Genomic DNA, 114559 nt, shown 5'->3' with positions numbered 1-114559 from the left:
TTTCTGCTGCCGTCTCCGGTGGCCTGAATATCCTGGTCTCAGGCGCCACCCAAGCCGGAAAAACCACTCTCCTCAACTGCCTGGCCGCATCCATCGGTGCCAGGGAACGGGTGGTGACTGTGGAGGAGATCTTCGAGCTGCAGCTGCCCCTGCGCGACGTCGTAGGACTGCAGTGCCGTCAGGCGAACCTGGAAGGAACAGGGGAGATCCCGCTGCGCCGCCTGGTGAAGGAAGCGCTGCGGATGCGGCCCGACCGCCTGATCGTGGGAGAAGTACGCGAGGCCGAAAGCCTGGATATGCTGATCGCCCTGAACTCCGGGCTCCCTGGGATGTGCACCGTCCATGCCAACAGCGCGCACGATGCCGTCACGAAAATTTCCACTCTCCCGCTGCTTGCCGGCGCGAACATCTCCAGTGCCTTCGTGGTTCCCACGGTGGCCTCGTGCATTGATCTAGTGGTGCACTGCGTCCGCAATCCCACCGGACGCAGAGAAGTCGCGGAGATTCTGGCTCTAGGCAGGCGCGTGGAAAATGGCGTCATTGAGTCTTCACTGGTCTTTCAACGGGAGGACGGCCGCCTGGTGCCCAGCCTCACGTCGCTTCCGTCACCGGAGAAGTTTGCCCGCGCCGGGATGAACCTCACAGAGCTGCTGGAGCCGGCAGCATGAGCACTTTTGCAGGACTAACACTGGGCACCGGACTGTTCCTCATCTGGTGGTCCTGCTGGGCGCTGCCGCCCCGTGCCGTGAAGCCGCCGCGCCGGGGGAAACTCGGGGAGCTGCTGGCAGCCTCGGGAGTGTCTCGCGTGACTCCGGCGGGGCTCATTGCCAGCAGCGCGGCCTTTGGGACCCTGGTTCTGCTGGTGGGATGGCTGCTGACAGGGTCACTGACCATCGGCAGCTGCTTCGGTTTGTTTGCCTGTGCCGTTCCAATCACCGCAGTGCGCTGGCAGGCACGGAAGCGCTCCGCATCGCTGATCGAGCTTTGGCCGGACGCTGTGGACCATCTGCGTTCAGCAATCCGAGCGGGCCTGTCCCTGCCCGAAGCGCTGATCCAGCTGGGGGAGAACGGGCCGGCGGAACTACGGGAGCCGTTCCGCGAATTCGGGGCGGACTACCGGGCAAGAGGTAACTTCGACGACGCTCTGGGCAATCTCAAGGAGAGGCTGGCCGATCCGGTTGGCGATCGGATCGTGGAGGCCCTGCGCATCACGAGGCAAGTCGGCGGATCCGACCTGGGGCGGCTCCTGGGGACCCTCGCTGAGTTCCTGCGCGAAAACGCCAGGACCCGGAGCGAGCTCCTCGCCCGCCAATCCTGGACGATCAACGCTGCCCGGCTGGCAGTGGCGGCACCATGGATCGTCCTGATGCTGATGGCAAGCCGGCCCGAAGCCGTGGCCGCCTACAACACTGCCGCTGGGGCGGTCGTCCTCATGTCCGGAATGGTGATTTCCGTTGCCTGCTATCGTCTTATGCTGCGCATCGGCGCCCTGCCGGCTGACGAAAGGGTACTGCGGTGAGCGCGGCTTGGCCGGGGGTGTTCCTTTGCGGAGCCGGACTTGGAATCGGTTTATGGCTCGCCGTGGTGCGGCTGCCCTTCCTCCGGCCGCGGACCTTTGCCGACCGGATCGCCCCGCAGCTGCGCTCCGGTGCCCATGGCTCGCGCCTGCTCAAGCCCGCAGACGTTACTCCCTTCGGACCACTTGAACGTATCTTCCGTCCGGTCCTCCGCGACCTGGTCCTGAAACTGAACCGCCTCAACCCGGCTGCCGCGGCTCTGCACCAGCGGCTGGAGCGATCGGGAAAGGGGCTGACCGTCCTGGAGTTCCGCTCTGAGCAGCTGCTCTACTCCGGGGGAGGTCTGCTCCTTGGCGGGGCGGGTGCCGTGTGGCTGGCAGCGAACGGAAAGGTGTCGGTGCCTGGCGCAGCGGTGCTGACGCTCGCCGGAGGGCTCCTCGGGTACCTGCTGCGCGACTACCTGCTGACCCGCGGGGTTGCCCGGCGTGAAGCCCTGATGCTGGCCGAGTTCCCCAGCCTGGCCGAAATGATGGCCCTGGCCGTTGGCGCGGGGGAAAGCGCCGGCGGGGCGTTGGAACGGATCACCAGGACTGCGCATGGAGAGCTGGCTGGGGAATTCGAAAAGGTCTTGGCGGAAACCCGTTCCGGGGTCCCGCTGCTGGCTGCCCTGGCTCATCTCTCGAAGCGGACGCAGCTGGCGCCGCTGGCCCGGTTTGTGGACGGAATCTCAGTCGCCATCGAACGCGGAACCCCGCTCGCGGACGTTATGCGCGCCCAGGCACAGGACGTCAGGGATCTCGCGAAACGCGAACTCATGGAAGAAGCCGGAAAGAAGGAAATCGCGATGATGGTGCCGTTGGTTTTCGGAGTGCTTCCGCTCACCGTTCTGTTCGCCATTTTCCCGGGCCTTGCCCTGCTGAAGCTTGGACTCTGACGGCCATCCCGCCGCTGCTCATCGCCACCTCAAGAAACGAAAGAAAGGGTTCCAATGCAACCTCGATCCCAGCTCCGCACCTTTTCATCCCGGCTTGCCGTCCGACTGCAGTGCAGGCTGCTGGTGGCTCTCTTACCGGACAAAACGGACCGGGAACGCGGGGACGTTCCCGGTTGGGTGATGATCACATTGATGTCGGCGGTCCTGGTCGCTGCCATTCTCGCGGTCGCCCAGGCACAGCTCTTGGAACTCTTCCAATCCGCCATTGACCAGGTACGCCGGTAGCCGGGAGTGCGGTGTGGCCGGCTGCTGGGCCCGGAAGGACAGGCCGGCCACCGAATCCGGGCGCTTGGATGAGACCGGTTCAGCAGTGGTGGACTTCGTGCTGATCGGAGCCCTCCTGACAGTGATCGTTGTTGCGGTGATCCAACTGGCCCTGGTGCTGCACGTCCGCAATACGCTCATCGATGCGGCGGCGTCCGGCGCCCGGTACGGCACGCTGGCTGACCGCAGCCCGGAGGAGGGAGTGGAACGCACCCGGAACCTCATCTCGGGCACACTGTCTCCGGGCTTCGCCGAGGAAGTGACTTTCACGCGCTTGGGGGAGGGCGGAGCATCCATGCTCCAAATCCGGGTAGCTGCACCACTGCCGGTGATCGGACTCATCGGACCCAGCGGCGGGCTGGAGGTGACCGGGCATGCTTACTGGCCTGACGCGGAGGATTAGAGCTGCCGCCGCTGATGACGGCCATGAGCGGGGGAGCGCCGTCGTTGAGTTCGTCTTCCTCGGTGTCCTGCTGCTGGTTCCGCTGATCTATCTCATCGTGGCCGCCGGCCAGGTCCAGGGCGCGGCCTACGCAGTGGTGGGTGCCGCTGACCATGCAGCGAAGGTGTACGCCGCTGCCGGGCCGGACGGCAGCCCTGAAGCACAGGCCCGTGCAGCGGCCGAACTCGCGCTCTCCGACTTTGGCTTCGACGGTCCGGAACTGGAGATGGTTGTCTCCTGTTCAGCTGCGTGCCATGCCCCGGGATCGACAGTCACCGTGACCGTGGCCTTCGACGTTCCCCTGCCCGCAGCCGCCTCCATCCCTGGTCTGGACATGGCTCCGGTCCGGGTCGATGCAACCTCCATGCAGACGGTGGAACGGTTCGGATGACGGCCAAACAAATGAAAACGAGAGCACTGGCTGCCGAGCATGAAGCCGGACAGGTGGGTGTGCTGATCATCGGCTATGTCCTGCTGGCCCTGCTGGTCATTACGGTTGTTGCCGCTGCCTCTTCCGTCTACCTCGGGCACAAAAAACTACTGTCGGCGGCCGACGGCGCGGCGCTCGCAGCAGCAGACACTTTCTCGCTCGCCCAAGTGCAGGGGGCAGCTGCAGGTACCGGCTCCGCCCCTGCTGCTGTCCTGGACTCCGGCGCGGTGACAGCGGCGGTGCAGCGCTACCTGGCGGACAGCGGCGCAGCGGAACGGATCAGTTCGCTGGGCGTGGCTGCGGAGACGGGAACAGTGGACGGACGGACAGCCCGCGTGGTGCTGTCCGGCGTCGTGCATCCGCCAATCGTGAACTTCCTGGTACCGGACGGGATTCCCATCACCGCTGAAAGCGACGCCAGGGCCAGGCTTACACGTTAGGCCTATTAGTCGGCAGGGCAGCAGGATGTAAGCCTGCGTTGGCCCGGAAAGACAGGAATCTGGTCCAAAGCGAGCGGACAGAATGTGGGTCTCGCAGCGGATGAGTTTAGGGACGCAGCTCCGTGCAGGGAATTTCTGTGACCCAGGACCCCGGCGCCTGCTTAATGTCAACGCTTTGCAAGGACGGGTCGATGCGGCAGGCCTCTTCCGCAACCCGCACCTGCGGAGCCCATTCTGGGCCGAAACTTCGTAAATCGGTGACCGGGAAAAAATACACGGTCTGCAGGATGATGAAGGCTCCCACAATGCCTCCACGGAATTGAGGAGTGCCCACCTGCGCCGCGAGACGAGTAGGGATTGTTTCTCTCTCCGGTGTGCTGGAGGCCAGCAGTGGCAGTAAAGCGATGAGGAACATTGAAGGAACTGCACTGTATCTGCTCAGCAGAAAATCCGCCCAGTCAGTTGTCGAGGTGAACTGGGAGTAGTGAAAGTATGGGGCAGGATTTACCACCACTGCGGCCGCCCAGATTACAGCCGAGGCGATCAGCCACATACATCCCATAAACCGTTGTAACGGATCTCCCAACCGCAACAATAAATAGGTGATCAGAGCAAATGGTATCGCAGTGAGGATGATAGGAGCGTAACCGAATCGTTGGATTAAGTCGATGATGGTGGGGCTGTCACCGTAGAAGATGGCTGCACTCGTATTCAGTAAATAACCGTATACAACCGAGAGTAAATCGCCTTGTTCCCCCGTTCCGCCTTCCGGGCGCGGAAACATCCATAGGGTGAACAGTTGGGCGGCGATTCCAGTAGCTAGTCCCGTCTTGGCCCACCACAGCCCCCTGTTCTCTGCCCGCAAAAACACTAACGGCAGAAAAAGAGCTGATTGAATTTCAGTTAAACCGATAATAAGGGCCGTTGACCCTAAGAGGATTCCCTGCGATAGCGTGGAGGGTGTTTTCAGCAGAACCCACGGCGCCAGCCACAGTAAGTACCAATGAAGATTAGCGACATTTCCTAAGGTCTCGATTGCTCCGGGTGCGGATAGAACCGGAATAGAGGCCCAGCAGAGCCGGAGGACCGGGTTCATCGTTACCAAGGACGAGCAATAAAACGTAAGAGCCGCTACCAGCCCAATAATCACGCAGCACGAGATCGTGATAGCAGATGCATAAGATTCTATGCCGAATACCGGAGTGACAAAGGCGACGACAGCTCTCGGAAGGAAGTGAAGGTATCCAGCGTAGGGGTTGAACAGCCCGGGACCCTGTTCAATGTACTCCTGAAGAAATAGAGTTCCGTCTTCGGCCCACACTGTTCTGGAGGCGACGCCCGGAATGCGGAAGTAAGCCAATGTGGCTCCCGCGAATGCAATGGAGGGGACGAGTAGAAAAGACGCCCAACGCGGCCGATTGGAGCGCGGTCCGGACGTCATTCGGTAAAACCGCCTCCCATTTTAGCAATTCAACTGTACCTGCGATGCAAAACTATATCGGTGGACAGACGCTCAGGCTAGGTATTTTGGTGTCCCAGATCCGCGCAGAGGTATCTGCCGGTCGCATGGCGTGGCAATGGCCGTTGGACACGACACCTTTTCACCGTTTTCTGTTGAACTGCACAACGGAAAGGACACATCTGCCGGTGCCGGCAGCGTGACTGCGCCAGCGGGCCGGCAGAGGGCTGCGGCTAAGAAGCCTTCGCCTGCTCCTGCGGAGGATAGTGGCTCCATCCGCCATGGTCGATTTCGAGCAGCGTCCCCTCGGCGTCGAAGCACAGGGTCACCCGCTCGCCGTAGAGGTCGCAGGAGGGGTCAGGACAGCGGTCGCCGCGGGAACCTGAGTAATCAGCGGCTGTGAACTGATCCCAGTCGTCGAGCTTGACCAAGGCCCAGGGATCACCCTGGCCGGCCAGGTCTTCCAGCTGGCCGCGGCTGTATTTCCTGCCTGGCTCCGGATGACGGACCGGGGAAGCGGATTCTGGATGCCGGTTCATGGAAATGATGGTGCTCCTTTCACTGCGGTGCCCCTTAGCTGCGGTGCTGCGCTAACTGCGGTGCGGCTTCAACTGCGGGTGCTCCAAATCCCTGGGGACAGCACCAATCTACTCCCGGCCACCGACGTTCCCCGGTTTCTCCCGGGTGCGTCGGACCGCAGCACCCGGTCCCCGAACCGGGCCATGGCGTAGTCTGTAATCACCATGGCTGAAATTGATTTTCCCGCAGAAATCCGCGCGCTCCGCTCGACCTTCGCGTCCATTGAGGACGTCTCCGACGTCGCAGCAATGAAAGAGGACATCGAAGAACTGAGCGAGATGGCCGGAGAGCCTAATCTTTGGGACGACCCCGACGCCGCCCAGAAGATCACCTCCAAGCTCTCGCACCGCCAGAGCGCGCTTGAACGGCTGCAGAAACTTGAAGCCCGGATCGATGACCTCGAAGTGCTGGTGGAGCTCGCCCAGGACGAGTCCGACGCTGACAGCAAGGCCGAGGCCGGAACTGAACTGGCGTCGCTGCGGAAGGCCCTGGCCGACCTTGAGGTTGTCACCCTGCTCTCCGGTGAGTACGACGAGCGTGAAGCCGTTGTCACCATCCGGGCCGGCGCGGGCGGTGTGGATGCCGCGGACTTCGCGGAAATGCTGCTGCGCATGTACCTGCGCTGGGCTGAACGCCATGGCTACCCGACCCAGGTCCTGGACACGTCCTACGCCGAAGAAGCCGGGCTCAAATCGGCGACCTTCGAAGTCAAAGCGCCTTACGCCTTCGGCACGCTGGTGGTTGAGGCCGGCACCCACCGCCTGGTGCGGATCAGCCCGTTCGACAACCAGGGACGCCGCCAGACGTCCTTCGCCGCCGTCGAGGTTATCCCGCTGATCGAAGCCACGGACCACATCGACATTCCGGACAATGAGATCCGTGTGGATGTTTTCCGTTCCTCGGGCCCCGGCGGCCAGTCGGTGAACACCACGGACTCCGCTGTTCGCCTGACGCACATCCCCACCGGGACCGTGGTCTCCATGCAGAACGAGAAGTCCCAGCTGCAGAACCGTGCTGCGGCCATGCGCGTTCTTCAGTCCCGGCTGCTGCTGCTGAAAAAGGAGCAGGAAGATGCCGAAAAGAAGGCGTTCGCCGGCGATGTGAAGGCCTCATGGGGCGACCAGATGCGCTCCTATGTGCTGAACCCTTACCAGATGGTCAAGGACCTGCGCACCGAACACGAGGTTGGCAACACCTCAGCGGTGTTCGACGGCGAGATCGACGATTTCATCGACGCCGGCATCCGCTGGCGCGCCAACGGCAGCGTCTCCGCCCGGAACTGATCGGTCCCGGAACTGATCGCTCCCGGAACTGATCGTTCCGGCCGGGCTACAGTCCCAAGGAATCCTGCAGGGGAAGGGCGAGCGTTTTGGCGAAGGTGCCGGTGATGTGGTTGTCCCGGTAGACCAGCACGTTGCCAATGACGCCTTGGCAGACACCGTCCGGGCAAAGGTAATCCTTCAGATCTACGACGGTGGCACCGTCGATGGCATCCGCTGCATCGGCAAGCGGGCTGGTGGTCTGCGGCCGGTCGAAGGCACATGAGTCTTCCCGCCCCTTGGCAACGCATTCCGGCACGTTGAACGGCGGATAAGGCAGGTCGCTGATAACGGCTACCGGGATTCCGGCATCGTTCAGAGGTGCCAACGCGCCCACAAAACCGCCGACGGCGTCGGCGTCATCTTTCCAGCGCCAGCCCAGCGCCTCCTCGTATCCGGCGGGGCTCAGGGCGGCGGTAACCACCAAGGCTGGCTTGATCGCCAGGATGTCTTGGATCGTCTGCTCGTTTTGACCGGAGCAATTGGTGTACGTGAAGGTGTCCGAGGCGAGCGGGTGGGTGCTGAAGGGGCAGCCGTTGCGGGCGAGGACATACAGCCGGTGACCGCTCTCGCGTGCCAGGATGCCGAGCGAATCCATGTACTGGGCTGCGTGGGAGTCTCCCACGAGAACGATGCTCCGGCTGCTGGCCGTATCGCCAAAAACGCAGTCCTGATAGTCGACCTCCGCCGGGTTGTATCCGGTGCGGCATTCGTCGGGGACGTGGGGCTGATCGGCGCCGGCGACGGCCGGATCGGGCCTCACCGGCATGTTCGGGGGCGGAACCGGTGAGCCGTAATTTGCCATGGCCCCCGGGTAGGAGGACAGATCCAGCTCAGCATTCAGCGCCTGGACCTTCTCCTCTACGATCAGGTACGGCACCGCGGCAAGGGCCAGGGGAACCACGGTGAGAAGCGCCCCCAGAACAAACACGGAACGGTACTCCGGCGTTGCTGCGCGCCGCCGCCCCCTGGCACGGTTTCGGATCCGCCTCCGGAAGCGGGCCGGATCAAGGACGCGGAAAGGCCGCTCCACAAAACGTGTTGAAAGCGCTGCCAGGGCAACGCTGCCGGCGATGAGTGCGCTGCCGTACAGCCAGTCCGGAGAGGTGCCCAGCAGGTAAACCGAAAAAACGATGACTGGCCAGTGCCAGAGGTAAAGGGAGTAGGAGATATCCCCGACGTAGGTCACCGGACGCAGCGAGTACCAGCGCGCAGGGCCTGCGTATCCCCGAGGGCCCTGGGAACTGCCCGAAGCCAGCAGGGCCAGAGTGCCTGCCACCGGCAGGAGCGCGGCCCACCCCGGGAAAGCCATGGCGGTGGAGAACGTCACTGCCGCAGCCAGCACCATGCCGAGTCCCGCCCACCCAAGGATGGCCCTGGGGATGGTGCCGAAACGCAGCTGCGGGACCGTTACCGCCAGAAGCCCGCCCAGACTCAGTTCCCAGATCCTCGTGGTGGTAAAGAAATAGGCAAGGTCGGGGGCTGCGGCGGAAAACTGGACCGAATGGAGCAGCGATGCCACGGTCAGGACACCCAGTGCAACGATCAACGTGTGCCGGAGGGCGCGCCCTCCGCCGGTCTTCCGGACGATACCGGCACAGAAGAGCATCACCAGCGGAATGACGAGGTAGAACTGTTCCTCAACGGCCAGGGACCAGTAGTGCTGCAGGGGCGACACTGATGCCGTGGCGCCTTCGTAGCTGGACGCCGAGAAAGCCTGGTTCCAGTTCTGGACGTTCAAACCGGCGGCAGCCGCGTCACGGGCGATGGACTGCCAGCGTCCCTCCGGGAAGAGCAGGACAGTGGCAGCCAGGGTTGCCAGCAGCACCGTGGCTGCTGCCGGCAGGAGCCGTTTGATGCGCCGGCTGTAGAACCTGGCAAGAGCCAGTCTGCCGGTCGAGGTGATTTCCCGGGCCAGGGATCCAATGATCAGGTACCCGGAGATGACGAAGAAAACGTCCACGCCCACGAAACCGCCCGGGAGGGACTGCGGCCAGATGTGGTACCAGACCACCAGGGCCACGGCCATGGCCCTGAGGCCCTGGATGTCCCGCCGATGTCCTGCGTGGAGACGAACTTTGCCCGCTGCCGGGGCCGGGTGCGATGCCGAGGCCGGATGTGCCGAAGGCAGCGGCGGCGCGGACAGTGTGAGGGGTGGCACGAAGCGAAAGTATATGCGAATCAGGCGGGGTCACTGGCCCATGAAATGCGCAGGGAAGACCAACGCGGCCCCTGGCCTCAGCGGGTGCGGGCGGCCCTGCCGCTGGCCGGTGCTGCTCCGCTGCACGTTGACGCCCCTGCTGCCGGTGCCATAGGTTCGGCGGAGCAGGCAGTCCACCTGCGAGGACACGACCCCGACCCGGCAAGGGAGCTGGCGCATGACGACGACGGAGCGGGCCGGGAACGGCTCCGGAACCCTGGACGGCAGGTCGGTCATCGTCACCGGGGGAGGCAGCGGCATCGGGGAAGCCTGTGCCCTGAAGTTCGCCGGACTCGGAGCCAAGGTCACGGTCGCCGATGTGAATGCGGAAGCGGCGGAGCGGGTGGCAGCCCTGGCCGGCGGCACCGCCTGGGTAGCCGACCTCAGCGATACGGCTGCCCTGGAATCGGTGTCCCTCGACGCCGATATCCTGATCAACAATGCCGGTATCCAGCGGATCAGCCCCCTCCATGAGTTCGACCCGGAGGCCTTCCGGCTCATTCACCGGCTGATGGTCGAGTCTCCGTTCCTGCTGATCCGTGCCGTCCTGCCGGGCATGTACGAGCGCGGGTTCGGCCGGATCATCAACATCTCCAGCGTTCACGGGCTGCGGGCCTCCGAGTTCAAGAGTGCCTATGTCAGCGCCAAGCATGCACTGGAAGGACTGTCTAAGGTAGCCGCCCTGGAGGGCGGGCCGCACGGCGTCACCTCTAACTGCATTAGTCCGGCCTATGTCCGAACCGCGCTCGTTGAAGCCCAGATCGCCGACCAGGCGGCGCTCCACTCCCTTCCCGAGGAAGACGTCGTCGCGGCCGTTATGCTCACGGAATCCGCGGTGAAACGGCTCGTGGAACCCGGTGAAGTTGCCTCCCTGGCGGCCTGGCTTGCGGGGCCCGACGCCGGAATGGCCACTGGCGCTTCCTACACAATGGACGGCGGCTGGAGCGCCCGGTAGGCTGCGGAGTCCGCGCTGCCCGGCTGCAGGACCGGCGACACACCCGCAAAGGCTCTGCCCGCCGCGGCATTCCGCTGGCTATAGTCGAAAGGCCGGTTACCTGCTCCCAAGCCCAAGGCCCTTGCCGTTCCGGTTGTTACGCGAGGGCATGAAACAGCGATGATCACTTTCGACAACGTCACCAAGGTCTATGACCGCAATTCCCGGCCGGCCCTGAACTCGGTCAGCCTCGACGTCGACCGCGGTGAGTTCGTCTTCCTGGTAGGAGCCTCCGGTTCCGGGAAATCCACCCTCATCCGCCTGGTGCTCAAGGAAGAGCACGCGACCCGCGGCACCGTGTACGTGGCCGGCTCCAACGTAGCCAAGATCCCGAGCTGGCGCGTGCCCCGCCTCCGCCGCGGCATCGGCGTCGTTTTCCAGGACTTCCGCCTGCTTCCCAACAAGACCGTCTTCGCCAACGTGGCTTTCGCCATGCAGGTAATTGGCCGCAGCCGTGCCGTCATCCGGGAAACCGTTCCGGAGGTCCTGAAGACCGTTGGCCTGGAAGGCAAGGACCAGCGGCTCCCGCATGAACTCTCCGGCGGCGAGCAGCAGCGCGTGGCCATTGCCCGCGCCATCGTGAACAAGCCCGGCATCCTGCTCGCAGATGAACCGACCGGAAACCTGGACCCCACCACGTCCCTGGGCATCATGAAGGTCCTGGACCGGATTAACCAGAACGGAACCACCGTCGTGATGGCCACGCACGACCACGACATCGTTAACGCCATGCGCAAGCGGGTCATCGAACTGCGCAACGGCAAAGTGGTCCGTGACGAACGTGAAGGGATCTACCTGGCCACGGCGATGCAGCCGGTGGTCCCGGCGGCCGGAACCTCAGCTGCACCGGCGGACGACGGCGGAAGCTCCGGCGCCGAAACGCCTCCTGAGACCGTCGACGCCGCGAAACCCAACGGCCTGGCCGGTTCGGAGGTCTCCGAATGAGGATGGCCTTCGTGATGGGCGAGATCGGTTCCGGGATCCGCCGCAACCTCTCCATGGTTGTCTCCGTCATCCTGGTGACCTTTGTGTCCCTGACCTTCGTCGGCGCGGCTGGCCTTCTGCAGCTGCAGATCAACCAGATGAAGGGCTACTGGTACGACCGGGTGCAGGTGGCCGTGTTCCTCTGCGTTGACAATGACACGTCCCCGTCATGCGCCTCGGGCGCGGTGACCGACCAGCAGCGCAACGCGATCGAAACCAAGCTGAATTCCCCGGAGTTCGAGCAGTACATCGACACGGTCCAGTTCGAAGACCAGCAGACCGCGCTGGGCCACTTCCGCGAACAGTTCGCCAACTCCCCGATTGTGGACAGCGTGACCGCGGACCAGCTGCCGGAGACCTTCCGGGTGTCCCTGGTGGATCCGGAAAAGTATGAAGTCATCAACGAGGCCTTTTCTTCGATGCCCGGCGTCGAGTCCGTCAGCGACCAGCGGGAGCTGCTCGAAAAGGTCTTCTCCTTTATGAACATCGCCTCGCTCGTTGCGTTGCTGATCGCCGTCCTGATGCTGGTGTGCGCCATCCTGCTCATCGCCACGACAATCCGGCTCTCCGCCTTCAGCCGCCGCCGGGAAACCGGAATCATGCGTCTGGTGGGCGCCTCCAAGGCGGTGATCCAGCTGCCCTTTGTGCTTGAAGGTGTCATCGCAGCACTCATCGGGGCCGTGCTGGCCTCCGGAACGCTGTGGGCCGTGGCGCACTTCTTCATCGGAATGCTGGCACGCCAGTATCCCGCAACCGCCTTCATATCTTCACAGGAAGTACTCATACTGAGTCCGGTATTGCTGATTCTTGGCGCGTTGCTGGCGGGCGTGTCCTCGCTGCTGACGCTCAGACGGTACATCAAGGTCTAGAGTGTGGGCACTGGGAAAGGAAAGCTGAAAAGTTCCATGGAAAGTCTCGCCAATGAATGACCGCCAGGTTCCGCGGCAGCCCCAAGCCGCACGTTGGACGCGCCCTGCCAAGCGGGGTGCCGCCGTCGTTGCTGCCATGGCGCTTGCCCTGGTTCTCGCGTTCAACTCCACGGCCAACGCTGATGAACTCAGCGACCGCAAGGCTGCCCTGGACGCCGAGCAGCAGCGGGTCCAGGAACAGTACGAGTACCTCGGTGCGGACATTGCCAAGACAGTGGCGCAGCTGAACATTTACCAGAACGAAGAGCTTCCTGCCGCCCAGACGGTCCTGGCCGACGCCGAAGGGCGGGTAACGTCCGCATCCGCGAAAGTGGGTGCGCTGACTGACCGTGTGGCCCTGGCACAGGAAACCCGGAACACCATCGCCGCCCAGATCGACGAGGACAAAAAGGCGCTCAACGAGACCCAGAAGGTGATCGGACAGATCGCCAGCCAGGCGTACAAGAGCGGCGGCGTGCCCTCGAGCCTGACACTGCTGTTTGGGGCTGACGGTGCGGACAGCCTGACGGACTCCATGGGGATGGCCGGTCAGGCGCTGCGTGGACAGAACGCCGCTGTGGAGCGCCTCACCCAGCAGGCGGCCACCAACGTGAACTCCGAAGCGCGGCTGACGGCGGTGGAGGAGGAAATCTCCACGCTCAAGGCCCAGGCAGAAGAGGCACTGAAGGCCGAGCAGAGTGCCCGCGACGAAGCGGCTGCCGAGAAGGCCAAGGTCGATGAGCTGATTGCCAGCGCCGAAGCCCTTAATAATGAGCTCGAAGCGCAGAAACCGGTTGTCCAGGCGAAGCTGTCCTCCATCCAGTCGGAGCAGGCAGCCGTCCAGGCTGAGATTGCAGAGCGCCAGCGCATCATGCTGGAGGAAGCCCGCCGGGCCGAAGAAGCACGCATTGCCGAAGCCAACCGGATTGCCGCCGAGCAGGCAGCACAAAACAACCAGCCGGCCCCGCCGCCGCAGACCGTTGTTCCCACGAACCCGTCGGCATTCGGCCTCCGTTACCCGGTCAGCGCGCCGGTGACCTCCGGGTTTGGCTGGCGTTCGACGCCGGCGGGCACCATCGATTTCTCCGGAACCGGCGGATACCTGCACTCCGGCATCGACTTCGGTGCAGCCTGCGGGACACCGATCTACGCTGCCGCGGCCGGCGAGGTGTGGCGCTCGGACATGGGCGGCAACGAGATGATCGGAACCGGAAACCGAATCGTGCTGAACCACGGCGTCATCGGAACCAGCGCGCTGGCCACGAACTACTACCATATGAGCAGCCGGGTCGTCTCGGCGGGGCAGTGGGTCAATGCCGGCCAGCTGATCGGATATGTGGGTTCCACCGGTAACTCGACCGGCTGCCACCTGCACTTCGAGACCATGCTCAACGGCCAGCTCGTTAACCCCTCGGGGCTGCTCTAGGCCTACAATGGGTGTTCCGCATCCAGGATCCACCTTCCACTAAGGAGTTGAACCGTGCCCAAAGAAAGTGGCCGTAAAGTTGTGGCCACCAACCGCAAGGCCCGGCATAACTACGAAATCCTCGACACCTACGAGGCTGGAATGGTGCTTATGGGCACCGAGGTCAAGTCGCTGCGTGAAGGGCGGGCCTCCCTGGTGGACGGTTTCGCAACCTTTTATAACGACGAACTGTGGATGGAAGCTGTCTACATTCCGGAGTACCTCAACGGCAGCTGGACCAACCACTCAGCGCGCCGGCGCCGGAAGCTGTTGCTGCACCGCGAGCAGCTGGACAAGATCGCACAGAAAACCCGCGAGTCCGGCTTCACGATTGTTCCGCTGCAGCTCTATTTCCTGGACGGGCGGGCCAAGGTGGAAATCGCCGTCGCCCGCGGTAAGCGGGACTACGACAAGCGGCAGACCCTGCGGGAGAAGCAGGACAACAGGGAAGCCCTGAGGGAGATGCGCGCCAAGAACCGCGGAGCCTGATGAGCGGCACCTTCTGGGAACCTCAGTCCGAGCAGCCGGAGGAGCGCGGCCCGCGCAAGCCCGTGTGGGCGTGGGCTGTCACGGTGCTGGATCTGCTGATCGTCCTGGCGATCGCTCCCATCGTTATCCTGGTGGCGGTGCCGTTTTTCGCGGTGTTCTACATTTACCTGGCCCAGGTTCTGGTGTGGATTTCGCCGCTGCTGCTCGTGGCTAACGCCGTCCTTTTCGGCTGGGCGTTCCGCCGCAAGTACGCCGGCATGACAGCCCTGGCCATCCTCTCGGTGCTGTTCGTGCTGCTCGCCGCCGTGGTCCTGGTTCTCTGGGGCACGCCCTTCACGGTGTTCGGCCTGACGTTCTAACCGGGATGCGCTATAGTTAACGGTCCGGTGTGTTAATGACCGGACAGCTGTACCGGATACTGAAATTTGTACCGAAGTGGTACTGAACCGGCGCAGCAAGCAGTTTGGTAAATCAGTTGGTAACTGAATACGGGGATGACAGGTTTCGACGATGTTAGTCGCGACAGGTGAAGCGGGCCGAGGATGCAGGGTTATCTCGTAAACGCTCCTTGCAAACCAATAAGTGCCGAATCAAAGCGCACTGACTTCGCTCTCGCTGCCTAAGCAGCAGGCATAGTCCGTCAGACCGGGAATGCTCTCGTCCCGGATCCTGGCGTCATTTAGAGGGCCACTGCTGAGCACTTTCGCCGTTGGAGTGCTCGGGACTTTTAGACGGCTGGGCCCGGATCAGCCACTTGTTCACATGATGGCTGGGGCCGAGAAACTCCGACGTGAACTGCGCCCGGAGAAGCCCTGACAACACGACATCGGACGGGGGTTCAATTCCCCCCATCTCCACCAACGAGAAGCACCTCGGCCTTCGGGCCGGGGTGCTTTTCTGCGTTCCGGCCACGAACTGCAGAGGGGTGACAGGGGCCCTCAGCGGCCGGCTAGGAGGCACTGTCTTCGTAGTACTCGCTGGACAGACCGTATTCCGGGTCCAGCTTGGAGCGTTCCATTTGGTGCTCCTTCGGGTTCTCCCGGCAGGGGGACGTCAGCAGTATTTCCACGCTCGCATCGCCGTCCTCGTGGTGGGTAGCCGTGACGCCGAGGTCGTCCTTCGTGTACAGCAACACCCGTACATCTCCGCCCTCTTCGGGCGGATAGGACACCTCGTTCTGCCGCTCCCAGCCTTCGGCGTCCAGCCAGGTCCCGACGCGGTCCAGCGCGGCGCTGGCCGCCGCGGTATCTTCGACCAGGCCGGAAGCCGAGCCAAGCCACCTGGTTTCGAGCTGCTGCTCTTTAATTTCCGGCCGGAGACACGATTCTTCCCTCAAATGCTCAAGGTCCAGGCCAGCACCGGCCTCCTCGATCAGCGCTGGCAGGAGCTCCTCAAACTGTGTCAGATATTCCGGTGACTCCTGCGCCGCGGCAGAATCAGGGGTTGTTTCGGAGTTCAAGGCACAGCCTCCCAATGTTGCGGTCAGGACAAGGGCGCCGGCAAGGGCAGCGGCAGGACGCAAGTTCACTTTTCGAGACTTTCTGTCGTCACAGTCGGCAGCTTCATATTGGCGTATTCTTCCGGTCGTTCTTCGATGGGGCTCTCCGCATAGGAGTAGCCGAATCCGTAGTGCCATACCTCATCAACGTACAGGCTCACCCGGCCGCCCTCGATCACCGCCTGCATGTTGGCCGCAGACGTTGATCCCGGGACGAAATAGTCCGAGTGCCCCTTCATCAGCGAATCCGGGTCTTTCGGGTCCAGGAAACCTGATTCCAGTCTGTCGGCGTTCATCTGGGAATTCGGATTTCCACCGCTCCAGAAGGAGCCGCTGTGGAAACCGCCGCCGCCTGCCTGCGCCACGGTAATTTGATCGTCGCGGGTTTGGATCCAATAGCGGTTTGCATCAGGAGAAACGGTATCTGCGGGACTCGATACGTTGTGGCCGATGCCCGCGGGCGCCACATAGAGAATGTTCGACGCCGTCAGCCCTTCCCGCTCTCCTGTGCCGAGAAGCGATCCGCCGGCGCTGTACCCGATATAGGTGCTGCGGACATCGGTGGGGACCTCCAGATCCAGGGCATGATCGAACGCGGCCAGGAGAGGCCCGCCGTCCTCGTTGTAGGAGCTGGTGAGGTTGTGGTGGAGCTCGTTCGGCAGGTCGGTGCCCTGCCAGTAGAAAGAGAGTGTTGCAGGTTTAGCCAAACCATTGACGGCGTCCAGCCGCTGCTCATAGGACCCCAAGGTGCCGAGGTCGGCGCCGGTGCCGGGCACCAGGACAGCCGTCCGGGAGACAGCCGCCGAGGGCGTGCCATGCATTGTGACGATCTGCCCGTCGGCCTCAGTGCTCACCAGGATCACCTGGGAATCATGGTCGACGGCGTAATCCAGTCCCTTGAGCAGCAGCTCAAGCCGTGCCTGCTCGGTCTGCCACTCGTCATAGTCTCTCCGCCAATCCAGCTGAGCGGCCGGTTTCTGGCCGTAATCAGACAAATCCGGTTCCTTAAGCGCGGCCAAATCCTGCCGGGCCGTATGCCGGTAGCCGGCCACCGTGACCGTATTGGCATGGGCCCTTGCGGCAAACGGCACACCGTTCAGGGCGCCGAAGACGGCAGGGTAGAGCAGAAGGAGTTTTTCCTGGTCGGCGGCAGAAAGGTCCAGCCAGGCAGCGCGGATTGCTGCAATGCCCTCCTTTGACTGACTGTCATGCATCACGTCTGACAGGGCCGCCTCGGGACTTCCGAAGGGGAATGGACCTACCAGTTTGTTGGCTGCCAGCAAAGCAGCGCCCTCAGGATTGGCTTCAGCCCAAGCCTTCAACTCGGCCGCATCCAACCCCCGGAGGGAGGGAAGCAGCGCGCGCGGAGTCACGGCGCCCAGCCGTTCGTCGAGCGTGCTGGTCAGCGAGGCCCAGCTCACCTGCGGCAGCGTCTGGCTGCCAAGGTGGGCGGTCATGGGCAAACCCTCCCCGGTGCCTCCGGAAACCGAGGCCAGGCGGGCAACGGTGTCCTGCTGCAGGGTGTTCCACCGTGCCGTCAGCTCGCCCGCCCGGGTATTGAAGCTGTCAACAGTTTTCCCGTGAGCTACGGGGTCCTCGCCTTCTACGAGCGCCCGGGGCTGTTCGGCTGTGAGCTGTCTAAGTTCCTCGGCGAGGGTTAGGGCAGCGGCAGCGAAATCCTGGATGATCCCGGCGGCGGAGACCAGGGCGGCCCGCCACTGTGCCATGGGCTCGGCCAGTGAATCCATGGCCGCGTGCACCACATCCTGGGTCGTGGGTTCCCGGTAGGCGGGCCCCACCCGCTGCCAAGCGGTTGTGGCGTCGCCCAGATAGCCCTCCGCCACTCCTGCGCGCAGCAGGAGGTCCTGGGCCAGGGCATCGAGGTGGGTCCAGTCGCCGCTGATGTCCGGGAGGGTGGAAAAAACCATCATTGCTCCAGGAACCGCAAACGCCCGGTCCGGGGCGGGGCGGCCGGTGCATAGGCCGTGGGGAGGGTTGAGAGCGCCGATTCAGCGGCCGCCGTCATTTCCCCATCTGCATCGACGATGGCTTGGGCAGCATCAGTGAGGGCTGTGGCTTTTCGAAACACCAGGCTCGAGACGCGCTGTGCGACACTCTGCCGGGGAGTCCAAAACTCCGCAAAGGCACCGGAAACGAGGTCGGCGCTGCCGAAACTCCCCGCGAGATCGGCGGCGGTATCCGCAGTGGCGTTCCCGGCCTGGTGCAGGGCCTGGCCATCCGCTGCCACGTCAACCACGACGGCGTGGATGGCTGCCGGCTGGATCTCGTACTGCAAGCTTCCCCCTGGATGCGCGGACGTTTCGGTCACGTCCGAGTCTGCTGCAGCGGCGAACTGACGTCGATGGGTAGAACTACCCATCGACGTGTCTGGCCAGCCGGACCGGCATAACGGGGACGGCTGGCACGGGGGCCCTTCCTGTCCTTGGTAAGCTTGTCTGAAGCCCTTCGCCCGCCGTCCTGCGCTCTGCAGTGTCCGGCTCGGAGGTGAAGGCGCCCCTTTCCACCGCACCCACCACTGACCTGCTGCTTCGCTCTGCCCTGTGCCTTCGTAAGTGCTGTGCCGGCCGGAGAGTAAGTGTCGTGCCCCAAAGCCCGGCGGCGGGAAGAACCGCAATACCGTAGGAGAAGCGCCACCCCCATGCAGTCTGCCCCCGAAGCCGTTCACGCCGAAACCCTCTGGAACCGCCGCTACGAACCCAACGTCGCCGAAGTCAACCAGCTCTGCGACTCCCTGATGGAACTCAAGCCAGGCAGCGAGGTGCAGTACATCGACCCGCAGCACGATGTTGATGAAGCCAGGATCGTGAGCCTGTTCTCCAACAACGGTCCGGCGCACCCGTCCGGCTTCATCACCGCCGGCAGCGACGAGGCAATGACCCGCCTGCTGGGGGTCCACTGGCAGGTTGGCCTGCGCCCCGAATTTGTCATGCCCTGGAACGTGCACCCCTGGTACACCCCGGGAGAGCCGCACACCAAGCTGACAAAGGAAGAAGTCGCGGAGGGCCTGCGGCCGCTGCTGCGCTTCCTGGCCCTCGTGCCCCGGGCCTCGGTGATTATTGCCCACGGTACGGAGGCCCAACGGCTCGCGGCTGCTTTCCTCAAGACGGAAAACCGCATGATCTACCGCCGCAGCTTCAAGATCTATAAGGCACGTTCGGCCGAAGGCCGTTCCTTTGGTGCCACGGAGGAACGCCAGCAGGAATCGCTCGCGGAAATGCGGCTGGCCTACAAAGACGCCATGGCCCGCACCGGGCTGGCTGCTACCGGACGTTAGCAGGCACCCCGGGTCAGCCAGTACCGGACCCGAAACTCAGCCCGCGTTCACCGGAACATCGACGATTCCGGTGAAGCGGGTGCCAACGCCCTCATACTCGCTGCGTACCGAGCCGGCGGGCACCAGCGGAAGCTCCCGTTCACTGTGATCTGAGCACACCACGTGCGTGAACTCAGGCCACCACTTCTTCGGCCGCGCGGTTTCGCGGTAGCCGCAGACCGCGCATTCCAGGGTCACCCAGACCGGGCGCTTGCCGGTGCGGTTTGCCCGCGACTGAAGCAGCCACTGCGGGGGATTGGTGTTGAGCTCATCAAGGTCGGTTTGTTCCATCCGCTGCGGAAGGCCGTGCCGGACGGCCATTTCGAGCGGAATATCAAGGATCTGTGCTGCAAGGCGTCTGGTAATCATCGCCTTCAACGATACGGCAGGGCACGACGGCGGTTGTCCGCCGTCGTGCCCTGTTCCGGTGAGCAGGTGGTTCAGTCCGCCTCGGCAAAGGCCTGCCGGAGGTTGGCCTCCTGCTCCTTGGAGAGGTTGGTGGCGATCAGGGAGGCACCGGGGAATCCGTCCTTGAAAGCGTCCAGGACACGGTCCTCGACAGCGTCCGATGACAGGACGAAGAGCGCAGAGGTTCCGGGCGTCACTTCCTGCCGGACCTGTTTGATGAAGTTGTCGTCAATACCGACGTCCACCATGGAAGCCGAAAGGGCGCCCACGGCAGCGCCCACGGCGGCACCGATCAGTGGAATAAAGAAAATCAGCCCAAAGAGCAGTCCCCAGAAACCGCCGCCGAGGGCTCCTGTGCCAACAAGATTGTGCTCCTGGATGGTCCGGGGCTTCTTCTTGTCGCGCGGCCAGGTGACGATGGCCTCGTCCTGAACCGTGATCAGGTTCTGGGACTGGAGGCTGGCGAGGGTTTGCGTTGCCCGTTCTGCGGCATCCGCATCGGGGAATTTCCAGACGGTCAGTGTTGCCATGGCAGATACTCCAAACGGTTGGGATCCAGGCACCATCCGGCGTACCAGGGGTACGCGGACGGGCAGGGTAGGTGTCACGTTAGCCAGCGGTGCACGCCAAGATCAAGGACACCGGAGCACCCGGGACCCTGCGGGGCCAACACCGGCCTTCTGCCCTGTCTAACCAGCTTTGGCAGCCGTAGACTAAAGCCGGCCAGCGCCCCGCACAAAGCACCCTTTCAGGAGAGTCCATGAGGGACCTTTCCCGGCCCGCATGGTGGACCAATGCCGTGGTCTACCAGATTTATCCGCGGAGTTTTCAGGACACCACCTCGGATGGATTGGGCGACCTCACGGGGATCATCCGGCGGCTGGACTATCTCTCTGACCTCGGAGTCGATGTTCTTTGGCTGACGCCGATCCATGAGTCGCCCCAGCGCGATAACGGCTACGACATCAGCAACTACCGCCGGGTCGACTCCGTTTTTGGCACCGAGGCGGAATTCGACCGTCTGTTGTCCGAGGTCCATTCACGCGGCATGAAAATGATCATGGACCTGGTCATCAACCACACATCCACCGATCATGAGGCGTTTCGCCGGTCGGCATCCTCAAGGGAGAACGCATCGCGTGACTCCTACCACTGGCGTGACCCCCGACCGTCCTTCCGTGGTGGCGAACCAGGGGCCGAACCGAACAACTGGGGCTCGCTCTTCGGCGGATCGGCCTGGACCTGGAACGAAGCGACCGGCCAGTACTACCTCCACCTCTTCTCCCCGCACCAGCCGGACCTGAACTGGGCCAGCACCCGGGTACGGAACCGGGTGTACGAGATGATGAACTGGTGGATGGACCGCGGGATCGACGGCTTCCGCATGGATGCAGTCAACTTCATTTCCAAGGACCAGCGTTTTCCGGACAGCATGATCCAGTTCGGCGGGGTGTGGGGCGACGGGGCACCGTTTTTCACCTCCGGGCCGCGGGTCCATGAATTCGTCCAGGAGTTTATGCGCGCCGTCTTCTCGCATCGCAGCGGCGACTATCTGGTGGTGGGGGAGACCACCGGGGCCACCGTTGAGGAAGCACAGCTGTTTACCGATCCATTCCGGAACGAGCTCGACATGCTGTTCCAATTTGAGCATGTGAACCTGGACCACGGACCGGGAGGCAAATGGGACCGCCGACCGGTGAACCTCCGTGACCTGAAGACCAGCTGGAACCGCTGGCAGCGCGGGCTGGCGGACCGCGGCTGGAACAGCCTCTACCTCAGCAACCATGACCAGCCCCGGCATCTGTCACGGTTCGGAGACGACCTGGTGTTCCGGTACGAATCCGCCACGCTGTGGGCCACGCTGCTGCATATGCAGCGCGGAACCCCGTTCATTTACCAGGGCGAAGAAATCGGGATGACCAACGCCGGGTTTACGTCCATCGAGCAATACCGCGACGTGGAGTCCCTGAACTTCTATGCCGACTCAACGTCCCGGGGCATGGCCCCGGAGGCGGCACTGGAAATTCTCGGGCACGCCAGCCGTGACAACGCGCGCACTCCAATGCAGTGGGACCCGGGACCCTATGCGGGGTTCTCCGGCTCCGCGCCCTGGATCGGGATGGGCCCCCGGCATGAGGACATCAATGTGGAGAGTGACCGCAGGTCCGGCAAGTCGATCTTCGGCTATTACCAGCAGCTGATCCGCCTGCGGCACGAGCTGCCGGTGGTGGCGCTGGGGGACTTTACCCTGCTGGAACCGAATCATCCGGTGCTTTTTGCCTTTCGCCGTTCCCTGGGCGATTCACGGCTCGGAGTCCTGGCTAATCTCTCCGGGAGCGAGCTGCCCGTCCCCGCAGATCTGCAGGCGGGCGAGGTGCTGCTGGACAACTACGGCGGGGCGGGGAAAGCCGCCGTGCTGGGCCCTTGGGAAGCACGGATTACGGATCTCAGCAGGGTGGGTTAGCCCTCGCCCGTGAGGCTCGACCGGTAGAGCCGCAGCAGGCCTGCGTGCCCGTCCGCCTCCATCGCGCGGCGCTGGCGTTCGGCGCCGGTACCCGTCTCCCAAAGATTGGTGAGCCCGGCCTGGACCCAGTCCGTGTCCTGCTCCGCGTCGAGGGCAGGGCCGGCGAAGTCGAGCAGGGCGCGGATCCGTTCCCTGGCGGGAACCAGTTCGGCGCTCACCGGGTCGACCAGCGTGCTGGTAAGGCCTTCGCGGGCGGCCTGCCACATGGCTGCATCGAGCAGCTCGGATTCCGGAACTGGACGGTGGACGCCACGCTCGGCTTCCTCCACGGCGGTGTTGACCAGCCCTCGGATCAGGGCTGCCAGGAGCACGGAGTCCCGTGCCTCGAGCTGGGCGTCACCGGCGCGGACTTCCAGGGTGGGATAGGAGTCGGAGAGCCGGGCCATCCAGGTCAGCACGCCGCGGTCGATGATGGCTCCGGTGGCCACGAGCTGCTCTACCCGGCGCTCGTAATCAGCGGCGTCCTTGAAGACCGGAGGGCATCCCTGGACCGGCCAGCGCCGGTAATGCACCACCCGCCAGCTGCCGAAACCGCTGTCCCGGCCGAGCCAATAGGGTGAATTGGTGCTTAGCGCCACGATGGCTGGCAGCCATTCACGGATCCGGTTCAGTGCCTGGACCCCGGCTTCCCGCCCGGGAACCGAAACGTGGACGTGGAGTCCGTTGACGAACTGGTCGCCGACAATCCCCGGGGCGCTCGCCCGCAGATCCCGGTAGCGTTCCTTGTCCGTAAGCTCGGGGTAATGGTCTTCGATGAACGGCGCGGAAGCGGTTCCGGCTGCCACCACCGATGCTTTGCGTGCTGCAGCTTCCAGCTGGGCACGGAAGTTGAGCAGATACTCCTCCGCCTCCGTCAGCGTGGAGGAGACCGGCGTGGCCGTCTCAAGCTGGCAGCTGAGCAGCTCACGTTGGATCTCGCCCTCGGTCACCCGGGGCGACTGATGCAGGTATCCGGCTACTTCGTCCGCCTTGTGCACCGGCAGGCCGGTGGACGGATCCAGCAGCAGGTATTCTTCCTCGATGCCCAGTGTCGCCATGCATCCCTCCAAGATCGTGTCGCAGCCCATGGGTGCCGTTAATTGTGAGCCTGTCTAGAAGCCTAGGTCCAAGCAGTGGCCCCGCGCCAAATAAGAAGTAACCTGAGGATTTTTTCCCGCTCCGGCTAGGCTGCGGTCAGCGACCGCTCATACAGGCCGGTGAGTCCGTGCCAGCCGTCCTTGGCGACGGCGGCCCGCTGGCGTGCCGCTCCTGTTCCGGTCCGGCGCACCCGGTCCAGCCCCTGCACAACGTAGGGGAGGTCGCCTGCTTCTTCCAAGGCCGGCCGGATATATGCGAGGAGCGCGTCCATCTGGGCCTGCGCCGGCGACGAGACACCATCCAGGCCCACCAGCCGGGCCTCAAGACCGTACCGTGCGGCCTGCCACAGGGCGGCGTCGTGCATCTCCGGATCGGTCCTGGCCGGTTGTTCAGGTGCCTGCAGGACCGTCGTCACCAGTCCACGCACCAGGGCGGCAAGCAGCACGGAGTCCTGTGCCTCGAGCTGCGCGTCGCTGACCCGCACTTCCAGGGTGGGGTACTGCTGCGAAAGCCTGGCCGCCCAGCCGATATGGCCGGCATCCAGTACGACGTCGGTTTCCAGCAGGTGCGCGAGGCGGCGGTCGTAGTCCGCGGCGTCCGCGAAATACGGCGGACAGCCCTGCACGGACCAGCGCCGGTAATGGATGAGCCGCCAGCTGGAGAAACTCGAATCACGGCCCCGCCAGAACGGTGAGTTGGAAGACAACGCTGCCAGGGTGGCCAGCCAGGGGCGGATGCGGTTCAGCGCGGTCACCCGGGCTTCCCGGTCGGGGATGCCCACATGAATATGGGTACCGTTCAGGTAATGGTCGCCAGCTACCGCGCCGGTGACCTCACCCATCAGCATGTACCGCCCCGATCCGGTAATTTCGGCAGGCGGCTCCGGGATGAGGGGAGCGGCTCCCGTCAGTGCGACGCCGACGCCGGCGGACAAGGCCGCGCCGGCAATCAGCGAGCGGGACGCAAGGAGCGCGTCCGCGGCCTGTTCCAGGGTCTCGCACACAATAGTGGAGGTTTCCAGCTGTGAGGCCAGGAATTCGGCGGACGCGGTCATGGCCGGACCCGATGGTCCGTCCAGGATTCCCGACAGTTCAGCCGCACGGGCGGAGGGCATGCCGCTGCGGGGATCGATGAGCAGGAACTCCTCCTCGATGCCGAACGTCACCATGCATTTCCCCTGTTCGCTGCGCGGGCGGAGGGCCTAACCGGTTGGACCAGTTTAGGGCAGTGGCGGGGCCTCAGGCAGGGGAGGAGAAGAACTGTCCGTTCGCTCTGCGCGAGGTCTGCCGCAGCGCTAGGCAGCTGCCGCCACACCCAGGGCGACGGCGCCCACTGACAGGACAAGGTTCAGGACAACATTGGCCACGGCGAGCCGGCGGCTGCCGTCCAGCCACAGGAGCAGGGTGGCCGTGCTCCAGGAACTGAACGTCGTCAGGCCGCCTGCCAGCCCGGCGGCAGCGGCGTCATACGCGGTGCCGTCGATGCCTCCGCTCTGCAGCAGCCCAAAGGCCGCACCAATCAGGAAGGACCCAGCGATATTAACGATCAGCGTCGCGGCAGGGAAGTGGGGAGGCCCGGCCGGCCGTGAGGCCGTGATAGCGGTGTCCAACCCGAAGCGAATCAGGGCGCCGGCCATCCCGCCCAGCCCGACAAGCAGGACGGTCATGGCTGTGGCCCGATCGGGCGGCGTGCCGCGCGGCCCAGCAGACGGTTGCCGGCTGCCAGTCCGGCACCCGCCGCTGCGAGCCCGGCAGCCGTGCTCAGTCCTGCGTACAGCAGCCAGGTGCCATGCTGCCCGGAGACGAGCAGTGTCTCGATGCTGAGCGCAAGGGCCGAGAACGTGCTGAAGGATCCCAGCAGTCCGGGCCCCAGCCCGGCCCTGAGCCAGAAGGGCACGCTGGGCCGGAACAGCCACCAGCTGGTCAGGAATCCCAGCGCCGCACTTGCCGCGATGTTGATCGTGAACGTGGTGGTGTCGAAAGCGCCGGGGGACGGGGGATACAGTTCCGTCAGCAGGTACCGCGCTTCGGACCCGGCCGCGCCGCCCGCGGCCACGGCCGTCCAGACCCGCCACCCGGGCAGAGCCCGTCCCCGGGCACCTGCGGCGCTCATTGCCGGACAGCCCGCCAGGTCAGGGTGAGGTAGGGCAGGTCCAGGACGTCCGACGCCGTGTGCCCCAGGTGTTCGTGCAGATACCAGTCGAGGTTGGCCAGGACTTTTTCCCTGGTGGTCTCCGATGCGGAGAGCCAGTAGGCGCGGGATTTGGCCAGTTCCACCAGATCCGCCGGCGTCATCTGCTGCGTCCAGGCGCTGGTGTGGGAAGCCTCCAGCCGGAAGGGAGGTCCCAGCTCCGGCCGGAAACCCGGCCGGAGGACATCGCCGGCATGGATGATGCGGGTGAAACGGTGTACCCATGGAACGCTCACGTCCAGCTGGTTCCAGATGAGGCCGATCATGCCTTCCGGTTTGAGGATCCGGTCGAACTCAAGCGCCGAAGCCAGCGGATCGCACCAGTGCCAGGCCTGGGCGACGGTAACGGCATCGCAGGAAGCCGGCTCCAGTCCCGTCTGTTCGGCGGTTCCGGTGGTGGCCGGTACGGATGGCAGAAGACGGGTCAGCTGGTCCAGCATGTCCTGGGAAGGGTCCACCGCCTGAACTTTGAAGCCAGCGGAGACCAGGGTGCGGGTGTACTTTCCCGTGCCGGCGCCAACGTCAGCCACGGTCACCGACGACGGTGCACGGGACGCCAGGGCGGGGGTGTCAAAAAGCCAGCGGACGGCATCGTCGGGGTATCCCGGACGGATCCGGTCATAGTGTTCGCCGCCGCTGCGGTAACTCTGTCCCAGCTGCTGCCGCCGCAGCCCGGGGAGCCGGGGTCCGCTGAACGCCACTGTGCCTGCCTTTGACCTAAAACAGGTCGTCGAGGCCGGGGTTCAGCCGCTGCAGCACTTCGTTGTGCAGCACACCGTTCGTGGCCAGCGCGTTGCCGCCGAACGGGCCGTCTTCGCCGTCCAGGGAACTGAACCGTCCACCGGCTTCGGTGATGATGGGGACAAGGGCTGCCATGTCGTACAGGTTGAGCTCGGGTTCGCACGCGATGTCCACGGCACCCTCTGCCACCATGCAGTAGGACCAGAAGTCGCCGTAGGCCCGGGTGCGCCAGACGGACTCGGTGAGCCCCAGGAACTCGTCGAGGTTTCCGCGCTGCTTCCAGCCGGACAGGCTCGAGTAGGAGAGCGAGGCATCCTCAAGCCGGGAGACATCGGAGACCCGCAGCCGCGTGGCGGCGGCCAGGGAACGGCCCATGTAGGCCCCGGTTCCGGTGGCAGCCCACCAGCGCTTCCCCAGGGCGGGCGCACTGACGACGCCGACGACGGGAACGCCGTCGTCCACCAGGGCGATCAGGGTGGCCCAGACCGGGACGCCGCGGACAAAGTTCTTGGTGCCGTCGATCGGATCGATGATCCAGCGCCGCGGCCCGGACCCGGTGGAGCCGAATTCCTCGCCGAGGACGGCGTCGCGTGGACGGGCGCGGGAAAGCTGTCCGCGGATGGCTTCCTCTGCGGCTTTGTCCGCGTCGGTCACCGGGGTCAGGTCCGGTTTGGTCTCGACCCGGAGGTCCTGGGCCTTGAACCTGGACATGGTCTGGTCGTCCACGGAGTCGGCCATGACATGGGCGAGACGCAGATCATCGTTGTAGTTCTGAGCGAACGGCATACTTCAACTTATCGCTATTACGCACCCAGTGCCCACGTTTACGCGGGTGCGCCGTGTGCGCACCGCACGTACCCGGTGGCCTGGTCAGGGCCTACTGGCTGCCCAGCTCCTTGGCGTGGGCCCGGTTCTCGGTGCGCATCCCGGAACCGAGGAGCCGGCGCAGGGATGCCAGGCGGGCCGCTCCTGCGGCGCCGGCCTGCCCCGACTCCACCCAGGCATCAAGTCCGCAGTTGACCGCATCGGCGTCGTGGCGGCACCCGCGTTCGCAGGCTTCGGTGCCCGGTTCCAGATCGGGAAAGGCACTGAGGATCCGGTCGGGGTCCACATGGGCCAGCCCAAAGGAACGGATGCCGGGAGTGTCGATGATCCAGCTGCCCGCCGGGGAATCGTTGACCTTCAGAGCCAGCGCCGAGGAGGAGGTGTGCCGGCCGCGTCCGGTGACGGCATTGACGCCGCCGGTGGCACGGCGGGAACCGGTCAGCGCGTTCACCAGGGTGGACTTACCCACGCCCGAGTGGCCGACCAGAACGCTGACGCGGCCCAGGAGGTGCTCGTGGAGTGCGGAGACGGCGTTGCCGGCGAGCCGGGCAGAGAGACCGTCGTCGGACTCCGAGTCGATGCCGGAATCCTCTTCCTGCGCGGTGCGGCTGATAATGACTTCGAGGTCCAGATGCTCGTAGTTGGCCAGCAGCTCCGCCGGATCCTTAAGGTCCGCCTTGGTGACGCACAGCAGCGGGGAGATCCCGGCGTCGTACGCCGCCACCAGGGCGCGGTCGATGAACCCGGTGCGCGGCTCCGGGTTAGCGGCTGCCACGACGATGACCAGCTGGTCGGCGTTGGCCACCACCACCCGCTCCACCGGATCGGTGTCATCCGCGGAACGCCGCAGGAGGGTGGCGCGATCATTGACCCGGACCAGGCGGGCCAGGGTATCCGGGGCACCGCTGACATCTCCGACGAGCCCCACGAGGTCACCGGCGACCACCGGGGTGCGGCGGAGCTCGCGGGCCCGCGCTGCGGTGACGATGCGCTCGCTGGGCGTGTCCTCGTCCACGATTGCGGTGTACCTGCCCCGGTCCACGGTGATAATCCGGCCCGTGACTGCGTCCTCATGGGCGGGCCGGTCCTTCGTCCGGGGACGTGATCCCTTTTTATTGGGGCGGACCCGTACATCGGATTCGTCCCAGCCGCCGGTGCCTCGTCCCACCGCTAGCCTTCCTGCGCTGCGCCGGTGGACTGCCCGGCGGAAGCGGCCAGGTCCGTCCACATCCGGGCGAAGTCCGGCATGGTCTTGGACGTGGCAGCAATGTCTTCGATGACGACGCCGGGCACAGCCAGCCCGATAATCGCGCCGGCTGTGGCCATCCGGTGGTCGGCATAGGTTCCGAACGTGCCCCCGTGCAGCGGTGCCGGTTCGATCCGCAGACCGTCCTGCGTTTCGGTGACGGATCCGCCCAGCCCGTTGATTTCGGCTCTGAGCGCGGCCAGCCGGTCCGTTTCGTGCCCACGCAGGTGGGCAATGCCGGTGAGGACCGACGGCGAATCCGCCAGGGCACAGAGCGCCGCGACCGTGGGTGCCAGCTCACTGGTATCAGCGAAGACGCCGCCCCGGATCCGTCCGCGGCCGGTAATGGTCAGCACTCCGTCTGCCAGTTCCGCGTCAGCGCCCATCTGCGGCAGGATTTCCCGCCACTTATCGCCCACCTGGGTGGTTGTTGCCGGCCAGCCCGGGATCCGCACGGTGCCGCCGGTGGCCAGCGCAGCCGCCAGGAACGGACCCGCATTGGAAAGATCGGGTTCAATGACGACGTCGAAACCCCGGATGGCGCCGGGGGCGACCTTCCACTCGTTCGGCACGGAATCGTCCACCTCCACACCGGTTTCCCGGAGGACCTGGACGGTCATGGCAATGTGGTCAAGGCTCGGCACGGACTCGCCCCGATGCACCAGATGCAGGCCGGCTCCGAAGCGGGCGCCGGTAAGCAACAGCGCAGACACAAACTGGCTGGAGGCACCGGCGTCAATCTCAACGCGCCCGCCCGGCACGGTCCCGGTCCCGGTGACCCGGAAAGGGAGCGAGCCGCTGCCGCCGTCGTCCACTGCGATCCCCAGCCCGCGCAGCGCCTCAATGGTCGGGCCCATGGGCCGCTGCCGGGCATGCGGATCGCCGTCAAAGGATGTGCTGCCTTCCCGCAGCGCCGCCAGCGGCGGGACGAAGCGCATGACCGTCCCGGCCAGTCCGCAGTCGACCTCCGCATCTCCGGCCGCACCGGCCGGAATCGGCTCCACCAGCAGATCCGGGCCGAAAGGTCCGGCCCCGGGTACCTCGGTGATCTGCGCGCCGAGGGAACGCAGGGCCTGAATCATCAGGGCAGAGTCCCGCGAATGCAGCGGTGCCCGGAGCCGGGACGGACCGTCTGCCAGCGCCGCCAGGACCAGGTACCTGTTGGTGAGTGATTTCGAGCCCGGGACCTGGACTGCCGCATTGACCGGCTGGGCCGGAGTTGGTGCGGGCCAGCCCGCAGTGATGGGCTGGAGAGCGGAGGAGGAAGTCATGGTGCTTAGGAACCTACGATGTCAGTCGCTGCGCTGCGGACGGCACGGTCCGCCTTGGCCAGCTGCTTTTTAGTCTGCTTGGTGACCTTCCGGGAATGGCGGCCCGCGTCCTTGCCCAGTGCACGCACATTCCGTCCGGTGTCGGAAACCAGGTGCTCGGCGCGCCAGGCCAGTCCGGGACGTCCGTTGGTGTCCACTGCCGCCAGCAGCACCCCGCCGATCAGGGAGAGGTTCTTCAGCAGCTGCGTGCGCCGGACCTTCCGCCCTTCCTGCGTGGTGGCGTCCGCGTTGCGGTACTCCACGAAGGTGTTCACGCCTGCCGTGGCGGCCAGGACCAGACCGGCGAGCCGGGAGAACTTGCCCAAGCCCAGCATGGCGGCGGCGCCCAGCTGGGTGGCGCCCAGGACACGGGCGACGGCGACGGGATTGTCCGCGAGTCCGGCGGCCGACGGCGCGACGGCACCGAGACGGCTGAGCGTGGGGGAGAGCTGCTGGGCGGTCTGCTCCGCGTTCCGGAGCCTTTCCACTCCGGCCGCGACAAAGCCAGCGGCAAGAAGCGGGCGGGCTAGGGTTCGGACAATCGTCATGCGTTCCTCCTGGATGACGCCGGATTCCGGCGTGAAGTACTGGAATGATACGGCGTCGCCAGGCGTGCCGTAAGCAAACGGATATCCCCTAGTCTGGCACCTTTGGCACCCTTATACACTGTCCGCCGCCGCGGGGGGAGGAATAACCGTACGGCGGCACTGGTTATGTTTTGCACCGGCAGCACTAACCTGTGCTGCCCGGGACACCACCAGGAAGGGGCGGAAGCAAGGAATGGCGAATACGCTGCTGGACCCCGGAATGCAGGCCTCCACGGACCAGCCCCGCTTGCTGGTTCGCACGCGGCCCTTAGACTTGAACTTGATGAGAACTGATGTGCCGGAAGGCAGCCCACAGGTGGAAGATCCGGGCCTGGACGTCGCGGCGGAGTCCGAGCAGGCGCGCAAGCTGAGGTTCGAGCGGGACGCAATGCAGTACGTGGACCAGCTCTACTCGGCTGCTATGCGCATGGCCAGGAATCCCGCTGACGCGGAGGACCTGGTCCAGGAGGCCTACACCAAGGCTTTCTCGGCGTTCCACCAGTACAAGCCCGGGACCAATCTGAAGGCCTGGCTCTACCGGATCCTGACCAACACCTACATCAACCTGTACCGGAAGCGGCAGCGGGAGCCGCTGCAGTCCAACTCCGAGGGAGTGGAGGACTGGCAGCTGGCACGTGCGGCGGAGCACAGCTCCTCCGGACTACGGTCGGCGGAGGCCGAAGCACTGGACCACCTGCCCGATTCCGACGTCAAGAGCGCGCTCCAGGCCATTCCGGAGGAGTTCCGCCTGGCGGTGTACTTCTCCGACGTCGAAGGTTTCGCGTACAAGGAAATCTCGGAAATCATGAACACGCCCATTGGCACGGTGATGTCGAGGCTGCACCGCGGGCGCAAGATGCTCCGCGAGCTGCTGGCCGAATACGCCCACGAGCGGGGCATCAAAGCGAAGGTACGGCCGGCAGCTGCTGGTGCCGGTGACACGAAGAATCAGGGGAACACACTATGAGCGATTGCCAGAGCCTGGGCGATTGCGAGGACGCACGCATTGAGAGGCTGTACGAATACCTTGACGGCGCGCTCTCCCATAACGACCTGGTCGAAATCCAGGACCATCTGCAGGGCTGTCCCGAGTGCGCGGAGGAACACGACCTGGAGTGTGTCATCCGTTCAGTGGTCAAGCGCTCCTGCACGGAGGCCGCTCCGGCGACACTGAAAGCCAGCATTCTGGAGCGGATCAGCCAGATTCAGTCCGTGGACCACTAGGCCTGTTTCCAAGCCCCGGTGCTTACACAGAAACCCCCGCCGCCGTGAGGCTGCGGGGGTTTCAGTTTGGTGCGGCCAGACCGCACAAACGTCCTGACTTAAGTGTTGGGACGCTTGCCGTGGTTTGCGCCACCGCGCTTGCGGTCCTTGCGCTTGCGTGCTCGCTTGCTCATGGCTGCCTCCTTTTAATTGACAACAAGTTTTGCCCTTCAGTCTCCCACAGACTGCACCATTGGCGTAAATGCGGCGGCCTGCTCCGCGGATGGATGGTGGATGGTGGCCGGGCGGTGCGCGGCAGAGTCCAGGAGGTGTCCCCTAGGATGGACCCACCAGCGACCAAAGGAGTTCCGCATGCGAGCGGTGTACGCGCAATCCCAGTCCCAGGAGGATCCGCTCAGCGGCCTGGTGGTTGGTGAACTGGACCGCCCGGAAGCCGGCCCGGGGTTCCGCCGGGTCCGGGTCCGTGCCTCAGCGCTGAACCGGCACGACCTGTGGTCGCTGCAGGGCGTGGGGCTTCCTTCCGAGAACCTTCCGATGGTCCTGGGCTGCGACGCGGCAGGCATCGACGACGACGGCAACGCCGTCATTGTTCATTCCGTCATTTCCAGCCCGGGCTGGGAGGGCGACGAGACACTCGATCCGCGCCGCACCCTGCTCTCCGAACGCTATCCGGGGACGATGGCGGATGAAGTGTGGGTGCCGACCCGCAACCTGGTGCCCAAGCCCGCCCAGCTGAGTTTCGAGGAAGCCGCCTGCCTTCCCACCGCCTGGCTCACGGCCTACCGGATGATCTTCACTGTCTCGCCGGCGGCTCCCGGCTCGACTGTTCTGGTCCAGGGCGCCGGTGGAGGGGTCGCCACTGCTTTGGTGTCCCTGGCCTCGGCCGCCGGATTCCGTGTCTGGGTCACCGGACGCAGCCCGGAGAAACTGGAGCAGGCCCGCCGGCTGGGCGCGGATGAGGTGTTCGACGCCGGTGCGCGGCTCCCGGAGCGGGTGGACACCGTCTTTGATTCAGTGGGCGAGGCGACGTGGGCGCATTCCCTGAAGGCGCTAAAGCCCGGGGGAGCGCTGGTGACCTGCGGTGCCACCAGCGGACCGAATCCTCCTGCTGACCTGAACCGTGTCTTTTTCCTGCAGCTCAAGGTGCTGGGCTCCACCATGGGAACGAAGCCGGAGCTGCAGCGGCTGGTCCAGTTCCTGCTGGCCACGGGTGTCCGGCCGGAAATTGACGCCGTCCTGCCCCTGGAGGACGCTGCGCAGGGATTCCGCCGAATGCACGACGGCGCTGCGGCCGGCAAAATCGTCTTCCGGCACTAGGTCCATCCAACTCCGCCCGGCGGTACCCCCGGGAGACGCCAAGAGGCGCCCGCAGGCTGCGGGCGCCTCTTTGGTGAAGCGGGTCAGTTCATATCCGGCAGGTCCAGCCAGCGGAACCAGCCGCGGTGCAGGACCAGCCAGGCAATCAGGCCGTAACCTGCCTGGCCGGGTGCCCCGCCGTTGGAGGCCAGGTCGGTGCGCCACTGCTCGTGGTTGAGGAGCGGCGTCAATGTATCGACATAAACGTGCTTGCGCCGCGTCGTCACGTCCCCGAAGGCGGCCGAAAGATCGGCCAGTTTCCGGTTGCGTTCCTGGTCCAGCCCGGGGGGCGGGCCAACCACCAGGACCTTGATGCTCATCTGCGCCGCGCCGTCCAGGATGTTCGCCAGGTTCAGCCGGCTGCGTGCCGTGGAAAGCTCCAGGTCAAGGTCGCGGTCGGAAAGCCCGATGACCAGACGGTTCTCACAGGTTTCATCGAACCTGCGGCCGGCCTCCATCAGCCAGCGGTTGGCGAGGGCCTCTGTGCCCTCGCCGGGGGCAGCGAGGCTGTAGGCCTCGAGTTTGGCGTGTTCCGGCGTCGTGCGTGCCAGCACGCGTCCCAGCCAGCCCAAGGCGCGGGGATCGCCGTGGCCGGCGAGCAGTTCGTCACCGACCGCAGCAAGCCTGATTCTGCGTTGTTCCACGAGTTCCCTTTTCCAATAGCCGAAAAGTCCAGATGAAGGGTGCGTTAAAAGCCGGGTGGGGCACCAACGGCGCCCCACCCAAACCTAGCCTACTAACGGCGTTCGAAAGCCTTCTTGACCAGGATGTCCTGCTCAACCGCGTGCCGCTTGGCCGAACCGGTAGCGGTCGACGCCGATGCCGGCCGGGAGACCAGCTTGAGCGGGCGGTCCAGTTCCGGCGGCAGGTTCAGGCCGATAAACGGCCAGGGACCCTGGTTGGCCGGTTCATCCTGTGCCCACACCAGCTCGGCGTTCGGGTACTTGGCGACGGCGTCGTTGATCTCCTTGACGGGCAGCGGGTACAGCTGCTCCACCCGGATGATGGCCGTTTTCTCGTCACCCGTCTTCTGGCGGTTGGCCAGCAGATCGAAGTAGAGGCGGCCGGAAACCAGCAGCACCTTCTCGACGGCGTTGGCATCCAGCTCCGCGTGCTCACCGATGACCGGCTGGAACGAGCCCTGGGTGAAGTCCTCCACCCCGGTGGCAGCGGCCTTCAGGCGCAGCAGCTGCTTCGGTGTGAAGATCACCAGGGGCTTCCGCGGCCGGCTGTACGCCTGACGGCGCAGCAGGTGGAAGTGGGAAGCACCCGTGGTCGGGTTCGCCACGATCATGTTGTCCTCGGCGCACAGCTGAAGGAAACGTTCGATGCGTGCCGAAGAGTGGTCCGGGCCCTGGCCCTCGTAGCCGTGCGGCAGCATCATAACCAGCGAGGACCGCTGGCCCCACTTCTGCTCGGCCGAGGAAATGAACTCGTCGATGATCGTCTGGGCGCCGTTGACGAAGTCGCCGAACTGGGCCTCCCAGAGCACAAGCGCATCCGGGCGTTCCACTGAGTAGCCGTATTCGAAGCCGAGGGCGGCGAATTCGGAGAGCAGGGAATCATAGATCCACAGCTTCGCCTGGTTCGGATCCAGATCGCCCAGCGGCATCCACTCGGCGCCGGTGGCGCGGTCGTGGAAGACGGCGTGGCGCTGCGTGAACGTGCCGCGGCGGGAATCCTGGCCGGCCAGGCGGACCGGGACACCTTCCATCAGCAGCGAACCGAAGGCAGCGATTTCTGCGAAGCCCCAGTCGATGTTGCCCTCACGGGACATCTGCTCACGCTTCTCAAGCAGCGACTTCAGCTTCGGGTGCACGGTGAAGCCTTCGGGCACTGCCACGTGGGCCTTGCCGATGCGGGCCAGCGTGTCAGCGGAGATCGCAGTGGTGGAGGGTGCGACGACGGTCGAGCCCTCCTGCTGGGCGACGGGACGCTCCAGGTCCGAGACAGCTTCCGAGTCCTTGGTGATGACCGGAATCGGCGATGTCTGGGCGGCATGCGTCTCAGCGAACACCCGCTCCAGACGGCTCTGGTAATCACGGAGTGCCTGCTCTGCCTCTTCCTGGCTGATATCGCCGCGTCCGATCAGGGACTCGGTGTAGAGCTTGCGCACGGAGCGCTTGGCTTCGATCAGCGAGTACATCATCGGCTGGGTCATCGAGGGATCGTCGCCCTCGTTGTGCCCGCGGCGGCGGTAGCACACCATGTCGATGACGACGTCCTTGTTGAACCGCTGGCGGTAGTCGAAGGCCAGCTGGGCAATCCGGACAACCTGCTCCGGGTCGTCGCCGTTCACGTGGAAGATCGGAGCCTGGACCATCTTGGCAACGTCGGTGGCGTACACCGAGGAGCGGGATGAGGACGGCGCGGTGGTGAAACCAACCTGGTTGTTCACGATCACGTGGATGGTGCCGCCGGTGCGGTAGCCGCGCAGCTGGGAGAGGTTGAGCGTTTCCGCCACCACGCCCTGCCCGGCAAACGCTGCGTCACCGTGAATCAGGATCGGCAGGACGGGGAACTCATCGCCCCGGTCCAGACGGTCCTGCTTGGCGCGGACGATGCCTTCGAGGACGGAATCCCCGGCTTCCAGGTGCGAGGGGTTGGCGGCCAGGTAGACCTTCGTCTGGTTGCCGTTGTCCGATGTGAAGGTTCCCTCGGTGCCGAGGTGGTACTTCACATCGCCTGAACCCTGCACGGAGCGCGGATCCTGCGTGCCTTCAAATTCGCGGAAGACCTGGGCGTAGGTCTTGCCGGCAATGTTGGTCAGCACGTTCAGGCGGCCGCGGTGGGCCATGCCGATGCCGACTTCCTCCATGCCGTCATCCGCTGCACCGGAAATGATGGTGTCGAGCAGCGGAATCAGGGATTCGCCGCCTTCGAGGGAGAACCGCTTCTGGCCAACGAACTTGGTCTGCAGGAACGTTTCGAATGCTTCGGCCGCATTGAGCTTGCCCAGGATGCGCAGCTGTTCCTCGCGGGAGGGCTTGCTGTACGGGGCCTCGAGCCGGTCCTGGAACCAGGAGCGCTCTTCGGGATCCTGGATGTGCATGTATTCGATGCCGGCCGTGCGGCAGTAGGCATCACGCAGCACGCCGAGGATCTTGCGCAGCTTCAGCATCGGCTTGCCGCCGAAACCGCCGGTGGGCCACTCGCGGTCAAGGTCCCAGAGGGTGAGGCCGTGGGTGAGCACGTCAAGATCCGCGTGGCGGCGCTGGACGTATTCCAGCGGGTTGGTGTCCGCCATGAGGTGTCCGCGGACCCGGTAGGCGTGGATCAGCTGCTGGATGCGGGCAACCTTGTTGATCTGCTCATCCGGGTTGACCTGGATGTCGGGGCTCCAGCGCACCGGCTCGTAGGGAATGCGCAGCGACTCGAAGACGTCGTCGTAGAAGTTCTGCTCACCCAGCAGCAGCTGGTGGATGATGCGCAGGAACTCGCCGCTGCCGGCACCCTGGATAACCCGGTGGTCATAGGTGGAGGTCAGGGTGATGACCTTGGAGATGGCGTTGCGGGCCAGGATCTTCTCATTGGAGCCCTGGAACTCGGCCGGGTACTCAAGGGCGCCGGCGCCGATGATGCACGCCTGGCCCTTGGACAGGCGGGGGACCGAGTGGACCGTGCCGATGCCGCCGGGGTTGGTCAGCGAGATGGTGGTGCCCTTGTAGTCGTCCGCGGTCAGCTTGCCGTTGCGGGCCCGCTTCACCAGATCCTCGTAGGCATGCCAGAACTCCGAGAAGTTCAGCGTCTCGGCCTTCTTGATGTTCGGAACCACCAGCAGGCGGGTGCCGTCCGGCTTCGGCATATCGATGGCGAGGCCGAAGTTGACGTGGGCGGGCTGGACAGCAACGGGCTTGCCGTCCACTTCGTCGTAGTAGACATTCTGCGACGGGAACTGGGCAGCGGCGCGGATGATCGCGTAGCCGAGCAGGTGGGTGAAGGAGATCTTGCCGCCACGGGCACGTTCGAGGTGGCTGTTGATGACGATGCGGTTGTCAATCAGCAGCTTCGCCGGAACCGCACGGACCGTGGTGGCGGTCGGGACGCTCAGGCTGAGGTCCATGTTTGTGGCGATGGCCTTGGCCGGGCCGCGCAGGATGGTGACCTTGTCGTCTTCGGTGTCAGCAGTGGGCTTGGTCTTGGGCAGCTGAGCCGGAATGGGCGCGGACTTGGTTTCCGGCTTGGTGTCCGCAGCAGCCGGATTCGCCGAGGCTGCGGCGGACTTGGGTGCATCCTTGGCTGAGGCAGCTTCCTTGGCGACCGGCGGCTTTCCGGACTCCTGGGTCGCGGCGGGTGATTCCCCGGAGGCCTTGGGTGCCTGGGCCTCGGCGTTCACGACGGGCAGCTGCCGGGTTGCGGGATTGGCGCCGAGCTCACTCGGGGGAGTGGAGCCGTTGCCCGAGACGGTGCTTCCGGAAGCGTGCTTGGCGTCCTCGGCCTTAAAGGACTCGAAAATGCTCCACCACTTCTTGTCGACCGAGTTCTTGTCCTTGAGGAACTGCTCGTACAATTCGTCGACAAGCCATTCGTTTCCGCCGAATTCCTCCGGCAGGCGGTGGTTGGGTTGGTCTGGCACTAGTTATACGCCTCTTCCATGAATTGCCGTTTGCCCTGATGGCACCATGATCTGGGCGCTTCCGCCTCAAGACTGGCTGGTGCGGCCCGGTGCGCAGTGACCGAGACTTGGTTGCAAGTCTAGTTACAGATAGACGGAAGTGGCCAATCTCGACGGCGTGTGGTTGTGGGATCCGCCACATATCGGCGTGAGCGCCTTCCCGCAGGCCGGAGCCCCGGGAACCGCGGGCTGCGCCCCGGTGTTCCTCTGGTGTGGTGCGGCGAAAGCTGTAAACTGAAACTTCTATGGACAGCAATTCTAGGCGCCGGCCTGCCTCCTCGTCCGCGGTTACCGCAGCGAAGACGCACAGAGCCGGCAACGCCCGCACCCGCACCCCGCATTCTCCGGCAGAGTCATCGGAGCCTTCCAGTCCGGCTTCAGCCGACCATCCTCCGCCAGGCGCTAATCCGCCGACCCGCTCCGCCCGAAGCCTAATGTCCTGCCCCGCAGCGGGGGTGGCCGGCTGATATGGAGTGGTTATTCCTCTGTGCAGGCCTGCTGCTGATCTGCGGCACCGGTTTCTTCGTCGCCGTTGAGTTCGCCCTTGTGGCCCTCGACCAGCCCACGGTCCGCCGTGCGGTTGATGACGGCGACCAGAAAGCCGTGCCCCTGCTGCGCTGCCTGACCACCCTTTCCACCCAGCTCTCCAGCTGCCAGCTCGGCATCACCATCACCACCCTCCTCACCGGGTATGTCATGGAGCCGTCCGTGGGCCGGCTGCTGCAGGGACCCCTGGCGGCGCTGGGCCTGCCGCAGGCAGCGGCACTGTCCGTTTCCGTGGTGGCTGCGATGCTCCTTGCGACCCTGCTCTCGATGCTGCTGGGCGAGCTGATTCCGAAGAACATGTCGATCGCACTGCCGTTCAAGGTGGGGCGGGCGCTGGCCCGCCCCCAGCTCGCGTTCACTTTTGTTTTCAAACCGGCAATCCTGCTCCTCAACGGATTCTCCAACAAGGTCCTGAACCTGTTCGGCCTTGAAGCCAAGGAAGAGGTTTCCGGGGCGAGGACGCCGGCTGAGCTTTCGTCAATGGTGCGCCGTTCGGCTGAGATGGGAACCCTGGACCGCGGAACCGCCAACTTCCTGGCCCGCACCCTCTCCTTCTCCGAACGGACGGCCGCGGACGTTATGACCCCCCGCATCCGGCTGGAAACCATGGACTCCGAGCAGCCGGTCTCCGACGTCATTGAAGCTGCCCGGCGAACCGGGTTTTCCCGGTTCCCTGTCCTGGGTGATTCCCCGGACGATATCCGCGGCGTGGTCCATGTTAAGAAGGCAGTTGCCGTTCCGCGGCGCAAACGCAGCGGACTTCCCGTAGCCGCGATCATGAGTGAAGTCCTCCGCGTGCCGGAGACGGTGCATCTGGACTCCCTGCTCTCGGAACTGCGCGGGGCCAACCTGCAGCTCGCCGTCGTGCTGGACGAGTATGGCGGAACAGCCGGCGTCGCGACTCTGGAGGACCTCGTTGAGGAGATCGTCGGCGAGGTTTCCGACGAGCACGACAAGCTCAAGCCGGGTGTCCTGCAGAGTGCCTCCGGCTACTGGTACTTCCCGGGCATCATGCGGCCGGATGAAGTGAGCGAGCTGATCCCTTCGCTGCAGGTTCCGGACGATTCCGGCTACGAAACGGTGGGCGGCTACATCATGGCCGGGCTGGGCCGCATTGCCGAAGTGGGGGATACGGTGCCGGTGCCCGGCGGAACGCTGGAAGTTGAACGGATGGACGGACGCCGGATCGACCGCGTCTGTTTTGTCCCTGCAGGGGATGAAGACCCTGAGGCCGGGCCGGACGCCGGGGAATCCGCGGGCTCCCGCCAGCCGGACGCTGTGGCCACGGCCAGGAATGCAGCGCCGGCTGCGCCCGCCAGCCGTCCCGTCCACGGTTCGACGGCGGCTCCGCTGCGGAAGGAAGGTGCCCGATGAGTGACTTGGCAGGAATTTTCTGGCTCGTGGTCCTGCTCGTCGGCAACGCATTCTTTGTCGGCGCAGAGTTCGCGGTGATGTCCGCCCGGCGCAGCCAGATCGAACCACTTGCTGACGCCGGCTCCAAGCGCGCAAAGACCACGCTCTGGGCGATGGAACACGTCTCGCTGATGCTGGCGTGCGCACAGCTGGGCATCACTGTGTGTTCGCTGCTGATCCTGTACGTTGCCGAGCCAGCCATTCACCATCTGCTGGCCGCTCCGCTCACGGCGGTCGGCGTGCCGGTGGAAGTGGCTGATCTGGCCGGCTTCCTGGTGGCGCTGCTGTTTGTGACCTTCCTGCACGTCACCATCGGCGAAATGGTGCCGAAGAACATCTCGGTGTCAGTGGCCGACCGCGCCGCACTTGTGCTGGCGCCGCCGCTGGTGATGATTTCGCGTGTGGTGCGTCCGCTGACGGCAAGCCTGAACTGGATCGCCAACCACGCACTGCGGGCGGTCGGAATTACCCCGAAAGACGAGGTCACATCCTCCTTCACGCTGCAGGAGGTGCAGTCGATCGTGCAGGAATCCACCCGGCACGGACTGGTGGCGGACGACTCCGGCGTCATTTCCGGGGCGCTGGAGTTCTCCGGCCAGACTGCCGGTGAAGTGATGATTCCGCTGGATGAGCTGGTCACGCTCCGCACTGACTGCACCCCCGCGGAATTCGAGAAAGCCGTTGGCCGGACCGGATTCTCGCGGTTTGTGCTCATGGATGATGCCGGGAACTTCACGGGCTATATGCACCTGAAGGATGTGATGGCGATCCCGGAGGAGGCTTTCGAACGGCCGATTACGGAGAACAAGGTGCGCACGCTGGCAAACCTGCGGCTGGACGACGGTATTGAGGATGCGCTGGCAGTTATGCAGCGCACGGGCTCACACGTAGCGCGTGTCCTGGGCCCGGACTCGCAGACCCGCGGCGTTCTGTTCCTGGAAGACATCATCGAACAGCTCATCGGAGAGATCCGGGATGCCACGCAGGCCCAGGGGTTCCGCCGCTCCGGGGACGGCTTCACCGAGTAGCAGCAGGGCCCCGGCAGGACTTAGATGCGAATGATTCGCGTTTGCGTTATGCTGGGGTTCCTCCGGGCTTTCCGGAACTTTCTATTGACACCTGAAAAGGGGATATTGACTCTATGCGCCGTCTGCCCATTCGACTCACCGGTTGCCTCCTTGCTGCTGGCCTGGCACTGAGCGCATGCTCCACGGACGGCGGGGGGAACGGGGAAAGCAGCAGCGCGGACGATGGAACCATCCGGGCGGTGGCCTCCACCGATGTCTACGGCAGCATCCTGGAATCCGTGGGCGGAGAGCACATCAGCGTTGAGTCCATCATCAACCGGCCGTCCCAGGATCCGCATTCCTATGAGGCCACCGCCAGGGATAAGCTCGCCGTGTCCAACGCCAGCCTGGTCGTCCTGAACGGCGGCGGATACGACAGTTTTATGGAGAGTCTGGTCAAAGATGAAGGGCTGCCCGCCGAGGACGTGCTGAATGCCGTGGAGATTTCCGGTCTGGATACGGAATCCGGCCACACCCACTCTGATGAGGAATCCGAAGCGGACTCATCCCATGACCACGCCGGACACTCGCACGGAGAATTCAACGAGCACGTCTGGTACGACCCGGCCGCCATGGGTCTGCTGGCCGAGGCAGCGGCGCAGCGCCTGGCCGAGCTGGATCCGGCCAATGAGGCGTCCTTCCGGGATAACGCAGCGGCTTTCACTGCGGGAATCAGCGAACTGGAAAGCAGGCTGGAGGCTCTTCGGCCTGCAGCCGATGGGCGCGGCGTCGCCATGACCGAGCCGGTTCCGGCTTACCTCCTGGAGGATGCCGGGCTGCACAACGATACCCCCGAGGACTTCACCCAGGCTGTGGAGGAAGGATCCGACGTACCGCCTGCGGCACTGAAGGAGATGCAGGACCTGATGACCTCCGGCGGCATCGCTTTCCTGGCCTACAACGGGCAGACCTCCACCTCCCAGACCGAAGCCATCCGGAACACTGCCGAATCCGCGGGCATCCCCGTGGTCGACTTCTCCGAAACCCTCCCGGAAGGTGAGGACTACCTCGGCTGGATGAGCCTGAACATCGATGCCCTTGAGGGCGTCCTGCAGTGAACCGCCCGGTCGTCCAGCTCCGCGGCGCCTCCATGGCGTTCGGCGACCGGACCCTCTGGCAGGGACTCGACCTGGATATTCATGCCGGGGAATTCCTGGCGGTCCTGGGCCCAAACGGCACCGGCAAGACCACACTCCTGAAGGTGCTGCTTGGCCTGCAGCCGCTGAGCTCGGGGTCGGTGACCGTCAACGGACGGAAGATCGAGCGCGGAAGCAGCGACATCGGCTACATCCCGCAGCAGAAGTCCTTTAGTCCGGGTACCCCGCTGCGTGCCCGGGACCTGGTGGGCATGGGGGTCGACGGCGACAAGTGGGGGCTGCGGCTGCGGCGGGCACCGGTCCGCAGGCGGGTCGACGAACTGCTGGCCCAGGTCGGTGCCACCGCTTATGCGGACGAGCCGGTCGGTACGCTTTCCGGCGGTGAACTGCAGCGGCTGCGGGCTGCCCAGGCGCTGGCGACCGATCCGGACCTGCTGCTGTGCGATGAACCTCTGCTCTCCCTGGACCTGCACAACCAGAAGGCCATCAGTGCGCTCATCGATGAGCGCTGCCATGTCCAGGACGCTGCCGTGGTGTTTGTGACCCACGAAATTAATCCCATCATCGACTACGTGGACCGTGTCCTGTACCTGGCCGGAGGGCAGTTCCGGACCGGAACGCCGGCCGAAGTCCTGCGTTCCGACGTTCTTTCCGACATGTACGGCTCCCACGTGGAGGTACTGCGCAGCCACGGCCGGATCGTGGTGCTGGGCGTCCCTGATGCGACAACCCACCACCATGGTGAAAGCGAAGGCGACAATGGACCTTTCTGATTTCTTTTCCTCCGTCTTCGACTTCAGTGACTACGGGCAGCTGCTGCCGCTGGTGACAAATTCCCTCTGGGCCGCGGCCATCCTCGGACTGGTGGGCGGGCTGATCGGCATCTTCGTGATGATGCGGGATCTGGCCTTCGCGGTGCACGGGATTGCGGAGCTGTCCTTCGCCGGCGCCGCTTTGGCCCTGCTCATCGGCGCCAACGTGGTCCTGGGGTCATTGGTTGGTTCCATTACCGCGGCGCTGCTGCTGGCGGTGCTTGGCCTGCGTGCCCGGGACCGCAACTCGATCACTGGAGTCATCATGCCCTTCGGGCTTGGCCTGGGTATCCTTTTCCTGGCCCTGTACGAAGGACGCTCGGCCAATAAATTCGGGCTCCTGACCGGGCAGATCGTTGCTGTGGACAGCGTCCAGCTGAATCTGCTGGCCATCTGCGCGGCAGTGGTGGTCGTCGGCCTGGTGGTGGTGTGGCGGCCCCTCACGTTCGCCAGCGCTGATCCGGACCTGGCAGAAGCCCGCGGGGTTCCGGTGGGAGCCCTGTCCATCGTGTTTATGTTCCTGCTGGGACTTTCCGTGGCGCTGTCCATCCAGGTGGTTGGTGCGCTGCTGGTGCTCTCGCTGCTGATCACTCCGGCCGCCGCCGCTCTGCTGGTCACGTCCTCGCCGAGGCTGGTGGTGGCGCTGAGCGTGGCCTTTGCCCTGGTTTCGGCCGTGGGCGGGATCCTGCTGGCGCTCGGCGGACGGATTCCAATCAGTCCCTATGTGACCACGATTTCCTTCGCGATCTACTTGGTCTGCCGGATCATCATGAGGGTGCGCGGGCGCAGCCGGAGGTTCAGCGCAAATACCCCCGCAGCGTCAGCGGGCTAGGCGCCGCGGCTGGCGGAGCACTCCGGGCAGAGCCCAAAAACCTCAACTGTGTGGGCCACTTCGGTAAAACCGTGTTCCTTGCCAAGCCGTGCCGCCCAGCTTTCGACAGCCGGAGCTTCGATTTCCACCGCTTTCCCGCAGTTCCTGCAGACCAGGTGGTGGTGATGGTGGGCGGCCTCGCAGCGCCGGTACAGGACCTCGCCGTCAGCGCCGCGCAGCACATCCACCTCTTCCTCATCCGCCATGGACTGCAGGATCCGGTAGGTCGTGGCCAGGGACACCTGCTCGCCGCGGTCCTGCAGCAGGCGGTGGAGCTCCTGCGTGCTCACAAAGTCTTCCAATGAGTCCAGGGTGCGGCCCACCGCGAGACGCTGGCGGGTGACCCGTGGCTCGGCCGTCCGCCTTGATGGCGATGGCTGCGCTGACATGGGAGCCTCCTGCGGCTGCTTCGGGTAGATCGGGCTCTCCCCAGATTATCAGCGATGCGCTTCCCCGGTCCCTCCGCCGCCCTGCGCCGCGGGAGTATCGTGACCGTATGAAAATGACGAAGTACGCCCACTCCTGCGTCCGGTTCGAGAAGAACGGCTCTGTGCTGGTCCTTGACCCGGGAAATTTCTCGGAGGTGGAGGAAGCGCTGGCAGGTGCCGATGCGATTCTGGTGACCCATGAACACGCTGACCACATCGACCGGGAGCGGGTACTGCCCATCCTGGCGGGCCGGTCCGGACTGGCGCTGTATGCTCCGGCGGGCCTGGCCGGGGCACTGCGGGAGGAGGTGCCCCAGGACGTGCGCACACGCATTCACGACGTCGAACCGGACACCTCGTTTGAGATCGCCGGAATCGGCGTCCGCTCGTTTGGCGGGCAGCATGCCCTGATTCATCCGCTGATCCCCATGGTCCGGAACCTGGCGTACCTGATCGAGGGCCGCGTCTACCATCCGGGAGATTCCTTCACCGTTCCGAACGGACTCAGGGCAAGCACCCTCCTGCTGCCGATCCATGCCCCCTGGTCGAAGGTCGGGGAAGTCATCGACTTCCTGATCAGCTGCGGCGCCGAAACGGCATACCCCATCCACGACGCCCTCCTGAACGGCAACGGCCGCGGGATTGTGGAGAAACACCTGGAACGGTTCGGAAAAATGTACGGCACCCGGTATGTGCGGCTGGCCTCCGGCGATGTGGTGGACGTATGAGCGGGGTGCTGATCAGTGCGGGGGAGCTGCAGGAGCTCCTGGCGGCGAGCCGGCCCGTGCGCCTCTTGGACGTGCGGTGGGAGCTGGGCCGCACGGACGGGCACCGGCAGTACCTGGCCAGCCACCTGCCCGGAGCGGCCTTCGTGAACCTGGATACTGAGCTCTCAGCCCCGCCCGGACCCGGTGGGCGGCACCCGCTGCCGGCTCCGGAGGACTTCACGGAGTCGGCCCGCCGCTGGGGCATCAACGACGGCGACCTGGTGGTTGCCTACGATGCGGCCGGAGGAGGCTCTGCCGCCCGTGCCTGGTGGCTGCTGCGCCACGCCGGCTTCCCGGAGGTCAGACTGCTCGACGGCGGGCTGCGCGCCTGGCAGGAAGCCGGCGGCAGGCTTGTGGAGGGCGAGGAGATCCCGGCACCGGGTACTGCCTCCTTGTCATGGGGCCATATGCCGGTGGCGGACAGGGAAACTGCCGGCGGGCTGGCCTCTTCGGGGGTGTTGATCGATGCCCGGGCGCCTGAACGCTTCCGTGGAGAACACGAACCCATCGATCCCCGGGCCGGGCATATCCCCGGAGCAGTCAACGTACCGGCGGCTGGGAATCTGGAGGTTAACGGGCGGTTCGCTGATGCGCGCGTGCTCCGGGACCGGTTCGAAGCGGCCGGCGTCGACGGCACCAAGCCGGTTGCCGCCTACTGCGGCTCCGGTGTGTTCGCGGCAGCGGAAGTGGCTGCCCTGGCAATTGCGGGTTTCGACGCCGCGCTGTATCCGGGCTCGTGGTCCGAGTGGTCGTCCACCCCCGGAGCGCCGGTGGCAACCGGCGGGGCAGACGGGTAGCGTCAAAGCCATGATTACCGGCCGTCCCGTCCCGCCGCCGCTGCATGTGCAGCGCAGCGGCCAGGCCGCCAGCAGCTTTCACCGAGGAGAACGCATGAGCACACTATTCACCAAAATTATCGAGGGTGAGATCCCGGGCCGCTTCGTGTGGAAGGACGACGACGTCGTTGCCTTCCTCAGCATCGGTCCCCTCGCGGATGGACACACCCTGGTGGTGCCGCGCCGGGAGGTCGACAAGTGGACGGACGCTCCGGCAGACCTGCTGGCAAAGCTGACCGCCGTGGCGCAGGAAATCGGCAAGGTCCAGGTGGAGGTCTTCGGCTCCGAGCGGGCGGGACTGACCATCGCCGGCTTCGAGGTGGAACACCTGCACCTCCACGTGTGGCCGGCCAACTCGCTGCAGGACTTCGACTTCAGCCGGGCGGACACGAACCCCGACCCGGAGCGGATGGCAGCCAACGCGGAGAAACTGCGCGGCGGCCTGCGTGCCGCCGGGCACGCCGAGTTCGTGCCCGAAGCGTAGCGAGGTCCCCGGGCCCTCTGCCGGCTCCGGCGGCCTACGCCGGGGCCAGCGCCTGGTTCAGCGCGGTCCGGATCCGTTTCTCCGAAACGGACCGGGCCGTTCCCAGTTCCTGGGCAAAGAAGCTGATCCGCAGCTCCTCGATCATCCAGCGGACCTCAGTGAGGGCGGGGGGAGTGCCGGCGCCGGGCAGCAGGGCCGCGACGGCGTCGTCGTAGTCATCCTCCAGGCCCTGGACCACTGCCATGTTCAGTGAATCACGCTGGATATTGGTCGGCAGTTTCTCCAGCCGGCGCTCAATCCCGGCAAGGTAGCGCGGCAGCTGGGCCAGCTGGGCGTAGCCGGTGCGGGCCACGAACCCGGGATAGACCAGCTGCTCGAGCTGGGCCCGGATGTCATTCAGGGCCGAAATCAAGGCCAGGGACGTGGTGCCCTTGAGCTGCTTCTGGATCCGCCGGGTGCTGGAGAGCACCTTTTCCACGATGGCCGTCACGGTGAACACCGTGTCTATCAGCTCTGCCCGCACGCTCTCATAGAGCGCATCGAACTCCTCCCGCGACCAGGGCAGCTTTTCCGGCGTCAGCTTGTCGATCGCCGCGAGCGTGCAGTCCTGGATCAGTGCGGCTACGCTCCCGTGCGGGTTCTGGCTGAAGGTCAGCTTCTCGGCATTGCTCAGGTGCTCCAGTACGTATTTCGCCGGGCTGGGGACCCGCAGCGCCAGCAGGCGGATGACACCGGCGCGCATGGCGGCTTCCTGCTCGGGCACGTTCTGGAACACCCGCAGGCCCACACTGGTGCCCTCATCCACCAGGGCGGGGTAGCCGGTGACGGTGTGCCCTGCCACCTCCCGGGCTACCTGCCGCTCGATGGCGCCAAAGGTCCACTCGGTCAGCCCGGATTGTTCCCGGAACGACGGCGGACCCCCGTTGGAGGAGGCCGGAACGGCCGCCGCCTGGCCGGAGGACGTGCCCGGTTTTCCCCGCGCAGGCTTGCCGGCAGGTTTGACAGTGCCAGGAGTTGCTCCGAGGGATTCCGCGATCGCCCGGCGGTTGGCCGGTGCGAGGGACTCCTGCAGAGCTGCCAGGTCCTTGCCCTCGTCCAGGATCCGTCCGGCGGAGTCAACGACCGAAAAACTCATGCGCAGGTGTTCCGGCACCGCTTCCCAGTTCCAGGACCCGGGCGGAATGATGTGCCCCTTGAGCCGGCGCAGCGCCAGTTCCAGGGACGGTTCCAGGGGGTCCGACGCCGGATCGAAGTCGGCAGCCAGCGCAGCAGCAGCTGCCCGTGCCACGTCCGGTGCCGGAATGAAGTTCTTCCGCACGGCCTTGGGCAGGGACTTGATCAGCGCGGTAATCAGCTCGGCACGCAGACCTGGAATCTGCCAGCGGAACGGCTCAGGATCCAGCTGGTTCAGGAACAGCACCGGGACCTGGACCGTGACGCCGTCGTTCGCTCCCGGAACGCCGGGGGTGAACTCGTAGGACAGCGGCAGGTCAAAATCCCCGAACCGGAAGGCTTTCGGGAAGTCGTTCTCGTCCAGGTCCGCGGCATCGCCGGTACGCAGGGCATCAGGATCAAAATCCAGCAGCCCCGGGTTTTCGTGGCGGGCGTGCTTCCACCACTTGTCGAAATGCCGTTCCGAAACGACGTCGGCCCCCACCCGTTCGTCGTAGAACTCGAAGAGCGTCTCATCATCAACCCGCAGGCCGCGCCGGCGGACGCGGGTTTCGAGTTCCTCCAGCTCCGCGAGCAGGGCCCGGTTGCGGTGGAAGAACTTGTGGTGCGTGCGCCAGTCGCCTTCCACCAGAGCATGCCGGATGAACATTTCGCGGGACAGCACCGGATCGATGCGCCCGTAGTTCACGCTCCGCCGCGGAATCACGGGCACACCGTAGAGCGTGACCTTCTCGTACGCCATGACCGAACCGTTGCGCTTGGACCAGTGGGGTTCGCTGTACGTGCGTTTGATCAGGTGCGGGGCGACTTCCTCCACCCACAGCGGATCGAACCTGGCTGCGATGCGCGCCCAGAGCCGGGAGGTTTCCACAAGTTCCGCGGCCATCACCCAGTCCGGCGACTTCTTGAACAGGGCGGATCCCGGGAACACTGCGAACCGGGTGCCGCGGGCGCCGGCATATTCCCGCTTGCGCTGGTCGTAGAGGCCGATGTGGCTCAGCAGGCCCGCGAGCAGACTGATATGCACGTCTTTTTCGCGGCCCACCGGATCGACTTCTCCGGGGGCGAGGGTGATGCCGAGCGGCTTGGCGAGCTGGCGGAGCTGGGCGAACAGATCCTGCCACTCCCGGATGCGCAGGAAATTCAGGAATTCGTTTTTGCACAGCTTCCGGAACTGGGAGGAGGAGAGCTCTTTCTGCTTCTCCTGGACGTAGCGCCAGAGGTTAAGGAACCCCGTAAAGTCCGAATTCTCATCCACGAACCGCTTATGCAGTTCGGCCGCTTTCTGGGCCCGGGCCGGATCGTCTTTGGACGGACGTTCCCGCGGATCCTGAATGGTGAGGGCCGCGGCCAGGACCATGACTTCACGGGTGCAGTTACGGGCACCGGCTTCCACGATCATGCGGCCGAGCCGGGGATCCACAGGCAGCTGGGCCAGCTTGCGTCCGACGCCGGTGATCCCGCCCTTGGGTTCCAGGGCACCCAGCTCACGCAGCAGCAGGGCGCCGTCGTTCACGGCCTTGGGATCCGGCGGCTGGACGAACGGGAAGTCCGATACATCCTTGGGCCCCTGCGCCACGCCCATGGCTGCCATCTGCAGGATCACTGCGGCCAGGTTGGTCCGCAGGATTTCCGGGTCGGTGAACTCGGGACGCGCTTCGAAGTCTTCCTCCGAATACAGGCGGATGGCGATACCGTCCGAAACACGGCCGCAGCGCCCGGAACGCTGGTTGGCCGAGGCCTGGGAGATCCGCTCGATGGGCAGGCGCTGGACTTTGGTGCGGTGGGAGTACCGCGAGATCCGGGCGGTGCCGGTGTCAATGACGTACTTGATGCCCGGCACGGTGAGGGAGGTTTCGGCAACGTTGGTGGCCAGCACGATCCGGCGCTGCTTCCCGGGGGAGAAGACCCGGTGCTGCTCAGCCAGGGACAGCCGGGCAAAAAGCGGCAGGATTTCCGCGTTGGCCAGCCGCGGATTGCGCTGCAGCGTGCCGCGCAGTGCATCGGCGGCGTCGCGGATCTCCCGTTCGCCGGAGAAGAAGATCAGGATGTCGCCGGGAGCTTCGCGGGAAAGTTCGTCAACCGCATCGCAGACCGCGTCGAGGGGATCCCGGTCCTCCTCAAGTTCGTCGTCGTCCGCGTCCGGGGATCCGAGGGCGGGCTGGTTCAGCGGACGGTAGCGGATTTCCACCGGGAACGTGCGGCCGGAGACCTCAATGACGGGAGCCGGAGTGCCGTCGGGAGCGGCGAAATGCCGGGCGAAGCGTTCCGGGTCGATCGTCGCGGAGGTGATGATGATCTTCAGGTCGGGACGCTCGGGCAGCAGCCGCTTGAGGTAGCCCAGGATGAAGTCGATGTTGAGGCTGCGTTCGTGCGCCTCGTCGATGATGATGGTGCTGTACTTCTTCAGCTTCCGGTCATGCTGGATTTCGGCGAGCAGGATACCGTCGGTCATCACCTTGACCTTGGTGCCGCGGCTGACCTGCCCGGTGAACCGGACCTGGAAACCAACCTCAGCGCCGATCTCGACGTCGAGCTCCTCGGCAATGCGCTCCGCAACGGTGCGGGCCGCGAGCCGGCGGGGCTGGGTATGGCCGATCATTCCGTTCTCGGCAAGCCCCAGCTCCAGGCACATCTTGGGGATCTGGGTGGTTTTGCCGGAACCGGTGGCGCCGGCAATCACGGTCACCTGATTGGCCGCAATGGCCGCCATGATGTCTTCACGGCGTTCCGAGACGGGAAGCTGTTCGGGGTAGGAGATTGTCAGTGCCATAGTTGGCACCAGTCTAGTGGGTTGGCGGCGCCTGCCCGGCGGCCCTGGCCAGGCGCCCCGCCGCGTCCCGGGCCCGCTGGCGCATCTCCTCCGGTTCCAGGATTTCAAACTCGATGCCCAGGGCAGCCATCCGGATCAGCGGGAGGTCCAGCGAATCCCAGCCGCTTCGCAGCATCGTGTGGCCGGGGCCGTCGGCTTCGAGGACAGCGACTTCCGCCGGTACCTGTTCGGCCACCGCGCCCAGCGGTGCCGCGATCCGCAGGACGACGTCATACCGGTAGGGGCTGCGTGTGATCGCGTCCTGGACGTAGGCCGCGAGGTCCCGGGCCGGCAGCGGACGCGGCACAAACCGTTCGCGGGGCACCGGGATGGACTGGCACCGGTCCACCCGGAAGGTCCGCCAGTCCTGGCGGTCCGCATCCCAGGCAACCAGGTACCACCGCCGGCCGGTGCTGACCAGCTTGTAGGGTTCAACAATCCGGCGGCCCTCGGCGGCTTCGAAAGCCTGATAGCGGAAGGCAGAGACCCGCCGCTCAGAAATTGCCGTGGAGAACGCGGTGAGGATATCCGGATTCACCGCTGAGACGGTGGCAGCCGGCCCCGCCAGCACGCTGACAGACTGGCGCAGGGCGGAGAACTTTGGCCGCAGGCGGCCGGGCAGGACCTGTTCAAGCTTCACCAGTGCCCGGATCGACGCTTCACCGATGCCCGAAACCGGCCCGGAGGCAACCGCGGTCAGGCCCAGGGCGACGGCAAGGGCTTCCTCGTCGTCGAGCAGCAGCGGAGGCAGCTGGGCGCCGGCGCCCAGCTGATAACCCCCTGCGATGCCCGGGGAGGCCGAGATCGGGTAGCCCAGCGTGCGCAGCTTGCCGATATCCCGGCGTACCGTCCGTTCGGTGACGGCCATGCGGTCTGCGAGCGCCGCCCCCGTCCACTCGCGGCGCAGCTGGAGCAGTGAGAGCAGGTGCAGCAGCCTGGCGGATGTTTCAAGCATGCAATCAAGCTACTCCGATATGCGGACAGAAGCTGTCCTGATTAGCTAAACGGACGCTGCCTCGGGGAGCGCAGCTGGTCAGGCGTGCGGCACCCCGGCCCATGGCCGTGGGTGCCGCAGTGGAACGCAGGCGGAACGTCGGGGGACTAACCGGCGCATGAGGCGCATTAACGGAACCGCGGCTGGTACGGCTGGTCGAGGTAAAGGTCCCGCGGGTCCTTCACGTCCCAGAGCGCGTTGCCGTGCCAGGGGCGGCCGGAATGGACCGGCGGGAGATGGCCGCGTCCGTCGTTGCGGATGCTGTGGACGACTGCGGCGATGCTGATGAGGAGGAGGATGGCTGTGAAGCTGATCAAGAAGATTTCCATACCTCAAGGCTGGTCCCGGGCGCAGGAAAATAATAGTGGCAGAAATGACCATGACCAACAAAAAGCTGCCATACTTGGGGCATGCTCAAATCTGTGGCAGTCATCACCTTGGACAGTGTCGGAATCTTCGAACTTGGCCTGCTGGGGGAGATCTTCGGCATCGACCGCTCAGACCGCGGAACCGGGATTCCCTGCTTCGAACTCACTGTTGTGACCCCCGAGCCCGGACCGGTGCGGACCGCGGCAGGGTTCACCATCGACGTCGCGCATGGCCTGGACGCTGCCAGGGATGCGGACCTGGTGGTTATGGCACCGTTTGGCAGCACGGAGGCCCGCCGGATGCCGGAAGCCGTGCTTGAGCTGCTGCGCGAAAGCCTGCGGCGCGGCGCCTGGGTGATGTCTGTCTGCACCGGCGCGTTCGCCCTGGCAGAAGCCGGCATCCTGAATGGGCGCAAAGCAACCACCCACTGGAGGTACTCGGAGGAGCTTGCAGGTGCCTATCCCGAGGTGATCGTCGATGAGAATGTGCTCTACGTCCAGGACGGCACCGTGATCACCAGCGCCGGAACAGCAGCCGGAATCGATGCGGCCCTGCACCTGATCCGTCAGGAACTCGGTGCCAAAACTGCCGCCGCCATCGCACGGGACATGGTGGTGCCTCCCCACCGGGACGGAGGCCAGGCACAGTACGTCGACCGGCCAATGTCGATCACCGGCTGCGACACCTTGGAAGAAGTCCTCGTGTGGATCAACTCCCACCTGGAAGAGGAGCATTCCGTGACCGCGCTCGCCGACCGGGCACACATGTCCGAACGGACCTTCGCGCGCCGGTTCAAATCCGAGACGGGGACCACGCCGTCCGCCTGGATCAACACGCAGCGGGTACTGCGGGCCCAGGAACTGCTGGAAGAATCCGAACTGACCATTGAGGAAGTGGCCCGGGCCGTCGGATTCGGACAGGCCGTCCTGCTGCGGCACCACTTCAACCGCGACGTCGGCATCAGCCCGGCAGCTTACCGGCGGGCGTTCCGGGGTGCTGCTGCGGCGGGCCGTCCGGCCAAGACCGCCAGCTGACCCGCCAGCGCTTCCGGCGCTTGAAGCGGCCCGCTGAAAACGCCGGAAACACGCTCAGGACCGGGGGATGTTGCGCAGATTGCTCCGCGCCATGCTGACCGCCTGGCCGGCTCCCTTGTTCAGCACCACCTTGGACATGGCCGTGGCGAATCCCAGCACCTGGTCGGTGGTGATCTTGGGGGGAATGGACAGGGCATTCGGATCGGTGACCAGCTCCACCAGGGACGGACCCGGGTGTTCGAACGCCGCCCGGTAGGCGTTCATAATCTCCGCCGGGTCGCTGACCCGCACAGCGTGGAAACCGATGGCGGCAGCAATGTCCGCATAGTTGGTATCCGGGACGTCCACCGCGTAGTCGGGCAGTCCGTCCACCAGCATCTCCAGCTTGACCATGCCCAGGGTCGAGTTATTAAACACCACCACGTTCAGCGGAAGGTTGTACATGCGGGCGGTAATCAGTTCTCCCAGCAGCATGGACAGGCCGCCGTCACCGCAGACAGCCACCACCTGCCGGTCCGGATGGGAGAGCTGGGCCCCCACTGCGTGGGGGAGTGCGTTCGCCATGGTGCCATGCAGGTAGGAACCGATGAGCCGGCGGGTCCCGAGCGGATTGATGTACCTGGCCGTCCACACGTTGCACATACCGGTGTCGGCGGTGAAAACCGCGTCCCGGGAGGCCGCCTCGTCCAGAAGTGAGGCGGCGTACTCGGGATGGATGGGGCGCAGTTTTTCCGCCTTCTGCGTGTAGGCGCCCACTGCCTTGTTCATCAGCCGGTCATGCTTTTTCAGCATCTCTTCCAGGAATTTGCTGTCCTGCTTCTCCTCGACCAGGGGCATCAGGGCCTCGAGGGTGGGAAGGATGTCGCCGTGGACGGCAATATCGACGTCGGTGCGCCGGCCCAGGTGCTCGGCAGCCCGGTCCACCTGGGCTGTTTTGGTGTCCGGAAGGAACTGGTTGTACGGGAAATCGGTGCCCAGCAGGATCAGCAGATCGGCGTCCTTGATCCCCTCGGCGGCTGCCCCGTAGCCCAGCAGGCCCGTCATACCGACGTCGAACGGATTCTGGTACTGGATGAAGTCCTTTCCCCGGAGCGAGTGGCCCACCGGGGCGTTGACCTTGGCAGCGAACTCCACCACCGCGTCGTGGGCGCCCTCAACCCCGATCCCAACGAAGACCGCTACTTTCCGTGCCTCGTTGACGGCCGCGGCCAGCTGCTGCACACTCTCGGCTGCCGGAACCACGGAGGCAGGGAGGAACTCTGCCGGTGACGGGGTGGGGGCAGTAGCCTCCTGGCCCGCAATGTCGCCGGGAATCGTGACCACCGAAACCCCGCGCAGGGCGACCGCGTGCTGGATGGCGCTGTGCATAACGCGCGGAGCCTGATCGGAGGTGCTGATCAGTTCCGAATACACCGAACACTCGGTAAACAGCCGGTCCGGATGGGTTTCCTGGAAAAAGCCGCTGCCGATCTGGGCGCTGGGAATGTGCGAGGCAATGGCCAGCACCGGGGCTCCGCTGCGGTTGGCGTCATAGAGGCCATTGATCAGGTGCAGGTTTCCCGGGCCGCAGGACCCGGCGCAGACGGCCAGCTTCCCTGTCAGCTGGGCTTCGGCGGAGGCCGCCAGGGCGGCGGCTTCTTCATGCCGGACATGGATCCAGTCGATCCCTCCGCGTTTGGACCCGCCGGTCCGGCGGACAGCGTCCACGATGGGGTTCAGGCTGTCTCCGACGATGCCGTAAATGCGTTGGACTCCGGCGGCGCGAAGCTGTTCGATCAGTTGGGTGGCGAGCTGTTTGGCCATGGGGGCGCTCCCGGCTACCGGGTCCCAGCCGTCCGGCCGGCACCCGATGGGTGGTTTAGGCGGAATGAGAAAAACTCCGGCCAGCGCCACAATCGTTCCAAAGACAAGCATGCTGCCGACCGGCCCTTTCATGCTACGCACCGCTGCTGCACCCTCCAAGTCCGCCCGCCACCGGCGCTGCTCAGCCCGCAGGATGAAAGCGCTCCACCCCCGGGATGGAAAAACGCCGTGCCCGGCCGTTTCAGCGTTGAAGTGCCTGTCCCTGCTGGTAGCGTCCATCCCAGTCAAACCGGGACCACGGCGCACCTGCAAGCGGTGCGGGCATGGGTTTCCGGAAAGAAAAGTACGCGGCTGGCCCCACACGGCAGCGGTCTCTATCCTCAATTGGAGAGCCCCCATGGGTGTTGCCAGACGCATTGTTTTTCCCGTTCTTTGGCTGGTGGTCTTCGCCGTTATAGCCGCCGCCTTGTTCAAGCTGGCGTTCCTCGACGGGCTCAGCGCCCAGGCTGAAACCCAGGTTCCCTCCGCCCAGATGCTGACTGCAACAGTGCAGGCAGCGCGGGGAAGCATCACCAACACCGTTGATGTCCAGGGATCAGTGGTTTCTGACCCGGCAGTACCGGTGCGGAGCACCGCCGACGGGGTGGTCGTCTACATCGATGCTGAGCAGGGAGAGCGGATCGAAAAGGGCGAGAGGCTCTTCCAGGTGCGCAAACCGGTGGAGGAACAGCCGGCAGTGCAGCCTGCGCCGGAGGAGGAATCTGCTCCGGTTCCCGCCGCCCCGAGGTACACGTACATCGACGTCACGGCGGCGGCAGCCGGAACCCTGGCCAGTTTTCCGGTACTGCTCAACCAGCAGGTCAGCGTCGGCACGGAAATCGCGTCGATCGACCCGGGCACTTTCTCTGTTCAGGGCACCCTGAGCACGGACCAGCAGTTCCGCATCATGGACCGGCCGAATACGGCAGAGGTAACCATCAACGGAGGTCCCGCTCCGTTTGCCTGCAGCGACGTCACCATGGGGAAGACGGCTCCGGCAGCGGATGGCATCTCCACGCAGGCGCAGGCGCAGGCACAGGCGCAGCCCATCATCGGCCAGCCGGCTGCCGGGCAGGGCTCTGGCACCGTGAGCTGCTCCGTTCCGGCGGACGTCTCGGTCTTCGCGGGCCTCGGCGCGGCCATCACCATCACCGCCGGCCAGTCGCTGGATGCGGTGACGGTACCGACGACGGCGGTGCAGGGAGCGGTGCAGAACGGTGTTGTCTGGGTAGTCAGCGCGCCGGGCGCCTCGGAAGAACGGTCCGTGGTCCTGGGCCTGACAGACGGCCAGACCGTGGAGATCGCCGAGGGGCTGAGCGAGGGAGAAGAGATCCTTCTGTTTGTTCCTGGTGCGGAAGCGCCGCAGGACGGACAGCAGATGATGTACGGGCCCGGAGTGATGGGCGGATGAGCGGGGTGACGCTGCCCCTCGGCGGTCCCGCACAGCAGGAATACACCGGGCGGGACGGCCAGGAAGCGCCGGAAGCCGGGGCGCTTGTCTCCATGGAAGCAGTCACCCGCAGCGTACAGCTGCCCGACGGCGCGCAGCTGACAATCCTGGACGGCGTCGACCTCCGGATCGACCGCGGCGACCATGTTTCCATCGTCGGACGTTCCGGTTCCGGCAAGTCCACGCTGCTGAACATCCTGGGCATGCTGGATCTGCCCACCACCGGCAGGATGGAGTTTGGCGGCTTTCCCGTCGAGTCCATGAGCGGAAACGCCCGGGCAGTTAAACGGGGGAGCTCGGTGGGGTTCATTTTCCAGCAGTTCAATCTGCTGGCCGAACGCACCGCCCTGGAAAACGTGATGACGCCGCTGCTTTATGCGCGGGGGCGCTCCTTCTGGCAGCGGGAAAAGATTGCCGCGGAGATGCTGGGGAAGGTGGGCCTGGGCAACCGGCTCAGCGACAAACCGCAAAAGCTCTCCGGCGGCGAGCAGCAACGGGTGGCAATTGCCCGGGCACTGGTGCGCGGACCTGCGCTGATCCTCGCTGACGAACCCACCGGGGCACTGGACATCGCCACGGGACAGGCTGTGATGGCGCTTCTGGCAGACGTTGTGGCCGAATCCGGAGCCGCGCTGGTCACGATCACCCACGATCCGGGCGTAGCTGCGCTCGCAGACCGGCACTACCTGCTGGACGGCGGGCACCTGCGTGCCGGAACGGGGCCGTCCGTATGAGCTTCTCCGGAATTACCGCCACCCTGGTCGAGGCCTGGACCGAACTGCGGATCCACAAGGCCAGGATCCTGTTGGCGCTGGTGGGTGTTGCGCTCTCCGTGGCGGCGCTGACCGCTGTGGTGGGGCTGGCGGACATGGCCCGGGCGGCCATGGCCCAGGGCTCCGAGTCACAGAGCGGGCGCCCGGCAACCCTCAGCGTTTCCGCGTACTCCAAGGATGGCTCAGTCCCGGACAACACCGGGCTGAGGGGCGCCTATGCCGGTGTTGCAGAGCGCTACTCCATTGACCATGCGTCCTTGTTCCTGCCCACCCAGATTCCCTTCCAGTTCCCTGACGGTGTAGCGCAGACAGACGCCCTTGTTGTGGACGCTGATTTCGGCACCATGCGCCGGGTTAACCTGCAGGCTGGAACCTGGTTCACGGAAGCAGACTCTCAGCGCCTGGCGCCGGCAGTCATTGTCAACGAGGCGTTCCACGCCAGGATGGGATCCCCGGACCTGGCCCTGAATCCCGTGGTCCAGATCTGGAACGGAGGTCCGGTGGACGCCGTGATCACCGGGATCCGGGCAAACTCCTGGGAGCAGGAACTGCCTGCTGTTTACCTGCTGACGCCGGCGTATGACAGGCTCGGTCTGGCCGGCGGCGGCAGTATGAGCACCCCGCCGATGCTGGAGCTGTGGGTCCCCGAGGAACTGGCGGTGCCGCTGCAGGAAGCCATCACCGCCGACCTGGCGGCGCAGTTCCCCAACCTGCAGACCAGCATTTACCGGAGCGACTACGCCGCGTGGGGCGACCCGTATGCCGTCCTGGAACTGGTGGTGGGCGGGATCGCTGCGATGGTGATGCTCCTGGGCGCCGTGGGCCTGCTCAACATCTCCATGGTGACCGTGAAGTACCGGGTGCGGGAGATCGGTATCCGGCGAAGTTTCGGTGCAACGTCCGGCAGGATTTTCTTCGGTGTGATGCTGGAATCCGTGGTTGCCACCTTCGCCGCCGGCGTTGTGGGGGTTATGGCCGCCATCGCCATCGTCAAACTGCCGATTGTTCAGCAGCAGATCGCCTCGGGCGTGGCCGAACTGCCGCCGTTCCCCATCGAAGCGGCCCTGCTGGGGCTCGGCGCGGCCACCGCCGTCGGGACACTCGCCGGTCTGATCCCCGCGCTGGTTGCCGTGCGCGTCAAGGTGATTGATGCCATCCGCTACTAAAGCACTCAGCAGGCGAGCTCGGACTCCAGCCCATCCCGGGCCGCGTGGATCTGCTCGATTTCATCAGACAGCGAGGCCGCAGCCTGGGGGACCGTCATTGACTCGTCAATGTTCGTGACAGCCTCGTCGAAATTATTCCAGGCGTCCTCAACGGCAGTCCGGCGGTCCTCGGCGACCGATTCAAGCGCCGGCCCCAGGTCCTGATAGGCGTTCTGGATGGTGTCCCGTTCAGACTGGATTTCTTCGATGGTGGAGGAGGAATCGATGGAAACGCGGGCATCGGCGACGGTGTCAGAGAACTCGGTGTAGGCGTCGCAGGCCGACTGTGTGTTCTCGGCGGGGGTCTGGTCCCCGCTGCAGGCCACTGCCGAGAAGGCGGCAGCGGCGAAAACGATGGCAAGGGCAGAGCGGCTGCGGGGCATGGGGGCCTCCTGGGGGGGGGAACAACGGATGACGCCTGGATGCGGCGCGGGAAAACAGCACCGCGATGACTCCCATGGTCCGCGTTCCCGGCAGGAACGGGAAGATGCCGGGCGCCGGAAAGGCAACAAAAAAGCCAGGCCGTGACTTTCTGGGAAAGTCACGGCCTGGCCGTTTCACATGCGTGCCCTCGATAGGATTCGAACCTACGGCCTGTTGCTCCGGAGGCAACCGCTCTATCCCCTGAGCTACGAGGGCGGGACACCGGAAACCACGATCAAAATCTCGACTGATTGTTGTTCGCATCAAACCGGTATGTCCTGCAGGGACTAAAGAAGCTTAGCAGGTCCGGGGCGGTGCCCGGAAACCCGGACGAAGGCTTCCGCTTAATAGCCCAGGAACGGGTCGGTATGGATGCGCCGGATTCCCGCCCTGCGGGCTTCGCCCCGGACGAATGAGACGGCCGACGGCGACCCGGCCACGAACGCTGAACGCTCGACTGCATCCGGCACGGCTTTCAGGAGCCGGTCCGCGTCCGGCAGGCCGGAACCCAGCCAGGTCCAGCCCGGCAGCTGCGGATCCTCCGGTGTGCACACGAAGACCCGGACACCCAGGTCCGCGAGTTCCCGGGCATAGGCCAGCTCCTGCGGAGAGGATGCGGCATAAACCAGCACGATGTCCCGGCCGCGGGCTGCTCCGGAGCGCAGCTGGCTGACGAACGGTGTGATGCCAATCCCCGAGGCCACCATGAGGATCTTCCGCGACACGTCGCGGGGGAGCTGGAAGTCCCCGCCCACCGTCGTCGCGGAGATCCGGGCGCCCGGCTTCAGGCGCAGGAGTTTCGTCTTGAAGGAACTGCCGGGTTCCGAGACCCTCAGGGCCACGGAGACAGTGCGGGCATCGGCAGGATCAGAGGTGATGCTGAAGATCCGCCGCAACCCCCGGCCGTCCGGGTTCGGGTGCGGAAGGCTCAGCTCCAGATACTGGCCTGCCCGGTAGCGCAGCGTACGCGCCGGCTCGAACACGAGTTCCCGGGACGTTGGCGTCAGGTCACGGGTTTCGCGCAGGCGCAGGCTGATGCCGCCGCGCTGGCCAACAGCGAAGGCCAGCAGGTTCCCGATCAGCAGGGCCAGCTCCGGTGACATAAAGACCGGTCCTACGGAGAGCGGGGTGGTGAACAGCACTGCGACGACGGCGGCCTCAGCGAGCCGCTGCCAGCGCAGCGGCGGCAGGGTCAGCGGTTCCGAGAGCATAAAACCGGCGAAGAACAGAATGGGATAGGACGTGAAGGCGGTGGCCAGCCCGTCCAGGGCCGGTTCACCGGAGACAGCGAAGCGCAGCACCACGATCCCGACCGTGACGAGGACAAAGACTCCCGCCATCGGCAGCAGCCGGCTGCGGTAGAGCACCAGGAACGCGGCGGGCAGGACCACAACGAGCATCAGCGGCGCAGCGACCCACCAGACCGGCTGGTTGAGCCCGGTCAGGCCGATCACGACGGCGCCGAGGGCTGCCGGATTGAAGATGTGCCGGCGGCGCCAGACGAGGAGGTACTTTGATGCCGTGGCCGCGAAGGCGGCCAGCGCAATGGTGCCGAGCTCGGGTCCGCTGGTGGTTGGCCAGAAGAGGAAAAACAGCAGCAGCCCGGTAATCAAGGCTGAATCGGTCTGCGGAAACGTGCGGAACAGCAGCCCCATGACCCGGCTGGCGACCAGCGTCGAGATGACAGCGGTGGCGAGGGTTGCACCCAGTTCCGCCGGCGTGTAGAAAAGTGCGCCGGTCAGGGACAGCACGAACGACCACGCAGCCATGGCCAGCAGCAGCATCACAAGCATCCGGTACATGCTTGTTTTGCCGAGCAGGCGCTGCAGCCGTGCGGTCGGGGGGCTCAGGGATACGGTCATGAAAAGAGGACTCCAGCCATAGCGTTGGAAAACTGTGCCCTGCCGTCGGAGAACATCCGGACGTACTCGAAACTGAACTCGGCTGCGAGCAGGGCGGGATCGGTGAGGAAAAGTGCGGTGGCCAGGCCGTCGGCGGTCATCGCGTCGCCGGCCAGGACCCAGGTGGCGGCCACGGCGTCCACAGGCCGCCCCGTGGATGCGTCGAGGACATGGTGCAGGCCTTCGCCCCAGCTCCGGCGGTTGGCCGCCGAGGCGCAGAGCGCGCCGTCCTGGAGATCCAGAACACCGATGGCCGTTCCCGGATCGTAGGGGTGCTCCAGGGCAACCCGGAGGCTCTGCGGACCGGAATGCCGCATATCGGAACCGGCGTCAACCACTACGGCAGCATATCCGCGCGCGGTGAGCAGCTCCCAGACGAGATCCACCAGCTGGCCTTTTCCGGCGGCGCCGACATCCACGGTGGCCGGATGGGCCAGGGTCAGCGCCACGGTGTCCGGTGGTCCCTGCCGATGCCAGGAAACGGTGGATGTCCAGGCCGGCGCACCGGCCGGCGGGCCCAGGGGATGCAGCGGGTAGCCGGGGCCGTAGCCCAGCTGCTCCAGCGATCCGCCGACCAGCGGGTTCAGCCTGCCCTGCGTCAGCCTGTCCAGGCTGTCGAAGAGGCTGAACAAGGGTGCCGTAAAAGCGGGGAGGGCCGCAGTTCCGCCGCTGTGGCCGAGCGTGGAGACCACGGAGTCCGGACGGAAGCGGGAGAGTGCAGCGTCATAGTGCTCCACGAGCGCGAACACCTCGCTGCGCGTACCAGCGTCCACCGGCACCTCGGTGGTGATGTGCCACTGGGTGCCGATCGCTTCAAAGCCGAAGGACTCCATGACCGCAGACCTCCTAGCCGGCTGCCTCACCCTTGATCATCTCCAGCGCCTTGTTGAAACCCTGGCTGGTGAGGGAGGAGCCGGCAACCTTGCCGACATCCAGGCTGTCCAGCGGCTTGCCCACGACCTGCTCCTGGATGCCGTCGGTGAACTCCGCCTGGTAACGCTTCGACGTCGGATTATTGCCCGACGGCGTGACCTCCAGGGCAGTAACTGTGCCGCCGGAGAGAGTCATTTTGACAGTGACTTCCTCCTGCTGGTTCGACGGCGGGATGTAGGTTCCGGTCCCTGTGTAGTCGCCGTCCGCGTAGTCTCCGGTTCCAGCTGCAGCGCCGGACTCCGCGCCGGATGCTGATGCCGGGGAGGACGCAGGATTGGTGGACGGCGTGCCCGCCGTGTTGTCGGCGGCACCGTCCGGCGCGCAGCCGGCGCTCCCCAGAAGTGCTAGCCCGGCAACGACGGTCAGAATGGGCTTCTTGGCCTGGGGTTTCACGGTTTCTCCTTGGTCTCTGACGGAACGTCTTGAGGGCCTCCAGCCACCCGCGGCGGCTGCTCCGCCACCCTGGGGCGGGAAAAGGTCTCCCTCTTTATTACAGCGCATGAACCCGGCAGGTTTCCTGCCGGGCACCGGGAGGACCTGCGGGCAGCAGGCCTGCGGGGATCCAAACGGGGGGAATAAGGGCGAAGTGCCTGTCCCCGCTATGCTTAACCGGTGACTCCTGAAGAACTCTCCTCCGCCGTAACTGCCTGCCTCAAAGACGCCATCGATGAGGGTGATTTCAGCATTGAGCTGCCCGCCGAGGTCCGTGTCGAGCGGCCGAAGAACCGGGAGCACGGCGACTGGGCCACCAACATCGCCCTCCAGCTCTCCAAGCAGGCCGGGATGAACCCCCGCCAGTTCGCGGAAATCCTGTCCTCCCGGCTGGGGAAGATCGACGGCGTCGCCAAGGTCGATATTGCCGGCCCCGGTTTCCTGAACATCACCCTGGACGCCGCAGCCGCCGGTGAGCTGGCGAAGGCCATCGTGGAAGCCGGCCCCGCCTACGGCCGCTCCGATGCGCTCTCCGGCACCCGGATCAACCTTGAGTTCGTCTCCGCGAACCCCACCGGTCCGATCCACCTCGGCGGAACCCGCTGGGCCGCCGTCGGCGACGCGCTGGCCCGGGTCTTCGAATCCCAGGGCGCCGAAGTCACCCGCGAGTACTACTTCAACGACCACGGTGCGCAGATCGACCGGTTTGCCCGGTCCCTCCTCGCCTCAGCCAAGGGTGAGCCTGCCCCGGAGGACGGCTATGCCGGTGCCTACATTGAGGACATCGCGGCGCGCGTCCTCGCGGTGGAACCGGCCATCATGGAACTCCCTGAGCCCGAAGCCCAGGAACGGTTCCGGGCGATCGGCGTTGACCTGATGTTCGGCGACATCAAGGAATCGCTGCACAACTTCGGGGTCGACTTCGACGTCTTCTTCCATGAGGACTCGCTCCACGGGGACGGCCACGTGGAGAAGCTGCTGGAGCAGCTCAAGGGTTCGAAGAACCTTTATGAGAAGGACGGCGCCTGGTGGCTGAACTCCACGGAGTTCGGCGACGACAAGGACCGTGTGGTCATCAAGTCGGACGGCAACGCTGCCTACATCGCCGGTGACATCGCGTACATCCAGAACAAGCGCGAGCGCGGCTTCGACCTGAACATCTACATGCTGGGAGCGGACCACCACGGGTACGTAGCCCGCCTGAAAGCCGCCGCCGCGGCGCTGGGGCACGACCCGGCCTGCGTCGAGGTGCTGATCGGCCAGATGGTGAACCTGGTCAAGGACGGCAAACCGGTCCGGATGTCCAAGCGCGCCGGCACCGTGGTCACACTGGAGGACCTCGTCGACGCCGTGGGGGTTGACGCCGCCCGCTACACGCTGGCCCGTTTCTCCGCCGACTCGAACATCGACGTCGATCTTGACCTGCTGACCAAGCGCAGCAACGAGAACCCGGTGTTCTACGTCCAGTACGCCCATGCCCGGACCTACGCCCTGGCCCGCAACGCGGAGGCAGCCGGTGTGGACGACTCCGCATTCGATGCCGCGCTGCTCACGCACCCCACCGAAAGTGCGCTGCTGGCAGCCCTCGGCCAGTACCCCGGCGTCGTGGCCCAGGCCAGCACGTTCCGCGAACCCCACCGTGTGGCCCGCCACCTGGAAGTCATCGCCGGCACCTACCACCGCTGGTACGACGCCTGCCGGATCGCCCCGCAGAACGGCGAGGAAATCACCGACGTCAACCGCACCCGGCTGTGGCTGAACACCGCAGCCCGCCAGGTCCTGGCCAACGGACTGGACCTGCTGGGTGTCTCCGCTCCGGAACGGATGTAGGCAGCCATGACCGCATCTGAGCTGGCCCCCGGGTGGCTGAGCTACCCCGAGGACGCCAACGCACTCGCCGGAGACATCTGGGCGCGCGACGTGAGCCGCAGCGGGAACGGGGAACTGGAAATTTCCGGTATTCCGGTTTCGGCCCTCGCCGCAGAGTACGGTACCCCGCTGTTCGTGGTCTCCGAAGCGGACTTCCGCGCCCGCGCCCGGGACTTCAAGGATTCCTTTGACGCGGCCTTCGCCGAATTGTGCGGGGGAGTGGACGTCTATTACGCAGGCAAGTCCTTCCTCTGCACCGAAATCGCCCGCTGGGTGGCCGATGAAGGGCTCCGGCTGGACACCTGTTCGGGCGGGGAGCTCGCCGTCGCCAGGCGGGCCGGCATCCCCGGGGCAAACCTGGGCCTGCACGGAAACAACAAGTCCGATGCCGAGCTCAGCCGGGCGCTGGAAATGGAACTGGGCCGGATCGTCGTCGATTCACTGCCGGAACTGGACCGGCTGGGTGCACTCGCCTCCTCCCGCGGGGTCCGTGCCAACGTGATGCTGCGGCTGACCCCCGGCGTCCATGCCCACACGCACGAGTTCATTGCCACTGCCCATGAGGACCAGAAGTTCGGCCTGTCCATGGCTCCGGACCCGGAAACGGGTACCTCGCCCGCAGCAGCAGCCGTTGCGGCAGCGCTGGCGAACCCCGGAATCCGGCTCCTGGGACTGCACAGCCACATTGGTTCGCAGATCTTCGATCCCGCCGGTTTCGAACTCGCTGCCCGCCGCCTGCTGGCGTTTATGGCGGAGATCAAGCAGGCGCACGGCGTCGAACTGCCCGAACTTGACCTGGGCGGCGGCTACGGCATCGCCTACACAGAGGCCGACACCCCCCGTCCTGCGGCGGAGATCGCCAAGGCCATGGCCGCCGTCGTCGGAGCCACCTGCACCGAACTGGGCCTGGCCGTTCCGCGGATTTCGATTGAACCCGGCCGCGCGATCGTGGGGCCGACCACCTTCACCCTCTACCGCGCCGGGACAATCAAAACGGTCCGCGTTGACACCCCCGGCGGCGCAAGTGCGCCGCGCCGGTACGTGTCAGTTGACGGCGGTATGAGCGACAACGCCCGGCCTGTCCTGTACGACGCCGATTACACCGCCGTGCTGGCCTCCCGCGCCTCGAATCATGACGCGGTTATGTCGCGCGTGGTTGGCAAACACTGCGAGAGCGGGGACATAGTAGTCAGGGATGTTTACCTGCCCTCGGATGTAGACCACGGGGACCTGCTGGCCGTTCCCGGCACCGGCGCCTACTGCTGGGCGCTCTCCAGCAACTACAACTACATCGCCCGCCCGCCCGTCGTCGCTGTCCGTGATGGTGCTGCGCGGCTGATCATCCGCGGCGAAACCGAAGACGACCTGCTGGCGCGGGACGTTTCAGAACCGGCATAGGAGAAGGCACAGAAATGAAGACCCTCAAAGTAGCCCTGTTGGGATGCGGCAACGTGGGATCCCAGGTGGCACGAATCCTCCTTGATGATGCCGCTGACCTCACTGCACGCACAGGTGCCCGCCTGGAACTGACCGGGATTGCGGTCCGCAACCCGGATGCTCCCCGCGATGCGGACCTGCCCCGGGACCTGTTCACCACCGACGCGGAAGCACTCGTCGAGTCCGCGGACATTGTCATTGAACTCATGGGCGGAATTGAACCGGCCCGCACCCTGATCCTGCACGCCATCGGCCACGGCGCGTCCGTGGTCACCGGCAACAAGGCACTGCTCGCGGCTGACGGCGCAGCGCTGTATGAGAAGGCCGATGCCGCCGGTGTCCGCCTGGCCTATGAAGCCGCCGTCGCCGGCGCCATTCCGATCCTTGGCCCGATCCGCGACAGCCTCTCCGGCGACCGGATCACCCGTGTGCTCGGCATCGTCAACGGCACCACCAACTACATCCTGGACCAGATGGACTCAACCGGTGCGCAGTTCGCTGACGCACTGGCCGAGGCCCAGCGCCTGGGCTACGCCGAGGCGGATCCCACCGCCGACGTCGGGGGCCACGACGCCGCCGCGAAGGGCGCGATCCTGGCCTCCCTGGCCTTCCACACCACGTTCGAGATGAAGGACGTCTCCTGCGAGGGCATCACCGGCATCACCGCGCAGGACATCGCTGCGGCAAAGGACGCCGGGTTCGTCATCAAACTGCTCGCGATCGCGGAGAAGTTTGAGTCCGACGGGACCGAGGGCGTCAGCGTCCGCGTGCATCCCACCCTGCTGCCGCGCACCCACCCGCTGGCCGCGGTCCACGGCGCCTTCAACGCAGTGTTCGTCGAGGCCGAAAATGCCGGTGAACTGATGTTCTACGGTCAGGGCGCCGGCGGCACCCCCACTTCCTCCGCCGTGATGGGCGACGTCGTCACTGTCGCCCGCCGCCTGGTGCTGGGCGGCCACATGGGTGTGGAAGCCGCGTCCGGGCACGTTCCGGCCCTTCCCCTGGAGAAAGTCACCACCAGCTACAGCATCGGACTGGACGTCGCTGACGCAACCGGTGTGCTGGCCGCCGTGGCGCGGGTCTTCGCCGAGCACGGCGTCTCCATCGAAACCATGCGGCAGAAAAGCCATACCGATGCCGCCGGAGCGTCCGCCGAACTGCGCTTCGTCACGCACCGGGCACCCGAGGCCGCGCTTGCGGCCACCGTCGAGGCCATCAAGGGCCTGGACGTTATCAATTCCGTCACATCCGTCCTGCGGGTAGAAGGGGTCTAGAACCGTGGCTCATCAATGGCGCGGCGTTATCCGCGAATACGCCGACCGTCTGCCGGTAACCGAAAACACCGAGGTCATCACCCTCGGTGAGGGCGGAACACCGCTGGTTTTTGCAAAGGCCCTTTCGGAGCTGACCGGCAACGAGGTCTACCTCAAGGTCGAAGGCATGAACCCCACCGGCTCCTTCAAGGACCGCGGGATGACCATGGCCATGACGGCCGCGGTGGAAGCCGGAGCGAAGGCCGTTGTCTGCGCCTCCACCGGCAACACCAGCGCTTCCGCTGCTGCCTACGCCACCCAGGCCGGGATCACCTGTGCCGTGCTGGTTCCGGACGGCAAGATCTCCATGGGCAAGCTCAGCCAGGCCATTGCCCACGGCGCGCAGCTGCTGCAGGTGAACGGGAACTTCGACAACTGCCTCGACGTCGCCCGCAAACTTGCCGAAGCGTACCCGGTGTTCCTGGTCAACTCCGTGAACCCGGCACGCATCGAGGGGCAGAAGACCGCGTCCTTTGAAGTGGTGGATTTCCTCGGCGACGCTCCCGACTACCACCTGCTGCCTGTCGGCAACGCCGGAAACATCACCGCCTACTGGCGCGGCTATCAGGAATACGCTCAGCCCTGGACCAACCACGCCGGGACGGAGCTGGCCCCCGTGGCCACCAAGACCCCGGTGATGTGGGGCTTCCAGGCAGAGGGCGCCTCACCGCTGGTCAAGGGCCACCCGGTGACGGAACCGGACACCATCGCCACCGCCATCCGGATCGGCAACCCCGCGTCCTGGGAGCAGGCCATCGCCGCCCGCGACGAGTCCGGCGGACTGATCGAAGCAGTGACCGACACCGAAATCCTTGAAGCCCACCGCTGGCTGTCCTCCCGCGAGGGTGTCTTCGTGGAGCCGGCCTCCGCTGCCGGCGTTGCCGGCCTGCTGAAGAAGCATGCCGCCGGCGAAGCCCCCACGGGCAAGAAGATCGTGATCACCGTTACCGGCCACGGGCTGAAGGACCCCCAGTGGGCGCTTCGGACCGCCGACGGCTCCGACGTCGAACCGACCAAGGTGGAGTTCGACGTCGTCAGCGTCGCCGCAGCGCTGGGCCTCGAAGCGGCCGCTCCTGCGGCAGCCGGCTAAGCGGAGCCGATGCAGGTGAAACAGGTACACCAGGTAAGCCGGGACGCGCAGGACACAGCATCTGCTGTGCAGGTTGCCTCCGGCCAGGACATTACTGTCCGCGTGCCGGCGACGAGTGCGAACCTGGGGCCGGGCTTCGATAGTTTGGGCATGGCGGTTGGCCTGTTCGACACCGTGCGGGTCCGCACCGTCGAATCGGACGGTGTCAGCGTGCGGATCAGCGGCGAGGGAGCAGACACGCTGCCGACCGACGGGACGCACCTGGTGGCGCGGACTATTGCGGACACCGTCCGGAACGCCGGATACGGCATTGGCGGCTTCGAGCTGGTCTGCGAAAACGTGATACCCCACGGCCGCGGCCTCGGGTCCTCGGCGTCGGCCATCGTGTCCGGAGTGCTGGCAGGCAACGCGCTGCTGCCTCAAGCCGCGCAGCTGGACGCGGCGGGGCTGCTGCACGCCTGTTCCGTGCTGGAGGGCCATCCGGACAACGTGGCTCCCGCGCTCAGCGGCGGCCTCGCGGTGTCGTGGGAGGATGAGGGCCGGTACCGGTCCGTCACCGCCCAGGTCCACCCCGGCGTCGTGCCGGTTGTGGCAATACCAGCCACCGAGCTTTCCACGGAAAGCGCGCGGGGGCTGCTGCCTGAGAACGTTCCGCACCGGGATGCGGCCGCCAACTCCGGCCGCGCCGCGCTGCTGATGCACGCCATGACCACAGATCCGTCGCTGCTGCTTGCCGGGACCGAGGATTTCCTGCATCAGTCCTACCGGGCCCCTGCGATGCAGCCCAGCGCCACCCTCATCCGGACGCTGCGTGCGGCGGGTTTCGCCGCCGTCGTCTCCGGGGCTGGGCCCACTGTGATGGTCCTGGCTGCGGGTGCTGATCAGGCGGCCGCTGCGGAGGCCCTGATTGGCCGGCACCTCGCCGCGCAGGCGCTGGAGAATTGGCGTGTGCTGCGGCTTGGCGTAGACCGAGATGGTGCTAGAGTGGTAGTGCACCAGCGGTAATAACCGTATTGTGCTTCCACCGGCAGGTCGTCCGTTCTGTGGACCACCGAGGCTTCTTCCCAGACCCGGATTGTGGACCGTTTTGCAGAAATATCAGCCCTGAAGCTGGTAGTTGTGCATCGATCATAACGATTCGGACGGCGGGGCGTCGCCAGCCCGCGGAAACACAAGCATCGGTGTAGCCTTCCGGAGACTGCCAAGAAACGGTCAGTCAATGATCAAAACGATCCCCGCGTTTTCCGACAGCGCAGCTGCCGAAACTCCCGTGGACTCTCCAAACAAGGCGTCAGCAGATTCACCGTTGCCGGGACACTTCCTGCAGCAGGTGAACCCTGAACCGTATGTCCAATCAACGGTTCCAGGGCCATTCAACGCGGCCGGCACTGCGCCGGACCGCCCGACGAGGGGGAAGGATCCTTCGTGACAGATACCACCGACCTGACTGCAGGTGTGGACTCATCAGCATCCGCCGGTTCCAACGGTGAAGCAACTTCCAAGAGCTCCGGGCTCGCCGGCCTGAAGCTTGCACAGCTGCAGGCACTGGCCGGCCAGCTGGGCATTACCGGAGGTTCGCGCATGCGCAAGGGAGACCTGGTTACGGCCATCTCCAACCACCAGCGTGGCGGCTCGGTCGCAGACCGTCCGGTCCGCGGTTCCAAGTCCGACGCCCCGCAGGGCGAAAAGGCTGGCTCAGAGCGTTCGGCCAAGGCGTCCGCCCCGGCCGAAGCAGCTCCGGCCGCCAAGGCAGAAAACGCCCAGGGCTCCGCCGAAAGCGAACAGGCCACCGAGCGTCCGGCCCGTACCCGCAACCGCAACCGCCGCGCCGCGAGCGACGGCGTGGTTACTCCTGCCGGCAGCGACGCCGCAGAAGCCCCGCAGGCTGATGCTCCGGCAGCTGCTGCACCGGCCGCGGAAAACGGCCGGGAAGAGGGCCAGCGCGAGCGCGGCCGCAACCGCCGCAACCGCCGCAATGACGGGGAAAACAGCAGCGAGGACACCGCCGCCGAGGCCAACGGCCAGGAATCCGCCCCGGACAGGGCATCGGAGAAGCCGGCCGAAAAGCAGGAAGGCTCCCGCGAGGAAGACCGTTCCGAGCGCCAGGGCCGCAGCCGCAACCGCAACGACCGCAACGACCGCGACAGCAACCGCGGCGAGGGCAACCGCGGTGACCGCGATAGCAACCGCGGCGAGGGCAACCGCAGCGACCGCGACGGCAACCGCAGCGAGGGCAACCGCGGTGACCGCGACAGCAACCGCAGCGAAGGCAACCGCAGCGACCGCGACAGCAACCGGAATGACGGCAACCGCGATTCTGACGGCGATGACAACAGCCGCAGCGGGCGCAACCGCCGCAACCGCAACCGGAACGACCGCAACGAGCGGGGCGACCGCAATGACCGGTTCCGCGACCGCAACGAGCGCCGCCGCAACCGCGACCGCAGCCCCGACGTCGACGACGTCGAGGTCACCGAGGACGATGTCCTGCTGCCCGTCGCCGGCATCCTGGACGTCCTGGAGAACTACGCTTTCGTGCGCACCTCCGGTTACCTCCCGGGTCCGAACGACGTGTACGTTTCCCTGGCCCAGGTCAAGAAGTACAACCTGCGCAAGGGCGACGCAGTCGTCGGCGCCATCCGCGCTCCGCGCGACGGCGAGAACCAGGGCAGCAGCCAGCGCCAGAAGTTCAATGCGCTGGTCCGCCTGACCTCGGTCAACGGCAAGCCGGCCGAGGACAACAAGGACCGGGTCGAGTTCAACAAGCTCGTTCCGCTCTACCCGTCGGAGCGCCTGCGCCTGGAGACCTCGCCGAAGGTCATCGGTCCCCGCGTGATCGACCTCGTGGCCCCGATCGGCAAGGGCCAGCGCGGCCTGATCGTCTCCCCGCCGAAGGCCGGTAAGACGCTGATCCTGCAGGCGATTGCCAACGCGATCTCCATCAACAACCCCGAAGTCCACCTGATGATGGTCCTCGTGGACGAACGTCCCGAAGAAGTCACCGACATGCAGCGGACGGTCAAGGGCGAAGTTATTGCCTCGACCTTCGACCGCCCGGCCGATGACCACACCACCGTCGCCGAACTCGCCATCGAGCGGGCCAAGCGCCTCGTGGAAATGGGTAACGACGTGGTTGTTCTCCTGGACTCCATGACCCGCCTGGGCCGTGCCTACAACCTGGCCGCTCCGGCGTCGGGCCGTATCCTCTCCGGTGGTGTCGATTCCTCGGCCCTGTACCCGCCGAAGCGTTTCTTCGGTGCAGCCCGCAACATCGAAAACGGCGGCTCGCTGACCATTCTGGCCACCGCGCTCGTCGAGACCGGCTCCAAAATGGACGAGGTCATCTTCGAAGAGTTCAAGGGCACCGGAAACATGGAACTGCGCCTGTCCCGCAACCTCGCGGACAAGCGCATCTTCCCGGCTGTTGATGTCAACGCCTCCGGAACGCGCCGCGAAGAGAACCTGCTCTCACCTGAAGAGGTCAAGATCATGTGGCGCCTGCGCCGCGTCCTCTCCGGGCTGGACACCCAGCAGGCGCTGGAACTGCTCACCGGCAAGATCAAGGAAACGCAGTCCAACGTCGAGTTCCTGATGCAGGTGCAGAAGACCACCCTGGGCAGCAAGAACGATTAGCTGCCTTACCTGGCCGCTCATGCCCCTTGGCCCTCTTCGGAGGGTTAAGGGGCCTGGGCGGCTTGGCGGTTAACCGGCAGGTATTCCTCCGGGCGAGAATGGTTCAAGACAGCAACGGGTTCCCCGTCCGCAGGCGGACCCCACGGTGCGAAGAAAGAATGGAAAACAATGTTTGAGTCCATACAGGGACTGCTGGATGAGCACGCTGAACTCCAGATGCGGCTTTCGGATCCTGCTGTGCACGCCGACCAGGGCCTGGCCCGCCGCCTGGGCCGCCGCTACGCCGAGCTAAGCCGGATCGTCGACGCCTACAACACCTGGCACGGACTGGAGGACGACCTCGCCGCAGCGCAGGAGATGGCTGGCGAAGATCCCGAATTCGCTGCTGAGGTTCCGGTGCTGAAGGACCAGCTGGCCGAGGCTCAGGAAAAGCTGCGCCGGCTGCTGATCCCGCGGGACCCCAACGACGGCCGCGACGTCATCATCGAGGTCAAGGGCGGCGAGGGCGGCGACGAGGCAGCCCTGTTCGCCGGCGACCTGCTGCGTATGTACACCCGCTACGCGGAGACCCGCGGCTGGCGCACCGAGATTATTTCGGCCACGGAATCCGACCTCGGCGGCTACAAGGACGTGTCCATGGCGATCAAGGGCTCCTCCAACGACCCCGCCGAGGGCGTCTACGCCCGCCTGAAGTACGAAGGCGGCGTGCACCGGGTGCAGCGTGTCCCGGTCACCGAGTCACAGGGCCGGATCCACACCTCTGCTGCGGGCGTGCTGGTCCTGCCGGAAGTTGACGAGCCCGAAGAAGTCGAAATCAGCCAGAACGATCTGAAAATCGACGTGTATCGGTCCTCCGGCCCCGGCGGCCAGTCGGTGAACACCACGGATTCCGCTGTCCGGATCACCCACCTTCCGACCGGGATCGTGGTCGCGATGCAGAACGAGAAGTCCCAGCTGCAGAACCGTGAAGCGGCGATGCGCGTGCTGCGCTCCCGTATCCTGGCGCACCAGCAGGCGGAGATCGACGCCGCGAATTCGGACATCCGCAAGTCCCAGATCCGCACCATGGACCGGTCCGAACGCATCCGCACCTACAACTACCCGGAAAACCGGATTGTTGACCACCGCACGGGTTACAAGGCCTACAACCTGGATACCGTGATGAACGGCGATCTCGAAGCCGTGGTTCAGGCCGCCATCGAAATGGATGAGCAGGCCCGGCTGGACGCCATCGGCGACGAGGCATAGTTCCACCCATGCCGGCCCTCTCCCTTGACCAGGCCCTGCGCGCTGCGGCGGCGGAACTGTCCGCCGCCGGAGTGCCGAGCCCGCGTGTCGACGCGGAACTGCTGGCGGCCCACCTCCTCGGCGAGTCGGTGGGCCGGGTGCGGGCGCTGGCCTTCACCGACGCCGCCGCGCCGGAGGGGCTGGCCGGGCTGGTAGCCGAACGTGCCCGGCGGATCCCGCTGCAGCATCTCACCGGCAAGGCGCACTTCCGCAGGCTGGAGCTGGCGGTTGGGCCGGGCGTGTTCGTCCCGCGGCCGGAAACCGAAACCGTGGCGCAGCTGGCCATCGACCGGGCGCAGCTGGTTCCGGGGGGTGCGAAGGTCGTGGATCTTGGCACCGGTTCCGGTGCGCTGGCGGGCTCCATCGCGTCCGAGGTTCCCGGCTCGGACGTTTATGCGGTGGAACTGAGCCCCCTGGCCCTCGCCTGGGCCCGGAAAAACCTTGACCCGCTGGGTGTCACTGTCCTGGAAGGTGATCTGCGCACGGCGCTTCCCGGGCACGACGGAACCTTCGACGTCGTCGTCTCCAATCCGCCCTACATTCCGTCCGGAGCGGTTCCCAACGAACCCGAAGCAGCAGAGCACGATCCGGCGATGGCGCTTTACGGCGGGGGAGCGGACGGGCTGGAACTGCCCGGCGCCGCGGCCGCCACGGCAGCCAGGCTGCTGCGCCCTGGGGGATACTTCGTGATGGAGCATGCCGAGGTGCAGGCCAAAGCCATCGCCGGGCGCTTGGCAGCAGACCCGGCCTGGGAAGCCGTAACCTCTCACAACGACCTCAATGACCGCCCGCGAGCCACCTCCGCCGTGCGTTCCGCGGCGGCACGCGGCCGGTAATGCAACATGAAAGAATGGTGCCGTGACTACCAGCTTTGACTGCACAGATCCAGAGGCCCGCAGCGCGGGCCTGGCCCGCGCCCAGCAGGCCATAGCCAACCGGCAGTGCATTGTCCTGCCCACCGACACGGTGTACGGCATTGGTGCTGACGCGTTTTCGCCGCAGGCCGTGGCTACGCTGCTCGCCGCCAAGGGCCGCGGGCGTTCCATGCCGCCGCCCGTCCTGGTGCCTCGCCTGCAGACCATGGACGGCCTGGCCGTGGACGTCAGCCCCGAGGCCCGTGCCCTGGCCGAGGCATTCTGGCCCGGCGGCCTCACCCTGATCTTCCATGCGCAGCCGTCGCTGACCTGGGACCTTGGCGATACCAAGGGCACGGTGGCGCTGCGGATGCCCGACGACGAAATCGCCCTGGACCTGCTGGCTCTCACCGGACCGATGGCGGTCTCCTCCGCGAACCGGACCGGCAGCCCGGCGGCCCAGACAGCGGCAGGCGCGCAGGCCCAGCTGGCCGAGTCCGTCGAGGTCTATCTGGAAGCCGGACCCCGGCCGCAGGAAGGCAGCGACGGGATTCCCTCGACGATTGTGGATGCCACACAGTCGCCGCTGCGCGTGGTCCGGGCCGGTGCGGTTAGCCTGGCGAAACTGCGCGAAGTGGTGCCGTCCGTGCTGGGCATCGGCGAGGAACCGGAAGAGTCTGCTGCGGCGGAGCCGGTTCCCGGCTCTGAGGACGTGTCCGCCCGCTAGCCGTGCCGGCGACGGGCCTCGCGCAGTACGTCCTCAACGCGGGGCGTGGGAACGTTGCCGGTGGCTTCGGCCCAACCCGGTTCCTGGCGCTGCCCAAACCACATCATCTCCACCCGGCGCAGTGGTCCATGGAGGCGTTCGCCCAGCAGGGAAGACACCGCGTATCCGGCCTTCAACGAGCTGCGGCAGAACCAGGAAGGCAGCCGCAGCGGCGGCCGGCCGCCGGCAGCCTTGAGCACACCGGAGACCGTTGCGCCTTCCCACGGCTGCAGGACAAGGGGCGGAACACTGTTCGTCTGTACGCCGACAGTCAGCACAAAGCTGGTCAGCGCGTCAACGGAGCTGACCGGGCTGGGCGCATCACCGCGGCCGGCCACCGAGGCCAGCGGAGAGCCCGCGATCCGGACAAGTTTCGCCGTTGTCTCCCGTTCGGGGCCCTGCACCGAGGTTGCCCGGATGGTTGCTACTGAACAGCGCCCTGGCACCCGGGCGGACAGCGCCTGCTCGCCGAGGGCCTTGGAGCGTGAATAGGCTGAGAACGGTTCCACCTGGGGACTCTCGTCCAGAAAGGGCCGGTGGCCCTGCACCGCGGCACTGCTGAGATGGATAAAGCGGCGTACTCCGGCTGCGTCGGCTGCGTTGGCCACCAGCACCGGCAGCAGCGAATTCGCTCCGCGCAGCTCGGGGGAGTCCGCGCCCGAAGGAGTTGCGAGTCCGGCGGCGTTGACGACGACGTCCGCACCGGCCAGTGCGCCAGCCAGGTCCAGCTGATCGTCGGCCAGTTCCGCGGCCTCGGCCAGAAGGCCGGCAGCGTCCGCGGACCGGGCACTGAGCCGGGGGGCTTTGACATGGCGGACCGTAACTCCGGCGCGGTCCAGCGCCGCCGCCAGGGCGCTGCCAATGAAGCCGCTGGCGCCGAGGACCGCCCAGACCTCGTCCTGGGCAGCTCCGGTGGGGTTGGGTGTGCTGTTCACTTCGTGTCCTGGTCGGCTGGATCTGCTGTCGTGTTCGCGCAAGTGCTGCCGGTTCCGAGCGGGGGCATCGGTTTCCAGCTGCGGTCATGCAGGATGCGGCGGGATTCCCGCCAGCCCCGCCAGAGGCTGCTAGCACCGCGAAGGTTCCGCTCGACGGCGATGAGCCGCAGTATTTCCTTGGCTGCGGTCAGCGCCGTCCCGGCAGCGAAGCCCACCGGATTGAACCGGCCGTGGGCACGCAGGTACCCGGCGGTGTGCCCCCGGTTACGCATGGCGCAGAACCTGCTGAGGTCACTCGAGTCGTTCAGGTGCCGGATTCCCAGGTCGATCTGCTTCTGCGGGCGGACCTTCCGGAGCACGAATTCGTTGACGTAGACCACGCGGTGGTGCAGGGACGCCAGCCAGCCGTAGATTTCATCGTCGCCGTTGATGAAGAAACGGGAATCGGGGAGACCGATGTCCCGGACGACGCCGGCGCTGACCAGCATCCCTTCGAAGCAACCGACGTTGGTTGCGAAAACCGGGCGGTCGGCGAAGACGTTGCCGCGGACCGGAACATGGATGCCCAAACCGGGGAGAAACCGGTGCTGCCAGAAAAACGGGTTGCCGGCGTCATCGAGCCGGCGGCCGTGGATGCAGTCGTAGTTCCCGGTCCACTTGGCCAGGGCGCCGAGGGCTCCCGGGAGGACCTCGACGTCGTCGTCCATCAGCCACAGCCACTGCGCACCGGCGTTCAGGGCCGCCGAAACGCCTGCTGCGAAGCCTCCGGAACCGCCGGTATTTTCGGCGAGCCGCACAACACTCAGCGGAACCGGGAACACGGGCTCCAGCTCCGCCAGGACCGCGGCGGTGTCATCGGTGCTGGCATTGTCCACCACGATCACCCGTTCCGGAGCCGGGTCCAGGGCAGCAACCGACTCCAGCAGTCCCCGCAGGTAGCCGGACCGGTTGAAGGTGACTACCACCAGGGCCAGGCCCTCGATGGCCGCGCCGGATCCGCTCACGCTAAAAGCCCAGGTCCGACGGCGGGCCAAACAGGGTGCCCCGGGCGCCGCCCGCGTAGGCGCGCAGCCATGCCCGGAACCCGCGCAGGTCCCGCGTCCGGGCGAAGTGGATGGGATAGCCGACGGCGTCTGCTGCCAGTGAACGCAGACGCTTGTGTTTCCACATCAGATGTCCGCGGTTGCGGAAGAAGTAGAACCGCTTGAATTCCGTGTCCGGAACCAGCACGTGCAGGCGTCCGCCGAGGATTTCGTTGACCTCGGACCACGCCGCCGGGTGGCTCAGGGCCACGGAGGTCAGTGTCCCGAACGGGATCCCGGCCTTGCGCAGGCGGATCATGAAATCAGTCTCATCACCGCGGATGAACAGGCGCAGGTCAGGCAGGCCCACCCGGAAGAACACATCGCGGCGGATCAATGCACCGTTGAAGAAATGGCCCACCCCGGGGAGGAATCCGGCCTTGGCAACCTCGGCACGGTTATGGGTGAGGCGCCCGTCCACCCGGAAGTGGAAGGAGAGCGTGTCCGGCCGGCCGGGAGCAACCACCAGCGGAAGGATCACATCGAGGTTCCGTTCCTTGGCGCCGTCGATCAGGGCCTGGAGGCACTCGGGGTCCTCCGGATGAGCGTCGTCGTCCATGATCCAGATCCAGTCGGCTCCGGAGGCCATGGCCGTGAGGATAGCCAGCGAAAAACCGCCGGCGCCGCCAAGGTTCGTTTCGGAGCGGACATACGTGACGTTTGCCGCAGAAGCTTCCGCGATGTCACGGACCGGGCTCTTTCCCGAGTCCACCAATGCCACGGAGGAGACGGCGGCCGTCTGTGCCGAGAGCGCCCCCAGCAGTGTCTTGACGTCATCCGGGCGGTCAAACGTCACAGCTGCCACGGCCACTGAATCCGGCAAGGTGTTCCTTTCCAAGCTCCGCCCCGGATGCACGGGCGTTGCCGGACGAGATGGGGCGTGCAGTTAGTATGCTGAGTAGATTCCAGTCTATTACACCGGATTCACCGCACTCCCGTGCGTCAGCATGGGAGGACCGCTTACAGCCTAGACACGAACCGGGTGAGAACCCGTTGAGGACTATGAACGATTCAAGCAGGGACACAACCACCCCGGCGCGGGACGAGAAGCCGGCGCTCTGGCTCTGGTCCCAATACGTGCTGGATTCAATGGCATGGGTGGTGGCCATCGGTCTGGCACTGATTCTGCGCTACGAACTCACCGTGGAGCAGATCAACGTGGCCGGGCTGGCCGTGTTCTGCGCCGTCGCCGTTGTGACGCAGCTGGTGGTGGGCTACTCCTTTGCCCTGTACCGCGGCCGCTACAGCTTCGGCAGTTTCCATGAGATGCGGCTGCTCGCCGTCGTCACCATCGTGGTTTCGGCGATCCTGGTCCTGGTCAGTGCCCTCTTCGGCCTGGCCATCGATATTCCCCGCAGCACCGGGGTGCTTGCCTTCCCATTCGCCTGCCTGTTTATGGCAGCCATCCGGTACCTGAAGCGCATGTACGTCGAGAGCAAGACCCGCCCGGGTGACGAAGCCCAGCGGACCCTGATCTACGGCGCCGGCTTCCTGGGCAACTCGCTGGTGACCCGGATGATGAACGACCCCGATTCCCCGTATTTCCCGGTCGGCCTGATCGACGATGATCCCGCCAAGAAGCACCTCCGCCTGGGGACTGTGCCGGTGGTCGGGAAACTCTCAGACCTGAGGGAACTGGTGCAGCGCACCCGGGCGACGGTCCTGATCATCGCAATTGCCGACGTCGACGCCGCGCAGGTGCGCCAGGTGTCGGACAGTGCGGAGGGGCTGGACCTGCGGGTGATGGTTCTGCCGCCGCTGCGGGACATGCTGGCGAAGGGTTCCGGGGCCGGACTGACCGATTTCCGGGAAGTTGCCGTCGAGGACCTGATCGGCCGCCGCCCGGTGGACATCCACGTCGACGAGGTTGCCGGATACCTCACCGGCAAGAAAGTGCTGGTCACCGGCGCAGGGGGGTCAATCGGCTCGGAGCTCTGCCGCCAGATCACAGCCTTCGAACCCGAAGAGCTGATTATGGTGGACCGGGACGAGACAGGGCTGCAGCTCACCCAGCTCTCCATCACAGGCCAGGGCCTGCTCAACGGCAAGGACACTGTGCTCGCGGATATCCGCGACGCGCGTGCCCTGGATGAAGTGTTCGCCACACGGCGCCCGGACGTGGTGTTCCATGCCGCCGCCCTCAAACACGTTTCACTGCTGGAGCAGTACCCGCTCGAAGCCTGGAAGACGAATGTGTTGGGCACCGCGAATGTGCTGCGCTCGGCGGAGAAAGCCGGCGTCAGCCACTTCGTGAACATCTCCACGGACAAGGCAGCCAACCCCACCACCGTCCTGGGACACTCAAAGCGGGTGGCTGAGAAGCTCACCGCCTGGATGGCCGGGCACAGTGGACGGCGGTTTGTCTCGGTGCGGTTCGGCAACGTGATCGGCAGCCGCGGTTCCATGCTGCCGCTGTTCACGGAACAGATCCGCCAGGGCGGCCCGGTGACCGTCACGGATCCGGAGGTCACCCGGTTCTTTATGACCATCCCGGAAGCGTGCCAGCTGGTCATCCAGGCCGGCGCGATCGGCCGAGGGGGAGAGGTTCTGATCCTGGACATGGGTGAGCCGGTGAAGATCCTGGACGTCGCACGGCGCATGATCGCCATGTCCGGGAAGGACATCGAGATCGTGTTCACCGGGCTTCGGAAGGGCGAGAAGCTGCACGAAATCCTGGTCGGCAGCGGGGAGGACGACTCCCGTCCGCTGCACCCGAAAATCTCCCATACCTCCGTGGCTGTCCTGGCGCCGCAGGACCTCGATGCCGAAGACTGGCTGCGCCGCTGTGGCTTTGCCCCCGGTGAGTTCCCGGACAGCGGGCAGGCAATGGCTACCGGCGCTCCGGCGGCCGCGCTTTTCCCGCTGCCGGATACAGCTGCCCTCCGTCTGGCTGATCTGCACAAGGGCCCTACGGCCACCGGGCACGAGGATCGGCGGACCGGCTGATGCAGCTCGCCGTGCCTGTTGCGGCTGCATTCCTTGTCAGCCTCCTGCTGCCTTTTGCGTTCATTCCGCTGCTGCGCCGGCTGGGCGTTGTGGACGTGCCCAATGAACGCTCCTCGCATACCAAGGTGGTCATCCGCGGGGTGGGCGCCACCATCGCCGCCGGGGTCCTGGCGGGCCTGGCAGCAGCCCTGCTGACGGGCTATGTGGCTGTGGACCGTTCCCTGCTGCTGGTCCTGATGGCCGTGATTGCCGCGGCTTCGCTGCTGGGCTGGATCGAGGACTTCCGCGGTCTGTCAGTCCGGGTCCGCTTCGGACTGCAGCTGCTCATTGGCGCCGCCGGCACGACGGCGCTGGCAGCGGCCCTGGGCCAAAGCTTCTGGTGGGTGCCGGTGGGAACGCTGGTGATTGCCGGCTACATCAACGTGGCGAATTTCATGGACGGCGTGAACGGGATTTCCGGTCTGCACGGAGTAGCTGTCGGCATTCTCTATGCGGTCAGCGGCGTGCTGTCCGACCAGGTGTGGCTGATAGCCGCCGGCGCGGTGATCGCAGCGGCCTTCGCTGCGTTCCTGCCCTGGAATCTGGGCCGCGGTTCGGTTTTTATGGGCGACGTCGGCAGCTACCTGCTGGGCGCTTCCATCGCCGGCACGGCGGTGGCTGCGTTTCTGGCCGGGGTGTACGTCGAGTACCTGCTCTTCCCCATCCTGATCTACGTGCTGGATACCTTCACCACCCTCGTCCGCCGGATCTGGCGGGGAGAACGCTGGTATGCAGCCCACCGCCAGCATGTCTACCAGCGTCTGACCGATGCCGGGCTGAGCCACCTGCAGTCCGCCCTGCTCGTGACGCTGTGCACTGCCGCGGTAGGGGCCACCGGACTCATGACCGGAGGGTCAAGCTGGGCAGTGACGGCTGCCGGTACGGCTTTTGTCGCAGCGGTGGCTGCTTTCTACCTTGCGTCTCCGCGGTTGGTTGCGCGGCTGCGCGCCCGAACGCGGACCTGAGGATCCGGCCGTGGCGGGGGATCGTGTCACGGGGCAGTTCTATGTGCTGTAGAATTCAATCGTCGCCGCGATCCGTGATGCGACGACACCATGTTTCCCACAGAGCACAAGGATGATCCTCCAGCCATGAGCCCAGCAGACGGCGCACGCGCTTTGCGGATCAGTGCTTCCGGCCCGGCGAAGGCGCCGTGGCTGGATATCCTGAAAGCCTGCCTTATCTGGACAGGAATTCCCGCTGCTGTGGCAGCGGCTGCTGCCTTCCTGGCAGCCGGAGCCCCCGGAGCAGCCAGTGTAGCCGCGGGGTGGGCGCTGATCGCCCTGTTCTTCGGCATCAGCTTGCTGGTCGGGCACGTTGTGGGGCGGAAAAATCCGTCCGGTGCCATCGGAATGTTCGCCGTCACGTATGCCCTCAAAGTCGTCGGCTTCGCGGTGATCCTGTGGCTGGTCGGAAAACCGGAATGGCTTGAAGGCCAATGGTTCTTCTTTACTTCAATCGGCACCGTGGTGCTGTGGCAGACCGCTGAGATCTTTACCTTCTCGCGCACCCGCCAACTTATCTTTTCCGATGCCCCGATGGGCCCGGACAATTCATCGAAGGGAATCTCCGGTGGCGGCTAATCGCAGGAAGAATGCCGCCGGCCAGGTTCCCGCGGCGTTTCAGCCGCCGATCAAAAAGTCACGCGCGGTGCTCCAATATGTCCTGTCCGGAATCCTTGCCCTGGGTTTGATAGGGTGGGGGCTGGACAGTCTTCTGGAGACCCGCTGGATTCTATTTGCAGGTATCGCCCTGGGCGCGGTCAGCGGTTATTACACAGCTGCCGCCCACGGGCTCACTTCCACCAAGCCACAGCCGCCTAAGGGTGGAAAACGGCCGGATGAGGGTTAGACGGAGCAATGTCACAAAACTTAGTACACGGGCATGTGAAAAATGTGCCCGCCAATGAAATGCCCAACGATGGACACAGCAGAGAGGAAACGCGTTGATCGCGCTTGCGCTTCCCGCCGCCAATGAAGAGGGTTTTGTTCCTCCCACCCTCGAAGACATGCACCTCCCTGAGATCCTCCCCTGGGGCGCCCCGTACGGAGACGGGTTTGGAAAGCAGATGCTGCTTATCCTCATCTCCGTCCTCATTATCGGATGGTTCTTCATAGTCGCAGCACGCAAGGGGCAGATGGTCCCGGGCCGGCTGCAGTTCCTGGGCGAAGCGAGCTACAACTTCGTCCGCAACTCGATCGGCCGCGACATCATCGGCGAAAAGGACTTCCGTCCCTACACCCCGCTGCTGTTCTCGCTCTTCTTCTTCATCCTGATCAACAACCTGTGGGGCAGCATTCCGCTGGCGCAGCTGCCGACAACCTCGCACGTTGGTACGGCCTACGCACTGGCCGGCATCGTCTACTTCACGTGGATCATCCTGGGCATCAAGAAGCACGGCATCAAGTACTTCAAGTACGCGACCGTCCCCTCCGGTGTTCCGATCGCGATCCTCCCGCTGGTTGTCCTGATCGAAATCATCTCGACCTTCCTGGTCCGGCCGATCACGCACAGCCTCCGACTCTTCGCGACCATGCTGTCCGGTCACCTGATCATCATGCTCTCCGCGGCCGGCACCGAGTTCCTGCTGCTGGAGGCCGAGGGACTGCTCAAGCCCCTCGGTGTGCTGACTCTCGTTGGCGGCGTCGGCATGTTCCTGTTCGAAGTTTTGATCCAGGTCCTGCAGGCCTATGTCTTTACCCTGCTGACCGCGATCTACATCCAAGGCTCCATCGCAGCCGCGGAACACTAAAGCCTCCCCTTCCCAGGGGGAACCCCCTGAACCAACAACCTGCCTGCGGGCATCTTGAAAGGAACAACCCAAAATGACTGGTGACATCCAAGGCAACATCAACCTCGTCGGCTACGGCCTCTCCGCCATCGGCGGCGCCATTGGCGTGGGTCTGGTCTTCGCTGCTTACATCAACGGTGTTGCACGCCAGCCGGAAGCACAGCGTGTGCTCCAGCCGATCGCTTTCCTGGGCCTGGCCCTGACCGAAGCCCTCGCCATCCTTGGTCTGGTTTTCGCGTTCGTTCTCTAACTTCAGCGCGTATTTCCCCCACCAAGTAGATAGGACGGATGAGAAATGAACGAGGGACTTATCCTCGCCGCTGAAGGCGCTAATCCTCTGATCCCAAACATCTGGGAGATCCTGGTAACACTGCTTGGCTTCGCCGTGCTGATGTTCATCGTCGTCAAGTTCGTCGTCCCGATGTTCGAGAAGACGTTTGCAGAACGTACCGAGGCCATTGAAGGCGGACTTGCCAAGGCCGAGGCTGCACAGGCGGAAGCCAGTGCAGCCCTGGACGAGTACAAGCAGCAGCTGATTGACGCACGCACCGAAGCCAACCGGATCCGTGAGGAAGCGCGCTCTGAAGGCGCTCAGATTCTCGCCGACCTGAAGGCCAAGGCTGCTGCCGAGTCAGCACGCATTCTGGAACAGTCCCAGGTCACCATCGAAGCAGAGCGCCAGGCAGCAGTTGTCTCGCTCCGCAGCGAAGTGGGCGCCCTGGCAACCGAGCTGGCCAGCAAGATCGTCGGCGAGTCCCTCGCGGACGATGCACGCTCGGCGCGCGTTGTCGACCGTTTCCTGGATGAGCTGGAAACCTCGCAGAACGCAGGTGCGGTTCAGTAATGGCAGGTATATCGAGCGAGTCACTGGCAGCAGCCCAGGGTCAGCTGGAAGCACGTCTTCCGCACGCAACCCTCGGACTGGCTGAAGAACTCTTTGGAATCCTGGGCCTGCTGGACGGCCAGACCGGCCTGCTTCGGGCCCTGACTGATCCGGCTCGTGAAGGACAAGAGAAGGCAGCCCTGGTCTCCAAACTGGTCGGCGGCAAGGTTTCGGCCGACGCTGAGCAGATTGTTGCTTCTTTGGTTGAATCCCGCTGGCGCGCACCGCGCGACCTCGGGGACGCTCTGGAAACCCTGGCTGCAACGGTTGTCTCCGCGGTCGCAGAAAACAAGGGGCCGGGCCTTTCCGGCCTCGAGAAACTGGAGAGCGATCTCTTCAGCTTCAACGAGACCGTGGCATCCAACCACGAAGTGCAGCGTGCACTGTCCAATCCGCAGTCCACTGCGGAGGCGCGGACCACGCTGGCACTGAAGCTGGTGCCCGGTGCGTCCGAGGCAGCACAGGTATTGATCCGGCAGGCTGTTACCGCTCCGCGCGGACTCCGCCCGACCGCCCTGGTGACCCGGTTCCTGGAACTGGTTGCCGGACGGCAGCAGCGGTGGATCGCGGAAGTGCGCACTAGCCTTCCCCTGACCGAAGGGCAGCGCGCCCGGCTGCAGGCGTCTTTGAACAGCCTGTACCGCCGCGAGCTGAAGATCAACGCAACTGTTGACCCCTCGATCGTCGGTGGCATCCGGGTTACGGTGGGCGATGAAGTCGTCGATTCCACCGTGGTGACCCGGTTGTCGGAACTGCGCCGGAAGCTCGCCGTTTAGCCACCCTTCGTGGCTGAAGCGGGCCATGAGAAACATTTGAGAACCAATCGAAGGTCATCGGCACGAAGCGATGATCACAACATAGGAGAGCAGGGACTGCAGATGGCCGAATTGACCATCAACGCCGACGACGTCCGTAATGCGTTGAATGAATTTGCGGCGTCCTACGAACCCGGAAACGCAGAGCGCGTTGAAGTTGGCCGCGTAACCACCGCGAGCGACGGCATTGCCCGTGTGGAGGGCCTGCCCTCCGTGATGGCGAACGAGCTGCTTCGGTTTGAGGACGGCACGCTGGGCCTGGCCCAGAACCTCGACACCCGTGAAATCGGCGTCGTTGTGCTTGGCGATTTTGGCGGCATCGAAGAAGGCCAGGAAGTTCACCGCACCGGTGAAGTCCTGTCCGTCCCCGTTGGGGATGCCTTCCTGGGCCGCGTAGTTGATCCCCTGGGCGAGCCCATGGATGACATGGGTCCGATCCAGGCTGAAGCCCGCCGCGCACTGGAACTCCAGGCGCCGGGTGTTACCCAGCGTAAGTCGGTCCACGAGCCGCTTCAGACCGGCCTGAAGGCCATCGACGCGATGATCCCGATCGGCCGCGGCCAGCGCCAGCTGATCATTGGTGACCGCAAGACGGGCAAGACTGCCCTCGCCGTCGACACGATCCTGAACCAGCGGGCCAACTGGGCCTCGGGCGACACCAACAAGCAGGTGCGCTGCATCTACGTTGCCATCGGCCAGAAGGCGTCCACGATCGCTGAGATCAAGCGGACCCTCGAAGACGCCGGCGCCATGGAGTACACCACGATCGTGGCCTCCCCGGCATCCGACCCCGCAGGCTTCAAGTACCTGGCACCGTACGCCGGCTCGGCTATCGGCCAGCACTGGATGTACGGCGGCAAGCACGTTCTGATCATCTTTGATGATCTGTCGAAGCAGGCTGAAGCCTACCGCGCTGTGTCGCTGCTGCTGCGGCGTCCGCCGGGACGCGAAGCCTACCCCGGCGACGTTTTCTACTTGCACTCCCGCCTGCTGGAGCGTTGCGCAAAGCTCTCCGACGAGCTCGGCGCAGGTTCGATGACCGGACTCCCGATCATCGAAACCAAGGCAAATGACGTCTCGGCCTACATCCCGACCAACGTCATTTCCATCACCGACGGCCAGATCTTCCTGCAGTCGGACCTCTTCAACGCCAACCAGCGCCCCGCCGTGGACGTCGGTATCTCGGTGTCCCGCGTTGGCGGTGCCGCCCAGCAGAAGGCCATGAAGAAGGTCTCCGGTACGTTGAAGCTGGAACTGGCCCAGTACCGCGACATGCAGGCATTCGCCATGTTCGCCTCGGATCTGGATGCGGCTTCCCGCCAGCAGTTGACCCGTGGTGCGCGCCTGATGGAACTGCTGAAGCAGGGCCAGTACGCACCGTTCCCGGTCGAAGACCAGGTTGTGTCTATCTGGGCCGGCACCAACGGTTTCCTCGACGACGTGCCGGTGGAAGATGTCCGCCGTTTCGAAGCCGAGTTCCTTGACCACGTCCGCCACTCTTCGAAGGTCCTCACCGTTCTGGCTGAGACCAACAAGCTCGAAGATTCCACGGTGGACGAACTCAAGACCCTTATCACCGACTTCAAGCAGGGTTTCTTCGGCGAAGGTGACAACCGCATGGTTGCCGCCGGGCACGAAGAAGCTGCTGCTCTGGACGGGGATGCAGTCGACCAGGAAAAGATCGTCAAGCAGAAGCGCTAGCGGCTTCCAGGTTCCGCGGCCGGTTCACTCCGGCCGCGGAACCCCTGCCCCTTGCCTTAGCCCCTAGTTCAAAACACTAGGAACCGAAAGGAAAAGTATGGGAGCCCAAATTCGGGTCTACCGCCAGAAGATCGCCTCGACCACGTCGATGCAGAAGATCTTCAAGGCGATGGAGCTGATTGCTGCCTCTCGCATTGGAAAGGCCCGCACCCGCGTAGCCGCGGCGCTGCCTTATTCCAACGCGATCACCCGTGCCGTTTCTGCTGTGGCGTCCCAGTCGGAGATCGATCACCCGCTGACGACCGAACCGGAGCAGATCCGCCGGGCGGCAGTGGTCATCATGACTTCCGACCGTGGTCTTGCCGGGTCGTACTCCGCAGGCGTCCTCAAGCAGAGCGAATCACTGAATGAATTGCTCCGCGAAGAGGGCAAGGAAATCAAGACCTACCTGGTGGGCCGCAAGGCCCAGGCGTACCACGACTTCCGCGACCGCGCTTACGAGCGTGTGTGGACCGGCGGTACGGATGCGCCCGAGTTCGAGACCGCCCGGGAAATCGGCAAGGCACTACTCGATGACTTCAATACGGCCTACGAAGACGGCGGCGTGGACGAAATCCACATCGTATTCACGCGCTTCAAGTCCATGGTTGTCCAGGAACCCGGAGTCATCCGGCTCCTGCCGCTGGAAGTAGTCGAAGAAGAAGCAGGAACCGACACGGAACTCCTGCCCCTCTACGAATACGAGCCGGAGCCGGAGAAGGTCCTTGATGCCCTGCTGCCGCGCTACATCGAGTCGCGCATCTTCGCAGCAATGCTCCAGGCCGCCGCTTCCGAGCTCGCAGCCCGCCAGCGTGCCATGAAGTCCGCAGGGGATAACGCCTCCGACCTTATTAAGAAGTACACGCGACTTCGTAATAACGCCCGTCAGGCCGAAATCACCCAGGAACTCTCCGAGATTGTGGCAGGTGCGGACGCGCTCAGCGCCTCCTAACCCGCAGGTCACGGACCCAGAGTTCCACCAGTAAATACTTAGCCCACACGCCATCTAACTGAGTGAAGTGAGAGAGATGACTGCCCAAACTGCCGAGCACGGAGCAACCTCCGTAGCACCGGGCGCCACAGGCCGTATCGCCCGTGTCATTGGCCCGGTTGTCGACGTCGAATTCCCGGCGGACGCAATCCCCACCATCTACAACGCGCTCACCACCGAGCTGACGCTCAACGGTGAGACGAAGACCATCACGTTCGAGACCTCGCAGCACCTTGGCGACAACCTCGTGCGCGCTATCTCCCTGCAGGCCACCGACGGCCTGGTCCGCGGTGCTGCTGTTACCGACACGGGTGCTCCGATCTCCGTGCCTGTCGGCGACGGCGTCAAGGGCCACATCTTCAACGTCCTGGGCGAGCCCCTCGACGTTGCTGAGGACCAGCTGGAAATCACCGAGCGCTGGCCGATCCACCGCAAGGCCCCGAACTTCGCGGACCTTGAGGGCTCGACCGAAATGCTGGAGACCGGCATCAAGGTCATCGACCTTCTGACCCCCTACATCAAGGGCGGAAAGATCGGCCTGTTCGGCGGTGCCGGTGTTGGCAAGACCGTTCTGATCCAGGAAATGATCACCCGTGTTGCCCGCAACTTCGGTGGTACTTCCGTCTTCGCCGGTGTTGGCGAGCGTACCCGTGAGGGCAACGACCTCTGGGTCGAAATGGAAGAAGCCAACGTCCTCAAGGACACGGCCCTAGTGTTCGGCCAGATGGATGAGCCGCCGGGAACGCGTCTGCGCGTGGCCCTGTCCGCACTGACCATGGCGGAGTACTTCCGCGATGTGCAGAACCAGGACGTGCTGCTCTTCATCGACAACATCTTCCGCTTCACCCAGGCCGGTTCCGAGGTGTCGACCCTGCTGGGCCGTATGCCGTCCGCCGTGGGTTACCAGCCGAACCTTGCCGATGAGATGGGCCTCCTGCAGGAGCGCATCACCTCGACCAAGGGTCACTCCATTACGTCGATGCAGGCCATCTACGTTCCGGCTGATGACTACACCGACCCGGCCCCGGCCACCACGTTCGCGCACCTGGATGCCACCACGGAACTTTCCCGTGAAATCGCATCCCGTGGCCTGTACCCGGCCGTGGATCCGCTGACCTCAACGTCGCGTATCCTCGACCCGCAGTACGTCGGCCAGCTGCACTACGATACGGCTGTCCGCGTCAAGCAGATCCTCCAGAAGAACAAGGAACTGCAGGACATCATCGCCATCCTCGGCATTGACGAGCTCGGCGAAGAAGACAAGATCGTCGTCGCCCGTGCACGCCGCATCCAGCAGTTCCTGTCGCAGAACACCTACACCGCCAAGCAGTTCACCGGCGTCGAAGGCTCGACGGTTTCCATCAAGGACACCATCGAAGGCTTCAAGGCCATCTGCGACGGCGACGTTGACCACATCGCCGAGCAGGCGTTCTTCAACGTCGGCGGCATGGATGACGTCGAGCGTCAGTGGGCGAAGATCCAAGAGCAGACCGGGAAGTAAGCCCCATGGCTGAAACTGCTGAACTCGAAGTCGAAATTGTCGCGGCAGACCACTTTGTGTGGTCCGGTGCGGCGAAGATGGTCAAGGCACGCACTGCGGACGGTGAAATCGGGATCCTTCCCGGCCACTCTCCGGTGCTGGCGATCCTGGCCGAAGGTGAGCTGGCCATTGAGCCGGTTTCCGGCAGCCGGATCACGGTTGGGGTCGACGGCGGTTTCTTCTCCGTTGACAGCAACCGCGTGGTCATTGTCGCGGATAACGCGCAGTTGAACGACGCAGCCAACGCTGGGACCCGCTGACCCTAACCAATGGACAGTACCTACGTGTTCCTTGCACTGGCAGCGCTCTTCGCACTGCTGGTCCTGGCAACGGCACTTTTCTGGGTACGCCGCACACAGCTGCGGCGTACCCTGGGTACCTTTGACGCCTCCATTTGCCTCCCGCCCGGCGGGTGGCGGATGGGGGTTTGCCGTTATACGGACACCCATCTGGAGTGGCTTCGGCTGCTCTCGCTGAGTCCGCGCCCGCCGTACCGCTTCCTCCGAAGCTCCCTGGAGATCAAGGGGTGGCGTCAGCCCACCGAGGCTGAGCGGGCCCGGATCCAGCCCGGTGCGCTGGTGGTGACGCTCGAGTATGAAGGGCGTGAACTGCTCATCGCGATGAAGTACGACGTCTACACGGGCCTGTCCTCCTGGCTGGAGGCCGGACCGGTGATCGGTATCGGTACCTGGCGCTAGCCGCCGGATCCGGAACGCACGAAGGCGCATGGAAATTGTTCCCTGCGCCTTCTGCGTATCCGCTCTGCGTGCACAGGCGTGGACGGCCCCGTCCTAGTATGGAGGGATGGAAGACGTCATTGTTGCCACCGGTCCCTGTACGCTCAACGGGTCGGTGACAGTCCCCGGGGCGAAGAACAGTGTCCTTAAACTGATGGCGGCAACGCTGCTGGCTGAAGGCCGCTCCACGATCACCAACGTTCCGAACATCCAGGACGTCTGGATTATGGCGGAACTGCTCCGGCGGCTGGGCTGCACAGTGGACTACGACGCCGATGCCGCCGAGGTGCGCATCGACGTTCCCGCTGTTTTGGGGCATCAGGCCGACTACGACCTGGTCCGCGCCATGCGCGCGTCCATCTCGGTGCTGGGTCCGCTGGTAGCCCGGTGCCGGCGGGCCGAGGTTGCCCTCCCGGGCGGTGACGCCATCGGCTCACGCGGGCTCGATATGCACCGTGCCGGGCTTGAGGCCATGGGCACCACCATCACCATCGATCACGGGTATCTGGTGGCGTCCGTTCCGCAGGGGCTGCAGGGAGCCCGGCATATCCTCGATTTCCCCTCGGTGGGGGCGACGGAAAACATCATGATGGCTGCCACGCTGGCCCGCGGCGTCACTGTGATCGACAACGCCGCACGGGAACCGGAAATCACCGACATCGCCGAGATGCTCAACTCCATGGGCGCCAGAATCACCGGCGTGGGGACCAACACGCTGCAGATTGAGGGCGTTGAGCGGCTGGCCCCCGTGGAACACCGGGTGGTACCGGACCGGATCGTTGCCGGTACCTGGGCCTTCGCCGCGGCCATCACCGGCGGCAGCATCGAAGTGCGCCGCGCGGATCCGGGGGCTCTGACTGTTGTCCTGGACAAGCTGGTCCAGGCCGGCTGCGCCGTCGAGCTCGCCGAGGACGGATTTACCGTGAAGGGCCCCTCCCGTCCGGAACCGATCAACGTGTCCACTCTGCCGTACCCCGGCTTTCCCACCGACCTGCAGCCCTTCGTGGTGGCCCTCAATGCGGTGTCCAATGGATCCGGGATGGTGACAGAGAACGTTTTTGAAGCGCGCTGGGGATTCACCTCGGAGCTGGCCCGGCTGGGAGCAGTGGTCCGGCTTGACGGACACCATGCCCTGATCCAAGGGGTTCCGAGGCTCTCCGGCGCTCCCGTGGAAGCGAACGATATCCGGGCCGGCGCCGCGCTGGTGATTGCGGGACTGGCAGCGGAAGGAACAACCGAAGTACGCGGCGTCGACCACATCGACCGCGGTTATGAGCGCTTTATGGAGAGTCTGCGCGGCCTCGGCGCCAACGTGATGCGCCGCCGGAGCTAGCATCCAGGGGACTGGGGGAGTCCTTAACCCCGGAAGCCGCAGCCCGGGAAGCCGCACCTCGGAATCCGCGTCCGGAAAACCCGCTGCCGGGAATCCGCCCGCTCAGACGGCATAACAAAGGCGGGGACCAAACGGTCCCCGCCTTTGTTATGCGAAAAGACTAGACGGCGGTGACGCCGGTGGCCTGGGGGCCCTTGGCGCCCTGGCCGATCTCGAATTCAACGCGCTGGTTTTCATCGAGGGTCTTGAAGCCGTTGGACTGGATTTCCGAGTAGTGGACGAAAACGTCCCCATCGGAATCATCCGGAGTAATGAAGCCGAAACCCTTTTCGGCGTTAAACCATTTTACGGTTCCCTGTGCCATTTGCCTGTCTCCTTTATTGCTGGAACTGAACCGGCACACCGCGTGCCTGTGGTTGTTACCGAAGCGGGAAGTCCAGGTTCCCTGCCGGACGGCAGTTCCTACAGGAGCTTCACGCTCGCAACCGTCTTGCGAGCATGAAAATACACCTACACAAAGACTGCCTATAGCGTGACATACGGCTAAACAACCGTCAACGGATTCGGCGAAAAAGTTAGCAGAATCTTTGGGCCCTTTATATGCACGGATGCCGGGCGGTATTCGGTCGTTATTCCGGCTCCATCGACGCTGCTAAAGGCCCCGCTCAATCCCCGGGATAGTGCCGGCTCCGGCAGGAAGGGAGTGTCAGAACAAACGCGAGGCGCTGTCGTCCACACCGCGCATTTCGTCGTAGTCCAGGGTGAGGCAGTCAATGCCGCGGTCGGCTGCCAGGACCTTCGCCTGGGGCTTGATTTGCTGGGCAGCGAAAACGCCGCGCACCGGGGCCAGCAGCGGATCACGGTTGAGCAGTTCCAGGTACCGGGTCAGCTGTTCCACACCGTCTATGTCGCCGCGGCGCTTCAGTTCTACCGCCACAGTGGCGCCGGAGGCGTCGCGGGCCAGGATGTCCACCGGACCGATGGCCGTCATGTACTCCCGGCGGATCAGCGTGAAGCCTTCGCCTAGCTTCGTGATCTGCTCGGCGAGCAGCCGCTGGAGGTCCGCCTCCACGCCGTCCTTGATCAGCCCGGGGTCCGTCCCCAGGTCATGGGCAACGTCGGAGAGGTGCTCATAAACACTGATCACCAGCTTGTCATCGGTTTTGGCGCTTTGGACGTTCCAGACTTCGACGACGCCGGCCTCGGCGTCGTCGGCTCCCGGTTCGGTGATGCGCAGGGTCGCCGGCGGACTCATCCAGTTCAGCGGTTTGTAGGAACCGCCGTCGGAATGGATCAGGACGGAGCCGTCCGCCTTCACCATAAGAAGGCGGGTAGCAAGGGGCAGATGGGCACGGAGGCGGCCGATGTAGTCAACAGAGCAGCGGGCTATCACTAAACGCACAGTTGCACTTTACCGGCTCCGCTGCGGCAAGATGGTTTTATGCCCCGTTCCAACCAGCCAAGGCGCCGGCCGCCCGTCTCAGCGGCGGGCGCAGGGCGTAACGCACGCCGCAAATGGGCGGCCCCCGCCCCGGACATCGACCTGGACCGGGCACGGGTTGGGCTGCCCGAGCGGGAAAGCGCCGCCGACGGCGAGTGGTCGGTGCGTCGGATCACGGCCCGGAACGCGGCAAAGGACTACCGCTGCCCCGGGTGCGGGCAGGTGATCCCGCCGGGGATCGAACACCTGGTGGTGTGGCAGGAGGATTCCCTCCTGGGGAGGCAGACGGCGGTGGAGGACCGCCGGCATTGGCACGCCCGCTGCTGGCAGACCCGTCCGGGTTCCGGCCGCCGGCGCTAATCCCGCCGGGCGCCTAGCGCCGGTCCTGCTGGGCTATCACGACTTCCTTCATCAGCAGCAGGATTGCAGCGGCCGTTGGAATGGCGATCAGGGCACCGAGCACCCCCAGCAGGGTTCCGCCGGCAATAACGGCAATCACTGCCACCGCGCCCGGGACCGCAACTGCGCGCTGCATCACCCTGGGGGAGACAAAGTAGGCCTCGAACTGCAGGTAGGCCATGTAGAGAATGGCGAACACGACGGCGGTCTGCCAGCTGGCGGTCAGGGCCACCAGGGAGACCAGGACCAGGGCGATCGGCGGGCCGACCAGGGGAATGAAGGCCAGCAGCGCGACGACGAAGGCCAGCAGGACGGAGAAGGGGACTCCGGTGATGGTCATGATCACAAAGGCGTACAGCGCGTCCAGGAGGGCCACGAAACCCTGTCCAATCACGTAGTTGCCGACGCTCCCGGTGATTTCCTCCGAGAGGGCTTCCACCCGGCGGCGCCGGCTGCGCGGTGCCAGCCGGTAGGCCCACTTCTTCATCGACGGCAGCGAGGCCAGGAAGTACAGGGTCAGGACCAGGATGATCAGGGCACCAAAAAGCCCGTTGGCGATCACCGAGCCAACGCTCAGCACTCCGCCGAAAATACCGCCAACGGCGTCGGCGTTGGAGAAGAACTTCTGGACTTCCTCATCAACGCGTTCCCGGATCTGGAACTGGCGTTCCACGGACACGAAGAAATCCGAGGAAAGGAACCGGTCTACGTAGCCGGGCGCAGCATTGACGATTTCCGTGGTCTGGCTGACGATCGTGGGGATCAGGGTGGCGAAGAAGCCAGCCACGGCACCGGCCACGATCAGAACGGTGATGGCGATTCCGGCCGGGCGGGGGACTCCGCGGGCGCTGAGCCAGCGGACCACCGGGTCCAGGCCCAGGGCGATGAAGAGCGCCGCACCGATCCAGACCAGCAGCTCACCGACATTGGTAAAGATGAAGAACAGCAGCAGCGCGAAGCCGACGCCGACTGTGAACATAAAGCCGAACCGGATGGGACGGCCCTCCGGGCCGCGTCCTCCGGTGGCCGGCACCGGGGCGTCACCGAACCGGCGTCGTTCATCGGAGAGGTCAGCGTCTTCGTCCACGGCCACCTGCCCGGTTCCGGGCTCCCCGTCCTCCGGAGGAACATCGAAGCGGGGGCGCGGCCGTACCCCGGGCACATGGGACAGGATCTGCCTGAGCCGGGAGCCTGCTGCCCGCACCGGACCGGGACGGCTGCGGGCGTCTCCGCCGGGGGCGGGGAGTGGTTCGTCGACGGGTATGTCCCGCTCGTCCTCGCTCATCGGCGTCGTTTCTCCCTGCATTCGGTGACTGGTTCGATGGGATTATGCGTCTGTGCTGCGGCGCCAGATTATCAGTCATGGGCCGGGGAAGCGCGGCGGCCCGCTGCCGTAGGCTGACTAGGAGCTGAACAACGAAATGTGTTCTTTAAACGGATTTCGTTACCATAGGGTTATAAACCAACCGCCATGACGGTATCCATGGGGCATACCAGTCCCGTCACCGCTGCCTACAGGCGCGCGGAGGACCGTGACCGACGATAGGTAAGTTGTGCGAAACAAAATTGCAGTTCCGCTGATCGTGCTCGGAGTGCTGATGATGCTGGTCGGAATCGGCCAGCGTACATTCTGGGCACCTCCGGAGACCGTGACGGCGCAGGCGCCTGCTGACTCGGGCGCAGCCCCGGTGGCAGTGCTCGACGCGGGTCTGCTGGCCTCCCACCCGGAGGGCGCAGAAATCACCATCCGCTCAGAAGAAGGCGTTTTCCTGGCCGTCGGGCGGGCATCCGACGTTGATGCCTGGGTCGGCGATGCGGCCGTGACACGCGTCAGCACCGGCGCTGAGGATTCCCTGGCCGCCGACACCTCTGAGGGCGAGGCCACTGTTCCGAACCCGGCGGGCTCGGACCTGTGGGTCAGCGAGGAAAGCGGACAGGGAGAGCTTTCCTACTCCTGGACCGAACCGGCCGAGGGCGAGTGGTCGGTCCTGATCGCCTCTGACGGAACCGCACCGGCACCTACGGATATCACTGTCAGCTGGGCCAATGACGAGGGCACCCCCCTTGCTGTTCCGCTGATCATTGCGGGGGCACTGGCAGCTGTGCTGGGCCTGGCCCTGGCCTTCATGGCCCGCACCGGCGGAGGCACGCCCCCGGCTCCCGGAAGCCGCCGGGCTGTCCGCCAATCGGACACAGCCGCACAAAAGACGGTCGCCGGACGCAGCGAAAACGCCGGAGCAGCGAAGTTCAGCACGCCGGGCGCAGCCACCGTGCGCCAGGGCATGAACGGAGTGCTCGCCGCAGCGCTGGCCGGCGGACTGGCACTGGCACTGGTTCCCGCCGTCTCCCCGGCCACCGCCGCGGAGTCCGGTGAGGATTCCACCCCCGTGGTCCTGGACAGCCAGCTGACCCGGATCCTGGGGTCCGTGGCGGGAACGGTGCAGAAAGCCGACGCAGCCCGGGACGCTTCCCTGCTCAAGGACCGCGCCGCTTCCACCGCCCTGTCCCTGCGCGAAGCGAACTACGCCGCAGCTGCCAAGGCCCCGGACACCAAGGCGCCCGCCGCCGTCGCAGCGTCGCCGCTCCTGACGGACATGGTTTCCTCGGGAACGGAATTTCCCCGGACCGTCGTGGCCGTGACCCAGGGACAGGACAACACCGTGCCGCAGGCTCTGCTGCTGGTTCAGGCCTCCCCGCGGGAGAACTACAAGCTGGTCTCAGCGATCCAGATGCTGCCGGGCACCACGTTCCCGCAGCCGCCGGCCAACGGTACCGGTGTCGCTGCCGTTGCAGCGGATTCCTCCGAGGGCCTGGCCATGTCACCGCAGCTGGCCGTGGACGCGCTGGCTGACGCTCTGACCAACCCCGACGGCTCCAACAAGGAAGCCTTCGCCGCGAACAGCTTTGCGGAAGCGGTCACCACGTTCCAGGCGAATGTCACGGCCAACCCCGATAACGAGTTTGCCGCCATTACCTTCAAGCACACACCGGTTCCTTCGGATACGCGTGCGCTGCGGACGGCCGACGGCGGGGCGATCGTGTTCGGATACATGTCCCACAGTTACTCGAGCGTGCCGCGTGAGGCGGGGGACTCGATCAACCTTGAGGGCACCATCTACGAGACCCTTACCGGCGAAAAGAACACCGAGGCCGGAATCGATGTGACCCACGGCGAAGCCGTGATGCTCTACGTTCCCCCGGCCGGAAGTGCTGACCAGGCAGAGGTAGTCGGCGCAGCGCAGGAACTGCTCTCGGCCACCCTCAAGTAAGTCATCCGGTACGTGCACACTTGCCCAGGGGCGGCGTCACCGTACTAGGGTTGAGGCCATGAGCACACCGAACCACCGTTCCGCGCCGTCACCGTCCATGAACCTCCGGGGAGCTGTGGACCTTTCCGGCCTCAAAGCCAAGGCCAGCGCTCCGCCGCCCGCGGCGGCTTCCGGCGCCGGTGAAGGTACCGCGTACGTGATCGAAGTGACCGAGCAGTCCTTCCCCCAGGTTGTGCAGCTCTCAGCCACCGTCCCGGTGATCGTAAATATGTACTCGGCCCGGAGCCCGGAATCCGCCGAGGTGACCGCGGTCCTGGAACAGGAAGCAGCGGCCCGCGGTGGAAAGCTCCTGGTGGCCAATGTCGACGCCGATGCTTTTCCCCAGATTGCCCAGGCCTTCCAGGCGGTGTCCGTTCCGACTGTCGCCGCCGTTGTGAAGGGCCAGCCCGTTCCGCTCTTTGACCGGGCCGTCCCGGCCGAGCAGATCCGGGCTCTCCTGACCGAACTGATGCAGGTCGCTGAGGCCAACGGGGTCAACGGGTCCCTGGCTGACGGGGCCGGTGAAGCGCAGGAGGAAGCGCCCCTGCCCCCGCTGCACCAGGAAGCCTACGACGCGATCGTTGCGGGGGATTACGACGCCGCCGCTGCCGCCTACCGGCAGGCACTCGCTGAACAGCCCGCGGACGCGGAGGCAAAGGCCGGTCTGGCTCAGGTGGAGCTGATGCAGCGGCTCAGGGGCGCTGACGCTGATGCCGTCCGCACGGCAGCCGCGGAGCAGCCCGACAATGTGGACGCCCAACTGCAGGTCGCGGACCTGGACATGTCCGGCGGACACGTCGAAGATGCGTTTAACCGGTTGATCCGGCTCATCGCTCGCACAGCGGGCGAGGACAAGGAACGGGTCCGGCTGCGGCTGCTGGACCTCTTCGAAATTGCCGGCAGCTCGGACCCCCGGGTCACCAAAGCCCGCTCCGCTCTGGCCCGCGCACTCTTCTAACACCCGCCTCCCGCACGGCAGCCGGGTCCGGCCCGCGCCGGCCCGGTTCTGGAACGCGGCTAGTCCCCACGGCCGGGTTCTGCGCGCCGTGGCGGCCATGTATTTAGTTCACAAGGCGGAGGGCATACGGGGTCAGAGTTGCTAGCGTTACAGCTATGAGCGAGACACCCGAGCGTCCAACCCCCCAGAACGGGCCGGTTACCTTCCCGGCGCAGGCTGCCGCAGCAGAGCCAGACGCTGCCCCGAACAGCCCCGGCGGCGCCCCGGCGCAGGCCCCGGCCCTGGCCATCCGTGGCCTGGCTAAGCGGTTCGGTGAAAAAATCGCCGTGAACGGGATCAACCTCGACGTACCCGCGGGATCCTTTTACGGACTGGTCGGGCCCAACGGGGCCGGTAAAACCACGGCGCTGTCCATGGCCACCGGCCTGATGCGGCCCGACTACGGCCAGGTCTGGGTGCACGGTGTGGACGTTTGGGCCCGCCCGCTCGAGGCCAAGCGCATTATGGGGGTCCTGCCGGACGGGGTACGGCTCTTCGACCGCCTGACCGGTGAACAGCTGGTCACCTATGCCGGCCTGCTGCGGGGCATGGACCGGGAAACAGTGGCCGCGCGGGTCGCTGACCTGCTTGCCGCACTTGACCTGACCGCCGACGCCGGGACCCTGGTCGTGGATTACTCCGCAGGCATGACCAAGAAGATTTCCCTGGCCTCCGCCCTCATCCATGCTCCCCGGCTGCTGGTCCTGGACGAACCGTTCGAGGCGGTGGACCCTGTCTCAGCCGCCAACATCCGGGACATTCTGTCCAGCTATGTTTCCTCCGGCGGAACCGTGATCGTGTCCAGCCACGTTATGGACCTGGTCCAGCGGATGTGCGATCACGTGGCCGTGGTGGCGGGTGGAAACGTCCTCGCTGCCGGAACCGTGGACGAGGTGCGTGCCGGGCGCAGCCTGGAAGAGACCTTCGTCCAGCTGGTGGGCGGACGCAGCACCTCGGAAGGCCTGGCATGGTTGCGCACCTCCTAAGGCTCAAACTGCTCCTGCTGCGCAACTCCCTGCGCCGGAGCCCGTGGCAGCTGGTCGGCATCATTTTCGGCGCGCTCTACGGTTTGGGAATGCTGACGCTGCTGATGGGCGGCCTGTTCTTCCTGAACTTCACCGATCCTGAGCTGGCGCGCACTGTTGTGATCCTGGGCGGGTCCGCGGCCGTACTCGGCTGGATGATCATTCCGGTGGTGGCCACGGGCGTCGACATGACCCTGGACCCGGCCCGTTTCGTCACCTTCGCCATTCCCATGCGGCAGATGATTATCGGGCTCGCGCTCGGATCCCTGATCGGTATTCCCGGAACCGTAACCCTGCTCGCCGCCCTGGTGCAGGCCGCGTCCTGGTGGCAGCACCCTGCCGCGGTGCTCGCCGGCATCCCCGCCGCTGCTGTTGCTGTGCTGACCTGCGTGGTGCTGGCACGGCTTGCCGTCGCCGCAACGACCTCGCTGGCGAGTTCACGGCGGTTCAAAGACGTGGCCGGAATGGTCATCATCATCCCCCTGATGCTCCTGGGTCCACTGATCGGATCCCTCGCGACGGCGCTGTCCGATTCCGGGGATTTCCTGGGCCGCCTCGCGGAGATCCTGGCCTGGACCCCGCTGGGCAGCAGCTGGGCCGTTGCGGGCGACATTGCCCTGGGCAGCCCCGGAACCGCGGCCGCGCGTTTGGCCATTTCGGTCCTGTTCCTGGCTGTGGCAGCCTGGGCCTGGCAAGCGCTGCTGCAGCGTGCCCTGGTCACACCGGCACACAACTCCGCCACCCGCAGGGGAGCCGGCAAGCTGGGACTGTTTGGCCGGTTCCCGGCAACCCCCACCGGCGCCGTGGCAGCCCGGGCCCTGACGTACTGGATGCGGGACCCGCGGTACAGCATTTCCCTGATTATTGTTCCGGTCCTGGCGGTTGTGCTGATCTTCGCCGTCCGAACCGGCGGTGAGCTTCCGTCCCTTGTGCTGCTGCTGGGTCCGCTGGTGGCCTTCCTCCTGGCCTTCGGCATTTCAGCGGATATCTCCTATGACAACACCGCCTTCGCGCTGCACGTCTCGGCCGGAGTCACCGGGGCAGCGGACCGGGCCGGCCGGGCCATAGCCTGTGCCGTGTTCGCGCTTCCGGCAACCATCCTCGCGGCGGTGCTGCCTCCCGTGGTCATCGGCCAGCCAGCGGCCATTCCGGCGCTGCTGGGACTGTCCCTCGGGCTGCTGCTGAGCGGGCTTGGACTTTCCAGCGTGTTCTCTGCCCGCTACACCTACAACGTTCCGCTGCCGGGGGAGAGCGCCTTCAAGACCCCGCCCGGCTCGACGGGACGCACCATGATCGCCCAGGGACTGTGGCTGCTGGCTCAGCTGGTCCTCGCCCTGCCGCTGCTGGCACCGGCCCTCGCCTTTGCGCTGGGCGCCGGCTCCGTCTGGGGCTGGGTCACGCTGGCCGTGGGAATCGCCTACGGATCCTTCGTGCTGGTGATGGGAATCCGGACCGGCGGACGCTGGCTGGACCGGCGGGGTCCGGAAGTGCTTTTGGCTGTTTCGGTCAACAAGTAGCCGGCGGCCCGGGTACTAAGATGGGTTGCATGACTCTGCCTCCTGATCCCTTCGAATCCGATCCAATGCGCCGGGCGGACAGCGGTTCTTCCACCGCCGTCATTGAGCGCGAAGAGCAGCGTGAACTCGTTGAACCCGGAGACGCCGAACGGTTCTCGCACTACGTCCGCAAGGAAAAGATCATGGAATCCGCCCTTTCGGGTGAACCCGTGATCGCCCTCTGCGGCAAGGTCTGGACCCCGGGACGCGATCCCAAGAAGTTCCCGGTCTGCCCGGAATGCAAGGAAATCTACGAAGGCCTTCGTCCAGGTAAGGACTCCGGCGACAAGTAGCCGCAGCCTGCCCCGAAAGCCCTTCGTCGCCGTCGAACCTGTGAGACGGCAGTAAGTCCCGATGCCTCCATGAGTGATCCCCTGCCCGAGGGCCGGCCTGCGGGCGCCATGTCCGCTGCGTACCGTCCGCTGACCCTGGGCGTGATCGCAATCGTGACGTGCGCGGCCTTCGAAGCCATGGCCGTTACGACGGCGATGCCTGTGGTCGCCGAGGAACTGGGCGGCGGAACCGGTTACGGCCTGGCGTTCTCCATGTTCCTCACCGCGTCCCTGCTGGGTTCTGTCCTGGCCGGCTCCAGGTGCGACGCCGAGGGGCCGCGCCGCCCGCTGGTGGCGGGTATGGCGCTGCTGGTCGCGGGACTGGTGATGTCCTCTTTGGCCGGCGAGTTCTGGCAGGTCACCGCGGGCCGGGCGGTGTCCGGACTGGGCAGCGGCGCCATGGTGGTGGCGCTGTATGTGATCATCGGCGAGGTATATCCCTCGAAGCTGCAGCCAGTGGTCTTTGGCTGGGTTTCCGCGGCGTGGATTCTTCCCTCCATGATCGGGCCGCTGGCAGCCGGCCTGCTGGCGCAGTATGTGAGCTGGCGCTGGGTCTTCGCCGTCGCGATTCCCATCGTGCTGGTTGCCGCGGCACTGGTCTGGCCGCGCGTGCGGCACCTCGGGGCACCGGACAACCCTGCCCTGGACCGGGCCCTGGGCCGGCGGCGGGGGCTGTGGGGGATCTTCCTCGCGGCCGGAGTCTTTGCCGCGCAGTGGGCCGGAAACGCGGCAGCATCAACCGGATCCGCGGCTGCCCTTGCCGTCACCGCGGCCGGAATCGCTGCCGCCGCGGCCGCGCTGGTGGCGCTGCTTCCGGCGGGCACGCTGTGGCTGCGGCGCGGGCTCCCCTCGGTGATTGCGACACGCGGATTGATCAACGCAGCGTTCGTTGCCGCCGAAGCCTTTATGCCCGTGATGCTCCTGGCCGTTTACGGCGTGAGCCCGGCCACGGCCGGAATCGCGCTGACGGTCGGCGCGGTAGGCTGGGCCATTGGAGCTTTCGTGCAGGCGAGGATCACCCGGCGGCGTTACCTGCTGCTGGCCGGCGGATCCGGCCTTCTTGCCCTCGCGGTGGGCGGCACCGGCCTGCTGGCCGGAGCCCAGGCTCCGTTCTGGCTGCTGGTTATTGTCTGGTCATTGGCCGGAGTAGCGATGGGAGCGGCCCTGTCCAGCACCTCGGTGATGGTCCTGGACGCCTCCTCAGCGGCCGACCGCGGCAGGAACTCGGCGTCCCTGCAGCTGTCCGATCAGGTGGGTGCCGTGGCAGGAACCACCGTGGGCGGCGCACTATTCGCTGTCCTCGCCCAGCCCGGGACGTCCCAGGAAGGAACGTCCTTCGCCGTGATGTGGCTGTTCCTGGCTGTTTTCGCCGTCATTGGTACGGCAGCCGGGATCCGCAGTGCAATTGTTCGACCAAGTACCGGAAAGGTGCCTTCCCAAGCGTGAGTCCCGATACACTTTTCGGCGGCGGAACAGCCCTGCCCCCTGCCTACCCTGAACGCGCGGCCTGGGGGACGGCTCCGAAGCTGCGGCAATGGCAGGCCGAAGCACTGGAAAAGTATTTCGCCAAGAATGACAGCGATTTCCTTGCCGTCGCGACCCCCGGTGCCGGTAAAACGACCTTCGCCCTGCGGGTGGCTACGGAGCTCGTGGACCGCGGCATCGTCAACCGGATCACCGTCGTTGCGCCCACCGATCACCTCAAACGGCAGTGGGCTGATGCGGCCGCCCGGGTGGGCCTGGCCCTCGACCCCAATTTCAAGAACGCGGACGGCCGGCACGGCCACGGGTTCATCGGCGTTGCGGTCACCTATGCCCAGGTGGCCAGTAAACCGATGCTGCACCGGGCCAAGACCGAAGCTGCCCGCACACTGGTGATCCTGGACGAGATCCACCACGGCGGCGACGCCCTGTCCTGGGGTGACGGCATCCGGGAAGCTTTTGAGCCTGCCACCAAGCGGCTCTCGCTGACCGGAACCCCGTTCCGCTCCGACACGGCGCCCATTCCGTTCGTGCAGTACCAGGAGGACGGCGCCGGGATCCGGCGCTCCAAGGCCGACTACACCTACGGCTACGGCCAGGCCCTGAAGGACCACGTGGTCCGGCCCGTGATGTTCATGGCGTATTCCGGGCAGATGCGCTGGCGGACCAGCGCCGGTGAGGAAATGGCGGCGTCGCTTGGCGAAGCCGCAGTCACCAAGGACATCACTGCCCATGCCTGGCGCACAGCCCTCAACCCGGCCGGGGAATGGATCCCGGCTGTGCTGGCGGCAGCGGACCGGAGGCTCAGCGAAGTCCGGCGGACGGTTCCCGACGCCGGGGCGATGGTCATTGCCACGGACCACGAAGATGCCCGTGCCTATGCCGGCCAGCTGAAGAAGATCACCGGGGAGTCTCCCACCGTGATTCTGTCCGACGATGCCAAGGCCTCAGACAAGATCGACGAGTTTTCTGCCGGAACCCAGCGCTGGCTGGTGGCGGTCCGTATGGTGTCCGAAGGCGTCGACGTGCCGCGCCTCGCCGTCGGTGTTTATGCCACGTCGACGGCGACGCCCCTGTTTTTTGCCCAGGCGGTGGGACGCTTCGTGCGAGCCCGCAAGCGCGGCGAAACGGCGTCAGTGTTCCTGCCGTCCGTGCCCACCCTGATGATCCTTGCGAACGAGATGGAAGTCGCCCGCGACCACGCCCTGGACCGGCCGGAGAACCATCTGGAGGAAGAGGGCTTTGGGCTCGACGACTCGCTGATGGAGGCCGCGAACCGGGAGGAGAAAGCCTCCGGTGAGCTGCAGAAGCAGAAGTTCGAGGCCCTCGAGTCCCAGGCATCCTTCGACCGCGTGCTGTTCGACGGCGGCGAGTTCGGCACCGGCGGCGAGCTGGGCAGCGAGGAGGAGCAGGACTTCCTCGGTATTCCCGGCCTGCTGGACCCGGACCAGGTGACCACGCTGCTGCGCCAGCGCCAGCATGAACAGCTGTCGCGGCGCGGCCGGCGCAAGCCTGGGGAAACCGTGCCGGAGGAGCTGCCCTCAGTGGTCGACCACCGCCAGCTCACCGAACTGCGCGGCCAGCTGGCGAAAAATGTTTCCGCCTGGTCGGCCCGCTCCGGTATGCCGCACGGTATGGTGCACAGCGAACTGCGCCGGATCTGCGGCGGCCCGGCTGTCGCCCAGGCCAACGAAGAGCAGCTGCAGAAGCGGCTGGAAAAGCTCCAGGACTGGTTCATCGGCCGCAAATAGCGTTCCGCAGTGCCCTGTCCGCACTGCGGTTTGCGCTCCAGGTGTTAGAGGTCCAGGAGTTCCACGCCGGCGTCCTCGAGCTCATCGAGCGCGGCACGCACGTCCACGCGGTCCAGGCCGCGGCACAGGTCGGGGATGACGGCGGTGTCGTAGCCCGCGGCGATAGCGTCGAGCGCGGTTGCCTTGACACAGTAATCGGTTGCCAGGCCCACGATCACGACTTCATCGATGCCGTTGTCCCGCAGCCAGTCATCGAGGCTGACCGAGTCCGCATCGCGGATCGGCTCGGCGTCGGGTTCACCCAGCGGCACTTCCACGTCCGGGGCGAGGACGCCTTCGAAGCCGGAGTAGGCGGCCTCATACTGGCCCTTGCGGAAGTAGGCATCAACGAATTCCGTGTCCAGGTCCGGGTTCAGCGCCGCACCATGGGTTCCTGCCACACAGTGCACCGGCCAGGAATCGCGGAAGTCCGGATTGTCGGAGAAGTGGCTGCCCGGTTCGATGTGCCAGTCCTGGGTGGCGACGACCGCGCTGTACCGGTCACGGGAGGACTCGATGTAGTCGCTGATTTCCCCGGCGGCGTCGGTTCCGCCGGGAACGGAGAGGCTGCCGCCTTCGCAGAAATCGTTTTGGACGTCAACCACTATCAGTGCACGGGTCATCGGGTTTCCTCCTCAAATTCGGTCGGGATTACGGGCTCCCCGCGCTGCAGCCGGTGAGCGGAAGGCGGCAGTTCCGCGAGCGAAGCGTCGTGGCGCTGCCGGGCACGGACGACGGCGGCGGGGCCGGTCCAGCTCTCTTGGATAGTACCGGCGGAAACGAACGTGGTCAGCAGTTCGCGGTCATTGCCGTCATCGGCAGGCTTGGTGTCGACGCCCACGACCTCCGCGACGGCACGTCCGCGGGAATCCAGCCGGCGCAGGGCAAACTTGCGTCCGCCCAGGGAAGCCTTGTTTTTGGCCGCCTTGGCCACGGAGACGAAGTTACCGTCCGTACCTTCACGGCTGACGAGCTTGTAGACCAGGCCCGCCGTGGGTGCGCCGGAGCCGGTCACCAGGGAGGTACCCACTCCGTAGGCATCCACCGGTGCGGAAGCCAGCGCAGCAATGGCGTATTCATCCAGGTCCGAAGTCACCATGATCCGGGTCGAGGTATTGCCCAGGTCATCCAGGAGCTCACGGACCCACTGGGCCTGGGTGACCAGGTCGCCGGAATCCAGCCGGACACCTCCCAGCTTGTTTCCCGCCACGGCGACGGCGTTACGGACGCCCTGCTCGACGTCGTACGTATCCACCAGCAGCGAGGTGCCCAGCCCCAGGGAAGCCGTCTGGGCTTCAAAGGCTGCAACCTCGGAGTCGTGCAGCAGGGTGAAGGAATGCGCGGCAGTGCCAACCGTCTTCAGTGCGTAGCGGCGGCCTGCTTCCAGGTTGGAACTGCTGTCGAATCCGGCGATCACCGCGGCGCGGGCAGCAGCGACGGCAGCTTCCTCATGCGTGCGGCGGGAGCCCATCTCAATGCACGGCCGTCCGCGGGCCGCGCGGCTCATCCGTGAAGCGGCGGAGGCAATGGCGCTGTCGTGGTTCAGGATCGAGAGGATCAGGGTTTCCAGGATGCAGGCTTCACCGAAGCTGGCTTCCACCTGCAGGATCGGGGAACCGGGGAAGTAAGCCTCGCCCTCGGCATAGCCGTGGACGCTGCCGGTAAACCGGAAGTCCGCCAGCCAGGCGAGCGTTTGGTCATCGACGACGCCGGTTGACCCCAGGAACTCCAGCTGGGGCTCCTCGAAACGGAAGTGGGGCAGCGCCTCCAGCAGCCGGCCGGTTCCGGCAACGATGCCGTAGCGGCGGCCGTCGGGAAGCTTGCGGGCAAAGGCTTCGAAGACCGACCGTCGGCCGGCGGTGCCGGCGTGGAGCGCGGCCTGGAGCATCGTCAGCTCGTAATGGTCGGTGTACAGGGCAGTGTTGGGGTGCTGCCACGCGATGGGACTGTTCACACCCAAAACTCTAACCCGCCGCCCCGGACCGGCCGCATCGGAAGTCTCCCCGGGTTGCCGGCGTCGCACCTGCGCGCCGGCACCAAACTACAATTGGCACCATGAGCGTTGCCACCCTCCCGGGTACCGGGACAGAAACTGACTCCCGGACCGAGGAACTGACCTTCAGCGATGTCCCGTGGGTGGTGCTTGTCTGGAACGATCCGGTGAATCTGATGAGCTACGTCAGCTACGTTTTCCAGAGCTATTTCGGGTACTCGGAAGCCAAAGCCAACAAGCTGATGCTGCAGGTGCACCATGACGGCAAATCAGTCGTCGCCACGGGCTCACGGGAGGAAGCTGAACGCCACACGCTGGCGCTGCACTCCTATGGTCTCTGGGCCACGTTCCAGAAAGCCGACCAGCCCTAGCAGGGCAGCCAATTCACAGGAGATTTCCCTTTTGACAACCGGATTCAAGCTCACCCGCAAGGGCATCACCGCCACGCTGGAGCCGGGGGAGCGGGACCTGCTCCGCGGCCTGTTCGCCGACGTGGCCGGCATGCTTGAGCCCGAGACCCCGTCGCACGAAGACCCGCTCGCCGCGCTGGTCGGCTTGGACAGCAGCGCCGAAGTGCCTGGGGATCCAGCGCTGCTGCGGCTGCTGCCGGACGGCGTCCAGGGCAGCGACGACGACGCCCTGGAGTTCCGCCGGCTGACCGAGCGGTCGCTGCGGGAGGGGAAGATCGGCGCCCTGCGGGCCGCATCCATGGCGCTGGAATCGAGTCCGCTGCACCTGGATGCCGAGCAGGCCAGGCACTTTGGGCGGGCGCTGAACGACGTCCGGCTGGTGCTCGGGACGAGGCTGGGGCTGGCCACGGACGAGGACGCCGAGGCGCTGCACTCCATTACGGAGCCCTCCGACGCCCAGGACGTCGACGATTACCTGGCCCTGGTCTACAACTTCGCCACCTGGCTGCAGGAAACCCTGATGAAGGCACTGCTGGACACCCTGCCCGGCGACTGAGTGTGACAAAGGCCACGGGCCTCCTGATGCGCCCGGCCGCAGCCGGGGACTATTGTCGATACATCATGAGCTCTGACCACCCGGGCAGCCCGCAGCTGCTGGACGCCCTGCCGAAGACCACTGACGCGCCGATCGGCATTTTCGACTCCGGCGTCGGCGGCCTCACCGTGGCCCGTGCGGTCATCGACCAGCTGCCGAATGAATCCATCCTGTACGTCGGGGACACCGCGAACGGCCCCTACGGTCCGCTGCCCATCGCCGACGTCCGCGCCTTCGCGCTGGGTGTGATGGACGAGCTGGTGGACGCCGGAGTGAAGCTGCTGGTGATTGCCTGCAACTCCGCTTCCGCCGCCGTCCTGCGCGACGCCCGGGAACGCTACACCGGCCGCTACGGCATCCCCGTGATCGAGGTGATCCAGCCGGCTGTGCGCCGCGCGGTCGCAGCCACCCGGACCGGACGCATCGGCGTCATTGGCACCGCGGCCACCGTGGGCTCCCGGGCCTACGACGACACCTTCGCCGCTGCGCCGCATCTGGAAGTGTCCTCTGTAGCCTGCCCCGCCTTCGTGGAATACGTCGAAGCCGGAGTCACCGCGGGTCCGGAACTGCTTGAGGTGGCTGAGGAGTACCTGGCCCCGCTGAAGGAACGCGGCGTCGACACACTGGTCCTGGGCTGCACGCACTACCCGCTGCTGACCGGCGTCATCTCCTACGTGATGGGCGACGGCGTCACCCTGGTGTCCAGTGCCGAGGAAACCGCCAAAGACGTCTACCGGTCCCTGCTCACGCACGGTCTGGCGCGGGAAACGGCGACGCCGCCTAACCACCGTTTCGTGGCCACCGGCGACGCAGCTTCGTTTGAACTCCTTGCCCGGCGTTTCCTCGGCCCCGAAGTCCTGCGCGTCGAGCATGCCGATTCCGTGGCCGCCCGGTATCCCACCGGCGTCCTGGCCCGGATTACGCCGGAAATGATTGCCGCAGCGCGTCAACAGGCCCGGAAACGCACAGCGCCCGGCACCCTGCGGAACGGAACGCGATGAAACTGACAATCGTGGGCTGCTCCGGCTCCTTTCCCGGCCCGGCGTCCCCGGCCTCCTGTTACCTGGTGACCGCAGACGACGGCGAACGCACTTGGCGCATCCTGCTGGACCTGGGCAACGGCTCGCTGGGCACCCTGCAGCGCTATATGGATCTCCGCGACATCGACGCGGTGCTGATCACCCACCTGCATCCGGACCATTTCATGGACCTGTGCGGGCTGCACGTGGCCGTTCACTGGGACCCGACCGGCTGGAACCGGGACCGGGTCAAGGTGTTCGGGCCTTCCGCCACAGCGGACCGGATCGCGGTGGCCTACGGCCTCGACCCCGATCCCGGGATGCACGAAGACTTCGAGTTCCATACCTGGACGGCCGGGGAACCGGTGCAGATAGGACCCTTCACCGTGACTCCGTACCCGGTCAGCCACCCGGCTGACGAGGCGTACGCCCTGCGGGTGGAAGCCACCGTGAAAACGGAGGACGGAACCGAAGTCACCCGCTCGCTGGCGTACTCCGGGGACACGGACAGCTGCCCCGGACTGGAGGAAGCTGCCCGGGACAGCGACGTTTTCCTGTGCGAAGCGGCCTTCCAGGAAGGCCGGGACGACGCCATCAAGGGCGTGCACCTGACCGGCAAGCGCGCCGGCGCAGCCGCAACCGCTGCCGGCGCCCGGCGCCTGCTGCTGACCCACCTTCCGGTCTGGAACGATGTGCGCACTGCCGTGATGGAAGCCCGCGAAACCTACGAGGGCGACCTCGCCGTCGCCGTCGCCGGTGTGTCCTACGACGTCGGATCCGCCTTCACGCCGCCGCTGGCCGCCGAACGCGCCCAGCCGCTCTGAAAACCGGCCCCGCCGGGGCGCCCCTGGCGCGGCGATAGACTGGGCTCATGACTACAGCCCCGAATTCCTCCCTGTCCGCAGCCGCCCCGCTGCGTGCCGACGGCCGCGCCCCCGACGAGCTCCGCAGCATCACCATTACGCGCGGCTGGTCCACCCAGGCCGAAGGATCGGCGCTGATCGAATTCGGCGGCACCAAGGTGCTCTGCACCGCGTCCCTGACCGCCGGGGTGCCCCGCTGGCTGAAGGGCGAAGGCAAGGGCTGGGTCACGGCTGAATACGCGATGCTGCCCCGGGCCACCAACACCCGCAACGCCCGCGAATCGGTCAAGGGCAAGCTCGGCGGGCGGACCCACGAAATCTCCCGCCTGATCGGCCGCTCACTGCGTTCGATCATCGACACCAAGGCGCTCGGCGAAAACACCATTGTGCTGGACTGCGACGTCCTGCAGGCCGACGGCGGCACCCGCACCGCGGCAATCACCGGAGCCTACGTGGCACTGGCCGACGCCCTGACCTGGGCCAAGGACAACAAACTGATTGCCCGCAGCTCCCAGCCGCTGCTGGACACGGTGGCCGCAGTCAGCGTCGGCATCATCGACGGTGTCCCCATGCTGGACCTGCCCTACGTTGAAGACGTCCGTGCCGAAACCGACATGAACGTGGTGGTGACCGGCAGCGGCAAGTTCGTGGAAGTCCAGGGCACCGCAGAAGGCGCACCCTTCGACCGCGCTGAACTCGATGCCCTGCTGGACCTCGCCCTGCACGGCACCTCCCAGCTCGCTGAAATCCAGCGGCGTACCCTCGAAGGCCAGTGAGCGCCGTCGAACCCCGGCTGGTGCTCGCCACCCGGAACGAGGGAAAACTGCGGGAACTGCGCGAACTGCTGCGCGGCCGGATTGCAGGCCTCGACGTCGACACCCAGGTGATCGACGCTGCGGCCGCCGGAGCCCCGGACGTGCCGGAGACGGGTGTGACGTTCGAAGCCAACTCGCTGCTGAAGGCCCGGGCCGTAGCCGAGGCGACCGGACTGCCGGCCATCGCGGACGATTCCGGGCTGGCCGTGGACGTCCTGGGTGGAGCGCCTGGGATCTTCTCCGCCCGCTGGGCAGGCGCCCACGGTGACGACGCCGCCAACCTGGAGCTGCTGCTGGCCCAGCTGGCCGATATTGGCCCTGAGCACCGCGGTGCGGCTTTCATCTGTGCTGCCGCACTGGCGGTTCCCGGGGCGGGAGAGACGGTGGAACGCGGCGAGCTGCGCGGCACCCTGCTGGCCTCCCCACGCGGAGCCGGCGGGTTTGGCTACGACCCGGTCCTGCAGCCGCTGGGTGAGGAGCGGAGCTGCGCTGAATTGACCAATGCGGAGAAAAACGCCATCAGCCACCGCGGTCAGGCGTTCCGCGCACTCCTGCCGTCGATTGTCCGGGTTCTGGAAGGCCGGCCCCTCCCGGAAAAGTGATTCGCGCCACGGACGCGGCGGTGTGATCTGCGGGTGGCCGCACCCGGGGCGCGCCGCCGCGTTCTTGCCCGGCAGGGGAGTAGGGCACAATTGGTTCCGATATGAGTATCCTGATCAGCGCCTCAGTTGACCCCTCCAGTTCCGGATCGGCCCTGGGAGGGGTCGCCCAGTGGGCCGTGGACATCATGGAAGCCATCGGCGCCCCTGGTGCCGGCCTGGCCATCGCCCTGGAAAACCTCTTTCCGCCACTCCCCAGCGAAGTTATCCTTCCCCTCGCCGGCTTCGCCGCCAGCCAGGGCAACTTCTCGATCGTGGCGGCCCTGATCTGGACCACCCTGGGCTCCATGGTCGGTGCACTGGCCCTGTATGGGCTGGGTGCCTGGCTGGGCCGGGACCGCATGCGCGCCATCGTCGCCAAGGTCCCGCTGGTTGATATCGAGGACGTGGACAAGGTTGAGGCCTGGTTCGACCGGCATGGGTACAAGGCCGTGTTCTTCGGCCGGATGATCCCGATCTTCCGGTCCCTCATCTCCATTCCGGCCGGCATCGAGAGAATGCCCGTGCTCAAGTTCATGGCCCTGACCACGGCCGGCAGCCTGATCTGGAACAGCATCTTCGTGTTCGCCGGTTACTTCCTCGGCGAGAGCTGGCACATCGTCGAAGAGTACGCCGGGGTCTTCCAGAAGATCGTGATCGTTGCCGTCCTGGTGGCCGCCATTTGGTACATCACCGTGAAAATCCGTTCCTACCGCCGGAGGAAGGCCCAGCGCACGGCCGACGAGTCCTGACGTGGGCGTGGATTTCACCTCCATCGACTTTGAAACAGCGAACGGTTTCCGGGGCTCGCCCTGCTCGGTGGGACTGAGCAAGGTCCGGGACGGCAGGATCGTCGAGGAAGCGTCCTGGCTGATGCGGCCGCCGGAAGGCCACGACTTCTTTGACCGGCGCAACACCGGCATCCACGGCATCGAGGACGCGATGGTTGCGGGCAAGCCGCGGTTCGGCGAGCTGTTCCCGGAAATCGGCGCGTTCATCGGGCAGGACCTGCTCGTGGCGCACAACGCGGCCTTCGACCTGGGGGTCATCCGCTCGGCCCTGGAAGTCTCCGGCCTGCCCGGTCCGGCCTATGACTATGCCTGCACCGTTATGCTCTCCCGGCGGACCTATTCGCTGCCCTCCCACTCCCTGCCTTTCGTGGCAGAGGCCGCCGGCGTACCGCTGGAAAACCACCACGACGCGACCGCTGATGCACGGGCCTGCGCCGGGATCATGATTGACGTTATCCGCCGCTCCGGTGCCACGGAGCTGGCGGAGTTTTTCGCCTTACAGAACATGTTGCCGAACCATGCCCCGGCCTACCGCCCCGGCATTGACCCGCTCTCCAAGGCGACAAGGGATGCGCTGGAACGAGGCACCGGAACCGCGAAGACTGCCGGGAGCTGGAACAGCTGGCCGTCCGAAGGGGTCAATCCGCCACCGAATCCTGCCGCCCAACCGGGCCACCCGCTCTTCGGCCAGACCGTGGTGTTTACCGGCAACCTGGGGATGCCGCGCCAGCAGGCGAAGGACCGCGCAGCGGAACTGGGGGCACGCCCCGCCAGCGCCGTGACCCGCTCGACGACGGTGCTGGTGGTCGGCGACGGGTTCGAAGCCGGGGACCTGCGTAACGGCCGGGTGACCGGCAAGGCCCGCCGGGTGCTGGACCTGCACGAACGCGGCCAGCGGATCGAAGTGCTCTCCGAGGCCGAATTCCTGCAGATGATCGGCGGAACCTGGCCGCTCGGCAGCCAGTAGCCAGTTCCCGGGAGCCAGCAGCCCCGGCCAGCCGGTCCGGAGTCAGCCCACAGTGACGCGGATCAGCGCCTGGGCCATTTTTTCCACGGTGTCCGCAGCATCGATGGCCTGGATCCATTCCTGGGGCAGGGCTTCCAGGCCGTACAGTGCGCCGAGGATGTTGCCGGCAACCGACGCCGTCGCATCGCTGTCGCCGTCGTGGTTCACGGCCACCGCCATCGCCTTCCGGAACTGCGCCTCCGGTGTGCCTGCACGCCGTGCGGACAGGGCCGCGAAGAGTCCGATGGCCAGCGTCTCTTCAGCGACCCAGCCCTCACCGAGAACCTCGGTCATGCGTTCGGCCGCCACGTCCTGCTCAGAGGCGAGGGCGACGGCGGCCCTGAGCCTGCCGGTCAGTTCCGGAACACCGCCGGCAGCGGCGCGCTCCACCGCCTGTTCCGCCGCAGCCTGCAGAGTGGCACCTTCGGGCAGCAGGTCATGGATGAGCGTGCTGAAGACCGCAGCACTGTGGAGGGCAGAAGCGTGTCCGTGGGTGAGCGCCGCGCCGTCGGTGCTGAACCGGTAGAGGACATCATCGGCGACGTAGGGCAGCAGGCCAAAGGGTGCCGAGCGGGTGACGGCTCCGCTCTCCTTGGAATCCGGGTTGACCGGGCGGAACCGGGTTCCCATCTCTCCGGTCATCAGGGCAGAGATGCAGGCATTGGCGGGGTCCCGGCGGTGGCGGAGGACCTCCTGGCCGTCGATCCAGCGGTCCGGCTGGTTGGGAGCATTGCCCGGAAGCTGCAGCCCCTGCGTCTTCATCCAGCGCAGGTAGGCGAGCCACAGGCAGGCTGTCTCATCGGCGCCGACACCGTCGTTGGCCCACTGCAGCACATCGACAAGGCCGTCCACGGTGTAGAGGGTCATCTGCGTGTCGTCTGAAACAGGAGCCGGAGCGGCCAGCTGGCTGAAGCCCGTCAGCCCGGTGTCTCCGAAGCGGTCCCTGATGCCCTCCAGCGATTCGAATTCCACCGCGTAGCCGAGGGCGTCCCCGAGGGCTCCGCCGAGCAGGCAGCCGTGGACTTTGTTCCGGAAATGAGCGGCGTCTACGGACGCGCCGGCGCTTGATTCGGGGGATTCTTTCACATCTCAAGCATAGGTGGCCGCCGGGTCACTGCCGCCCGGAAGTCCGCGAGTGTATGCTCAGTGCGCACCCAGCAGACTCTCAGGTAGCGATGGAAGTCTTGGGTGGTTTGCACGCCGCCGGCCCGTTCCGGCCGGGTGCCACCTGCCGTCCGCGGCAATCACATGTCTCCAACCGTTAGGAACACCTCCTCCATGACTGCAGAGCCACACTTCCCAGCCGCCCGGGCTGGGACACAAACCGAGAGCGTATCCCCGACGCACCTTCGCGGGTATGGGCTCCTTGGGCGCAGCGTTGCCGAAGCGGCCGGCTCCTTCCTGGTGGTGTTGGTGGGCCTGGGCGTCGCCTTCTTCAACCCCACCGGCGGCCTGTCCGCGCCTCTGGCCTTCGGCCTGGTCCTTGCTGCGGCAATGGTCGCCTTCGGCTACATTTCCGGCGGCCACTTCATTCCCACCATCACGGTGGCCAGTGCCATGGCGGGACGGACGGAGTGGAAGTCGGTTCTTCCCTACATCGTGGCCCAGGTGGTCGGAGCGGTCCTCGCTGCGGTGATTCTCTGGGTGTCCATGACCGGACATCCCCAGATCCCCGAGACGCAGCCCTTCTTCTCCGCCGTTGCCAACGGCTTTGCTGAAAACTCCGCCACCCAGTTCCCGCTGGCCGGTGCCCTGCTGACCGAGGTTATTGCCGCGGCGCTGCTCACTGCCGTCTTCCTGGGTTCCGGAAGCCGGCTCTCCGCAGCGGCCGGGGCCTTCGCCGTCGGCGTCACCTACGCCGCACTGCTCACCTTCCTGGTTCCCATCACGGGCGGGTCCATTAACCCCGCGCGTTCGACGGCGACGGCGATCTTCGCCGAAAACTGGGCCGTGGGCCAGCTCTGGCTGTTCTGGCTGGCACCCCTGCTCGGTGCTGCCATCACCGGCCTGATCTACCGCAGCCTGGATCTTGCCGGCAGCACGGCCGTGGAAATCTCCGAGGAGGAGTACCTCGACGAGGTTGAGGCAGTCGACGAACCCGCCGCAGACACGACCGTTGCATCCGGCGCGGTTGCTGCCGGCGCTCCGGATACCGGAGCGCGAACGCGGGCTGAGGATGCCCGGACGCAGGAGCGGGAGGATGCCCGCGGATTCTTCGACCAGGACGAGTCGGCCCCGGCTTCGGGAGCCAAGCCTGCCCCCGGAGACAGGCTTGAGAGCGAAAGCACAGAAGGTCCGGCTGACGGGGACGCCCCCGGCGGAACCACCGAACCCAAGCGGCCGTAGCTGCGGCACACCTTCCTTCCGGGTGACACCTCCGTTCCGCGGGCAGGCCCTGCGGAACGGAGGTGTCACCGGAGGACGGTAGTTTGAAGGTATGCGAATCCTGCACACCTCAGACTGGCACCTTGGCCGTTCCTTCCACGGCGTCGGCATGCTGGAAGCCCAGCGGGCGTTCCTCAGCCAGCTGCTGGAAACCGTCCGGGGCTCCCGGGTGGACGCCGTCCTGATCTCCGGTGACGTGTACGACCGTGCCCTTCCCGGGGTCGACGTGGTCCGGCTCTTGGATGAGGCGCTGGCGGGCATCACCGCAGCCGGCGCCCGCGTCATCCTGACCAGCGGCAACCACGATTCAGCGGCCCGCCTGGGATTCGGCGGACGGATCTTCGAGCAGGGCGGCGTACACCTTCGCACCGGAATCGAATCGATCACCTCGCCGGTGCTGCTGCAGGACGGCCCGGCCACCGTGGCCGTCTACGGCATTCCCTATCTGGAGCCCCGGCTGGCGGCTCCCGAGCTCGGGGCGGACATCCAGCCCAGCCACGCCGGAGTCCTGGGCGAGGCGCTCCGCCGGATCCGGGAGGATACAGCCCAGCGGGAAGCGGAAGGCGCACCCGTCCTTCCCCTGGTGATGGCCCACACCTTCGCCAGCGGCGGGATCACCTCGGACAGCGAACGGGACCTCTCCGTGGGCGGGGTCGGCGCCGTCCCGCTGGACCTCTTTACCGGGTTCACCTACGCTGCCCTGGGGCACCTTCACGGCCGGCAGGAGCTGGCCCCCAACGTCTGGTACAGCGGCTCACCGCTGCCATATTCATTCTCCGAGGCCCGCCAGTCCAAGGGCGGACTGCTCGTAGAGATCGGATCCGCTGGCCTGGTCAGCGTCACGCCCATGCCCTGGGACGCGCCCAAACGCCTCGAAGTGCTCCGCGGAACCCTGGACGGGCTGCTGGCCGACCCTGCCCTGAACGCCGCGGAAGACGCCTGGTGCCAGGTCACCTTGACAGATAACGACCGTCCGGCCAAGGCCATGGAACGCATCCGCTCCCGGTTCCCGGGGACCCTGGTGCTGGCGTTCGAACCTGCTTCGGGGACCCGGGGCGTTAACGAAAGCTACAGCCGGCGCCTGGCCCGGGCCACCGATGACCTGGATATCTGCTGCGGGTTCCTGGATCACGTTCGTTCCCGTGAGGCGGCCCCCGAGGAGAAGGACCTCTTTGTGGAAGTCCTGGAGAAGGTCAACGCGGCGGAGGTGGCTAAATGAGGATTCACCGGCTGGAAATGCAGGCGTTCGGGCCCTTCGCCGAGCGTCAGATTGTCGACTTCGACGAGCTGGGGGCACAGGGCCTGTTCCTGCTGAACGGTCCCACCGGTGCGGGCAAAACCAGCGTGCTGGACGCGGTCTGCTTCGCGCTCTATGGTTCCGTCCCGGGCGCGCGGCAGGCTGCCCGGAAGCTCCGCAGCGATCATGCAGCTCCCGGAACACCACCCGAAGTGGTGCTGGACTTCAGCGCCGGGCCGCGGCGCTTCGAAGTGGTGCGCAGCCCGCAGTGGGAGCGTCCGGCCAAACGGGCCGGAAGCAGCACCGGCACGGTGACAGAACAGGCCCGCACCCTGCTGCGTGAACTGGTCCACGGCGAATGGGTGCAGAAAACCACCCGCAACGACGAAGCAGCAGCAGAAATCCAGGACCTCCTGGGCATGAGCTGCGAACAGTTCACCCGCGTGGTCATGCTGCCCCAGGGTGACTTCGCGGCCTTCCTGCGCGCCGACGCCACCTCGCGCGCCGAGCTGCTCCAGCGCCTGTTTGGCACCTGGCGTTTCGAGGAGATTGAACGGCAGCTCAGGGACCAGACGGCCGCTGCACAGTCGGAACTGGCGGCGGCACAGTCCGCCACGGATCTGATCCTGGCCCAGGTGCGCAGCGAAGCGTCCCGGTCCCTGCGGCTCCTGGCGGACGACGACGCGGTCCTGCCCGGTGCCGGAGAGCGCAGTGCCGGCGGCGGGTCCGGGCCGGCGTTTTCCGCAGAGCCGGACGGCGATCCGGCTGCCTGGCTCGAGGCCATCCAAACGGCAGTGGCGGACCGGCTCGCAGCCTTCCGCACGGGACAGGAACAGCGGCGGAACGAACTGTCCCAGGCTGAGGCCAGCCTGCACCGGCTCCAATCGCGCCGGGCCCGGGGCCTGGCGCTGCTGCAGCTGGAAACGGATGAGCGGGAGCTCTCAATCCGCCAGGCTGCCAGCGTTCCGCTGCGCGGAGCCCTCGCAGCGCATGCGCGCGCTGAAGGCCTGGCCGGTTACCTGGCTGCCTGCGATTCCGCCGGGCGCAGTGTGGAGAAGGCGGCTGCGGATGCCGGTTCCGCACTGGCCGCACTGGCCGAGGCTGCCGGCGCGGCAGGCATGGCGCCACTGGTGCCGGCCAGCTGCCGGGAGCCGGTAGACGGCACCTGGCCAGGTGCCCAGGAGCTGGATGGCTTGGAGACAGCCACGGCGTCGGAGCTGGGCGCTGCCGAAGCGGCTCTGGCAGACGCAGAGCGCCTCGCCGGCCTTGAGCGCGGGCTGGAGAAGGACCGTGCCCTCGAAGGTGAGCTCCGGGC

Annotated in this window: 110 protein-coding genes, 1 tRNA gene and 1 other RNA gene (2 of these 112 only partly in view); 73 read left to right on the top strand and 39 right to left on the bottom strand. The window is 65.6% G+C overall.

Annotated features, from left to right (window positions below; translation table 11 throughout):
- The 7 genes from AL3_RS00815 to AL3_RS00785 all read left to right on the top strand — a co-directional run.
- Positions 1–668: the 3' portion of a TadA family conjugal transfer-associated ATPase gene (locus tag AL3_RS00815; protein ID WP_066295587.1), read on the top strand. It extends 559 nt beyond the left edge of the window; the window shows 668 of its 1227 coding nt (coding positions 560–1227); its start codon lies beyond the left edge, outside the window; it ends in the stop codon at positions 666–668.
- Positions 665–1519, top strand: a complete 855-nt coding sequence (locus AL3_RS00810) for a type II secretion system F family protein (protein WP_066295586.1) — start codon at positions 665–667, stop codon at positions 1517–1519. Before AL3_RS00815 ends, AL3_RS00810 begins: the two co-directional genes overlap by 4 nt.
- The gene (locus AL3_RS00805) at positions 1516–2451 is read left to right on the top strand and encodes a type II secretion system F family protein (RefSeq protein ID WP_066295584.1); all 936 of its coding nucleotides are present in this window, start codon (positions 1516–1518) and stop codon (positions 2449–2451) included. The genes AL3_RS00810 and AL3_RS00805 overlap by 4 nt, the downstream gene beginning before the upstream one ends.
- Before the next feature lie 54 nt (positions 2452–2505).
- The gene (locus tag AL3_RS00800; protein WP_066295582.1) at positions 2506–2736 is read left to right on the top strand and encodes a hypothetical protein; all 231 of its coding nucleotides are present in this window, start codon (positions 2506–2508) and stop codon (positions 2734–2736) included.
- 64 nt (positions 2737–2800) lie between these two features.
- Positions 2801–3178, top strand: coding sequence for a TadE family protein (locus AL3_RS00795; protein ID WP_066296919.1), 378 nt, complete (start codon positions 2801–2803; stop codon positions 3176–3178).
- Positions 3150–3608 carry a hypothetical protein gene (locus AL3_RS00790; protein ID WP_066295580.1) on the top strand — a complete coding sequence of 153 codons (459 nt, stop codon included), beginning with the start codon at positions 3150–3152 and terminating at the stop codon, positions 3606–3608. Before AL3_RS00795 ends, AL3_RS00790 begins: the two co-directional genes overlap by 29 nt.
- 11 nt (positions 3609–3619) lie before the next feature.
- Positions 3620–4087, top strand: a complete 468-nt coding sequence (locus tag AL3_RS00785) for a pilus assembly protein TadG-related protein (RefSeq protein ID WP_066296916.1) — start codon at positions 3620–3622, stop codon at positions 4085–4087.
- A 106-nt stretch (positions 4088–4193) separates the two neighbouring features.
- Here the strand turns inward: AL3_RS00785 and AL3_RS18290 are convergent, their stop codons facing one another.
- Positions 4194–5447, bottom strand: a complete 1254-nt coding sequence (locus AL3_RS18290; RefSeq protein ID WP_151723896.1) for a hypothetical protein — start codon at positions 5445–5447, stop codon at positions 4194–4196.
- 332 nt (positions 5448–5779) lie between these two features.
- Positions 5780–6085 carry a hypothetical protein gene (locus AL3_RS00775; RefSeq protein ID WP_066295578.1) on the bottom strand — a complete coding sequence of 102 codons (306 nt, stop codon included), beginning with the start codon at positions 6083–6085 and terminating at the stop codon, positions 5780–5782.
- A 204-nt stretch (positions 6086–6289) separates the two neighbouring features.
- On the opposite strand from AL3_RS00775, the gene prfB reads away from it, so the two are divergent.
- Positions 6290–7408 (top strand): peptide chain release factor 2, encoded by a 1119-nt coding sequence (gene prfB / locus AL3_RS00770; protein WP_066295574.1) that lies wholly within the window; start codon positions 6290–6292, stop codon positions 7406–7408.
- A gap of 46 nt (positions 7409–7454) precedes the next feature.
- Here the strand turns inward: prfB and AL3_RS00765 are convergent, their stop codons facing one another.
- Complete coding sequence (locus tag AL3_RS00765; protein WP_083521337.1) at positions 7455–9605, bottom strand: acyltransferase family protein; 2151 nt, start codon at positions 9603–9605, stop codon at positions 7455–7457.
- A 217-nt stretch (positions 9606–9822) separates the two neighbouring features.
- Here AL3_RS00765 and AL3_RS00755 point away from each other — a divergent pair, with 217 nt between their 5' ends.
- The 7 genes from AL3_RS00755 (at position 9823) to ssrA (ending at position 15344) form a co-directional block, all read left to right on the top strand.
- Positions 9823–10599: an SDR family oxidoreductase gene (locus AL3_RS00755; RefSeq protein ID WP_066295569.1), complete on the top strand. Its 777-nt coding sequence runs from the start codon at positions 9823–9825 to the stop codon at positions 10597–10599.
- Between the two features lie 159 nt (positions 10600–10758).
- Positions 10759–11583, top strand: coding sequence for a cell division ATP-binding protein FtsE (ftsE, locus tag AL3_RS00750; protein ID WP_066295568.1), 825 nt, complete (start codon positions 10759–10761; stop codon positions 11581–11583).
- Positions 11580–12491: a permease-like cell division protein FtsX gene (gene ftsX / locus AL3_RS00745; protein ID WP_066295567.1), complete on the top strand. Its 912-nt coding sequence runs from the start codon at positions 11580–11582 to the stop codon at positions 12489–12491. Before ftsE ends, ftsX begins: the two co-directional genes overlap by 4 nt.
- Positions 12492–12543: 52 nt before the next feature.
- Complete coding sequence (locus tag AL3_RS19030) at positions 12544–13956, top strand: M23 family metallopeptidase (protein ID WP_066295563.1); 1413 nt, start codon at positions 12544–12546, stop codon at positions 13954–13956.
- A gap of 54 nt (positions 13957–14010) precedes the next feature.
- Positions 14011–14484: an SsrA-binding protein SmpB gene (smpB, locus tag AL3_RS00735; protein WP_066295558.1), complete on the top strand. Its 474-nt coding sequence runs from the start codon at positions 14011–14013 to the stop codon at positions 14482–14484.
- The gene (locus AL3_RS00730) at positions 14484–14843 is read left to right on the top strand and encodes a hypothetical protein (RefSeq protein WP_066295557.1); all 360 of its coding nucleotides are present in this window, start codon (positions 14484–14486) and stop codon (positions 14841–14843) included. Before smpB ends, AL3_RS00730 begins: the two co-directional genes overlap by 1 nt.
- A 131-nt stretch (positions 14844–14974) precedes the next feature.
- Positions 14975–15344: a transfer-messenger RNA gene (gene ssrA / locus AL3_RS00725) on the top strand.
- An 89-nt stretch (positions 15345–15433) separates the two neighbouring features.
- Here the strand turns inward: ssrA and AL3_RS00720 are convergent.
- From AL3_RS00720 to AL3_RS00710, 3 genes are all read right to left on the bottom strand, one after another.
- Positions 15434–15943 (bottom strand): hypothetical protein, encoded by a 510-nt coding sequence (locus tag AL3_RS00720; protein WP_157075237.1) that lies wholly within the window; start codon positions 15941–15943, stop codon positions 15434–15436.
- Between the two features lie 65 nt (positions 15944–16008).
- Positions 16009–17913, bottom strand: a complete 1905-nt coding sequence (locus AL3_RS00715; RefSeq protein ID WP_157075236.1) for a hypothetical protein — start codon at positions 17911–17913, stop codon at positions 16009–16011.
- A complete protein-coding gene (locus tag AL3_RS00710; RefSeq protein ID WP_066295553.1) occupies positions 17910–18278 on the bottom strand; it encodes a DUF6507 family protein in 369 nt (122 codons plus the stop codon). The genes AL3_RS00715 and AL3_RS00710 overlap by 4 nt, the downstream gene beginning before the upstream one ends.
- Before the next feature lie 363 nt (positions 18279–18641).
- On the opposite strand from AL3_RS00710, the gene AL3_RS00705 reads away from it, so the two are divergent.
- Positions 18642–19277 carry a uracil-DNA glycosylase family protein gene (locus tag AL3_RS00705; RefSeq protein WP_066295552.1) on the top strand — a complete coding sequence of 212 codons (636 nt, stop codon included), beginning with the start codon at positions 18642–18644 and terminating at the stop codon, positions 19275–19277.
- A gap of 36 nt (positions 19278–19313) precedes the next feature.
- Here AL3_RS00705 and AL3_RS00700 read toward each other — a convergent pair whose 3' ends face one another.
- The gene (locus AL3_RS00700) at positions 19314–19685 is read right to left on the bottom strand and encodes a hypothetical protein (RefSeq protein WP_066295550.1); all 372 of its coding nucleotides are present in this window, start codon (positions 19683–19685) and stop codon (positions 19314–19316) included.
- Positions 19686–19756: 71 nt separating this feature from the next.
- Positions 19757–20104 (bottom strand): DUF1269 domain-containing protein, encoded by a 348-nt coding sequence (locus tag AL3_RS00695; protein ID WP_370664981.1) that lies wholly within the window; start codon positions 20102–20104, stop codon positions 19757–19759.
- A 380-nt stretch (positions 20105–20484) separates the two neighbouring features.
- On the opposite strand from AL3_RS00695, the gene AL3_RS00690 reads away from it, so the two are divergent.
- On the top strand, positions 20485–22188 hold the full coding sequence (locus AL3_RS00690; RefSeq protein WP_066295547.1) for an alpha-glucosidase: 1704 nt from the start codon (positions 20485–20487) through the stop codon (positions 22186–22188).
- Here AL3_RS00690 and AL3_RS00685 read toward each other — a convergent pair.
- From AL3_RS00685 to AL3_RS00645, 9 genes are all read right to left on the bottom strand, one after another.
- Positions 22185–23285, bottom strand: a complete 1101-nt coding sequence (locus tag AL3_RS00685; RefSeq protein WP_066295542.1) for a carboxylate-amine ligase — start codon at positions 23283–23285, stop codon at positions 22185–22187. The two genes, AL3_RS00690 and AL3_RS00685, sit on opposite strands and share 4 nt — an antisense overlap.
- Positions 23286–23410: 125 nt before the next feature.
- Complete coding sequence (locus tag AL3_RS00680; RefSeq protein WP_066295541.1) at positions 23411–24493, bottom strand: carboxylate-amine ligase; 1083 nt, start codon at positions 24491–24493, stop codon at positions 23411–23413.
- Between the two features lie 126 nt (positions 24494–24619).
- A complete protein-coding gene (locus tag AL3_RS00675; RefSeq protein ID WP_066295539.1) occupies positions 24620–24991 on the bottom strand; it encodes a fluoride efflux transporter FluC in 372 nt (123 codons plus the stop codon).
- Positions 24988–25437 (bottom strand): fluoride efflux transporter FluC, encoded by a 450-nt coding sequence (locus AL3_RS00670; protein ID WP_066295538.1) that lies wholly within the window; start codon positions 25435–25437, stop codon positions 24988–24990. Before AL3_RS00670 ends, AL3_RS00675 begins: the two co-directional genes overlap by 4 nt.
- A complete protein-coding gene (locus AL3_RS00665; RefSeq protein ID WP_066295536.1) occupies positions 25434–26216 on the bottom strand; it encodes a class I SAM-dependent methyltransferase in 783 nt (260 codons plus the stop codon). Before AL3_RS00665 ends, AL3_RS00670 begins: the two co-directional genes overlap by 4 nt.
- A 16-nt stretch (positions 26217–26232) precedes the next feature.
- On the bottom strand, positions 26233–27042 hold the full coding sequence (gene hisN, locus AL3_RS00660) for a histidinol-phosphatase (RefSeq protein WP_066295535.1): 810 nt from the start codon (positions 27040–27042) through the stop codon (positions 26233–26235).
- 91 nt (positions 27043–27133) lie between these two features.
- Positions 27134–28249, bottom strand: coding sequence for a ribosome small subunit-dependent GTPase A (gene rsgA / locus AL3_RS00655; RefSeq protein WP_066295532.1), 1116 nt, complete (start codon positions 28247–28249; stop codon positions 27134–27136).
- A 2-nt stretch (positions 28250–28251) separates the two neighbouring features.
- Positions 28252–29598 (bottom strand): 3-phosphoshikimate 1-carboxyvinyltransferase, encoded by a 1347-nt coding sequence (gene aroA, locus AL3_RS00650; protein WP_066295531.1) that lies wholly within the window; start codon positions 29596–29598, stop codon positions 28252–28254.
- 5 nt (positions 29599–29603) lie between these two features.
- A complete protein-coding gene (locus AL3_RS00645) occupies positions 29604–30185 on the bottom strand; it encodes a DoxX family membrane protein (protein ID WP_066295530.1) in 582 nt (193 codons plus the stop codon).
- A 322-nt stretch (positions 30186–30507) separates the two neighbouring features.
- Between AL3_RS00645 and AL3_RS00640 the strand changes: the two genes are divergently transcribed.
- Together AL3_RS00640 and rsrA are read left to right on the top strand one after the other, a co-directional pair.
- Positions 30508–31191, top strand: coding sequence for a sigma-70 family RNA polymerase sigma factor (locus AL3_RS00640; RefSeq protein WP_169795742.1), 684 nt, complete (start codon positions 30508–30510; stop codon positions 31189–31191).
- Complete coding sequence (gene rsrA / locus AL3_RS00635; protein WP_066295525.1) at positions 31188–31448, top strand: mycothiol system anti-sigma-R factor; 261 nt, start codon at positions 31188–31190, stop codon at positions 31446–31448. Before AL3_RS00640 ends, rsrA begins: the two co-directional genes overlap by 4 nt.
- A gap of 98 nt (positions 31449–31546) precedes the next feature.
- Here the strand turns inward: rsrA and AL3_RS19085 are convergent, their stop codons facing one another.
- Entirely contained in the window at positions 31547–31621 is a 75-nt protein-coding gene (locus AL3_RS19085) for a 50S ribosomal protein bL37 (protein ID WP_370664980.1), read from the bottom strand.
- A 178-nt stretch (positions 31622–31799) separates the two neighbouring features.
- Between AL3_RS19085 and AL3_RS00630 the strand changes: the two genes are divergently transcribed.
- Entirely contained in the window at positions 31800–32765 is a 966-nt protein-coding gene (locus tag AL3_RS00630; protein ID WP_066295523.1) for a zinc-binding dehydrogenase, read from the top strand.
- Between the two features lie 83 nt (positions 32766–32848).
- On the opposite strand, the gene AL3_RS00625 is transcribed toward AL3_RS00630, so the two are convergent.
- Both AL3_RS00625 and AL3_RS00620 read right to left on the bottom strand, forming a co-directional pair.
- Positions 32849–33448: a GDSL-type esterase/lipase family protein gene (locus tag AL3_RS00625; RefSeq protein WP_066295522.1), complete on the bottom strand. Its 600-nt coding sequence runs from the start codon at positions 33446–33448 to the stop codon at positions 32849–32851.
- A 92-nt stretch (positions 33449–33540) separates the two neighbouring features.
- Entirely contained in the window at positions 33541–37380 is a 3840-nt protein-coding gene (locus tag AL3_RS00620; protein WP_066295520.1) for a multifunctional oxoglutarate decarboxylase/oxoglutarate dehydrogenase thiamine pyrophosphate-binding subunit/dihydrolipoyllysine-residue succinyltransferase subunit, read from the bottom strand.
- A gap of 507 nt (positions 37381–37887) precedes the next feature.
- Between AL3_RS00620 and AL3_RS00615 the strand changes: the two genes are divergently transcribed.
- The 5 genes from AL3_RS00615 (at position 37888) to AL3_RS00595 (ending at position 43186) form a co-directional block, all read left to right on the top strand.
- A complete protein-coding gene (locus AL3_RS00615) occupies positions 37888–39339 on the top strand; it encodes a hemolysin family protein (protein WP_083521336.1) in 1452 nt (483 codons plus the stop codon).
- Entirely contained in the window at positions 39336–40406 is a 1071-nt protein-coding gene (locus tag AL3_RS00610) for a hemolysin family protein (RefSeq protein WP_066295518.1), read from the top strand. The genes AL3_RS00615 and AL3_RS00610 overlap by 4 nt, the downstream gene beginning before the upstream one ends.
- 113 nt (positions 40407–40519) lie before the next feature.
- Positions 40520–41503, top strand: coding sequence for a metal ABC transporter solute-binding protein, Zn/Mn family (locus tag AL3_RS00605; protein ID WP_066295516.1), 984 nt, complete (start codon positions 40520–40522; stop codon positions 41501–41503).
- 32 nt (positions 41504–41535) lie between these two features.
- Positions 41536–42315: a metal ABC transporter ATP-binding protein gene (locus AL3_RS00600; RefSeq protein ID WP_066296914.1), complete on the top strand. Its 780-nt coding sequence runs from the start codon at positions 41536–41538 to the stop codon at positions 42313–42315.
- The gene (locus AL3_RS00595) at positions 42302–43186 is read left to right on the top strand and encodes a metal ABC transporter permease (protein WP_066295514.1); all 885 of its coding nucleotides are present in this window, start codon (positions 42302–42304) and stop codon (positions 43184–43186) included. The genes AL3_RS00600 and AL3_RS00595 overlap by 14 nt, the downstream gene beginning before the upstream one ends.
- Here AL3_RS00595 and AL3_RS00590 read toward each other — a convergent pair.
- Complete coding sequence (locus tag AL3_RS00590; RefSeq protein ID WP_066295512.1) at positions 43183–43614, bottom strand: Fur family transcriptional regulator; 432 nt, start codon at positions 43612–43614, stop codon at positions 43183–43185. The genes AL3_RS00595 and AL3_RS00590 overlap by 4 nt on opposite strands.
- Positions 43615–43721: 107 nt before the next feature.
- On the opposite strand from AL3_RS00590, the gene AL3_RS00585 reads away from it, so the two are divergent.
- The 3 genes from AL3_RS00585 (at position 43722) to AL3_RS00575 (ending at position 45740) form a co-directional block, all read left to right on the top strand.
- Positions 43722–44381 (top strand): MBL fold metallo-hydrolase, encoded by a 660-nt coding sequence (locus tag AL3_RS00585; RefSeq protein ID WP_066295510.1) that lies wholly within the window; start codon positions 43722–43724, stop codon positions 44379–44381.
- Complete coding sequence (locus tag AL3_RS00580) at positions 44378–45217, top strand: sulfurtransferase (protein WP_066295508.1); 840 nt, start codon at positions 44378–44380, stop codon at positions 45215–45217. Before AL3_RS00585 ends, AL3_RS00580 begins: the two co-directional genes overlap by 4 nt.
- Positions 45218–45311: 94 nt before the next feature.
- Positions 45312–45740, top strand: a complete 429-nt coding sequence (locus AL3_RS00575; protein WP_066295507.1) for an HIT family protein — start codon at positions 45312–45314, stop codon at positions 45738–45740.
- 34 nt (positions 45741–45774) lie between these two features.
- On the opposite strand, the gene hrpA is transcribed toward AL3_RS00575, so the two are convergent.
- From hrpA to AL3_RS00560, 3 genes are all read right to left on the bottom strand, one after another.
- Positions 45775–49686, bottom strand: a complete 3912-nt coding sequence (gene hrpA / locus AL3_RS00570) for an ATP-dependent RNA helicase HrpA (RefSeq protein ID WP_066295506.1) — start codon at positions 49684–49686, stop codon at positions 45775–45777.
- 13 nt (positions 49687–49699) lie between these two features.
- Positions 49700–50680 carry a helix-turn-helix transcriptional regulator gene (locus AL3_RS00565; RefSeq protein WP_066295504.1) on the bottom strand — a complete coding sequence of 327 codons (981 nt, stop codon included), beginning with the start codon at positions 50678–50680 and terminating at the stop codon, positions 49700–49702.
- 167 nt (positions 50681–50847) lie between these two features.
- Positions 50848–51036, bottom strand: a complete 189-nt coding sequence (locus tag AL3_RS00560; protein WP_169795741.1) for a hypothetical protein — start codon at positions 51034–51036, stop codon at positions 50848–50850.
- Positions 51037–51129: 93 nt separating this feature from the next.
- Here AL3_RS00560 and AL3_RS00555 point away from each other — a divergent pair, with 93 nt between their 5' ends.
- Positions 51130–52122, top strand: coding sequence for a GlxA family transcriptional regulator (locus tag AL3_RS00555; RefSeq protein WP_066295501.1), 993 nt, complete (start codon positions 51130–51132; stop codon positions 52120–52122).
- Positions 52123–52176: 54 nt separating this feature from the next.
- Here AL3_RS00555 and AL3_RS00550 read toward each other — a convergent pair whose 3' ends face one another.
- The gene (locus AL3_RS00550; RefSeq protein ID WP_066296910.1) at positions 52177–53925 is read right to left on the bottom strand and encodes a pyruvate dehydrogenase; all 1749 of its coding nucleotides are present in this window, start codon (positions 53923–53925) and stop codon (positions 52177–52179) included.
- 397 nt (positions 53926–54322) lie between these two features.
- Here AL3_RS00550 and AL3_RS00545 point away from each other — a divergent pair, with 397 nt between their 5' ends.
- The 3 genes from AL3_RS00545 (at position 54323) to AL3_RS00535 (ending at position 57353) form a co-directional block, all read left to right on the top strand.
- A complete protein-coding gene (locus AL3_RS00545; protein ID WP_066295500.1) occupies positions 54323–55375 on the top strand; it encodes a permuted SH3 domain-containing protein in 1053 nt (350 codons plus the stop codon).
- Between the two features lie 92 nt (positions 55376–55467).
- The gene (locus AL3_RS00540) at positions 55468–56148 is read left to right on the top strand and encodes an ABC transporter ATP-binding protein (RefSeq protein ID WP_066296908.1); all 681 of its coding nucleotides are present in this window, start codon (positions 55468–55470) and stop codon (positions 56146–56148) included.
- Complete coding sequence (locus AL3_RS00535) at positions 56145–57353, top strand: ABC transporter permease (RefSeq protein ID WP_066295498.1); 1209 nt, start codon at positions 56145–56147, stop codon at positions 57351–57353. The genes AL3_RS00540 and AL3_RS00535 overlap by 4 nt, the downstream gene beginning before the upstream one ends.
- A gap of 5 nt (positions 57354–57358) precedes the next feature.
- Here the strand turns inward: AL3_RS00535 and AL3_RS00530 are convergent, their stop codons facing one another.
- The 5 genes from AL3_RS00530 to AL3_RS00510 all read right to left on the bottom strand — a co-directional run bounded on the left by AL3_RS00530 (position 57359) and on the right by AL3_RS00510 (position 61042).
- Positions 57359–57775 (bottom strand): hypothetical protein, encoded by a 417-nt coding sequence (locus tag AL3_RS00530; RefSeq protein ID WP_066295497.1) that lies wholly within the window; start codon positions 57773–57775, stop codon positions 57359–57361.
- A gap of 183 nt (positions 57776–57958) precedes the next feature.
- Positions 57959–58031: transfer RNA gene (locus AL3_RS00525), tRNA-Arg, on the bottom strand.
- A 128-nt stretch (positions 58032–58159) separates the two neighbouring features.
- Positions 58160–59677, bottom strand: coding sequence for an FAD-dependent oxidoreductase (locus AL3_RS00520; protein WP_066295496.1), 1518 nt, complete (start codon positions 59675–59677; stop codon positions 58160–58162).
- On the bottom strand, positions 59674–60549 hold the full coding sequence (locus tag AL3_RS00515) for an FAD:protein FMN transferase (protein ID WP_066295495.1): 876 nt from the start codon (positions 60547–60549) through the stop codon (positions 59674–59676). The genes AL3_RS00520 and AL3_RS00515 overlap by 4 nt, the downstream gene beginning before the upstream one ends.
- A 13-nt stretch (positions 60550–60562) precedes the next feature.
- On the bottom strand, positions 60563–61042 hold the full coding sequence (locus tag AL3_RS00510; protein ID WP_066295493.1) for an FMN-binding protein: 480 nt from the start codon (positions 61040–61042) through the stop codon (positions 60563–60565).
- A gap of 219 nt (positions 61043–61261) precedes the next feature.
- Between AL3_RS00510 and argS the strand changes: the two genes are divergently transcribed.
- The 9 genes from argS to AL3_RS00465 all read left to right on the top strand — a co-directional run bounded on the left by argS (position 61262) and on the right by AL3_RS00465 (position 73291).
- Positions 61262–62911, top strand: coding sequence for an arginine--tRNA ligase (gene argS, locus AL3_RS00505; RefSeq protein WP_066295492.1), 1650 nt, complete (start codon positions 61262–61264; stop codon positions 62909–62911).
- Positions 62912–62917: 6 nt separating this feature from the next.
- Positions 62918–64348 (top strand): diaminopimelate decarboxylase, encoded by a 1431-nt coding sequence (gene lysA, locus AL3_RS00500; protein WP_066295491.1) that lies wholly within the window; start codon positions 62918–62920, stop codon positions 64346–64348.
- 14 nt (positions 64349–64362) lie between these two features.
- Positions 64363–65661, top strand: a complete 1299-nt coding sequence (locus AL3_RS00495) for a homoserine dehydrogenase (RefSeq protein ID WP_066295489.1) — start codon at positions 64363–64365, stop codon at positions 65659–65661.
- Between the two features lie 4 nt (positions 65662–65665).
- Positions 65666–66790, top strand: coding sequence for a threonine synthase (gene thrC / locus AL3_RS00490; protein WP_066295488.1), 1125 nt, complete (start codon positions 65666–65668; stop codon positions 66788–66790).
- Positions 66791–66799: 9 nt separating this feature from the next.
- On the top strand, positions 66800–67795 hold the full coding sequence (gene thrB / locus AL3_RS00485) for a homoserine kinase (RefSeq protein WP_083521334.1): 996 nt from the start codon (positions 66800–66802) through the stop codon (positions 67793–67795).
- 420 nt (positions 67796–68215) lie between these two features.
- Positions 68216–70423 carry a transcription termination factor Rho gene (gene rho, locus AL3_RS00480; RefSeq protein WP_066295486.1) on the top strand — a complete coding sequence of 736 codons (2208 nt, stop codon included), beginning with the start codon at positions 68216–68218 and terminating at the stop codon, positions 70421–70423.
- 168 nt (positions 70424–70591) lie between these two features.
- Complete coding sequence (prfA, locus tag AL3_RS00475) at positions 70592–71671, top strand: peptide chain release factor 1 (protein WP_066295485.1); 1080 nt, start codon at positions 70592–70594, stop codon at positions 71669–71671.
- 8 nt (positions 71672–71679) lie between these two features.
- Positions 71680–72546, top strand: a complete 867-nt coding sequence (prmC, locus tag AL3_RS00470) for a peptide chain release factor N(5)-glutamine methyltransferase (RefSeq protein WP_066295484.1) — start codon at positions 71680–71682, stop codon at positions 72544–72546.
- Positions 72547–72568: 22 nt separating this feature from the next.
- Complete coding sequence (locus tag AL3_RS00465; protein ID WP_066295483.1) at positions 72569–73291, top strand: L-threonylcarbamoyladenylate synthase; 723 nt, start codon at positions 72569–72571, stop codon at positions 73289–73291.
- Here AL3_RS00465 and AL3_RS00460 read toward each other — a convergent pair.
- The 3 genes from AL3_RS00460 to AL3_RS00450 are packed head-to-tail and all read right to left on the bottom strand — an operon-like array spanning position 73288 to position 76170.
- Positions 73288–74265, bottom strand: a complete 978-nt coding sequence (locus AL3_RS00460; protein ID WP_066295482.1) for an NAD-dependent epimerase/dehydratase family protein — start codon at positions 74263–74265, stop codon at positions 73288–73290. The two genes, AL3_RS00465 and AL3_RS00460, sit on opposite strands and share 4 nt — an antisense overlap.
- Positions 74262–75269, bottom strand: a complete 1008-nt coding sequence (locus tag AL3_RS00455) for a glycosyltransferase (protein WP_246168438.1) — start codon at positions 75267–75269, stop codon at positions 74262–74264. The genes AL3_RS00460 and AL3_RS00455 overlap by 4 nt, the downstream gene beginning before the upstream one ends.
- Position 75270: 1 nt before the next feature.
- Positions 75271–76170 carry a glycosyltransferase gene (locus tag AL3_RS00450; protein WP_066295480.1) on the bottom strand — a complete coding sequence of 300 codons (900 nt, stop codon included), beginning with the start codon at positions 76168–76170 and terminating at the stop codon, positions 75271–75273.
- 179 nt (positions 76171–76349) lie between these two features.
- Between AL3_RS00450 and AL3_RS00445 the strand changes: the two genes are divergently transcribed.
- The 13 genes from AL3_RS00445 (at position 76350) to murA (ending at position 89162) form a co-directional block, all read left to right on the top strand.
- Positions 76350–78293: a polysaccharide biosynthesis protein gene (locus AL3_RS00445; RefSeq protein ID WP_083521333.1), complete on the top strand. Its 1944-nt coding sequence runs from the start codon at positions 76350–76352 to the stop codon at positions 78291–78293.
- The gene (locus AL3_RS00440) at positions 78293–79297 is read left to right on the top strand and encodes an MraY family glycosyltransferase (RefSeq protein ID WP_066295478.1); all 1005 of its coding nucleotides are present in this window, start codon (positions 78293–78295) and stop codon (positions 79295–79297) included. Before AL3_RS00445 ends, AL3_RS00440 begins: the two co-directional genes overlap by 1 nt.
- 126 nt (positions 79298–79423) lie before the next feature.
- Complete coding sequence (locus AL3_RS00435; RefSeq protein WP_066295476.1) at positions 79424–79915, top strand: Cg1360 family ATP-synthase-associated protein; 492 nt, start codon at positions 79424–79426, stop codon at positions 79913–79915.
- Positions 79916–80277: 362 nt separating this feature from the next.
- A complete protein-coding gene (gene atpB, locus AL3_RS00430) occupies positions 80278–81084 on the top strand; it encodes a F0F1 ATP synthase subunit A (RefSeq protein ID WP_066295474.1) in 807 nt (268 codons plus the stop codon).
- A 73-nt stretch (positions 81085–81157) separates the two neighbouring features.
- Entirely contained in the window at positions 81158–81373 is a 216-nt protein-coding gene (gene atpE, locus AL3_RS00425) for an ATP synthase F0 subunit C (RefSeq protein ID WP_066295471.1), read from the top strand.
- 45 nt (positions 81374–81418) lie between these two features.
- Positions 81419–81967, top strand: coding sequence for a F0F1 ATP synthase subunit B (locus tag AL3_RS00420; RefSeq protein ID WP_066295470.1), 549 nt, complete (start codon positions 81419–81421; stop codon positions 81965–81967).
- Positions 81967–82782 (top strand): F0F1 ATP synthase subunit delta, encoded by an 816-nt coding sequence (locus AL3_RS00415; protein ID WP_066295468.1) that lies wholly within the window; start codon positions 81967–81969, stop codon positions 82780–82782. The genes AL3_RS00420 and AL3_RS00415 overlap by 1 nt, the downstream gene beginning before the upstream one ends.
- Positions 82783–82884: 102 nt before the next feature.
- Positions 82885–84522 carry a F0F1 ATP synthase subunit alpha gene (gene atpA / locus AL3_RS00410; protein ID WP_066295466.1) on the top strand — a complete coding sequence of 546 codons (1638 nt, stop codon included), beginning with the start codon at positions 82885–82887 and terminating at the stop codon, positions 84520–84522.
- Between the two features lie 97 nt (positions 84523–84619).
- On the top strand, positions 84620–85513 hold the full coding sequence (locus AL3_RS00405; protein ID WP_066295465.1) for a F0F1 ATP synthase subunit gamma: 894 nt from the start codon (positions 84620–84622) through the stop codon (positions 85511–85513).
- A 76-nt stretch (positions 85514–85589) separates the two neighbouring features.
- A complete protein-coding gene (gene atpD / locus AL3_RS00400; RefSeq protein ID WP_066295463.1) occupies positions 85590–87053 on the top strand; it encodes a F0F1 ATP synthase subunit beta in 1464 nt (487 codons plus the stop codon).
- A gap of 5 nt (positions 87054–87058) precedes the next feature.
- Positions 87059–87352 carry a F0F1 ATP synthase subunit epsilon gene (locus AL3_RS00395; protein WP_066295459.1) on the top strand — a complete coding sequence of 98 codons (294 nt, stop codon included), beginning with the start codon at positions 87059–87061 and terminating at the stop codon, positions 87350–87352.
- Positions 87353–87361: 9 nt separating this feature from the next.
- Positions 87362–87790: a DUF2550 domain-containing protein gene (locus AL3_RS00390; RefSeq protein WP_066295458.1), complete on the top strand. Its 429-nt coding sequence runs from the start codon at positions 87362–87364 to the stop codon at positions 87788–87790.
- A gap of 106 nt (positions 87791–87896) precedes the next feature.
- Complete coding sequence (murA, locus tag AL3_RS00385; RefSeq protein WP_066295457.1) at positions 87897–89162, top strand: UDP-N-acetylglucosamine 1-carboxyvinyltransferase; 1266 nt, start codon at positions 87897–87899, stop codon at positions 89160–89162.
- Between the two features lie 160 nt (positions 89163–89322).
- On the opposite strand, the gene AL3_RS00380 is transcribed toward murA, so the two are convergent.
- Both AL3_RS00380 and nucS read right to left on the bottom strand, forming a co-directional pair.
- Positions 89323–89526, bottom strand: coding sequence for a cold-shock protein (locus AL3_RS00380; protein ID WP_066295455.1), 204 nt, complete (start codon positions 89524–89526; stop codon positions 89323–89325).
- Between the two features lie 342 nt (positions 89527–89868).
- On the bottom strand, positions 89869–90564 hold the full coding sequence (nucS, locus tag AL3_RS00375; protein WP_066295454.1) for an endonuclease NucS: 696 nt from the start codon (positions 90562–90564) through the stop codon (positions 89869–89871).
- Between the two features lie 39 nt (positions 90565–90603).
- Between nucS and AL3_RS00370 the strand changes: the two genes are divergently transcribed.
- Positions 90604–90963, top strand: coding sequence for an Rv1322 family protein (locus AL3_RS00370; RefSeq protein ID WP_066295453.1), 360 nt, complete (start codon positions 90604–90606; stop codon positions 90961–90963).
- 13 nt (positions 90964–90976) lie between these two features.
- Here AL3_RS00370 and AL3_RS00365 read toward each other — a convergent pair whose 3' ends face one another.
- Positions 90977–92287, bottom strand: a complete 1311-nt coding sequence (locus tag AL3_RS00365) for an AI-2E family transporter (protein WP_083521332.1) — start codon at positions 92285–92287, stop codon at positions 90977–90979.
- 268 nt (positions 92288–92555) lie between these two features.
- Here AL3_RS00365 and AL3_RS00360 point away from each other — a divergent pair, with 268 nt between their 5' ends.
- The 7 genes from AL3_RS00360 to AL3_RS00330 all read left to right on the top strand — a co-directional run bounded on the left by AL3_RS00360 (position 92556) and on the right by AL3_RS00330 (position 101453).
- Entirely contained in the window at positions 92556–94271 is a 1716-nt protein-coding gene (locus AL3_RS00360; protein ID WP_066295452.1) for a DUF8094 domain-containing protein, read from the top strand.
- A gap of 58 nt (positions 94272–94329) precedes the next feature.
- Complete coding sequence (locus tag AL3_RS00355; RefSeq protein WP_066295451.1) at positions 94330–95268, top strand: tetratricopeptide repeat protein; 939 nt, start codon at positions 94330–94332, stop codon at positions 95266–95268.
- 155 nt (positions 95269–95423) lie between these two features.
- Positions 95424–96293: an ABC transporter ATP-binding protein gene (locus tag AL3_RS00350; protein ID WP_083521331.1), complete on the top strand. Its 870-nt coding sequence runs from the start codon at positions 95424–95426 to the stop codon at positions 96291–96293.
- The gene (locus AL3_RS00345) at positions 96275–97849 is read left to right on the top strand and encodes a transporter (RefSeq protein WP_066295447.1); all 1575 of its coding nucleotides are present in this window, start codon (positions 96275–96277) and stop codon (positions 97847–97849) included. Before AL3_RS00350 ends, AL3_RS00345 begins: the two co-directional genes overlap by 19 nt.
- A 20-nt stretch (positions 97850–97869) precedes the next feature.
- Positions 97870–98181, top strand: a complete 312-nt coding sequence (locus AL3_RS00340; protein WP_066295446.1) for a DUF3039 domain-containing protein — start codon at positions 97870–97872, stop codon at positions 98179–98181.
- Between the two features lie 69 nt (positions 98182–98250).
- Complete coding sequence (locus AL3_RS00335; protein WP_083521330.1) at positions 98251–99666, top strand: MFS transporter; 1416 nt, start codon at positions 98251–98253, stop codon at positions 99664–99666.
- Positions 99663–101453 (top strand): DEAD/DEAH box helicase, encoded by a 1791-nt coding sequence (locus tag AL3_RS00330; RefSeq protein WP_066295443.1) that lies wholly within the window; start codon positions 99663–99665, stop codon positions 101451–101453. Before AL3_RS00335 ends, AL3_RS00330 begins: the two co-directional genes overlap by 4 nt.
- 44 nt (positions 101454–101497) lie before the next feature.
- Here the strand turns inward: AL3_RS00330 and AL3_RS00325 are convergent, their stop codons facing one another.
- Positions 101498–102115 carry a nicotinamidase gene (locus tag AL3_RS00325; protein WP_066295442.1) on the bottom strand — a complete coding sequence of 206 codons (618 nt, stop codon included), beginning with the start codon at positions 102113–102115 and terminating at the stop codon, positions 101498–101500.
- Positions 102112–103446, bottom strand: a complete 1335-nt coding sequence (locus AL3_RS00320) for a nicotinate phosphoribosyltransferase (protein WP_083521407.1) — start codon at positions 103444–103446, stop codon at positions 102112–102114. Before AL3_RS00320 ends, AL3_RS00325 begins: the two co-directional genes overlap by 4 nt.
- A 101-nt stretch (positions 103447–103547) precedes the next feature.
- On the opposite strand from AL3_RS00320, the gene clpS reads away from it, so the two are divergent.
- The 8 genes from clpS (at position 103548) to AL3_RS00280 (ending at position 109583) form a co-directional block, all read left to right on the top strand.
- A complete protein-coding gene (gene clpS, locus AL3_RS00315; protein ID WP_066295441.1) occupies positions 103548–103856 on the top strand; it encodes an ATP-dependent Clp protease adapter ClpS in 309 nt (102 codons plus the stop codon).
- Between the two features lie 31 nt (positions 103857–103887).
- Entirely contained in the window at positions 103888–104451 is a 564-nt protein-coding gene (locus AL3_RS00310) for a DUF2017 domain-containing protein (RefSeq protein ID WP_066295439.1), read from the top strand.
- A gap of 65 nt (positions 104452–104516) precedes the next feature.
- A complete protein-coding gene (gene murI, locus AL3_RS00305; protein ID WP_066295437.1) occupies positions 104517–105491 on the top strand; it encodes a glutamate racemase in 975 nt (324 codons plus the stop codon).
- Positions 105488–106333 carry an MBL fold metallo-hydrolase gene (locus tag AL3_RS00300; RefSeq protein ID WP_066295435.1) on the top strand — a complete coding sequence of 282 codons (846 nt, stop codon included), beginning with the start codon at positions 105488–105490 and terminating at the stop codon, positions 106331–106333. Before murI ends, AL3_RS00300 begins: the two co-directional genes overlap by 4 nt.
- Positions 106334–106380: 47 nt before the next feature.
- Positions 106381–107148 carry a ribonuclease PH gene (rph, locus tag AL3_RS00295; RefSeq protein ID WP_281352974.1) on the top strand — a complete coding sequence of 256 codons (768 nt, stop codon included), beginning with the start codon at positions 106381–106383 and terminating at the stop codon, positions 107146–107148.
- On the top strand, positions 107145–107789 hold the full coding sequence (gene rdgB, locus AL3_RS00290) for an RdgB/HAM1 family non-canonical purine NTP pyrophosphatase (protein WP_066295434.1): 645 nt from the start codon (positions 107145–107147) through the stop codon (positions 107787–107789). The genes rph and rdgB overlap by 4 nt, the downstream gene beginning before the upstream one ends.
- A gap of 101 nt (positions 107790–107890) precedes the next feature.
- A complete protein-coding gene (locus AL3_RS00285; RefSeq protein ID WP_066295433.1) occupies positions 107891–108577 on the top strand; it encodes a DedA family protein in 687 nt (228 codons plus the stop codon).
- Position 108578: 1 nt separating this feature from the next.
- Positions 108579–109583 (top strand): 3'-5' exonuclease, encoded by a 1005-nt coding sequence (locus AL3_RS00280; RefSeq protein ID WP_066295431.1) that lies wholly within the window; start codon positions 108579–108581, stop codon positions 109581–109583.
- Between the two features lie 42 nt (positions 109584–109625).
- Here AL3_RS00280 and AL3_RS00275 read toward each other — a convergent pair whose 3' ends face one another.
- Entirely contained in the window at positions 109626–110708 is a 1083-nt protein-coding gene (locus tag AL3_RS00275) for an ADP-ribosylglycohydrolase family protein (protein ID WP_066295430.1), read from the bottom strand.
- A 192-nt stretch (positions 110709–110900) separates the two neighbouring features.
- Here AL3_RS00275 and AL3_RS00270 point away from each other — a divergent pair, with 192 nt between their 5' ends.
- The 3 genes from AL3_RS00270 to AL3_RS00260 all read left to right on the top strand — a co-directional run.
- Positions 110901–111968: an MIP/aquaporin family protein gene (locus AL3_RS00270; protein ID WP_161599340.1), complete on the top strand. Its 1068-nt coding sequence runs from the start codon at positions 110901–110903 to the stop codon at positions 111966–111968.
- Between the two features lie 91 nt (positions 111969–112059).
- Positions 112060–113226 carry an exonuclease SbcCD subunit D gene (locus tag AL3_RS00265; protein ID WP_066295428.1) on the top strand — a complete coding sequence of 389 codons (1167 nt, stop codon included), beginning with the start codon at positions 112060–112062 and terminating at the stop codon, positions 113224–113226.
- Positions 113223–114559 carry the start of an AAA family ATPase gene (locus tag AL3_RS00260; protein WP_066295423.1) on the top strand. It continues 1804 nt past the right edge of the window, so the window shows 1337 of its 3141 coding nt (coding positions 1–1337); it begins with the start codon at positions 113223–113225; the stop codon falls past the right edge of the window. Before AL3_RS00265 ends, AL3_RS00260 begins: the two co-directional genes overlap by 4 nt.

Origin of the sequence: Arthrobacter luteolus NBRC 107841 (assembly GCF_001552075.1) — a bacterium.
Lineage (GTDB): Bacteria > Actinomycetota > Actinomycetes > Actinomycetales > Micrococcaceae > Arthrobacter_B > Arthrobacter_B luteolus.
Note: the sequence above shows the minus strand (reverse complement) of the source record. Positions and strands in the feature narration are given on the sequence as shown.

Coding starts and splice junctions, on each gene's coding strand:
- AL3_RS00810 (WP_066295586.1), top strand. CDS start 665: ATGAGCACTTTTGCAGGACTAACACTGGGCACCGGACTGTTCCTCATC.
- AL3_RS00800 (WP_066295582.1), top strand. CDS start 2,506: ATGCAACCTCGATCCCAGCTCCGCACCTTTTCATCCCGGCTTGCCGTC.
- AL3_RS00790 (WP_066295580.1), top strand. CDS start 3,150: ATGCTTACTGGCCTGACGCGGAGGATTAGAGCTGCCGCCGCTGATGAC.
- AL3_RS00785 (WP_066296916.1), top strand. CDS start 3,620: ATGAAAACGAGAGCACTGGCTGCCGAGCATGAAGCCGGACAGGTGGGT.
- AL3_RS00775 (WP_066295578.1), bottom strand. CDS start 6,085: ATGAACCGGCATCCAGAATCCGCTTCCCCGGTCCGTCATCCGGAGCCA.
- prfB (WP_066295574.1), top strand. CDS start 6,290: ATGGCTGAAATTGATTTTCCCGCAGAAATCCGCGCGCTCCGCTCGACC.
- AL3_RS00755 (WP_066295569.1), top strand. CDS start 9,823: ATGACGACGACGGAGCGGGCCGGGAACGGCTCCGGAACCCTGGACGGC.
- ftsE (WP_066295568.1), top strand. CDS start 10,759: ATGATCACTTTCGACAACGTCACCAAGGTCTATGACCGCAATTCCCGG.
- ftsX (WP_066295567.1), top strand. CDS start 11,580: ATGAGGATGGCCTTCGTGATGGGCGAGATCGGTTCCGGGATCCGCCGC.
- AL3_RS19030 (WP_066295563.1), top strand. CDS start 12,544: ATGAATGACCGCCAGGTTCCGCGGCAGCCCCAAGCCGCACGTTGGACG.
- AL3_RS00730 (WP_066295557.1), top strand. CDS start 14,484: ATGAGCGGCACCTTCTGGGAACCTCAGTCCGAGCAGCCGGAGGAGCGC.
- AL3_RS00715 (WP_157075236.1), bottom strand. CDS start 17,913: ATGATGGTTTTTTCCACCCTCCCGGACATCAGCGGCGACTGGACCCAC.
- AL3_RS00705 (WP_066295552.1), top strand. CDS start 18,642: ATGCAGTCTGCCCCCGAAGCCGTTCACGCCGAAACCCTCTGGAACCGC.
- AL3_RS00700 (WP_066295550.1), bottom strand. CDS start 19,685: ATGATTACCAGACGCCTTGCAGCACAGATCCTTGATATTCCGCTCGAA.
- AL3_RS00690 (WP_066295547.1), top strand. CDS start 20,485: ATGAGGGACCTTTCCCGGCCCGCATGGTGGACCAATGCCGTGGTCTAC.
- AL3_RS00685 (WP_066295542.1), bottom strand. CDS start 23,285: ATGGCGACACTGGGCATCGAGGAAGAATACCTGCTGCTGGATCCGTCC.
- AL3_RS00680 (WP_066295541.1), bottom strand. CDS start 24,493: ATGGTGACGTTCGGCATCGAGGAGGAGTTCCTGCTCATCGATCCCCGC.
- AL3_RS00675 (WP_066295539.1), bottom strand. CDS start 24,991: ATGACCGTCCTGCTTGTCGGGCTGGGCGGGATGGCCGGCGCCCTGATT.
- AL3_RS00670 (WP_066295538.1), bottom strand. CDS start 25,437: ATGAGCGCCGCAGGTGCCCGGGGACGGGCTCTGCCCGGGTGGCGGGTC.
- hisN (WP_066295535.1), bottom strand. CDS start 27,042: ATGCCGTTCGCTCAGAACTACAACGATGATCTGCGTCTCGCCCATGTC.
- aroA (WP_066295531.1), bottom strand. CDS start 29,598: ATGACTTCCTCCTCCGCTCTCCAGCCCATCACTGCGGGCTGGCCCGCA.
- AL3_RS00645 (WP_066295530.1), bottom strand. CDS start 30,185: ATGACGATTGTCCGAACCCTAGCCCGCCCGCTTCTTGCCGCTGGCTTT.
- AL3_RS00640 (WP_169795742.1), top strand. CDS start 30,508: ATGAGAACTGATGTGCCGGAAGGCAGCCCACAGGTGGAAGATCCGGGC.
- rsrA (WP_066295525.1), top strand. CDS start 31,188: ATGAGCGATTGCCAGAGCCTGGGCGATTGCGAGGACGCACGCATTGAG.
- AL3_RS00630 (WP_066295523.1), top strand. CDS start 31,800: ATGCGAGCGGTGTACGCGCAATCCCAGTCCCAGGAGGATCCGCTCAGC.
- AL3_RS00615 (WP_083521336.1), top strand. CDS start 37,888: ATGGAGTGGTTATTCCTCTGTGCAGGCCTGCTGCTGATCTGCGGCACC.
- AL3_RS00610 (WP_066295518.1), top strand. CDS start 39,336: ATGAGTGACTTGGCAGGAATTTTCTGGCTCGTGGTCCTGCTCGTCGGC.
- AL3_RS00605 (WP_066295516.1), top strand. CDS start 40,520: ATGCGCCGTCTGCCCATTCGACTCACCGGTTGCCTCCTTGCTGCTGGC.
- AL3_RS00600 (WP_066296914.1), top strand. CDS start 41,536: ATGGCGTTCGGCGACCGGACCCTCTGGCAGGGACTCGACCTGGATATT.
- AL3_RS00595 (WP_066295514.1), top strand. CDS start 42,302: ATGGACCTTTCTGATTTCTTTTCCTCCGTCTTCGACTTCAGTGACTAC.
- AL3_RS00590 (WP_066295512.1), bottom strand. CDS start 43,614: ATGTCAGCGCAGCCATCGCCATCAAGGCGGACGGCCGAGCCACGGGTC.
- AL3_RS00585 (WP_066295510.1), top strand. CDS start 43,722: ATGAAAATGACGAAGTACGCCCACTCCTGCGTCCGGTTCGAGAAGAAC.
- AL3_RS00580 (WP_066295508.1), top strand. CDS start 44,378: ATGAGCGGGGTGCTGATCAGTGCGGGGGAGCTGCAGGAGCTCCTGGCG.
- AL3_RS00575 (WP_066295507.1), top strand. CDS start 45,312: ATGAGCACACTATTCACCAAAATTATCGAGGGTGAGATCCCGGGCCGC.
- hrpA (WP_066295506.1), bottom strand. CDS start 49,686: ATGGCACTGACAATCTCCTACCCCGAACAGCTTCCCGTCTCGGAACGC.
- AL3_RS00565 (WP_066295504.1), bottom strand. CDS start 50,680: ATGCTTGAAACATCCGCCAGGCTGCTGCACCTGCTCTCACTGCTCCAG.
- AL3_RS00555 (WP_066295501.1), top strand. CDS start 51,130: ATGCTCAAATCTGTGGCAGTCATCACCTTGGACAGTGTCGGAATCTTC.
- AL3_RS00550 (WP_066296910.1), bottom strand. CDS start 53,925: ATGGCCAAACAGCTCGCCACCCAACTGATCGAACAGCTTCGCGCCGCC.
- AL3_RS00545 (WP_066295500.1), top strand. CDS start 54,323: ATGGGTGTTGCCAGACGCATTGTTTTTCCCGTTCTTTGGCTGGTGGTC.
- AL3_RS00540 (WP_066296908.1), top strand. CDS start 55,468: ATGGAAGCAGTCACCCGCAGCGTACAGCTGCCCGACGGCGCGCAGCTG.
- AL3_RS00535 (WP_066295498.1), top strand. CDS start 56,145: ATGAGCTTCTCCGGAATTACCGCCACCCTGGTCGAGGCCTGGACCGAA.
- AL3_RS00530 (WP_066295497.1), bottom strand. CDS start 57,775: ATGCCCCGCAGCCGCTCTGCCCTTGCCATCGTTTTCGCCGCTGCCGCC.
- AL3_RS00520 (WP_066295496.1), bottom strand. CDS start 59,677: ATGACCGTATCCCTGAGCCCCCCGACCGCACGGCTGCAGCGCCTGCTC.
- AL3_RS00515 (WP_066295495.1), bottom strand. CDS start 60,549: ATGGAGTCCTTCGGCTTTGAAGCGATCGGCACCCAGTGGCACATCACC.
- lysA (WP_066295491.1), top strand. CDS start 62,918: ATGACCGCATCTGAGCTGGCCCCCGGGTGGCTGAGCTACCCCGAGGAC.
- AL3_RS00495 (WP_066295489.1), top strand. CDS start 64,363: ATGAAGACCCTCAAAGTAGCCCTGTTGGGATGCGGCAACGTGGGATCC.
- thrB (WP_083521334.1), top strand. CDS start 66,800: ATGCAGGTGAAACAGGTACACCAGGTAAGCCGGGACGCGCAGGACACA.
- prfA (WP_066295485.1), top strand. CDS start 70,592: ATGTTTGAGTCCATACAGGGACTGCTGGATGAGCACGCTGAACTCCAG.
- prmC (WP_066295484.1), top strand. CDS start 71,680: ATGCCGGCCCTCTCCCTTGACCAGGCCCTGCGCGCTGCGGCGGCGGAA.
- AL3_RS00445 (WP_083521333.1), top strand. CDS start 76,350: ATGAACGATTCAAGCAGGGACACAACCACCCCGGCGCGGGACGAGAAG.
- AL3_RS00440 (WP_066295478.1), top strand. CDS start 78,293: ATGCAGCTCGCCGTGCCTGTTGCGGCTGCATTCCTTGTCAGCCTCCTG.
- AL3_RS00435 (WP_066295476.1), top strand. CDS start 79,424: ATGAGCCCAGCAGACGGCGCACGCGCTTTGCGGATCAGTGCTTCCGGC.
- atpE (WP_066295471.1), top strand. CDS start 81,158: ATGACTGGTGACATCCAAGGCAACATCAACCTCGTCGGCTACGGCCTC.
- AL3_RS00420 (WP_066295470.1), top strand. CDS start 81,419: ATGAACGAGGGACTTATCCTCGCCGCTGAAGGCGCTAATCCTCTGATC.
- AL3_RS00415 (WP_066295468.1), top strand. CDS start 81,967: ATGGCAGGTATATCGAGCGAGTCACTGGCAGCAGCCCAGGGTCAGCTG.
- atpA (WP_066295466.1), top strand. CDS start 82,885: ATGGCCGAATTGACCATCAACGCCGACGACGTCCGTAATGCGTTGAAT.
- AL3_RS00405 (WP_066295465.1), top strand. CDS start 84,620: ATGGGAGCCCAAATTCGGGTCTACCGCCAGAAGATCGCCTCGACCACG.
- atpD (WP_066295463.1), top strand. CDS start 85,590: ATGACTGCCCAAACTGCCGAGCACGGAGCAACCTCCGTAGCACCGGGC.
- AL3_RS00395 (WP_066295459.1), top strand. CDS start 87,059: ATGGCTGAAACTGCTGAACTCGAAGTCGAAATTGTCGCGGCAGACCAC.
- AL3_RS00390 (WP_066295458.1), top strand. CDS start 87,362: ATGGACAGTACCTACGTGTTCCTTGCACTGGCAGCGCTCTTCGCACTG.
- murA (WP_066295457.1), top strand. CDS start 87,897: ATGGAAGACGTCATTGTTGCCACCGGTCCCTGTACGCTCAACGGGTCG.
- AL3_RS00380 (WP_066295455.1), bottom strand. CDS start 89,526: ATGGCACAGGGAACCGTAAAATGGTTTAACGCCGAAAAGGGTTTCGGC.
- AL3_RS00370 (WP_066295453.1), top strand. CDS start 90,604: ATGCCCCGTTCCAACCAGCCAAGGCGCCGGCCGCCCGTCTCAGCGGCG.
- AL3_RS00365 (WP_083521332.1), bottom strand. CDS start 92,287: ATGAGCGAGGACGAGCGGGACATACCCGTCGACGAACCACTCCCCGCC.
- AL3_RS00355 (WP_066295451.1), top strand. CDS start 94,330: ATGAGCACACCGAACCACCGTTCCGCGCCGTCACCGTCCATGAACCTC.
- AL3_RS00350 (WP_083521331.1), top strand. CDS start 95,424: ATGAGCGAGACACCCGAGCGTCCAACCCCCCAGAACGGGCCGGTTACC.
- AL3_RS00345 (WP_066295447.1), top strand. CDS start 96,275: ATGGTTGCGCACCTCCTAAGGCTCAAACTGCTCCTGCTGCGCAACTCC.
- AL3_RS00340 (WP_066295446.1), top strand. CDS start 97,870: ATGGGTTGCATGACTCTGCCTCCTGATCCCTTCGAATCCGATCCAATG.
- AL3_RS00335 (WP_083521330.1), top strand. CDS start 98,251: ATGAGTGATCCCCTGCCCGAGGGCCGGCCTGCGGGCGCCATGTCCGCT.
- AL3_RS00325 (WP_066295442.1), bottom strand. CDS start 102,115: ATGACCCGTGCACTGATAGTGGTTGACGTCCAAAACGATTTCTGCGAA.
- clpS (WP_066295441.1), top strand. CDS start 103,548: ATGAGCGTTGCCACCCTCCCGGGTACCGGGACAGAAACTGACTCCCGG.
- murI (WP_066295437.1), top strand. CDS start 104,517: ATGAGCTCTGACCACCCGGGCAGCCCGCAGCTGCTGGACGCCCTGCCG.
- AL3_RS00300 (WP_066295435.1), top strand. CDS start 105,488: ATGAAACTGACAATCGTGGGCTGCTCCGGCTCCTTTCCCGGCCCGGCG.
- rph (WP_281352974.1), top strand. CDS start 106,381: ATGACTACAGCCCCGAATTCCTCCCTGTCCGCAGCCGCCCCGCTGCGT.
- AL3_RS00285 (WP_066295433.1), top strand. CDS start 107,891: ATGAGTATCCTGATCAGCGCCTCAGTTGACCCCTCCAGTTCCGGATCG.
- AL3_RS00270 (WP_161599340.1), top strand. CDS start 110,901: ATGACTGCAGAGCCACACTTCCCAGCCGCCCGGGCTGGGACACAAACC.
- AL3_RS00265 (WP_066295428.1), top strand. CDS start 112,060: ATGCGAATCCTGCACACCTCAGACTGGCACCTTGGCCGTTCCTTCCAC.